Consider the following 113,641-nt stretch of genomic DNA (forward strand, 5'->3'; position numbering starts at 1 on the left):
ATCGGCAACGCCTAGAAAATGATCTAAGTTTTGATTAGCTTGCTGTGGCAGTTGCATCACCGTGATTATCCTGCACCTGTTGGACGCTTGGAAACGCACTCCGGTTAGAACCTGGCGTTTTCCCATAAAAACAACCATCCGCATTGGTCGCGCTGCAGACAATGATGTGATTCTCAACGATATTCTCGTTAGCCGCTATCACGCGGAACTCTCTTGCTACCGGGATCCAGAGAATCTCGATCGTTGGTTTCTCAAAAGTTTGGGGGCGATCGGTACGTTTGTCGATGGTCGCCTTGTTGATGAGAGCAAACTTGCCAGTGGCAGCCTCATCCAGCTAGGACCCACAGGCCCAATTCTGGAATTCCATGAGCAAACCTTTCGCCGCAGTGCCCCCACCCTTGGTGAGTGTACCCATGCCGGTAATATGCCCGGGAATCTGTTTTGCATTCACTGCGGTCAACCCCTCAATGTGCAGCACACCGTACGCAACTATCACATCCTGCGCCTTTTAGGCCAAGGCGGGATTGGCAGGACCTACTTGGCCTGTGAAGCTCACCCCCCTGGGGAATGGACTGGCAAGGTTCCAGAGGTGCGGGTTCTCAAGGAACTGCGGTCTGAGATGGCGGATAATGAGAAGGCACAGGAACTTTTTGAGCGGGAAGCTCGTATCCTGCAACTCCTTGACCATGCAGGGATTCCCCGCTTCTATGATTTTTTTGTGGAAGATGGGAAAAGCTATTTGGTCATGGAACTCATTCATGGCATTGACCTAGAGCGCTGGGTACTGCGCAATGGCCCGGTGCTGATTCCTCAGGCGGTGCAGTGGATGATTCAAACCTGTGGTGTCTTAGACTACTTGCACAATCAGGATCCACCAGTGATTCACCGTGACTTGAAACCTAGTAACCTGTTGGTGCGATCGCGGGATAACCAAATTGTTTTGATTGACTTTGGGGCGGTCAAAGAACTGGGGCATTCCCCCAGCCGCGTTGCTGTGGAGGGCTACAGCGCCCCGGAACAGATGATGGGCAAACCCACCATTCAGTCCGATCTGTTTGCAGTGGGCGCAACCTTAGCTTTTCTACTTTTGGGAGATAATCCAATTCGCTTCTATCATCACTGTCAGGGCTACCATCGGCTTGATGTATCGGATCGCCCAGAAATTCCCGATCCTTTGAAGGAGGTGATCCACCGCGCCACCGCACCTTTGATATCTGAGCGCTATCCTTCTGCTATTGCTTTGGCCAAAGCGCTTAGGCGGACCCTGGCAGAACTCTCCCAAGAATGGTCCAAAGTTTGATGCTCCAGTTTGAACGAGTTGTAGGTTTCTATGATTTACCTGCCTGTTACTGCCCTACTTTTTGTGCTGCTGATCCTGTCGCTGCCGTTTCTGTGGCTGGCGATCGCCTTCGATGCCGTACAGGTGGCCGTTGCCAAGTTGGGCTTTTCACCGACTGCCGCCTCGGTCTTACTGCTGATGGTGATTCTCGGCAGTACAATTAACATTCCCCTCTACGAGCGGGTCTCTACGGTGGCGATTGTTCCCGATTTTGAAGAACTCTGGTTAAGTCGGTTTTGGGGAATTCCCCTGCGCAAAATTCAGCAAAAAACTATTGTGGCGCTGAATGTGGGCGGTGGCCTAATCCCCACACTGCTGGCACTCTATCAATTTACCCGTGTGAGTCCCTTAGCGATTCTTTTGGTGACCTTGATCGTGGCTGTGGTGAGCTACTATTCTGCCCAAGTGGTACCTGGTATTGGGATTCAAATGAATGCCTTGGTTGCCCCCCTAACAGCAGCAATGACGGCCATTTTGATTTCTGGGGGCATAGCGGCGGCACCTATTGCCTTTGCCGGGGGCGTGCTGGGAACGCTCATTGGTGCCGATTTACTACACCTGCGGGAAATTGAGCGCATGTCGGCGGGGGTGCTCAGTATTGGTGGTGCGGGTGTCTTTGATGGCATTGCCTTATGTGGGTTATTTGCACTGCTATTGACTTAGGCATACCCGCAGTAAGAATAACCATGATAAAGTGCTGGATGAAGTGCTAAAACCTCTGAGAAAAAATCTATGGGTCTGCTGGCTGGCTATCAATTTGTCAAAGATTTAGAATCCGCTGGGGCATTGGCACTCTTTGTTCCCCCAGAGGGCGGTTTTGAGGGTCGCTATCAACGGCGACTGCGTTCCAAGGGCTATACCACTTTGCCCATGAGCGCACCGGGCTTGGGGGATTTAGCAGCCTACCTGACCCAAGAGCACGGAATTCGTCCGGCTCACACGGGCAAAGAAGACATTCGCGTTTATTTTCAGCCGCCCTTAGTGACGTACCATTTGCAAAACCTACCCCCCAATGCTAAGGGACTGGTGCTCTGGCTGATTGATGGTAAGCGGCTCTCAAGGCAAGAATTTGCCTACTTGGCACAGTTGACCCAAACCCTACCGAAGTTCAAAGTGGTGGTGGAAGTGGGGGGCGATCGCGTTGTGCGCTGGGAACCCCTTGCGGATTGGGTTGCTGCTGCCTAGGGTCTAACACTTCTGCGTCAATCCACAAACTGCCTACTTGGCCCTTGACAGTCTTCCTTCAACCCTGAAGGATATAGGCCAGAGGGGCTTAGTCTCCCTGTATCAGAAATAACCATTGGGAAAGGGACGATGACTTCAAATTCCGACATCTCAGGGAAAAAACTTGCCGCTGGCATCTGTGGTATCCTCTTGGGTACCCTTGGCATTCACAAATTTGTCCTTGGTTACAATACCGAGGGCTTGATCATGTTGCTGGTGAGCTTGTTGACCTGCGGCTTGGCCGCCCCTGTCATGGGTATTATTGGCTTAATTGAGGGAATTATGTACCTCAGCAAAAGTGACCAGGAGTTTTACAATACCTACATCGCTGCCAAAAAGGGCTGGTTCTAAGGTCTAGGATTTATTCCATCCGGGGAGATGGCGGCAATTGCTGGCCTGCTAGAATAACAGGCGCACACTCAAGTTTAAAGCTTTAAGTTCAGGAAGTTAACCACAGGATTTCTTTGGCCTATCCATTGCAGCCCAGCGGTGACCTACGAACCCCTGCATCACAAATACCGCCCCCAACGCTTTGCAGATCTGGTGGGTCAGGGGGCGATCGCCACCACCCTCACCCAGGCTTTGCTCAAGGAGCGCATTGCGCCCGCCTATCTCTTTTGCGGTCCCCGTGGCACAGGCAAAACCTCTAGTGCCCGTATTTTGGCAAAGTCCCTCAACTGCCTGAAGAGTCGGAAACCAACTCCTGACCCCTGTGGCCAGTGCGAAGTCTGTCGGCAGGTCGCTAATGGCACCAGTTTGGATGTCATTGAAATTGATGCAGCCAGCCACACTGGGGTGGACAATATCCGCGAACTGATTGAGAAGGCACAATTTGCCCCAGTGCAGTGTCGCTACAAGGTTTATGTGATTGACGAATGTCACATGCTGAGTGTGTCGGCCTTCAATGCCCTCCTCAAAACCCTAGAGGAGCCGCCGCCCCATGTGGTCTTCATCCTAGCGACAACGGATCCACAGCGAGTGCTGCCCACCATTATTTCCCGCTGCCAGCGCTTTGATTTTCGGCGGATTCCCCTAGGGGAGATGGTTGCCCACCTTCAGGACATTGCTGATAAAGAGCAAATTGAGATTGCGCCTGAAGCCTTGACCCTTGTGGCCCAATTAGCCCAAGGGGGACTGCGGGATGCTGAAAGCTTGCTGGATCAGTTGAGCTTATATCCTGAACGGATCACGGTAGAACACGTATGGCAACTGGTCGGAGCGGTGCCAGAACAAGATCTGCGGCAATTGTTGGGGGCGATCGCCCGTCGGGATGCAGTGGCAGTTCTCGAGCAGACCCGCCAATTACTGGAGCGGGGTCGCGATCCGCTGACAATTCTGCAAAATCTGGCCAGCCTCTATCGTGATTTGCTCTTGGCAAAAACTGTCCCTCAACGGCAGGACTTGGTAGCCCTCACCGCAGAAACTTGGCAGGCCTTGATTGCCCTTGCTGAGGCATGGTCAGTTGAGGAGATTCTACACGCCCAACAACACCTGCGCACCTGTGAAAGCCAAATCAAACAGAGCAATCAACCCCGCCTCTGGCTGGAAATTAGCATTTTAGGACTGATGACGGAGAGGGTTCCCCAACCGCCCCCAGCTGCGGTAATGCCTGCTGCCAGTCCACAGCCAACCACTGGGGCACCCCCTAGGATTAAACCCGAAGTTGCTGTTGCCGCCAAGCCCGCAGAACCCCTCCCTCAGAACTCGGAATTGTCAGTTAAACACCTGCAAATTAAAGAAACCGCTGCTGCGGCACCTGAACCAGCGGCATCTCCTGAACCCGTAGCCAATCCCGAACAGGTGTGGCAACAGGCACTACAGGTCTTGCAGCAGATGCAAATGAGTACCTATGCGCTGCTTGCACAACATGGTCACCTACGGCACTTGGACGATCGCGAGGTACAGATTGGTATTGTCAACCAAACCCTGTTAAATCTGACGAAAAATAACCAAGCCAAAATTGAAGCTGCCTTTTCCCAAGTTTTAGGCCGCCGCACCAAAGTCGTCCTTGAGGTTGCGCCGCTGCCCCACAAAACCACACCTGCACCAAAAGCTAAGGAGCCGCCGCAATCCTCTGTCGTCATCCCCCTGCAGCCAAGAGAAGCTCCACCCCCCCCTGAAGAACCAACCCCTATTCCACCCCCACCACCTCTCACCACTGCTGCCGATCCTGTGCGTGAATCTGCCGAAAAACTGGCACGATTCTTTAACGGTGTGGTTATTCGCCTACCCGATGAGGGCGAAAGTCCAGACACCCCAATTGCTGAAGCCTCTGAAGAGGAGGAGCTGGAGTTTTAAGGCCTCTGAGGGTCTAGTTTTCGGCCCCGCATATTATATTCCCAGAAGATTCCCAGAAGTCGTGCTCAACCCCTCGAAGCATACCGGCTCTTCGAACGCTTGTTACCAGGCCAGAAAGCATCCAAGGAAGGAGCGTAGCCATGCCTCGGATTCACGCTAATGCCCGAACCACACCTCGGATTCGCCGTGAGGCCCAACAAGCGCCAGCTTCGGTAAGTCACCGCGAGCTTGCCAGACGCTACGGTATCCACCGCCATACGGTCGCGAAATGACGAAAGCGCGGGAGTGTCGCAGACAAGCGCACCCGCCCTCATCGCTTGAACACTATGCTTACTGCAGCGCAAGAGCTCGTGATCGTTGAGGTGCGTAAGTTCCTTTGGCTGCCCCTTGATGACCTGCTGGTTCTTGCCTGAACCTTCCTCAACTCCAACCTTAGCTGCTCGGCGCTAGATCCCCTAGATCCCTGTCTGCGCTGCCACAGGGTCTCGAACCTGCGCGCACTGCAAAAGAAGCCGGCAAGCGCAGAAGGGGGGACAAAACGACCACGCGGCAGTTCAAAGACGACGAGCCAGGGTTCATTCACATCGACTCAAGTACCTGCCGCAATGTCTGAAGAGGAGAGGCGCCCTGACCTCTGCGTCGCAATTGACTGGGCAACGCGTTGGCTCTATCTGGCAATCCACGAGGATAAGAACGCTGAATCTGCCACGCACTTTTTTGCGCACGTGCTTGCCAACACCCCCTTTGTGGTACATACTCTTCTTACAGATACCGGCAAGGAGTTCACCGATCGCTTCTGCACCACGGGCGATCGCCAACCCACCGGACGCCATCTGTTCGATCAGCTCTGTGCGAACAAGAGAATTGAGTATCGGCTCATCCAACCTCGCCACCCGCCAACCAATGGCATCGTCGAGCGCCTCAACGGTCGCATTGCCGAGATTCTGGGCGCTGAGCGTTTGTCTCCGCCGCTGATCTGCAAGAGACGCTCACAGGCTACCTTTGGACGCACAATCACCGAATTCCCCAACGCGCTTGGGACCACATGACACCCATCGAGAAACTCTGAACATGGCCAATGGAGCGACCAGAGTTGTTGTTTCAAAGGTAGGTCATGTCCCGGGTCTTGACCTGCGCTGCAGCGAGCGCGGATGGATGCAGGCTGCAACGGTTCTATTGATGAGGCAATTCGCAATTATTGTGCTGCGTAATGTCTCATTATTTATTGGAATAGCTATAATGAGCACAACTGACTGACCGCGAGCATTTGCTCGCGGAACAACTTATTGAGGGAACTCTTTACAGGAAATGAGACCAATGACCCCCAAAAAACTAATCCAAGCGGAGGCTCACCTTGCCTTCGGGCGCAACTGGCTGGAAGATCACAGAGGTTGAAGTGCGTGAGACGGAAGCGGGGCTTTTGTAGCTTCTGGGTGGAGAGGGGCTTGATGGCAAGCGCTTTCTCAATATCGGAGGTGGTTCAGATCTGCACAATCTCGCGGCCCTTCGACTTGGGGCGCGGGAGGTGGTGGCGGTGAACAGCAACGCCGATTCGGTGGCAACCACCCATGCTGTGCTTTCTCATTTCGTGTCCGGCGGCGCTTACCGCATCAAGCAAGAAAGTATCTTCAAGCTCGCACCCACCAAATGGGGAACTTTCGATGTGGTTTATTCCTGGGGGACTGCACCACACCGGCGAGCTCGACTGCGCTTTGGCTTGTGCCGCGCGGATGGTGACACCCGAGGGTCTCCTTGTGTTGGCACTTTATCGGCGCATCTGGATGGAGCTGTTCTGGCGTTGGGAAAACAGTTGGGAAAACAATTGTACTGGTACGCGCAGGCTTCTCCTGCGGCTCAGGCTCGGATGCGATGGGTGTATGTGACCCTTTTGCGCCTTGGCCTTCGGTTAACTGGCCGGCGGTTTGCAGACTATGTGACCCCCTATCGTGGTAATCGCGCAATGAATTACTACCACGACGTCCATGATTGACTGGGTGGCTGGCCCTATGAGTCCATCAGGCCCGATGAAGTGTCTGCCCGAATGATCGGGCTAACTTTACACCAGTTCCGATTTTCGCACGCTAGGGAAGGTTTTCGGATATTGTCGGTTCGGGATGCAATGACTACGTCTATAGACTCTATAAACAATTGGTGCAGAGCTGAGCTATGTGCGGTTTAACTGGTTTCTGGCAGTTTGGCGGTTGCCCTGGTGATGATGCTCGCGCCACTGTGCAACGCATGGCCGACACTCTCATCCACCGCGGGCCGGATGATGCGGGAGTATGGGTAGATGCAGAAGTGGGCATTGCACTGGGTCACCGTCGGCTCGCTATCCTCGATCTATCTCCTGCTGGCCACCAGCCCATGGTGTCGGCCTCTGGACGGTACGTGATCGTCTTCAACGGCGAGATCTACAACTATCTCGAGTTGCGCGAAAAGCTTACCAAAGTCAACCCTACCGGGATGGTTCCCCCATGGCGCGGCCATTCCGATACGGAGACATTGCTCGCGGCATTTGAAGCTTGGGGTATTGAAAAGACCCTCGAGCGCGTCGTGGGGATGTTCGCCATCGCCCTCTGGGATCGGAAAAGGCGTATGCTCACACTGGCGCGCGATCGCATGGGTGAAAAACCGCTCTACTATGGCTGGGTGCACGGCACACTAGTATTTGGCTCCGAGCTCAAGGCATTGCGGGCATATCCAGGGTTTGACAATGCTATCGAGCGCCAGGCGCTAGCGCTTTTCATGCGGTACGACTACATACCCGCACCGTGGAGCATCTACGAAAACATTTGGAAGCTGCCCCCGGGTTGCTTTGTGCAGTTTGGGGAGCAGTCCCTCAGCCCCGGCGCCTCTCCTGCCGGGAAAGGGGAGATCAAAGCCTATTGGTCGGTGCGCGAGGTGGCAGAGGCGGGGTTGAGAGAGCCGCTTGCGTGTACGGAAGCGGAGGCCGCCCGGGAACTCGAACGCCTGCTCAGGCAAGCCATCGCTGGGCAAATGGTGGCCGATGTGCCCCTGGGGGCGTTTTTGTCGGGCGGGGTGGATTCTTCCACCGTGGTGGCGCTGATGCAGGCGCAATCTGCGCGGCCGGTGCAGACCTTCACCATCGGTTTTCACGAGGGCGACTACAATGAGGCCGAGCACGCCAAGGCCGTGGCGCGGCATCTGGGCACGGCGCATACCGATCTCTATGTGACACCGGACGACGCGATGGCGGTCATTCCCCGGCTGCCCGCGCTCTACGACGAGCCCTTCGCCGATTCGTCCCAGATTCCTACCTTTCTGGTAGCTGGGCTCGCGCGCCGGCAGGTGACGGTGAGCCTCTCGGGCGATGGCGGCGACGAACTCTTTGGGGGGTACACCCGCTATTTCTGGACGCGCGCGCTGTGGAAGCGGCTGGGTGTGGTACCCATGCCGCTGCGCCGGGCGTTGGCGGCAGCTTTGACCGGGCCCTCACCCGCCGCGTGGAATCGCGTGTTTCGGTTGCTGGGCCCGCTGCTGCCGCGCCGGCTTAGGGTAAAGCTCGCCGGCGACAAGATGCACAAGCTCGCCGAGTTGCTGGCGCTCGATTCCCTGGAGGCGGTGTATTGCTATCTGGTCTCCCACTGGCAGCATCCGGCGGAGGAGTTGGTCATCGGTTGCACGGAGCCCGAGACGATTCTTTCCCGCCGCGATGCGTGGCCGGCGAGCCTGGCCCAGGGCCAGCGGCCCTTCGAGGAAGTGATGATGTTCCTCGATCAGCTCAGCTATCTGCCGGATGACATTCTGGTCAAGGTGGATCGCGCGGCGATGGGGGTGAGCCTGGAAACCCGCGTGCCGCTCCTGGATCACCGCGTGGTGGAATTTACTTGGCGGCTGCCCTATCACTTCAAGATTAGGGAGGGGCAGTCCAAGTGGCTGCTGCGCCAGGTGCTCTACCAATACGTGCCCAAGGAATTGATCGAGCGACCTAAGATGGGGTTCGGCGTGCCGCTGGATCAATGGCTGCGCGGCCCGCTGCGGGAGTGGGCGGAGGATCTGCTGTCGGAAGCGCGCCTCAAGCGCAAAGCTTTTCTCAATCCAGAGCTAGTGCGGCAAAAGTGGCAGGAGCATCTTTTGGGTCGGCGGAACTGGGCATACCATTTGTGGAATGTGTTGATGTGGGAGGCGTGGCTGGCTGCCTAGAATGCCAAGATTTCTCTTCTTGGTAATTGAAGGATCACTTTCATAGGGACGGCTGGATTCTGACTGCAATCACAAAAAGGCTCGCGATCGCCCCCCAGAATCAGCAGCTGCAGGTCATTCCTATTGGGAGGATGGCAAAGCAGGTCTGGGCAGATAACGAGTAACTTGTGACCATAGAAGCTGTAGCTGCTCCCCTAGGCGATCGGGACCGATACCAAAAAAGATTTGCAATAGGAAGACAACCAGGGCAATTTTAATCGCCGTACCGAGAGTGACCTTGAGCACAGTGATGAGCCAGCGGAGCACAAACCAGCTGATGACGATCGCCCCCACGGTGATCAGAAGTTCAGTTCCTGTCATCGCCGCACCAGAATGCTTTGGCCATGGGTATCGGTGCCACAGGTCTCTAGGAGTTGATGCTCTGCCGCCAAGGCATGCACCAAGGCCGTTGTTTCTGGCGTGGATTCCCAGGGATCGGGGTTGCTGTAGCAATAGTAGGTCTCCACACCATCAATTCCCCGTGTCACCGCAGCAGGAATCAGTTGTTCCGCAGGCAGCCGATAGCGTGCCGGGTGCGCCAAAATCGCCAAGCCACCCGCCTCATGGAGAACCGCAATCACCCGTTCCGCCTGGGCCCATTCTCCTTCGGGGGCGCTGCCCATGGCATAGCGATGCAGGATTGGGGCATGGGGGTCAAAGCCATAGCCCAGGATGTGCACTTCCGTGTCAAGCAGTTGGGCGGTAATTTCAATACCGGTGTAAACTTTGGGACGATCCGTCCCTGGATAGGCTTCGACGTATGTCCGAGCCTGAAAATAGCCCTCTAAAGCATGGTGATCGGTAATGGCAAAGCCCTTGAGACCGTGGATCATTGCCTGTTGCGCCACTTGCTGCGGTGTCAGTTGTCCATCGGAGCAGATGGTGTGGAGATGAAAGTTATAGCGATAGGGACAACTGGTTGCCGTCAACGTCCGAAAGAGACCACGGAGAGTCTCAGCCTGCGTCACCATGAGTGCAGCAAGGGTCATAGGCATTACCAAATCTTACGCTGTTACCCTTTTAATATAAACTTTCTTTAAGAAACTAGGGATAAAAATTCCTAATAGGGCAATTTATGGGGTTGGATGACGTATGCTATGATACAAGTTGGCTCGGAATCATGCGATCGCAACGCCTAAACCTTGTCAGGTCCGGAAGGAAGCAGCAATACGGGATGCTTGCGATAGGCGTGATCTCCGGGTCACCCTCTGGAGAACTGCCAACGATTGATGCCCGCCACTGCCCTTAGCCTCCCCCTGGACGAGATTCGCTACGATGAACGGGGCTTAGTGCCAGCTATTGTCCAAGACTATTTGGACGGAACCGTCTTGATGCTGGCATGGATGAATCGGGAATCGCTACAGAAAACCCTTGAGACGGGTCGCACGTGGTTTTGGAGTCGATCGCGCCAAGAATTGTGGCCAAAGGGGGAAACCTCTGGCCATGTGCAGTGGGTAAAAAGTATCCGCTATGACTGCGATAGTGATGCTCTATTGCTCACTGTAGAACAGGTGGGGCACATTGCCTGCCACACAGGCGAGCGTAGTTGTTTTCACCGCCATGGAGCCAAGGGAGAATACATTGAGCCCCCTCCCGCCGATACCCTCTCACAGGTATATAGCATTGTTTGCCAGCGGCGGGATTTCCCGCAGTTGCAGTCCTACACGTCTAGCCTATTCACTGCCGGGGATAACAAAATTCTCAAGAAGCTGGGGGAAGAAACCGCAGAAGTGGTCATGGCCTGCAAAGACGATGATCCAGAGGCGATCGCCAGCGAGGTAGCAGACTTGTTTTACCACACCCTTGTTGCCTTGGCCTATCATCGGGTGTCTTTGCGGCAGGTCTATGAGCAGCTGCAGTTGCGGCGGCGCTAGGTGATCGCCTTTTGCCTTGTCAGCCCTGGCTGCCCGTGGCTAAAGTGCTAAGTAATGCTCACTGACTTAGGAATAACAATGGCAAAGCACGTGGTCGTCATTGGCGGCGGCATTGGTGGTCTGACGACAGCAGCCTTGTTGGCACGACGGGGCTACCGCGTCCAACTATTTGAACAGGCCGCCCAATTAGGGGGCTGTGCTTCAACCTTTCAGCGACGCGGCTTTACCTTTGATGTGGGTGCCACCCAAGTGGCGGGTCTAGAGCCGGGGGGGATCCATGCCCAGATTTTGGCTGAATTAGAGATGCCTCTGCCAGCAGCAACCCCCTGTGACCCCGCCTGTGCGGTGTATCTGCCGCAGGAAACAACGCCCATTAATGTTTGGCGCGATCGCGATCGCTGGCGACTAGAACGTCAACGCCACTTTCTGGGCAGTGAGCGATTTTGGCAAGGCCTTGAACAACTATTTGCCATTAGTTGGCGATTTCAGCAGCGGCAGCCAATTTTGCCCCCCCGCAATGGCTTTGATCTGTGGAAACTGGTGCAAGCCCTGCGTCCCGACACCCTCCTCACGGTGCCCTTTAGTCTGATGACGGTAACCGATTGGCTGAATCTCTGTGGTCTGGGGAGCGATCGCCGGCTGCGGCAATTTCTAGATCTCCAGCTCAAGCTCTACTCCCAAGTGGATGCCAGTGAAACGGCATTGCTCTATGGTGCCACCGCTCTCTGCCTTGCCCAGGAGCCCCACGGTCTTTACCATCTCCACGGCAGTATGCAGGTGCTCAGTGATTTGCTAGCCAATGCCCTGCGGCGAGATCGCGGCCAAATCTACACCCGTCATCGGGTGCATTACATTGAAGTCGAGGGAGGGCGTGCCGTCGCCGTACAGGTGGAAAACCTAAAACAAAAACCTTGGAGCGCGTTGCCGCCGATCACATTGTGGCCAATGTCCCTGCCCAAAACCTGCCCCAGCTCCTTGGCGATGCCCTTCCCCCTGGCTATGCCCGCCGCTTAAAAAGGCTGCCGCCGGCCGCCGGTGCCTTCGTCCTCTACCTGGGAGTGAAGGAGTCCGCCATTCCGGAAGCGTGTCCACCGCACCTGCAATTTCTCTACGATCCTCAGGGGCCAATTGGCGAAAACAACTCCCTCTTTGTTTCTGTGAGTCAGCCCCAGGATGGCCGTGCTCCCGACGGCTATCGCACCCTGATTGCTTCTAGTTTTACCGAACCGAATTTCTGGCGGCAGCCCCACTTAGATTACGCCGCCACCAAGGCACAATATACCCAAACGGCTCTGGAACGCCTCGGGGAATTCTTTGATCTGCGGCCCGAGCACATTGTCCACTGCGAAGCCGCCACTCCCCGCACCTTCTGGCGCTACACGGCACGGATAGATGGCATTGTCGGTGGCATTAGTCAACGCCTGAGCACCTTTGGCCCCTTTGGCTTGGCAAGCCGCACCCCAATTCCCCACCTGTGGTTAGTGGGAGATTCTGTACATCCAGGGGAAGGCACTGCCGGCGTCAGCTACGGTGCCCGTGCCCTCGTCCAACAGGTGGTTGCCAGTGATACCAATTTTGGTAAAAATCACTATAATAGAGGAACACTGAGGCCAATCAATTGATGAGGAAACGGACACGCTGTGTTTGCCACCCTTGCTGCCCCCCACCCCCCCTCCCCCTTGATCTGGTTGCCGCTATCCAAGACCGGAAGCGGGAACTGAATGCAGTCATTCTGGCGCACTACTACCAAGACCCGGCCATTCAAGATGTGGCCGATTATATTGGTGATTCCTTGGGGCTGTCACGGCAGGCGGCCAGTACCAATGCCGATGTCATTGTCTTTGCGGGGGTGCATTTCATGGCCGAAACCGCCAAGATCCTCAACCCCGATAAGTTGGTGCTGCTGCCCGATTTGGCGGCGGGCTGTTCTTTAGCAGACAGTTGCCCTGCAGACGCCTTTGCTGCTTTTAAGGCGCAGTATCCTGACCATTTGGTGATTTCCTACATCAACTGCTCTGCCGAAATTAAGGCCCTCAGTGACATCATCTGCACCAGTTCCAACGCAGTGAAAATTGTCCAGCAGTTGCCGGCGGATCAACCCTTGATTTTTGCCCCCGATCGCAACCTTGGCCGCTACGTGATGGCGCAAACGGGTCGGCAAATGGTGCTTTGGGAGGGCAGTTGTATTGTCCATGAAACCTTCTCAGAGCGACGTATCCTCGAACTCAAGGCTGCCTACCCCACCGCTCAGGTCATTGCCCACCCCGAATGCGAAGAGGCGGTGCTCCGCCATGCCAATTTCATTGGTTCAACAACCGCCCTGCTTAACTACACCCAAACAGAAGCTTGCGACACGTTTATTGTTGTCACCGAGCCGGGGATTCTCCACCAGATGCAGCGGCGCAACCCTCAGAAAACCTTTATTCCTGCGCCGCCTCAGGATCAGACCTGCAATTGTAACGAGTGCCCCTTTATGCGTCTGAACACCCTAGAAAAGCTCTATTTGTGTATGCGCGATCGCCAGCCCCAAATTCAGCTGCCCGAGGACGTGCGCCTTGCTGCCCTCAAGCCCATCCAACGCATGCTGGAAATGTCCTAAGGTTAGATCTCGGCAACTGCTCGCTCAATCAGGCGCCGCGCCAAGGTTTGCACCCCAGTGTGGTAGTAGTAGTTGGTGCTCATGTCTAAAAAAGCACCCAAGTAGTCGAGGTTATCTTTCGAGAGTTCAATAAAGCTTTGCAGACGATTGATCACCTTTTGCGGCGTTAACTCGTGGCTGCTCACAAATTGGCTCATCCACCCCTGCACAGCATTAAAGCTCTGAATAATAAAGCCCAATTGACCGCTGGGATTGCCCCCCGGCACCACAGCACTAATGGCTTTGAAGGTGGGGTTTTCCTGCAAGTCGTTGGGTTGCAAGCTTTGCAGTGTGCCCAAGCATTTGAGGAGAAAGTCAGGCCCTAGGGGAATCAGACCATCAAAGCAGATGAGGGCGGCCATCCGCATGAGGGATTCACCACTGTAGTCGGCAAGGGCCCGCAGGAAGTCACCGAGGCTATCACCGGGAATGCCATTGATTTGACAAAAGGCGAGAATTTCTACAATCAGCTTAAGGCTGAGGTCAAGGGACTGCGCCCGCTCTGGCTTGGGGGTGATTTTGTCTAGGAAACCGAAGAATGAAATTTTCTCACCCACTTTGTTGGCAAGGGCAGCCGCCCCTAGGAGGGCATCGGTATTGTCCACGGTTTGATAGAGCCACAGTGCCCGCTGATAGCCTTGGGATTTGTCATTAAAGAGCTGCACGGCGCGATCGCCAATTTGGCGGATCAGGGCAGGATCCGTTTCCCCCGTCACATGGCGGATCGTGTTATCAAAACCAACGATATTTTGCCACTGCCCCGGGATGATGAAATCCAAGGACTTGAGAGCCATAACAGTAAGACCCCCGGTGGGGAGTTGATCAACGATTTTGTAGATAGGTTCGCTCACGGTTGTCTCCTTAGGGGGCAAGTTGGGCTAAACCAGCCAGATCAAATTTTTCAATCCATTCCTTGCGATCGCTGGCGGTAAAACTGGGATCGCGGGAGAGCACCTTCACCTGATAGCGGTTAGCCACCAGAATTGCCGTTTGCGTTGTCCCCACCTCTACGGCTGGATAGCCGGCAATCTGCATCGTGGTGTTTTGGAACTTGGCTGCCGCCTCAGGGGTGCTAATGGTATCGGCGATGGCTAGCATCGCCAACTCTTTGCCATCTTTTTTCAGCTTAGCCTCGGCAAAGCCCTTTTTCTCTTGGACAAAGATGCGCTCAAAGCCATTCCCTTCCGGCGGAAAGAAGCGATTAAATTCACTGCCTTGGGTGGCTTGGCGACTTACTGCCGCTGGGGCATTGCGCTGGGTGCTCTGCTGTTGCACCTGCTCGTAGGGCGAGGGGGAGGTGGAGGCACAACCCGTGATCAAAAGCGTAAAGGCTAAAACAAGTGCACTCAGCCAGCGAACCATGGCAATACTCAAGACAATAAGCCAATCATAGCCTAGGCGGGGCAGCCCCAGGCTGAGTTCAAAATTCTGTTAATGTCTTGCCACTCGCGATCGCTCAAGGGTTCTGGGGTCAGGCTCACCTGCCACTGCGCCTCAAAGGCGTCCAAGAGAGCCCTTTGCACCACCGGCAAAGGGGGAAGGGACTGCCGATGGGGAACACTGCCAAAGACCTGCTGCCATAGATTGGGGTCAGGGGTAAGGACAATCGAACCGTGCTGAAGGACGCGATCGCCCCGCCAGGCTTGGGCACTGCCAATGACCTTCTCGCCAGTCGGTAAAACTAAATCGGCCACAGTTGCCCGTGCAAAGCAATTGATGGGAGCGTTGGCGCGATAGCGTTCCTGTCCCAACTGCAGTGGCCACCCTAGGCGCTCAAATCCCACCTTCAGAAATTGACACAAATCGGCATAGACCTGCTGCCGCCGTTGCCCTAACCCCCACACCACCAAACTGTAGGTGAGGTCCCCTTGATGTAAAACAGCTCGCCCACCGGTGGGTCGCCGCACCAGCTCTACAGGTTGCCCTTGCCAGTGCTGGTGTTGCCACTGCTGCGGAATTTGCCGTTGACGGTAGCCAAGGGAAATGGCTGGCGGTGACCAGGTGTAAAACCGCAGACAGGGGCGATCGCTCCCCTGCCAGAGCCAGCAATCCACCGCCATTTGTACCTTCCCCGGCGCTGCAAAAGGGGGAATATAACGCCACATCAACTCGCAGGTGCTTCCTCCGGATGGTAGGCTGCCGCATCCCGCCGACACCCCATATAGGCAAGGATATACAACTCCTTGAGGTCTTGGATCAGCGGATAGCGGGGATTGGCTCCCGTGCACTGATCGTCAAAGGCCAGTTCGGCCATGCTCTCCACCCGCTCATAGAAAGCTTGATCCTCACTGTTGAGAGCCTCCTTAATCGTGGCGGGAATCTCTAACTGGGCCTTCAAATTCTCAATTGCCGCAATGAGGCGCTCCACTTTTTCCTCTGGAGTCGTGCCGCCCAATTCAAGGAAGTCGGCAATTTGGGCATAGCGCTCCTTGGCTTGGGGATACTTGTACTGCGGGAAGATAGCTTGTTTCAGGGGAGCATCGGTGGCATTGTAGCGAATCACATGGGAAATCATGAGTGCATTCGCCAGGCCGTGGGGCACATGGAAGGTGGAGCCCAGTTTGTGGGCCATCGAGTGGCAAACCCCCAAGAAGGCATTAGCAAAGGCCATGCCGGCGATCGTAGCAGCGTAGTGGACTTTTTCCCGCGCCTCTGGATCGGCAGCGCCCCAGCGATAGGCACGGGGTAGGTAGGTAAAGAGCAGTTTGATGGCCTCTAGAGCCAGTCCCTCCGTAAACTCCGTCGAGAGCACCGACACATAGGCCTCCAAGGCATGGGTCAGCGCATCAATGCCACCATAGGCCGTCAGTTTCTTGGGCATGTGCAGCACCAAGTCGGGATCCACAATTGCCATCGTTGGGGTAAGGGCATAGTCCGCCAAGGGGTATTTAATCCCCACGCGATCGTCGGTAACCACGGCAAAGGGCGTCACTTCTGAACCCGTTCCCGAGGTGGTGGGAATTGCCACTAGGATTGCCTTTTGGCCCAAGGGAGGCAATTGATACACCCGCTTGCGAATATCCATGAAGCGCATGGCCAGGCCGTCAAACTCCACCGTTGGGTGTTCGTACAACAGCCACATCACCTTGGCCGCATCCATAGGTGAGCCACCCCCCACGGCAATAATTACATCGGGTTGATATTGCCGCAGCAACTCTAGGCCGCGCTTGACGGTACTGAGGGTTGGATCGGGCTCCACCTCATGGAAGATGTCGTACTTGATGTCCAGTTCTGCGAGGGTGTGCACAATCGGTTCAGTGATGCCCAAGTCAAAGAGGGGTTGATCAGTCACCAGGAAGGCGCGTTTTTTCCCTGCCAGCTCACGCAGGGCAATGGGCAAACAGCCGGGTTTGAAGTAGATTTTGGGTGGCACCCGGAACCAAAGCATATTTTCCCGGCGATCGCTCACCGTTTTAATATTCAGCAAGTGACGGGGACCAACATTTTCCGATGTGACGTTGCCGCCCCAGGTGCCACAACCAAGGGTCAGCGACGGATCTAACTTGAAGTTGTAGAGATCTCCAATTGCCCCCTGGGAAGAAGGGGTGTTAATTAGAACCCGCGCCGTTTGCAGGCGATATTTGAAATAGGCAATATCATCTTGATTGCGGGGATCGGTATAGAGCACAGAGGTATGCCCCTTGCCCCCAAAATTCACCAACTGGGCCGCAATCTCCACCCCTTTATGGAACTGGGGTGCCCGATATAAGGCCAATACCGGACAGAGTTTCTCATAGGAAAACGGCTCCTGCGGCCCCACTTCACTCACTTCGCCGATGAGTACCCGCGTCTGTGGCGGCACTTGGATATTGGCCATTGCTGCAATGGTGGCTGCCGATTGACCAACAATGGCGGCATTGAGGCGACCATCCTTCAGGAGTAGTTGGGCCACCTGCTGCCGTTCCTCAGGGGAGAGAATGTAGGCACCTCGCCGTTGAAACTCAGCTTTGACCGCGTCATAAATCTCATCAACAACAATCACTGCCTGCTCCGAGGCACAGATCATGCCATTGTCAAAGGCCTTACTGAGGAGAATCGAACTCACCGCCGTGGGAATATCGGCTGTGGCATCAATGAGCACGGGGGTATTCCCCGCCCCGACCCCGATCGCCGGATGGCCAGAGGAATAGGCTGCCTTGACCATGCCCGACCCCCCCGTGGCCAAAATCAGCTTGATCTGCGGGTGCTGCATCAGGGCTTGAGAGAGTTCAATCGTCGGCTCATCAATCCAGCCAATAATATCGGGGGGCGCGCCGGCGGCGACCGCTGCATCCAAGACGACCTTGGCTGCTGCAACCGTACAGCCCTTTGCGCGGGGGTGGGGCGAAAAGATAATGCCATTGCGAGTTTTCAGGGCAATCAGTGCCTTAAAGATGGTCGTTGAAGTGGGGTTCGTGACCGGCACCACACCAGCAATGATCCCCACCGGTTCGGCAATTTTTTGGATACCGAAAATGGGATCATCCTCAATGACGCCGCAGGTTTTTTCATTTTTGTACTTGTTGTAGATGTATTCCGAAGCAAAGTGATTTTTAATGACTTTATCTTCGACAACCCCCATGCCAGTTTCGGCTACGGCTTGTTTGGCCAGGGGAATCCGTGCTTGGTTGGCCGCCATGGCTGCTTGGTGGAAAATGTGATCCACTTGCTCTTGGGTAAATTGGGCGTACTGACTCTGCGCCCGTTGGACGCGCTCAATCAGCCCTTCCAGATCGGCAAGGCTTTGAACGGGTGGGTAACTGTTCAAGGTTGGGGCATTCATGGCCAACTCCTTAGAAAAGCAATTTCTCAAATTGGCAAGTTATTGAACGTTGAGGTCATATTCTCGAAAGAGGGCGATCGCCCGCTGCACCTCCTCTGGACTAGCGGCTGGGGTATCAAAGAGTTCATAGGGCAACCCTAACTGCCGCCATTTGTATTCCCCCATCTTGTGAAACGGCAACACCTCCACCTTCTCAACATTGCTGAGACTAGCCACAAATTGCGCCAACCCCCGCATATTTTCGGGATCATCCGTCAGCCCCGGTACCAAAACAAAGCGGATCCAGGTCGGTTTATGAATCTCATCAAGGTACTTGGCCAACTCTAAGGTGGGGGTAATCGTGACACTGGTGACCCGCCGATAGGTCTCCGGCAGAAAGGATTTGATGTCCAGCAAGACTAAATCAGTGACCGCCACAACTGGCTTCGCCGCCTCGAGAACGACGTAACCTGAGGTATCTAGGGCAGTGTGCAATCCCAACTCGTGGCAACGCTCAAAAATTTCGCGGACAAACTCCGGTTGCATCAAGGGTTCCCCGCCACTGGCCGTCACGCCCCCTTGGCGCAAATAGGACTGATAGTGCTGAATGTCGGCAATCAGTTCATCCACGGTGACGAGCTTCCCCTGATGGGGTTCACGGCAGTCAGGATTGTGGCAGTACAGACAGCGCAGCGGACAACCTTGGGTGAAAATGACATAGCGGATACCGGGACCATCAACCGTGCCACAGGTTTCAACTGAATGAATATAGCCTGTCACCTTTTGTTTTTGGGTTGTTTTTCAGGGAGTGTCGAAACCATCGTTAGAACCTCGGTGACAACAGATAACTTTTGCTAGCTTTTAGGGAGTTGGCGAGGACCGGCCAAAAGATTCGTTAAAATTTTGATCGCTCTTAAGAAAGTATCCCAGTTAACAAAAACTCAGTGTTGAATGGCTCGCAAAGTCTGGCCTACGGCCTAGGAGCGCGCCTGCTCTACAGGCTTTTGAGTGTCTTCCATCCTTGGGCAAAAAGTGGTAAAGGGCTGAACTTTGGTAAAACGGTAATTTCAGCATAAAGGCAGAAGAATAATTTGGGCGCCGTCTTAATTAACTTTTAGGATTGGTGGTTGTTTTGCAACTTTTTCTAACTTTCCTAACTTAATGAAGAATTTTTAAGTTGATAATACTAGCGGGCGATCGCTCCCTCAAAGGTTGGAAGATATGACGATTGCGGCTTGGGATAATTGAATTCAATCTTGCCTTTATTCTACAAAATTCCCTTGACCTAGGCCAATTGTGCAATCGGTTACCAATTAGCCCTAGGATTGGGCACATTTGCGAGCTTCAAGCACGGCTGCCTGCAAGGCTGCTTGCAGTTGCTGGGTGAAGTCTTGAGCCTGTTGCTTGCGGTTGCCTTCTTGCCCAGGGGTTGTCCACAGAGGTGATCCAATCCACAGCGCCACCCGAGCACGGAACTGTGGCTGCGGATGATAGGCAATACCGACGGGAAAAATCGGTAGCGGGCGATCGAGCTGCAAAACAAGGCGGGCAAGACCAGGTCTCAGAGGGCGAATCACTTGATCCCGGACAATTCCACCCTCAGGAAAGATCACCAAGGGCTGACCGGCCTTGAGAATGTCTAGAGCATGGCGCAAACTACTGGGTTGAGGACGATCCAGATTGATCGCAAAGGCACCCAGGCGGCGAATAAACCAACCCTGCACACCGCCAAACTCAATGGCATTTGTCATAAAGCGCAGGGGATAGGGGCACACCAAGGGCAAAATGACGGGATCCCAACGACTACAGTGCTTGGGAGCAAGGACAAATCGACCATCCCTGGGTAAATGCTCGCGACCCACAATTGTGATTTGCGAAAAGTAGAGGGGCAAAAATAGGCGATGAATGGGCCACAATCCCCAATAAAGCCACGGCAAGATGTGAGATGTGGTGGGTGCCATTTTCTGATGGCGCATCCGTTCTCCTCCGTAGCCGCCGCTACTACAATAGTAAGCCTGTAGCCCCTTGCCGCTGTCGAGGAACCAGCCAATGTCGCAGCCGACCCATCGCTTTGATGCCCGTGTCTGGGGGCAGTTTCTGCGGATTGCCCAACCCTATTTTTTCCCCCGCGATCGCTGGGGCAGCAGTGTGATCTTTATCCTGCTGCTTTTTTTGGTCATTGCCCTCATGTTTGGCTTCCTCTTTGGCCTCACGGCAGCTATCACCTTTGGCCTGAATGCCCTTGCCCCTGAACTGATGGGACCAATTGCCGGGGGCCTCATGGAGATGATTCAATCCCTGTGGGCACAGCCCCTTAGCCGCAGTCTCCTGCTAGGGACAGTGATTGTCCCCCTGGGCGTCTTTGCACTGCTGCGGCAACCCCTCCTGCTTCGGTGGCAAGCATGGGCTCTCTTGGGGTTACTGCTGATGCTTTCCCTGTCCGTGAGTGGCCTCAACGTGATTATTAGCTTTGTGGGTCGCTTCTTCCAGACGGCACTGGCGGAGAAAAATGCCGAAACCTACTGGCGATTCCTTTTCGTGTATGCTGGTGTTTTTGTAGTGGGGACGCCGATTGTCGTCATTTATCGCTATGTGCGGGAATATCTAGGGTTGCGCTGGCGGGATTGGCTCACCCGTCATTTTTTGGATCGCTATTTCCAGAATCGGGCTTACTACACCATTGAAAACCAAGGGGAGATTGATAACCCTGATCAACGGATCAGTGAGGATGTCCGCTCATTTACCCAAACCTCGCTCCAGTTTTTGCTGATCATTCTTGGCGAAATTATTGACCTCATTGCCTTTAGTGGCATTCTCTGGACTATCTCACAAACCCTAACACTGACATTGATTGGCTATGCCATTGTCGGCACTATCGTCACTGTTTTAATTGGGCAACGCCTGATTTGGCTGAATTTTAACCAACTGCGGCGGGAAGCGGACTTTCGTTATGGCCTTGTCCATGTGCGCGATAATGCCGAGTCTATTGCCTTTTATCGCGGTGAAGGCCAAGAGTCAGTGCAAGTGCGTCAACGCTTTCTTGAAGTGCTGCGGAACTTTAACCTCTTGATTGGCTGGCAGCGAAATCTTGATTTTTTCACGACAGCCTATAACTACTTTGTGATTATTGTGCCGGCGGCGGTGGTTGCTCCCCGCTACTTTGCCGGTGAGATTGATTTTGGTTCCATTAGCCAAGCTAGTTTTGCCTTTTCCCAGGTACTGGGGGCACTCTCAATCATTGTGAACCAGTTTACGAACCTCACGGGCTTTATTGCGGGCATTGAGCGTTTGGCAGAGTTTGATGAGGTGCTGACGAGTCCCTCCGTACCGCCTCAATCGCAAATTGAATTGGTGGAGAAGCCCTACATTGCCCTAGAACACGTGAGTGTGGATACACCGAATTTGGCACGGCGACTGGTGGAAGATGTCACATTTGCCCTTGAAGCGGGCGAAAGTGTCGTGATCATGGGACCCAGCGGTGTAGGTAAAAGTTCGCTGCTGCGGGCGATCGCCGGACTCTGGCAAAGTGGCAATGGTCGCATTATGCGTCCACCGGTGGATGAAGTGCTCTTTTTGCCCCAACGCCCCTACATGGTGCTGGGTACGCTGCGCACCCAACTCCTCTATCCCAGTGGCGATCGCCAGACCCCTGATGACGTCCTTTTGCAGGCCCTTGATGAAGTAAACTTGGCCCATTTGCCCGATCGCGTGGGCGGACTCGACGTGGAATTGGCGTGGGATGATGTGCTGTCCCTTGGGGAGCAGCAACGACTGGCGATCGCCCGCTTGCTGCTGAATCAGCGCCCCTACGCCATTTTGGATGAAGCCACCAGTGCCCTTGACTTAGCCAATGAAAAACGGGTCTATGAGCATATTCAGCGCCTCAGCCGCAACTACATTAGTGTTGGCCACCGCGAGAGCCTGATGCAGTACCACACCTATGTTTTAGAACTAAAGGGCGATCGTGAGTGGAAATTTTACCCTGTACGCAACATCCCCTAGCGCTGGCGACCGCCACAATAGCCGCCACAATAAAAGTGGCGCCCTATGGAAGAGAAGTGATCGAGACAAAGAAATAGATTTCCCTGGAAGGCAGGTAGTATCACAATCTTTTTCTCAAAGGTAGAGCAATAAGGGAAGACATTCTTTTGCTTTTAATAGTCGTGAAACGGGTGGTGGCAACCTAGCCTAGAGCAAGCTGTAACATGAAGTTTTGTGCAATTAGTTTTTACCTAGTAAAGATTTTAGAATGAATATATGAATATATGTTTTTCCCTTGGGTCGCTGTTTTACTACTGCTTTTTCTATAGAAAATTTGAAATTTGGAATATTTAGAAAATCCTATAAAAGAGTTATTATAGTTATTAAGTTATTAAATATAAATATTGGGAAGATATGCTTTGTGATTGTTGGAGATGGTCTCGAGAAATCATTAAAGAAATTCTTGGTGCTTATTACAAGCGGAAGCATCTCAAAATCATCACCAATTGAGGGAAAGAAGAGAGTAAGCCATGACTGGATTTGCATTTTTAGACTTTCTTAATAGAACCAGTTTGAATCAAACAACTACTGACCAGCTTTTATCTAAAATAACCTCATTCAACGGGGAGTATTCGCTCGGCACACTGTTTTGATATTGACAAACTCCAGGAGTCCTGCCCGTCCCAGTTCGCGGCCATAACCAGATGCCTTGATCCCCCCAAAGGGTAAACGCGGATCAGACTTGACCATGGCGTTAATAAAGACAGCCCCCGCTTCCAGATCCCGCCCTAGGATCTCTGCTTCATCGCTCTCCTGTGTCCAAGCACTGGCGCCTAAACCAAAGGGTGTGGCATTGGCCAGTTCAATGGCCGCAGTCAGGGACGATACCCGAAAGAGCATTGCCACAGGCCCAAATAGCTCTTGGGTAAATACGGGGTTATCGGGAGTGACCTCTGTCAAAATTGTCGGCGCAAAGAAATATCCCTGCTGGGTCGGTAGATCCAGAGAGCGGCGGTAAAATGCCTTGGCACCATGACTCAGGGCAAGTTCAACTTGAGCGTGGAGTTCATCGCGGATGGCGGCGGTGGCTAGGGGGCCGAGTTGGGTGGTGGGTTCCAAGGGATCGCCAATCACCCATGCCTCGAAGGCGGCTTTCATGCCCTCGGCAAAGGTGTCATAGACAGCCTCATGGACAATAAAGCGTTTGGCGGCAATGCAGGATTGGCCATTGTTAATCATGCGCGCTTGGACAGCGGTGGCGATCGCTTGGGAGATATTCGCGCTGGGCATAACAATAAAAGGATCACTCCCCCCCAGTTCTAGAACCGTTTTCTTGAGGTGCTGACCCGCTGCTTGGGCTAGACTTTTGCCCGCTGCTTCGCTGCCCGTGAGGGTAGCCGCCTTAATCCGTGGATCCGCCACCAGATCAGCAACCGCACTGCCAGGGATCAGCAGGGTTTGAAAGACCCCCTCAGGAAAGCCCGCTTCAGTCAATAGATGAGCGATCGCCAGTGCGCACTGTGGCACATTAGAAGCGTGCTTGAGGAGAGCCACATTCCCCGCCATTAAAGCCGGTGCCGCAAAACGAAATACCTGCCAAAAGGGAAAATTCCATGGCATCACCGCCAAAATAATGCCAAGGGGCTGGTAATGAATTGCGCTGTAGCTGGCCTCGGTGGGAATCACTTCAGGCTGCAGGAAAGTTGCCCCCTGCTCGGCATAGTAACGGCAAACCCAGGCACATTTGTCAATTTCAGCCCGCGCCTCTGTAATCGGTTTGCCCATCTCAAGGGTCATAAGGCGAGCAAGCGCCTCCCGCTGCTGTTGCAGGAGATTTGCTGTGTTTGCTAGCCACTGGGCACGCTGTTCAAAGGAGGTCAGGCGATAGGTCTCAAAGGTCGTCGCGGCTTGGGCAATGGCTCTCTCTACTTCCTCAGCCCCGAAGGCAGAAAAGGTTTTTAAGACCTCAGCGGTTGTGGGATTAACGGACACGATTGCCATAATTAAATTTCCCTATCTGGCTAGCGCCAGCGATCGCTAGCGCCTAGGACATGGGTTCAGTATGCTAATTCTAGCGTTTGTGATAGTTCCCATCTTCATTGATCAATCTTGATCAATGGGGCGATCGCAAACCATTGTTGTCTATTCTCATCGCAGTTTTGGGGCCCGCTTTTATGGCAACCATCGTTGATATTGCAGTGAATACTCCCGGCTTTTCCACACTAGTCACTGCTGTAAAAGTGGCCAATCTGGTGGAAGCCCTACAGTCGCCGGGACCTTTTACAGTGTTTGCCCCCAATGATGACGCCTTTGCCAAGTTGCCCGATGGCACCATTACCTCCCTTGTGCAAAATCCTGCCCAGTTAGGGCGGATTCTCAAGTACCATGTGGTTGCTGGTGCCTACAAAGCAGCAGACCTGAAAAAGATGGGCATCGTCACTTCCCTCGAGGGTTCCACCATTCCTATTCATGGTGAGAATCCCCTTGAGGTGAAAAACGCCACGGTTCTTGCTGCCGACATAGAAGCGGAGAACGGTATTATCCATGTCATTGACACCGTCATCCTGATGGGATTGGATCCAGCCCACTCCTTTCAGGACACCAACATTCCCTACAAAGTCTGAGGTGTTAGCAGATTTCCCGCACCAACAGCCCTTGGCGGATTTTCTCCTCCACAAACTGGCGGTAAAGCTCTAGCTCTTCATAGGTAACTTTGCCGTCGGCACGAATTTGTTGCTTGATCTGCCCCATTTCGTCAGCAGTCAGTACCCCGTCAGCGATCGCTCGCTCTAGTAGTTTCTTTAGTTTGGCTAGTTCCGCCTTATCCGCCTTTGAGAGAGGGATTCCATTTGGCTGATACCGTTCCATCGGACTCTCGTCTCCACAACCTCTCTATCCTATTGTCACCCTGAAATGTTGGTGTCGAGGGGCTAACAACTTAAATCTTGATAAACTTTAGTCATGGTTCACAGAGAATCTCCTATTCATTCTCAACCGGTTGGAAGTAAACAATGCAAGTATCAGAAATGAAGTACGGCGAACGCGCCATTCAAGAAGGTCAACTGATGACATTTCCCAACCCCCGTCCCGGTCGGCAATACACTATTGAGATTACCCTGCCGGAGTTTACCTGTAAGTGTCCATTTTCAGGCTATCCTGACTTTGCGACCCTCTATGTCAGCTATATTCCCCATGAAAAGGTGGTGGAACTGAAGGCCATTAAGCTGTACATCAACAGTTATCGCGATCGCTACATTTCCCACGAAGAAGCCGTAAATCAAGTCCTCGATGATCTCGTGGCCGCCTGTGACCCCCTCTACATGAAAATCAAAGGCGACTTTGCCCCCCGTGGAAATGTACATACCGTCATTACGGTCGAACACCATCGCCAGGCGGTCAGTTCGTGCTAAGATGATACATTGCAAGACTGCGGACGTAATTCAGTGGTAGAATGTCAGCTTCCCAAGCTGAACGTCGTGGGTTCGAGTCCCATCGTCCGCTCTCAAAACATCACTATGGGGAAGAGGAGTTTTGTCAGTAACCCAAGGGTAGCCGCCAAAAGCGCAGCGAAGAGCCCCTATACTCTTCCATCCGTTCTAATCTGCCGCTGAGAAATATCCTCTAATGGGGCTGCTACCGTCTAATCCCCTGGCCCTGCTTGCCCCCACCGATATATTGCTCCAGCTTGCCTCTACCGAATCAATTTTGTCCTCCAGTCTTTGAAACGGCATGTTACTGGTGGCAAATATCCAGCTTTTTGTCTATAGCCTGCAGGCTGGCCTGCCTCCCTTCAGGGGCATTCAACACTTAGCCCAACTCAGAACAGATGACAGGTTCACTCACCGCCAGCCTCCTTTATTAATCCACTCATACGCTTTACCCCTTGTGACTGCTAGGATGGGAGTTGTGCTTAAATTTTTAATTTTTCAATAAGGATTTCTGACGCCAATGGATGTGATTCCCGCCATTGATTTACTTGACGGCAAATGTGTGCGTCTAGTGCAGGGGAACTATGACAAGGTCAATGTCTTTCATGACGATCCTCTAAAAGTCGCCCTTTATTGGCAACGCTTGGGCGCCCCCCGCTTGCATTTGGTTGACCTAGATGCTGCCAAAACAGGAGAGCCGCGCAACTACGACCTGATTGGCAAAATTGTCGCATCCCTGGAAATTCCAGTACAGGTTGGTGGCGGCTTGCGATCGCGCCAAGCAGTTGCTGATCTCCTTCTCCAAGGCGTCAATCGTGCTATTTTGGGGACCGTGGCTCTTGAGAATCCAGAGCTAGTTGCCAGTTTGGCTGCAGAATACCCCGGACGGATTTGGGTAGGGCTAGATGCTCGCAATGGCTATGTGGCAACGCGGGGTTGGTTGGAAACTTCAAAAATTTTGGCAACCGATCTTGCCCAAAACATGGCAGCAATGGGGGTGGCGGGGTTTGTTTACACCGATATTCAGAGGGATGGCACCCTCCAAGGACCGAATATTCCAGCACTGCAGCAGTTGTTGGCAGTAACTAATCGCCCCGTGATTGCCTCTGGCGGTGTGAGTTCCCTCAGGGATATTCTCAGTCTTTTTGCTCTGACACCCCATGGTTTAGTGGGAGCGATCGTTGGCAAGGCGCTCTATACCAAAGCGGTGGATTTACGAGAAGCCGTTCGTGCGGTTGGTCAAGGTCGCTGGCAAGACATTCCACCAGATCTAGGAAGCAGCACTTGGGCATAACTGGTCTAAGATAGATTCGTTGTTAGGCCTCAACAAATGAAATGCTAAAGCATCCTGCGTTCCGCTCCCTTAGTAAAATTTGGCAACTACTGGATGGGCGCGATCGCTGGCAATTGTTCGGTATTGGCTTGCTGATGCTGCTTTCGAGTCTTTGGGAAGCGGTGGGGGTAGGGTTAGTGCTGCCCTTTATAGCGGTTGTGGAAAAACCTGAGCGATTGAATAGCCTTCTCTTTTGGCGTCAAACTCCCCTCACAAATACAGAACAAGCTCAGTGGCTCCTGATACTGAGTGCAGTTTTTGGCCTTCTGTATCTATGCAAGAATTTGTTTCTTGCCTTGAGCAGTTATCTGCAGTTGCGGTTCTTGAACAGTAAAAACCGCAAGTTTGCAACCTTACTACTGCAGAGCTATATCCATAAGCCCTACACCTTTCATCTGCAAAATAATACCGCCACATTGATCCAGAATGTAAGTGAAATAAATAGTGTTTTCAACTTTTACCTACTACCCTTATTAAATGTTTTTGCGGAATCCTTGGTTGTTTTCGCTATATTTTCAGTTATTATTTTGGTCAATCCCTTCATCTCAATTCTGGTTATCGCTTTAATTTCAATACTTTCTTTCATTTTCTTTCAAGTGTTTCGGCGCCAACTTCAGACTGTGGGTCAGCGCCGTGTTGGTTATGCCCAAAAAGTGATCCAAAGCATTAATGAAGCTTTGGGTGGGATCAAGGAACTCAAGTTACTTGGTCGAGAGGCTCACTTCCTCAAGACCTATGCTAAAAACATGACTGAGGAGCGCCAGGCTAACCTATTCATTCTATTTGCTCAGCAGGTGCCCCGTCTCTACTTCGAAAGCGTGGCGGTGCTCACTATTGTTCTGATTATTATCCTAACGCTACTGCAGCGAGGTAGTGTGGCCCAGGTGTTACCCTTGATCTCCCTGTTTGCCGCTGCTGCATTTCGCCTGTTGCCTTCGGCGACGCGCTTGATAGGTAACCTCAATTCCATAACCTACTATTCTGCTAGTGTGGACCTGGTTTATGACGATGTTTTGGAAGTGCGAACACTTCAGCGCTCTGAGCCTCTGGGCTGCCCAAGAAAGCCTATTTTTCAAGATTGCTTAGAACTCATTGATGTGCACTATACCTACCCGAATGCCGCTCAACCTGCGATTCAAGGGGTGTCCCTCAGGATTCAGCGGGGGGAAATGGTAGGGTTTGTGGGGGCATCGGGCGCAGGAAAGACGACTATTGTTGACTTGATTTTGGGGTTGCTCACCCCTTCCCAGGGCGATATTCGCGTCGATGGCATCAGCATTTATGGCAACCTTGGCCAATGGCAAGGGCAAATTGGCTATATTCCCCAAGCAATTTATCTATCGGATGATACCCTGCGTCACAACATTGCCTTTGGCCTGCCGGATGAAGCGATTGATGAGGAGGCGTTATGGGCAGCGGTCAAGGCCGCGCAGCTCGCTGCCTTTGTTGATTCACTGCCGCAGGGTCTGGATACAGTGGTCGGGGAACGGGGAATTCGTCTTTCTGGCGGACAGCGGCAACGGATTGGCATTGCCCGGGCCCTCTATCACAACCCTTCCGTCTTGGTGATGGATGAAGCCACGGCTGCCCTTGATAACCAAACGGAAGCCGGGCTCATGGATGCAATTCAAGCTCTCAGTAACGAAAAGACCATCATTATGATTGCCCACCGCCTGAGTACTGTTATGGGGTGCGATCGCCTGTACCTAATGGCCAATGGCCAAGTGGTCGCTGTAGGGAGCTACCAAGAACTTCTGCAAACGAGTCCAGACTTTCGAGCCATTGCTCAAGGGTATGCAGGAGTACCCTAGTGGCTTGCTTGTACTTCTTTGAGGGTGCGTGCCATTAAAACACGATGGGTACCCCGCTCCGCTTCTCCAGGTGCTGGCTGTCGTTGCTGGTAGGTGCCATCGGGTTGCAGTTCCCACGCTTGGCGATTGTCTGCCAACATAATTTCAAGTAGTTCTTTGAGTTCCAGTTGAATGGTTGGATCTTCAATGGGGGTAATGGCTTCAACGCGGCGGTCTAGGTTGCGCGATCGCCAGTCGGCACTGCCAATGTAATACTCTGGCTGCCCATTGTTGCCAAAGTAGAAAATCCGGGAGTGCTCTAAAAAGCGGCCAATGATACTAATCACCCGAATGCGATCGCTCACGCCCGGTACTCCGGGGCGCAGACAGCACATACCGCGAATAATCAAATCAATTTCCACCCCTGCTTGGGAGGCCTCATAGAGGGTGCGAATCACCTGCGTATCTGTAATTGCATTCATCTTGGCAATGATCCGCCCCGGCTGACCATTGCGTGCGTGTTCAATTTCGCGGTAAATCAACTGCAGGGTGCGATCGCGCATCGTGACCGGGGCAACAAGAAGCTTGCGATAATCCCGCTGGCGGGCATAGCCCGTGAGCACATTAAAGAGTTCCGAGAGATCTGCTCCCAATTCCGCGCGGCAGGAAAATAGCCCCAAGTCCTCATACAGACCAGCAGTTTTGGGATTGTAATTGCCAGTGCCAATGTGGACATAGCGGCGAATTTGTCCCGCCTCTTGGCGCACAACCAGAACTGTTTTGGTGTGAGTCTTCAGACCCGGTACACCATAGACCACATGGACACCCACTTTCTCCAGCTTCCGTGCCCAGAGGATATTATTTTCCTCATCAAAGCGCGCCTTCAGTTCCACCAAAACCGCCACCTGTTTGCCATTCTCTGCCGCTTTAATCAGGGCACTGACAATCGGCGAGTCACCGGAGGTGCGATAGAGGGTCATCTTAATGGCCAGCACTTGGGGATCATGGGCCGCCAAAGTGATAAAGCGCTGTACCGTTGCCGCAAAGGAATGGTAGGGGTGATGAACGATAATATCCCCTTCGCGAATGAGACTAAAGAGTTCGTTGGCAACAGCTTCCCAATAGTCGGTGCCAAGAGTGGTAATTTCACTGCTTGTGTCAAACATGGATTCCCGTTCCTCTACCCGCTGCCAACTGGGGGGAACTTGGGGTTGCCACTCGGGATCCTTTAACTGGGGCAAGGGCAATCCCATAAAGGCAAACAAATCATTCAAGCACAACAGACCATCGAGTTCATAGACATCGATCTCCTCGAGATCCATCTCTTCCATTAGGGTTTGCCTCAGAAGCGGTGGAATGCCCCGCTGCACCTCCAGACGCACCACAGAGCCAAAGCGCCGTTTACGAATTTCCTGTTCAATGGCAATCAGTAAATCATCGGCCTTGTCCGTTTCTAGTTCGAGGTCGGCACTGCGGGTAATGCGAAAGGCAAAGTAGGCCTGAATCTCCATCCCCGGAAAGAGAGCACTGAGGTTGTGGGCAATAATTTCTTCGAGGGGAACGCCCAGCCAATGAATACCTTGGGGCGAGTGCAAGTGCTGGGGAAGGGCAACAAAGCGTGGAAACTGATTGGGTACCTTCACCCGTGCCAGTCGTTCTTGGCCAGATTCTGGATCACGAATTAGGACAGCAAGGTTAAGGCTGAGGCTAGAAATATAGGGGAAAGGGTGCGCTGGATCAACGGCTAAGGGGGTGAGCACGGGGAACACTTGGGCTTGGAAGTAGTCGTTAAGGTAGGCCTGCTGCTCGGGCGTCAACTCATTAAAGCGAGTGAGGAAAATAGATTCCTTGGCCAAGAGGGCACGCAGTTCTTGGTCGAAATAGCGGTGTTGCTCCGTAACAATCGGTAAGAGATATTGCCGCACTGCCTGCAATTGCTCCGCTGGAGGCATGCCATCGGCTCCGCCTTGGAGAATGCCACTTTCCACTTGCTGCTTCAAACCGGCCACGCGCACCATGAAAAATTCATCCAAGTTGGCACTGAAAATGGCCATAAATTTGAGCCGCTCTAGTAGCGGTGTGCGAGGGTCATAGGCTTCGTGGAGTACCCGCTTATTAAATTCCAGCCAGCTTAAAGAGCGATTGAAGTAGTATTGCGGATCCTGCAGATCAATGGCTTCGGGTGCTTTACGGCGAGGGGACTTCGCAGAGGGCATAGCCGTTTGTTCTTGTTCATTGGTCACACTAGCTTCCACTGTACTCGATTCCCCTTTTGCAGCGTTGCCACCGATTCCAGAGCGTACAATAAGAAGGTTAAGGTTTGCTAATCGGGAGACTTTCTACCAATATGGCCGACGTGGGGGCAACGGGAGCCGAAATTCGGGCAACACGGATTGAGAAAGCAAAAACATTGCAAGCAAAGGGAATGAGCCCCTATGCCTATCGCTGGGAGCGCACCCATACTGCAGCAGTGCTGCAAGAAAAATATGCCCATTTGGCTGCTGGCGAAGCGGTGGGCGATCGCGTGAGGGTGGCTGGTCGCATTATGGCGCGGCGCGTCTTTGGCAAGCTGGCCTTTTTTACGCTTCAGGATGACAGCGGCACGATTCAGCTTTACCTCGATAAGCAAACCATTAGCCAAGGCATGGGGGAAGGCGCCTTTGCTGATTTAAAACACCTGACCGATGTCGGCGATATCCTTGGCGCTGTCGGTACCCTCAAGCGCACCGAGAAGGGCGAACTCTCGGTTGTGGTGGAATCCTACACCATGCTGACAAAATCATTGTTGCCCCTACCGGACAAATGGCACGGTCTCACGGATGTGGAAAAGCGCTATCGTCAGCGCTATGTAGATCTCATCGTCAACCCCCAAGTTCGTGACACATTCCGCAAGCGAGCACTCATCACTGCCGCCATTCGTCGCTACCTCAATGAGCAGGGCTTTATTGAAATTGAAACACCTGTTCTCCAGGCGGAAGCTGGGGGTGCCGAGGCACGTCCTTTTATTACCTACCACAACACCTTGGAGATGCAGCTTTATTTGCGGATTGCCACCGAACTCCACCTGAAGCGCCTGATTGTTGGTGGGTTTGAGAAGGTGTATGAACTGGGGCGCATCTTTCGCAATGAGGGTATCTCAACCAAGCACAACCCTGAATTTACATCCATTGAGGTCTATCAGGCCTACGCCGACTATAACGATATGATGACGCTGACGGAGGCGATGATTACCACAGCGGCGATGGAGGTGTTGGGCACACTCAAAATCACCTATCAAGGGGAAACAATTGATCTGACGCCGCCATGGCGACGGGTGACAATGCACGATGTGGTGTTGGCAGCCACTGAGATTGACTTTCGCCAATTAAAAGATCTGACAGCGGCTAAAACAGCTGCTCAAAAGGTAGGTGTAAAAGACTTAGACACCTGTGACACGATTGGCCGAGTGCTCAATGAAGTTTTTGAGCAAATCGTTGAACCTACATTGATTCAGCCCACCTTTGTTCTCGACTACCCTGTGGAGATTTCTCCCTTGGCCAAGCCCCACCGCAGTCAGCCGGGACTGGTGGAGCGATTTGAATTATTTATCGTTGGCCGCGAGCATGCCAATAGTTTTTCGGAGTTAACAGATCCCTTGGATCAACGGCAACGCTTGGAGGAACAAGCACGGCGCAAGGCGGCTGGGGATTTGGAAGCCCATAGTGTTGATGAAGATTTTCTCACCGCCTTAGAACATGGAATGCCGCCCACAGGAGGTTTAGGAATTGGCATTGACCGCTTGGTAATGCTGCTCACGGATTCGCCAAGTATTCGGGATGTGATTGCTTTCCCGCTGTTACGTCCTGAATCGGTGGGTAGTCAGGTTTGATGGGTTTGCTAAAATCTTAAGCGTATTTACTGACTGTCTTACCCTGAGTGTCCACTGAATGGAGGCATAGCCAACAATGTCAGTGCAAACTATTGAAAAGCCCGCAACCGTTCGCAAGTTGGCTCCCCGTTATCGGGTGCTCCTTCACAATGACAACGTCAACTCTATGGAGTATGTGGTGGAGGTATTGCTGAAGACGGTGCCAAGCCTCACCCAACCCCAGGCCGTGGATATTATGATGGAGGCACACCTGACGGGGGTTGCCCTAGTGATTACCTGTGCCCTTGAGCACGCTGAATTTTACTGTGAAGGCCTGAAAATGGCAGGGCTAACGAGTACCATTGAACCGACTGAGTAAACCACTGTTTTCCCAGTTTTGGCGGCAAATGATCCGCCGCCCCTTTTGGATTCGGGTTTTTAGTTTTGCCCTGACGCTGCTGCTGCTGTGGTTGCCCCTTGGCCTAGGGCTCTATTTTGCTTGGGGAGAAGGGGGAGCAGCTAGCTTTGTCAATATGGGGCTGTTGTACCTCATTTTTATTCTCTTGCTGCGAGTCTGGGGGCAGCGGGTACACCACCAGCGATCGCCCCTCGTGTTTTATGGCCTGAAGGGCGGTTGGAACTTTGGGCGGGATGCTTTGCTGGGGTGGCTAGCGGGTGTGTTTTTGGTTGGCCTGCTATTTGCCATTGAGGGGCTTTTGGGTTGGGTGAGCTGGCAGGGGCTGCCGGATCGCTTTGGTCTGGTGCTGCTGGATGGCGTCCTAACCGGTGTTGCTGTGGGCTTTGCTGAGGAATTGTTGTTTCGGGGCTGGCTGTTGCAGGAACTAGAGCTAGAGTACCAACCGTGGTTTGCTCTCTTGCTCAATGGCCTGATTTTTGCGGCGTTGCACTATCTGCATCCCTTAGAGGTGATTTTAGCCACATGGCCGCAGTTTTTTGGCTTAGCACTGTTGGGTTGGATTCTCAGTTTGAGTAAATGGGTCTTTGGTGGCCGTTTAGGCTTTCCCATGGGACTTCACGGTGGCTTAGTCTGGGCTTATTTTGGTGTCAATGTGGGAAAATTGGTGACCTACACCGGTGTGGCACCAGAGTGGCTAACGGGCATTAACGGTAACCCGATCGCCGGCCTGCTGGGGGTGGGTATTTTAATTCTGGTGGCTTTGGGGCTTAGCTATCGCGTCGCAACCGCACCATAAAAAAGCCATCCATGTCATCCCGTTGTGGCCACACGGTGATCCAACCTGCCGGTGCTGCTTTTAGGGGAAAGTTGGGGGGCGGTGGTTCAATGTGCCACTGGGGATGGTGAGCCAGAAACTGCTGAATCTGGGCCTCATTTTCTGCCGATTCCAAGCTACAGGTGGCATAAACGAGTAAGCCGTGGGGTTTGACCCACTGGGAGACGGTGGCCAAGAGTTGGGCTTGCAGGGGCAAGAGTTCAGCTAAGCGCGTCTTTAGGGGTCGCCAGCGGACATCGGCATGGCGGTGCAGCGTGCCTGTTCCCGAGCAGGGTACGTCTAAAAGGACACGATCGCCCATTGCTGCAAAATCCCCTGCCGTCGCACTATCTAGGGTGTGAATTTCAATGCTTTTGAGGCCGAGGCGATCGCGATTTTGCTGCAGTTTCCGCAAACGAGCGGGGGAGCGATCGCAGGCAATGACACGGCCTTGATCTCCCATTAACTCAGCAATGTGGGTGGTTTTTCCTCCGGGGGCGGCACAGGCATCAATGACCACCTCCCCGGGCTGGGGATCTAACAGATGGCTTACCCATTGTGCTGCCCGATCCTGAACCGACCAGTAACCTGCGGCATAGCCGGGGAGTTCCTGCATCGATTGCCCACAGTGGGATAGAACCAGTCCTTGGGGCAGGGGGGGAATTGGTTGCAACCCATAGCCTGCTGTTTCAAAATCAGCGATTAGCTGATCAGCTGTTACTCGCAGTGGATTGAGGCGTAGATCGAGGCGGGGCGGCTGATTGAACCACTGACAGAGGGCAGTACACTCCTGAAGATGCAAACGTTCTAACCAAGAGGCAATCAGTGCATCGGGAAAGCTATAGCGACACCCGAGTTGAGACACCAGGGGGAGGTGGGCAATGAAAGCTTCAAGGGGATCGCTGGTGCAGCGGCTGTAATGGCGCAAGACCCCATTCACCAGTTTGGCAAAGCCTCCTAAGCCAATCTGCTTGACCAATTCAACGCTGCTGTGGACGGCGGCATGGGTGGGGATGCGATCCAGGTACCGCAGTTGATAGAGTCCTAAACGCAAGACTAACTGGACAGGCAGGGGAGGAAGTTGGCGACAAAACCCCTGAATCAGGGTATCTAAGGTGCGCTGTTGGCGAATAGTTCCATAGACCAGTTCAGTCACTAGGGTGCGATCGCTCCCATCGAGGGCATACCGCTGCAAGACCTGATGCAGTGCCACATCGGCATAGGCGCCCTTGGCTACCCGGTCTAGGGCATCAAGGGCAAGACGCCGTGCACTTAGTTCCACGCCGATTGCTCAATCATTTCCCGCTGTTCACTGGTGGCGATCGGCCACTCAGGGTTGTCACCACCAATCACGAGGGTTTTTAAGGGCACATAGTCCTCACTAAATTGATGGAGGGCATTGATTAAGACATCCAAGGCCAAGGCGTCACTGGTACCCAAATCAAACCAGCAGCGAGCCCAGCGATCGTTGTACTCAAACTCGCCCATATTGTGCATCACCGCCATCAGCGAACTTTCGGCTTGGGCGCGATCGTACTCTAGGTGACTGAGGTCTAAACCTGTTTCCTGGACTTGAAGATTCTCAGCATTGAATCCCCCCAGTTTCCCAAGGAAAAACCAGGAGTTAAAGACTTCCTCCAGATACTGCTGCTCCACGGACGAAGGTGGTGCCGCAAATTCCACCCAAATCCATACATCAAAGGGATTCACTTCACGGAAGATGACATTCATGCCCTAGCTCCCATTAAACCCTTCTGAAAGGCAGGCCGTTGTTGCAAGCGGGCTACATAATCCGCTACAGCAGGATAGGGACTCAAGTCCACCTGAAAGAGCATCTGGAGATAGGCCAGCATCGACCCGAGGGCAACATCGGCCACCGAAAAGTCCTTGCCGAGAATGTAGGATTGCCCCATGAGAGCCGTCTCAATGCCCTTGAGCAGTTGTGGAAGCTGGCGATCGCGCGTTTCGGGCGGAAACATTGCCTGGGTCAGGGTAGAGTTGGCAAACAGCACCCACTGATAAACTTGGGCAGCGGCGGCCGCATCCTTGGGTAATTCACCGTGAACCTGGGCAAGATAGAGCAAAATCGCCCCTGATTCCCAAAGCACCACATCCCCATCCACAATCACGGGCACTTTACCCATGGGGTTGAGTTTGAGAAATTCAGGCTGATGTTGTTCCCCAGCTTGGAGATCTATCAGCACAAACTCATAGGGAATGCCCAGTTCTTCTAAATACCAGCGGACAATACTGGCGCGGGATTTGGCGCCGCCATAGAGCTTTAGCATAGGTCAGTTGCAGCGATCAATGTGTCAATCAAATTTCAGTCACTTTTATTTATTATGATCCTTGATTGATCCTTGATCGACCTCAAAATCATTTCCTGCCTAACTCTCCTCAGCGCCAAAGCAGATGTAGGGGCCATTCAGCTACCACTTCCGCCAAGTGCTCATTGGACGGTTGACCATAGGGCAGCACCCCCAACACCGGCACTTGGGTAAAATGGCTGAGAAAGTCTGGGGGGGTCCACTGTTCAATCTCGGCATCACTACAGGGGGTAACACAGTTGAGAATTAGACCACGAATGGCCAACTGGTACTGCCGGGCAAGGGCAATATTGGCCACAATTTGGGCGATCGCCCCCAAGCGTACTGTTGCCACTAAGACAATGGGCAACTGCCAAGCGGCTGCCAAATCCGCCACTGTCCACTCCCAAGTAATGGGCGAGCCTAGGCCCCCAATCCCTTCAACTAAAAGATAATCAAACCGCTCCTGAAGCTGCTGGTAAGTCTGCCAGATGGGGGCTAAATCAATCCTGCGATTTTCCAATTGGGCTGCAATGGGAGGCGCAAGGGGGGCTCCAAAACTCAGAGGGCACACCTCCCTGGGCGTTTGTTCCAGAGGTAGGGTTTGACAGTAGTAGTCCCCATCGCCAATCTCAACCGCTGTTCCACTTTGCATGGGCTTGAGAATGCCCCAGCGTTCTTGAGGACGGTAGCGATGGGCGTAAGACCACAGGGCTCGTGTGATCATTGTTTTGCCCACCCCAGTATCGACACCGGTAATGAGTAAAGACTGGCAATGCTGTGAAATGTTCAACCCTCCCTACCGTTGTCGCGATAGTTCTCAATGGATTATACCCATTTCATCTTCTTTTTCACTTTGATTAAATTCACTTCATTAAATGTGACGGCAAAACCTGATCCTGTTGCAGCTCATGGTGAATGGCTGCAAAACTGCTGGGATGGGCAGGGAGCGATCGCGCCAAAGACCTCAATTGTGGGTACTCCGAAACCGCTGAGGGCCAATATGTTTTCAGTATAGACGCCCTAGGGGTTAGAGGGCATCGGGATATCAATCAGGGCTTTTAATCATCAGAACTCGTAGGGGGGGCGATCGCAGGCGGCGCAGTTTCAAGTACTCTAGGAAATAGTCCTTACTGAATGTCTGCCGCGCAACCATGGCTGAGACCCTCATGTTTAATGCCCTTCGTGCTGCCATTGATGAAGAAATGGAGCGAGATCCCACGGTTTTTGTGCTGGGGGAAGATGTGGGACATTATGGCGGCTCCTACAAAGTCACCAAAGACCTCTACAAAAAGTATGGTGAACTGCGCCTATTGGATACCCCCATTGCCGAAAATAGCTTTACTGGCATGGCCATTGGGGCAGCCATGACCGGCTTGCGTCCCATTGTCGAGGGCATGAACATGGGCTTTTTGCTGTTGGCCTTCAATCAGATTGCCAACAATGCTGGCATGCTGCGCTACACCTCTGGCGGCAACTTCAAAATTCCAATTGTGATCCGTGGTCCCGGTGGGGTTGGGCGACAACTGGGGGCAGAGCACTCCCAACGGCTCGAGGCCTACTTTCAAGCAGTGCCGGGATTAAAAATTGTTGCCTGCTCGACTCCCTACAACGCCAAAGGCTTGCTCAAGTCAGCGATTCGCGATCCCAATCCGGTGCTGTTCTTTGAGCATGTGCTCCTATACAACCTCAAGGAGGATCTCCCAGAGGAAGAATATCTCCTACCGCTTGATAAAGCCGAAGTTGTTCGCACTGGTCAAGATGTAACGATCTTGACCTACTCGCGGATGCGTCACCATGTTCTGCAAGCGGTGAAAACCCTTGAAAAAGAGGGCTACGACCCCGAAGTGATTGACCTGATTTCCCTAAAGCCCTTCGACTTTGGGACAATTGGTGCCTCGATTCGCAAAACCCATCGCGTGGTGATTGTCGAAGAGTGCATGAAGACAGGGGGGATTGGTGCCGAACTTTCAGCTTCGATCATGGAACGCTACTTTGATGAACTGGATGCACCGGTCATCCGCCTTTCTTCCAAAGATGTTCCTACCCCCTACAATGGCACCCTAGAGAATCTGACGATTGTGCAACCGCCTCAAATTGTAGCGGCAGTGCAAAAGCTGGTGCAGGGACAGGTTTAGCCATGGGAAAGTATCGCGGCTGGCTGATTGGCATTTTGGTGTTGCTGATGGCTGCCACGTGGGTCATTGTGCGCACGCCGGCTCGGCTGGGCTTAGATCTGCGGGGGGGTGCCCAACTGACGTTGCAGGTGCAAACAACAGACAAGGTGCCGCAAATTACGCCCCAAGTGCTGGCGGCAGTTCAAGGGGTGGTGCAACGGCGGATTGATGGCTTGGGTGTTGCCGAAGCAGTGGTACAAACCGCCGGGGACGACAAGCTTTTGGTGCAATTGCCCGGGGTGACGGATCCACAGCAGGCGGAGCGAATTCTCAAGGGGACAGCGCAACTGCTCTTTGCTGTGCAGAAGTCGGGCACAGAGACACAACTGCAAATTGAGCGGCAACTTCAGTCGCAACTGCTCTTGGAACAGGCTCAACTCTTGGCGGAGCAGGCTCAGAAGGCCAATGATCCCGAAGCCCTGAAGGAGATTGAGGCGAAGCTAGAAAAAACCGTGACTCCCTTGAAAAAAGCCAGCAAGCGATCGCCGGCCTCTTTAGACCCTCCGATTTAACGGGGGCAATGCTCAGGGAGGCCTTTGCCACTCCAGTGGCGCCTGGATCCCCAAACTGGAGTGTGATTGTCCGCTTTGACAACCAAGGGGCTGAACTGTTTGCCCAACTGACGAAGGAGATTGCTGGCACGGGCCGCAGCCTTGGGATTTTTCTTGACAATCGCCTGATTAGTGCGCCAACTGTGGCGGTGGAATATGCAGAAACGGGGATTGTTGGCGGGAGTGCGGAGATTTCTGGGGGTTTTACTGCCCAAACTGCGAATGATTTAGCGATTCAGTTGCAGGGGGGTGCACTGCCGGTGCCCCTAGAGGTCGTGGAAAACCGCACGGTGGGTGCTTCCCTGGGGCAAGACAGTATTCGCGATAGTCTCTATGCCGGCTTGGCGGGCTTGGGGTTGGTGCTAGTCTTTATGGTCGCCTACTACCGCCTGCCGGGACTCATTGCCGATATTGCCCTGCTTCTATATGCCATCTTTACCTATGCAGCTTTTCTGCTGTTTGGGGTGACGCTGACACTGCCGGGGATTGCGGGTTTTATTCTCAGTATTGGTATGGCGGTGGATGCCAATGTGCTCATTTTTGAGCGTACCCGCGAGGAGCTGCGGGCAGGAAAAACCCTCTACCGTGCCGTTGAATCGGGGTTCGATCGCGCCTTTGCCAGTATTCTGGATAGCAATGTCACCACCTTGATTGCCTGTGCTGCCCTCTTTGCCTTGGGAACAGGGTTTGTCCGCGGTTTTGCCGTTACCCTTGCCATTGGCATTGGCATTAGTATGTTTACGGCTCTCACCTGTAGTCGCACGTTTCTGTTCTATGCCATTAGCATTCCCAGTCTGCGTAGGCCCAATTGGTTCTGTCCAAAACTGGAGAGCGTTCGATGAGCTTTAGTGTCAATCGCCAGCGATCGCTCTGGTGGGGTCTATCTTTGGTGGTCATTCTCAGTGGGCTTGTGGCCATGGCCATCTCTTGGGTGTCCCTGGGCACTCCCCTGCGGTTAGGCTTAGATTTTATTGGCGGGACGCGGTTGCAATTTGAACTGGCCTGCAGCGCCACCAACAACTGTTCTCAGCCCATTGATATTGATGTGGTGCGTCAAGTGCTCAACCAGCAGGGATTGGGCAACAGCAGCTTGCAAATTGTGGGTGAGTATGGGGTGAGTATTCGCACAGTGCCTCTCTCTGTGGATCAGCGCAGCCGCCTCAGTGACGCCCTCACGCAAAAAATCGGTGACTTTGACCCCCAGAAAACCCAAATTGAGACCGTTGGTCCGACCCTTGGCAATGAAATCCTGCGATCGGGACTGCTGGCACTGTTGGTATCGTTTATTGGCATTACGATTTATCTGACGCTGCGCTTCCAGTTTGACTATGCCTGTTTTGCCCTTGTCGCCCTTGTCCACGATGTATTGGTGACCACCGGCATTTTTGCCATTTTAGGACTTGTGGCAGGGGTGGAAATTGATAGCCTCTTCATTGTGGCGCTGCTCACGATCATTGGTTTTTCTGTGAACGATACAGTGGTCATCTACGACCGCGTGCGGGAAACACTGAACCTCAACCCAGAGCTTGGAATTCAAGAGGTGGTGGATCAGGCCGTAGTGCAAACCCTTGGCCGCTCCATCAATACCACCCTGACAACGCTACTGCCTCTGATCACGATTCTTCTCTTTGGGGGCGATACACTGCGCTACTTTGCCTTGGCCTTGCTGATTGGTTTCACAACGGGGGCCTATTCAAGTATTTTCATTGCCAGTACTCTCCTTGCCTGGTGGCGCGATCGCCAGCCGCCGCGTCCCGCTACGAATACCCTGGAGACAACGTCGACGCCCTAACTGGTTGTGCTCATTCCCCTCACCCAAGAGAAAGTCCGTCAATTGGTGCCGCTGGTGGCCACCGGTTCCCAGTATCGCTATGTTTGGGGCAAGCTTCAGGACTTTCTACGACGCTTAACCTTCTCCGTGGTGGCGGTGGCCGTTATTGCCTTGGGTTTGAATTTTTTAGGGGATAGCGCTCAACTGATTTTGGGTCTGGTGGCGGGTCTCTATTGGCTCTGGGCACCGGCAGTGCTAGCCTCATTTCGCAATCGTCGCCATCGGCGGTTTCCCTATGGCGGCTTTTGGCGCGGGCGTGTCTTGGATGTTTATGTCACGGAAGAATTGGTGGGCAAAGAAGAGACAGTTAACGACAAGGGACAACTCGTCATTATTGAGAACCGTGAACGCTGCTTGAATCTGGAGATTGGCGATAAAACGGGCTTTGAAACCAGAGTGCAAGCCAAATTGCTGCGTCAACATCGAGGGATTCGCCCTGGCGATGCAGCGGAAATGCTGGTTCTCTCCCGTCGTCCTGATCTTGCAGAGATTGAATTGATTTCTGAAGTTTTCCTACCCCGCCATCGCCTCTGGATTGGCACCTACCCAATTTTGCAGCGGGATGCCTTTATTGATTTATCAGAAACCCTGCGGCGCAAAGCGCGCTCTCAAGCGCCTCGGCGATCGCCCCGCTCCCGACGTTCCAGCCTGTGATACCTTAAAGGAAAGAAATAAAAGTTAACAATTTCCGATATTCCCTTGACTGCTCTTACTTCCCCCTCGACACTTTCCTCTCTGCGCCTTGGCTCACGGCTAGCTTGGTTGCTCTTTGGCTTTGCCGCCTGCTTGGTCTCCATTCCCGTTTTTATTGAGGCGCCTCTCGTGCGGACATTGCCTTGGCTGAGTTTGGCTTTGACGCCGCTGCTGGTGGGTCTCAGTTTTTATCTCCAACGCCAGCCCCACTCCCGCTATTGGGGTGAGATGCTTTATGGATTTAGCTGGTGTTGGGGGGCAGGTTCGCTCTACTGGGGATGGTTGCGCTGGGAACCCCTGTGGCATTTGCCCATTGAGGCTTTACCCATTCCGCTGATGCTCTGGCACCTGCGGCAACGGCAGCAACTGGTGGGCGTGTTCTTTTTTTGCGGCTCTTTTCTGGGCACTGCCATCACTGATGCCTACTTTTACTTGATTGATGTGATTCCCCATTGGCGAGCCATTATGTATCTCGAAGGGGATGTCATTTCAGTTCAGGAGATGCTTGCACAGGCGATCGCTCAGGCCCAGACCTTTAGTGGCCAGGTGTGGGGGGTTCTCTTGAGCCTGAGTTTGCTCCTCATTGGTCTGCTGCCCCTCTTTGAATCCCAGATTCGTCGTGGCTCCGTCTTGCCCGTATGGGGATTTATGGGCGCTGTCTTGAGTACACTCGTTGTTGACGGTCTCTTTGGCCTTACCATTGGCCTAATGTCGATGAGTTAAAAGAGTTAACCTCTGGCAGCATGCGGGACTTCCCGCCGATAAAGCTAAAATCAGCACAGAGGGATTCAACGGCAACCATGGGGGTTTTTGCTCACCTTTGCTTAACGGGATCGGCTTTTCTCTTTGCCCTTGAGGGCTATTATCGGCTGAAGCTCAGAGGAATAAAGGTGGCCAGTCCTAGCACCATTGGTGAGTTACAAAAGTTCCAACAACAGGTGGCTCAGGAGATGGGTAGCGGCAGTTGGCGCGAGTATGTGCAGGTGGTTGGTCAAGTAACGGCGTCTCAGCCCTTGCTCTCGGAAGTGAAGCGCATTCCCTGTGTCTATTACAAAACGATTATCAGCCGCGAGTATGAAAAACAGGGGAGCGATCGCTCCTCGGAAATCATTGGCCGCCATGAGCAGTCAACCCTATTTTTCTGCGCGATCATCAAGGGGAGATTGAGGTGAACCCTGTCGGTGCTGAGATTGAAGCTGTGCAGGTCTTAGATGAACTGCGGCCAGTGGATAAACCCCATTCCCTTGCCTTCTCTTTAGGGGTTCTGTCATTGAATTGGCGCTTTGGTAGTAATACAACGCTTGGCTATCGCTATCAGGAGTGGGTGCTGCCCTTGGGGCAACCCATCTCGGTGGTGGGCATGGCCTCGGATCAGGGGGGAGTTCTCCGCCTCCAAAAGCCGCAAAACAGGGGACAAAAATTCATCATTTCCCTGAGCTTTGAGGATCCGCTGATTCAGCAGTACAAACAGCAAAAACGAAAAATGACCTATGCTTCCCTGAGTGCCGCTCTCTGTGGTGTCTGTGGTTTAGTTTTGGCCTTGTTTTAGGGTTTTAGGCTTAATCGGGTTCTTGCTTTGGGTTTTTAGGTTGTATCCAGATGATCCGCCGCTGATTGGCGCCAATTAAATTGGCCTCCTCCTGGGCAATGCGCCGCCGTGCTTGGGGCTGGCGATCGCGCTCCTGTTCCCGTTGTAATTCCCTAACTCGCGCCTCCAGTTGGGCCACTTCCGCTTCGAGGGCATGGAGTTTTTGCAGTTGACTCAGTTGATAGGGCACCAGCTTGGCGATCGCCCCAAGGGCAAAGGCGAGTAGCACTAGATTCACTGCAATTTTGGCACCCGCTTCCCAGGCAATCGCAGGAATTTTTCGAAGAGAGTGAGCCATGGCTAAACCGTGAACGGCAAGTTGTCTATCAGTATAAAAGAAAAAGGCAGCTCCTTTGCTTGAGCAACGCCATGGGGAACTGCCTAATAAATTTTTAAATTTTTAGAGAAATAGAGCCCTGCAGCCAGTTGGCAACAACCGTTCTGACTACTTGTACAACTCAGTGGAAAGCCGAAATGCCAGTACCGCAGGCAACAGGGCAATCACAAGGGCAACGTAAACTTGGGTATCGGTCAGCGCCATGAACAACTCCTTTATGGAATAACAGTCGCGATCAAGTGCTGTATTTATTACTCCATAGGTACTCCCCTTTGGCAACGCCTCCTCATAGTTCGTAACATTTTGCAGCTAGGTCTCTGGGGTGACCCTAGAACGCCAGTGGGGCAGCCGTCGCAGGATAGTCAGCATTGACACCCCTGTGGCCAGAAGTGTCAGCAAACTCAGCCCCACCAAGAGCACATAGAAGGGACGCCCCACCTCCCCCCAATAGCTTCCCTGATGTAGGCTCAGGAAAATTGCCGCCTGTTCCTTGGAGAGGCCAAACCAGTTGCGGCCAAGGCGATAGGCAATTCCTGTCGTGGCACTCACGAGCAAGGGCAATGCTGCAATGCCAGCTAGGAGGTGATGTAGCCGCCGCGCTGACCACTGGCCAGGGAGCGATCGCCCCCACAGGAGACCCAAACCCGTAGCAATGATTCCCAGCAAGCCCAAGCCAAGGACCAACACATAGAGCGGCACGCCCCATTCCCCCAGATAGCGGCCCTCATGGAGGGTCATCATTGCCCGCCCAAAGTCTTTAGATAGCCCAAACCAACTGCGCCCAAGACGATGGGCTATTCCCGTTGTGGCTGAGATCAATAGGGGTAGGGCAAAGATCACCACAAGGAATTGATGCCCCTGACTGCTGATCTTGGCAAGACGCGGTTTCAGAGCACTCATGGTTCCACCTCCATTTGCCAGGGAATCGCCAAGGTAAAGGCCGTGCCGCGATCGCCTGCGTAGGGACTGGTCACCCGCAGGTTTAGACCATAGGGACGCAGCAAATCCTGAGCGATCGCCAAGCCCAGACCACTCCCCTCAATCTCGCTGTCCGCTTGAATCCCCCGATATCCCCGTTCAAAAAGACGCGGCTGCACCTCCTTAGGAATGCCACAGCCGGTATCCCAAACGGTTAACTCTAAGGCGGTGGGCGAGAGCGTCAAGCGCAGACCAATCGTGCCCCCTTGCGGGGTGTACTTAAAAGCATTGTCCAGTAGATTACCGACAACCTCCTGCAGCACCCGTTCCTCGAGCCAGATGGGCGGCAGTTGAGGCGGTATCTCCACCACAAAGGTTTTACCCTCCATTTCAGCGCGAGCTTGGGCGGCACTGATCAGCGGCAAGAGAGTTTCAGCTAGATCGAGGGGTTTACCCGCAAGGGGTAGGGGCTGTCTGCCCGTAAAGACGGGAATATCGTTGCGCTGTTGGCGATAGTCCTCCAACAGTGCCATGAGCCGCTCTGTTTCCTTGGCAATGCCTTCGGCGAGGGGACGCCCCTTGTGATCAGGTTCCAAGCGTTTGAGCAGGAGCTTGACAAACGTGCGAATGGCGGCCACGGGATTGCGCAGTTGATGGAGCAGATCGTCAAAGCGCTGTTGCTGTTGATCCAGTGGGTGGGCGCGGCAGTGGCTGAGCCATTGTTGCCGTTGATCCAAGAGGCAGGCGATGGCCAGGGTTTGTGCCACCTGTTGCAATTGTGCCTGCTCTGCTGCCAGCCAAGGACGGTGTTGCCGCTGTGCCACCAGTACCCCCAAGACCCAATTTTGGTACATCAGGGGCAGGATCAGTTGATTGGCTAAGGACGAGACAACCTGTTGAGGGTAATGGCTTAGAGCAGTCTCTGGGGCTGCGGTTGGCGGTGGTAGTGTCGGGGGAATGGGTACGCTCAGGAGGGGTGCCGCCTCTGGATAAACCGCAACAGGGGACCATGAGGGAGAGTCGTTGAGGGTTTCACTAAGGTAGACCGCCAGTGAAGAGGCCCCCAAGCTGTTGACAACGAGTTCTAATTGGGTGCGACAGAGGGCAGCAAATTCTTCACTGGCTGGCCAGAGCATCTAGGCAGTAACCCCGGAGTGACTCGACACTTGCGGGAGGAGGACTTGAAAGTCACCACTCCCTTTTGTATATTCTTCCAGCAATTGCTTTTCAATGGGAAGCAGGTTGGGATCTGGGTCAGCCTCCTGTTCCTTGAAGGTTTCTTCAATGAGTCCCATCTGCTCCTCTGCTTCAGCAAGGGCACTGAGCAGTTCTTCATGGATGGGAACATTGCCGTTTTGACTCACCAGCAACTGGTAGCGATCGCGCAGGTCATGGAGTTCCCGCTGCATGGCCTCTTTTTCAGCCATGAGCTGCTCTGTCATTTGCTTGTAGTATTTGAACGCCATCAGAAAAGGGACGAGCTTTTCCCGCAGGGTCATGTGGTCAATATCGAGTTTGGTATAGCGTTCTGCCAGTTGGCTATAGGCTTGGCACAGACGTAGGTAACGTTGGCTGAGAGTATCCATAGATTATCTAGAGAAAGGGTTATTGAGGCGCTACCCCCTATCATAGACGGGCAGCCTATTGGTCGCCATTGTCGCGGTTTCAGCAATTAAAACAATGTAAAATAGACTACGAAATTTTTAGGCGGATTGTGAGCCTCCACTGACAAGAGCCAGTGCCCAGATAGCCATAGGGCGCAGGTACATACTGGCACGGAAGGTACCCTTGGCCGTAATCGCCTCCGGCGTCCGAAATTGCAGGCCATTCTCGTAGATTTGCCGTACCACCACTTCGGCTAAACGCCATGCTTCGTGGGTCATTCCCCGCTGCCACAAAAAGGCGGCCAAGCCAAAGTTAATCCCCGTCCATACTTCAAGGGGATGGGTAGCGTGGGGGTTTTCAGGTTGCCCGTTGGGCAATAGACCATTGGCAGCCCCCAACTGGCCGTTGTGAAATTTGAGAAAACAGGTGTCGTAAATTTTCCGCAGGGCGCGATCGCAACAGTCGGGGGGCACAATATCCACCAAGCCCAAGAGTTGGGCATAAAACTGGCCACACAGTTGATCCGCCATGATCACATCGGAGCCACTGCCCGTATCGAGACGATAGTACTCGCCATTCCACAGCAGTTGATGGTAGCGGGGGCGAGCTTGGCTAAGCCACTGGCGGTAGGTTTCCACCTGCGGTTGTTGGAGAATCGTGCCGAGGGCGATCGCCGCCTCTAGGGCTGCCAACCACAAGCCACCACAGTAGGCACTGACTCCCTGTAGTTTCCAGTCATCGTAGGTTTGATCCGGGGCACCCCCATTTTCTGGCAGCCCATCGCCATCCTGGTCAAATTGTTTCAAATAGTCTAAGGCTGCCACCACCGCCGACCAGCACTCACGGGCGAAATCGAGATCTGTCCCCCCAGTGAACAAAAAGTCTCGATAGACCAACAGCACAAAATCCGAGGCCAAATCTTTCCACAGATTACAGTCTTGGTAGGCCGTGTAGTTGGTCTTTTCCCAAGGGTGCTCATTGGGAGCACCGAGATCGTGGGGAACGGCATTGGCCAGTTTACGAGGCGCTTTGTAGGCGGTTTCGGGATCACCGCGATAGAAGTAGCCAATGATTCTCAGGGTTGGATCCGCTGTCGGAATGGCCCGCGCAAAGGCACGCATCACGGATTTTTCCAGCTCTGGCCACAGTTGCAGGAGGGCAAAGGAGCCATAAAGACGCACATCCAGACTTTCATACCAGCGGTAGTCAAGACATTCTAAAACGGCAAACTGACCCACAGGATCGCGATCGCTGGCCGCACTCCAGAGGCTCCCCCCACTACTGAGAACGTATAGCTCATTACACAGTGCCATCTTGAACCAGTCCGGCCAGTCGGGGTGGCTGAGGATCGGTGCTTGCCAAGTGCGAATCTGCTCTTGCCACGTGGCATAGGCGGCGAGGGCTTGGGCGGCAAGGGTGACGGCATTAGTCCCTCGGCGATCCCAAAAATCCGTGTAACGACGGTAATAGATCACCCCCTTGCCAAACTCGGTCACGGGAAAGTCCCACGCTAGGACCACAGGAATTTGTTTTCTTGCTCCCGGTGCCAAGGAAAAGCGCAGGGCAAAAGCGGCGGCCACCTGTTCTCCCACTGCCGCTGGGGTGGGGTCATGAACAAACGGTAGGGAACCATCCACGGAAAATGATTGCCATAGTTGTGCCCCATCTCCCTCTGGCTGCCAGCGACTACAGCCAAAAAACTCGCCAAGGCCTGTGGGAATTAATGCTGCCCATTCGCCATCCCCCTCTTGGGGTGGGTTGGGGTGGGGCATACGCCGCAGTCGCCAACCTTGAAAAGACGCCGTTTGAATCAGTTCATTAAAATTGCCGTCACTTTGACCCCAGCGGGGCGTGTAGGTATAGACAGGGCTACCATCATCGCGGATGGCAATGGCGGAAGAAGGGGCAGTATTGCGAAACCAACCGACGGTATTTTGCCACGAGAACATTAGGCTCAGGGTGAGGGACTGATCTGTGGGATTGCTGAATGTCCACAGAAACACCGCCACAGGGTAACTGGTTTCTTGGTAGTTGTGGGGCAGAATCGGTGAAAACTGTTCGCAGGTGATCTGGGCGCTAAAGACTCCCTCATAGACAAACCAACTGCGGGGATAGCGGGCAGCGTAGAAGCCTTTACCAGTGGGGTACCATTGCCAAGTACTGAGGCGGCCATCGCTCGGGGGAGTTCCTAGGGCGTAGGCTTGTGTCCGCTCTCCTTGCTCAAAAAGACTAAATTGACAGGCGGGCAGGGTGCCAAAGATGTGCTCTCCGCCATCAAGGTGCCAGAGGTTGAAGTCCCCGGCGGAGGAACGGCCAATACAGCCAGCGCCAAAGCCACCGAGGGGCATTCCATGCCAAGGGCCATCGTCTAAATTGCTGGCATAGCGAACGCGATAAGGATTCTCCCAGCCTTGGCCGATCGCCCGAGTCCAAGCACAGTTGGCAAATTCAATCACACCACTTTCCGAAGACTTGCCTAATCCAGAATACCGCTTTAGCGCTGCGCCATTTCTTGGCACTTTGCGCAGAGGCCAAAAAACTCCAGGGTGTGGTAAAAAACCTTGAAGTGATAGGACTCCTGTAGCGCCGTTTCGAGTTGCTGTACAGGACACTGCTCAATTCCAATGGATGTGCCGCAGTGTAAACAAGTGAGGTAGTGCTGATCCTGCTGCACCAAGCTATAGACCAGTTCACCACTGGGCAAGGGGCGTGCTTGCACCTCACCATTGATGCGCAGACTATCTAGGGTGCGATAAACCGTTGCCAGACCTAGGGGTGTATGTCGTTGCCGCAGTTCTAAAAAAAGCTCCTGCGCCGAGAGGGATCGGCCGCTGGCTCTAAGGGCATCGAGAATAATGGCTTGGCTACGGGTGCGTCGCGGCGGCATAGCAATAGAACAACATTACCTTGATTTTACCCTGCCCTTGCGGCTGCAATGAGATGAGCAATCAGACCTTGCGGCCAATCAGTTGGATCACCCAGCCTCGCCCGCGATGGCCTTGGCCCTCATGGATGTGCCGCTGGATTTCAAGGGCGTGGAGCCACTCTAGACCCGTCAGTTCTCTCTTCATTTGCTCTAGGTCGTGCAGTAGTTCCAGTGTGGGCGGGCCCCCTGTGCCCATCCCCAGTTGTTTCTTGCTGTAGGTCTCACTGAGATAGAGGCCTTGGGGCTTGAGGGCTTTGACAATGCGCTGGTTGACTAGGGTACGCAGCTCTGGTGGCAGATGGCAAAAAATAGCAATAATTCCATCCCAGGCGTTTTCACCCAGGTCAAAATCCCGCAGATCGCAGTGATAGGTGGTAATTGAGACTCCCCTTTCTTGAGCAAGGCGCTGTGCTTTTGCCAGTCCCACTTGGGAGGCATCCACAGCCGTGACGGCATATCCCTGTTGAGCAAGATAAACCGCATTACGTCCTTCCCCTTCGGCGAGGGAGAGAATTTGCCCTTGGGCCCCAAAGTCATGGGCATGGGCTTTGAGGAAGTCGTTTGGCTCCGTGCCGTAGAAATAGGTGTCTCCTTGAAAGCGAGTGTCCCACATAGATATCGGCTCTTTTAGACAGCAATCACTAGAGTTTCAAAGCGTTTTTCAGGGACTGGTCAGCCATCTTTTTCAAGCACAGCAATATACCCTCCAATTGCCTGATATGAGTCAGCGATTTTCCTTTTGTCTTGCCTTGAGTGATACAGCCGCCCAAGCTTGGGCATTCAGCGACCCCGTACCATCTTTGCCGGTATAGATGATGAGTTGTCTCGCTGAGCACCGCTAGTTTTCTACAGTTGAGTTGCCTGAGAGTCTTTGCTGGCGATCGCCCCCAAAACACGAGCAATTAAGTAAAGGGAGCCACAGACCACGCAGCGATCGCCCCCCCTGTCGAGGGCTTCAGCCACATCGTTAAAAAGACGGCATTCCCCTAACCGAGGGCAACAGGTGTAGGCAAGTTCCTTCAAGTCCTCTAAGTTAGCACTAGCGTGATCCGGGACAGGCACCAACCACAGGCGATCGCCGGCTCGCAGGAGATGTTTGAGAATCCCCCCATGATCCTTATTGGCTAGCATCCCCACTACCCAAGTCACCTCTGTCCAGCCCAATTGATCTACATATTGCCGTAGATAAGCGGCTGCAGGAGCATTGTGGGCACCATCAATGAGCAGTTTTCGCCCTTGCCAGTGTAACCATTGCAGTCGTCCCGGCCAGCGGGTTTGTGCCATTCCCTGTTGAATCGCTGTTAGGGAAATTTGCCAGCCTTGAGCTTGCAGACATTGCAGTGTGGCGATCGCGATCGCGGAATTGGTTAACTGCATTTCTCCCGCCAAAGGCAAGGGATACTCAATGCCACCCCAAGTTGCCCATCCAGCCCGCTCAACACACCACTGCGCCGGTTCTGGCCAGACGGTCGGGCAAGCCAAAGCTGTTAAACGCTCGGCAATCACCGTCTTTGCCTCTGGAGGAACAGGACCAACAACAGCGGGTACACCCTGCTTAAGAATTCCAGCCTTTTCGCCCGCAATCGCCCCCAAAGTATTGCCCAACCGCTGCCAATGATCCCAACCAATGGAAGTAATCACACTCACCAAAGGGGGCTGACACACATTCGTGGCATCCAAGCGCCCCCCTAAGCCCACCTCCATCACCGCCACCTCCACCCCCTGCTGGGCAAAATAGAGCCATGCCGCCGCCGTGACCACTTCAAACTGACTGGGGGGATAGGCCACCTGGGGCAAGACGGCTTCAATTTGTTGAATGAGGGTCAAAAACACCTGCGGGGCAATGGGTTCACCATCGACACAAATGCGCTCACACCAGCTCAACAGATGGGGCGAGGTATAACGACCCGTGCGATAGCCCGCTGCCCGCAAAACACTATCCAAATAGGCACACACCGAGCCTTTGCCATTTGTCCCCGCAACGTGGATCAAGGGCACCTGTAACTGGGGAGACCCCAAGGCACTCAGGAGCGCCTGGATGGGTTCAAGGCCAAGGCGCACCCCAAAGCGGGCGTAGGGACTCAGCGCTGCCGTCAGTGGATCACCCACGGCCAGCTCGATGGAAAAGGATTAGCGGGGCTCGCGACGACCATGGCGCCATGTAGCAATAATCCGGGAGCCATCTGGCAGGGTGAGCACCCCCTCTCCGTCAAATAAGCCATTGCGAAACTGTCCAGCATAGCTTGTGCCATTCCCAAAGGAGAGCATTCCAGTTCCATGATACTTGCCCGCTAGAAACTGTCCCTCGTAGCGAGTGCCGTCGGGAAAGGTGAGTACCCCCTCCCCATGGTATTGACCATTGAGAAACGTTCCCTCGTAGCGCTGGCCATTGGCCAGTTGTAGAATGCCCTTGCCATTGAAGATACCATCGGCAAAGCCACCCTCATAGCGTCCGCCATCGGCATAGGTGAGCACCCCCTGACCGTGGTAGCGGCCATTGCGAAATTCTCCCTCGTAGCGGTTGCCATTGGCCATCGTGAGGATGCCTTGGCCATTAAAGCGACCGTTTAGCAATTCCCCTTTGTAGGTGCTGCCATCGGGGAGGGTCAGGGTGACATCCCCCGTGACCCGCTGCCCTTCATAGACGGCAATTTGAGCAGTTACAGGAGCCAACTGTAGGGTTGCACACCCTAAACCCATCAGGAAAGAACTGAGCACCCAGCGGCGGACAACAGCGGCATTGGCGTGGTGCGAATGGGTCATCACTGGACACTCCACAAGGGTGGACAATTGCAACATATCTAACTGGTACAAGTTGCTCCCTATGCAGAATTGAGGCAGAGACCCAAGTTTTTGTATCTTGGGATACATATACCTAGGGGTAAATTCAGGGATGATTGGTTTATTTGTCTCAAACTTTGCAACTCAACCCTAGGATTTTTCTAGGGATTTTAGCTGGGGGTTTATAGGTTCCAACGGTTTTCTTTGTCGATTGGACATCTGCACCTATGAAACTGCGTTCTATCTTGCGCCGCGGGTTACGTCTTCAGCATCCCCTGACTCCGATTCTCTATCTGCCCCCTCGCCGCACGCGATTGACCTTTGCGGTGATGATTGGTGTGCTGAGTGCAACAGCCGCACTGGGGCAGGATACTGCCGCCTCAACGGCGGTTCCGGCAAAGGTGCAGGTGGTGCTCAACACGCTCTGGGTGATTTTTGCAGGCGTGCTGGTATTTTTCATGAATGCTGGCTTTTGCATGTTGGAAACGGGCTTTTGCCGGGCCAAGAATGCGGTGAACCTGCTCTCAAAGAACCTGATTGTCTTTGCCCTTTCGAGTATCGCCTATTGGGCGATTGGCTTTGCCCTAATGTTTGGGGATGGCAATGGGGTGGTGGGCAGCAGTGGTTTCTTTTTGCTGGGGGCCGATAACAGTCCGGCCACTGCCGAAGCCTACCGGGGGGTCTATAGTTCCCTCAGTTGGGCAGCGGTACCCCTGTTTGCTAAGTTCTTCTTTCAAGTGGTCTTTGCGGGAACGGCCGCCACAATTGTTTCTGGGGCAGTGGCGGAGCGGATTAAGTTCTATGCCTTCTTTATCTTCAGCTTGCTGCTGGTGGGGATTTCCTATCCAATTACGGGTCACTGGATCTGGGGTGGCGGTTGGCTGCAACAGCTAGGTATGTGGGATTTTGCCGGTTCTACGGTCGTGCACTCTGTAGGCGGATGGGCAGCATTGATGGGGGCAGCTCTCCTAGGGCCGCGTTTGGGGCGCTTTCTGCCGGATGGGTCGGTGGCGGCCATCCCCGGGCATAATTTTGCGATCGCCACCTTGGGTTGTTTGATCCTCTGGCTTGGTTGGTTTGGTTTTAATCCAGGGTCAACGATGACCGCAGATCCGGAGGCGATCGCCCACATTGTTGTGACCACAAATATGGCCGCAGCCTTTGGGGGTGTCACCGCAACGGTGGTTTCCACGCTCTACTTTGGGAAGCCCGACCTTTCGATGATCATTAATGGGATTCTGGCAGGATTAGTGGCCATCACAGCCCCCTGTGCCTTTGTCACCATTGAGAGCGCGGCGTTAATCGGCAGTATTGCCGGGATCATTATTATTTTTTCGGTGGTGACCCTCGATCGCCTAAAAATTGACGATCCAGTGGGAGCCATTTCCGTACACTTGGTCAATGGCATCTGGGGGACCATAGCAGTGGGGCTCTTTGCCGATGGACCGGGGCGCTTTTACGAAGCTGGGGCGGGGCCTCTCAAGGGATTGCTCTGGAGTGGTGACTTTACCCAGTTGGGGTACCAATTGGTGGGGGTACTGGCGGTGGGCGGGTTTACCGTTGCCTTTAGTACAGCAGTGTGGCTACTCCTGAACCTTACCATTGGCATTCGCGTTTCTCCAGAGGAGGAAATCGAGGGGTTGGACATTGGCGAGCATGGCATGGAGGCCTATGCGGGCTTCCTTTTGCGCGAAGAAGTGAAAGGATTTGTGGATTTGCTCAAACGGATGTCTGGCAGTGGTCGCTCCTAGGGTAGGCTTAACGCTCCTATTAATCCTGGGGGCATTGTTGGTTCTCAGTCCCTTGCTAGTGGTGCTTTGTACCTCCGGCTGGCCACCCGGAACCCTACCCACCCAATTATTGCCGCCCCAAGGCTGGACCTGGCAGAGCTATCAGGCGGCATGGCGGCAGGGACACTTTATCTTAGCTTTTGCCAACTCAACGTTTGTGGCCTTAGCGGTGACGGCGCTCCAGTTGGTAACTTCAGCCCTAGCAGGTTACGCCCTTGCCCGACTTTCGTTTCCGGGGCAACAGACGATTCTGCTGCTGATGCTAGCAATCCTAGTGATCCCATTTCAGCTTTTGGTGATCCCAATTTTTCTCATCCTGAAGGCGGCTCATCTGATCAATACCTATGGCGCGTTGATCTTACCAACGGCGGCCAATGGCTTTGGTGTCTTTTTGATGCGGCAGTTTTTTCTCACATTGCCCGTTGCCCTTGAGGAGGCAGCCCGCTTGGATGGGGCAAATCGCTGGCAGGTTCTCTGGCATATTCTCTTGCCCCTGAGCCGACCAGCCTTGGTAACGCTCTTTATCTTTACCTTTATTGGCGAGTGGAATGATCTGTTTAAGCCCTTGGTTTTTACCACCAAGCCAGAACTGATCACCGTGCAGCTTTCCTTGGCCAATTTTCAGGAGCAGTTCACCAATGATTGGCCGTTGATGATGGCAGCGGCGGTGATTGCCACTGTACCGGTGATGATTTTGTTTATTTTGGGTCAGCGGCAACTGATTCGCGGTATTGCCACCACGGGGCTAAAGAACTAAGGTACCGTTCGGAAAACCGTACTGCAACAGGAGTTGCGATCGCCAACCGTCTCTCGCTACATTAGCACTCGAAGGGTGAGAGTGCTAAACAATTACCAGTGATGCTCTTACTCCCCAGAGACTGCGCGATGAGCCGTGCAGTGAGTGCTATCAATCCATACTCTTACAATTGGGAGAACAGTACGCTATGGCAGCCGTATCTCTAAGCGTTTCAACTGTGAAACCTTTGGGCGATCGCATTTTTGTCAAAGTCGCCGAAAGCGAAGAACGGACCGCAGGGGGGATTCTCCTGCCCGACAATGCCCGTGAAAAACCCCAAGTGGGCGAAGTGACCGCCGTCGGTCCCGGCAAACTCACTGAAGACGGCAAGCGTCAGCCCATGGATGTGAAAGTGGGTGACAAGGTGCTGTACTCCAAGTATGCCGGTACCGAAGTGAAACTAGGGGGCGAAGACTACGTTCTCCTCTCAGAAAAAGACATCTTGGCCATTGTGGGCTAGGTCACTGACTTCCTTGCATCTCGGTGCGATTTTTTCATCACTGTTGAACGATTGAGGTAGGAAACACATATGGCGAAGCGCATTATCTACAACGAAAATGCTCGTCGGGCCCTTGAAAAAGGGATGGACATCTTGGCTGAATCCGTGGCCGTGACCCTTGGTCCGAAAGGGCGGAACGTGGTTTTGGAGAAAAAATTTGGTGCGCCGCAAATTGTCAATGATGGTGTCACCATTGCTAAAGAAATTGAACTTGAAGATCACATTGAAAACACCGGTGTGGCGCTGATCCGCCAAGCCGCCTCGAAAACCAATGATGCTGCCGGTGACGGCACCACGACGGCGACGGTTCTCGCCCATGCCATGGTGAAAGAGGGGCTGCGCAACGTTGCTGCTGGCGCTAACCCCATTGCCCTAAAACGCGGGATTGACAAAGCCACCCACTTCCTGGTGGAAAAAATTGCCGAACACGCCCGTCCAGTGGAAGACTCCAAAGCCATTGCCCAAGTGGCGGCCATCTCGGCGGGAAATGATGAAGAAGTGGGTCAGATGATTGCCGACGCCATGGACAAAGTGGGCAAAGAAGGCGTGATCTCCCTCGAAGAAGGCAAATCCATGACCACCGAACTGGAGGTCACTGAGGGGATGCGCTTTGACAAGGGCTACATCTCCCCCTACTTTGCCACCGACACCGAGCGCATGGAAGCCGTGTTCGATGAACCCTTCGTGCTGATCACCGACAAGAAAATTACCTTGGTGCAAGATCTGGTGCCGATCCTCGAACAGGTGGCTCGCGCCGGTAAGCCCTTGGTCATCATTGCCGAAGACATCGAGAAAGAAGCCTTGGCCACCCTCGTGGTCAACCGTCTGCGCGGTGTCTTGAATGTCGCTGCGGTGAAAGCTCCCGGCTTTGGCGATCGCCGTAAAGCGATGCTCGAAGATATTGCCGTCCTCACAGCGGGTCAAGTGATCACCGAAGATGCGGGTCTGAAGCTGGAAAATGCCAAGCTGGATATGCTCGGTAAAGCTCGCCGCATCACAATCACCAAAGATCACACCACGATTGTTGCCGAAGGCAATGAAAAAGCCGTCAAGGCTCGCTGCGAGCAAATCCGTCGCCAAATCGAAGAAACCGACTCCAGCTACGACAAAGAAAAACTGCAGGAGCGGTTGGCCAAACTAGCTGGTGGGGTGGCGGTGATTAAAGTCGGTGCTGCCACCGAAACTGAAATGAAAGATCGCAAACTCCGTCTGGAAGATGCGATTAACGCCACCAAAGCCGCTGTTGAGGAGGGGATTGTTCCCGGTGGCGGTACCACCTTGGTTCACTTGGCTCCTGAGTTGAGCAACTGGGCCGCTGAGCACCTAACGGGTGAAGAACTGATTGGTGCCAACATTGTTGAGCGTGCCCTCAGCGCTCCCCTGCGTCGCATTGCGGAAAACGCGGGTCAAAATGGTGCCATCATTGTTGAACGGGTCAAAGAAAAACCCTTCGATGTGGGTTATGATGCCGCTAAAGATGAATATGTCAACATGTTTGATGCCGGTATCGTTGACCCTGCCAAAGTTACCCGCTCGGCTCTGCAAAATGCGGCCTCTATTGCTGGCATGGTGCTAACCACCGAGTGCATCATCGTTGACAAGCCCGAACCCAAGGAAAATAATCCTGCGGGCAGCGGTGCTGGCATGGGCGGTGACTTCGACTACTAAGCCCATCCCTACCCTGGGCACAGAGTCAATCCCTGAACCTGCCTAGGCGAGGGTTACCCACACGGGAAGCGGGGCAACCAAACCCCGCTTTTTTCATGGCTGAGTGGCTGCGAAAGGGTTTGGCAGCGTTGCTATAATAGCCCTCAATGTAATGTTTTTTAACATTAGTTCTTTTTGCAGTATGGGCGATCCAATGCCTGGAGGTGAAATTCGCATTCGGGGTGCACGGCAGCATAATCTGAAAAACATTGACCTCGATCTGCCCCGCGATCGCCTGATTGTAATGACCGGTGTCTCCGGTTCAGGGAAGTCCTCCCTTGCCTTTGACACGATTTTTGCTGAAGGACAACGCCGCTATGTGGAGTCCCTGAGTGCCTATGCACGGCAATTCCTCGGCCAGTTAGATAAGCCTGATGTGGATGCCATTGAGGGGCTGAGTCCAGCAATTTCTATTGATCAAAAGTCCACCTCCCACAATCCCCGCTCAACGGTGGGGACGGTCACGGAAATCTATGACTACCTGCGGCTGCTCTATGGCCGTGCCGGTGAACCCCATTGCCCCCATTGCGATCGCTCGATCCGCCCCCAAACCATTGATGAAATGGTGGATCAGGTGATGCAGTTGCCGCCCCAGAGCCGCTTTCAAGTCTTGGCCCCCATTGTCAAGGGGAAGAAGGGCAGCCACAGGAAGCTGCTGTCGAGTCTGGCCAGTGAAGGTTTTGTGCGGGTTCGGATTGATGGGGAGGTGCGCGACCTCAGTGATGCCATTGAACTGGACAAAAACCATGTCCACACGATTGAAATTGTTGTTGATCGCCTGGTGCTGAAGCCGGGGATTGAGGAACGTTTAGGGGATTCCTTGCGAACGGCGTTGCACCATGGCAACGGTACGGCAATGGTCAGTGTGGTGTCTCGGGAGACGGGGGCTGAGGGTCAAACGCTCCTGTTTTCAGAAAATTTTGCCTGCCCTGAGCATGGGGCGGTGATGGATGAGCTCTCTCCGCGACTTTTTTCCTTTAACTCCCCCTATGGGGCCTGTCCAGAGTGCCATGGCCTGGGCTATTTGCGCAAATTTAGCCCGGAGTTAATTGTCCCCAATCCCGAACTACCGGTTTATCTGGCGATCGCCCCCTGGGCCGAGAAGGAACACGACTACTACCTTGCTCTCCTCTGTGGTGTTGCTGAGGCCCTTGGTTTTGACATCCATACACCGTGGTATCGCCTCACGGAGTTGCAACGGGAGATCCTCCTTTACGGCACCGACACACCGATTCTCATCCCTTCTGATTTGCGCTATCGCAAACGGGACTACTACCGTCAATTTCAAGGGGTGATTCCCATCCTAGAGCGGCAGTACCGCGAGACGACCTCCGAGGCCTACCGGCAAAAACTGGAAGAGTACCAAGTCAATCAAACCTGCCCCGCCTGTCAGGGACAACGCCTGAAACCAGCCGCTTTGGCCGTGCGCTTGGGGCAATATCGCCTTACGGATCTCACCCGTGTTTCGATTCGCGAGTGCTGGGCACGGCTTCAATCCCTGCAACTCACGCCTCGCCAACAACAAATTGCGGAACTAGCCCTGCGGGAAGTAATGGCGCGGTTGCAGTTTCTCATTGATGTGGGGCTCGATTACCTAACCTTGGATCGCAGTGCAGCCACCCTCTCTGGGGGTGAAGCTCAACGAATTCGCTTGGCTACCCAAATTGGCTCTGGCCTGACGGGGGTGCTCTATGTCCTCGATGAGCCGAGTATTGGCCTGCACCAGCGCGATAACGATCGCCTGCTGCAAACGCTCTTTCGCCTGCGGGACTTGGGGAATACGCTGATTGTTGTCGAACACGATGAGGATACGATCCGGGCTGCCGATTACATTGTCGATATTGGCCCAGGGGCGGGAAGCCACGGCGGCCAAATTGTCGCTCAAGGCAGCCTCGAGGCAATTCTCAACCATCCTGACTCCCTGACGGGGGCTTATCTGTCGGGGCGCAAGCGCATCGAAACTCCCAGCGATCGCCGGCCAGGGAATGGCAAATCCCTGATTCTAAAAAAGGTGTCCCGCAACAACCTCAAGGATATCACCGTAGAAATTCCCCTTGGCAAGCTGGTGTGTCTGACGGGAGTATCGGGATCGGGCAAGTCCACCCTCATGCACGAAGTTCTCTATCCTGCCCTGCAGCACCATCTTGGTCACCATGTGCCGCTCCCCAAGGAACTGGGGCACATCGAAGGCTTGAGTGCCATTGATAAAGTCATTGTCATTGACCAGTCCCCCATTGGTCGAACCCCCCGCTCCAACCCTGCCACCTACATTGGTGTTTTTGATGTCATCCGTGAGGTCTTTAGCCAAACCGTTGAGGCCAAGGCACGGGGCTACAAGCCGGGGCAGTTTTCCTTCAATATCAAGGGCGGCCGCTGTGAGGCCTGCGGTGGCCAAGGGGTGAATGTTATTGAGATGAACTTTCTGCCCGATGTTTATGTCCAGTGTGAGGTGTGCAAGGGGGCCCGCTACAACCGCGATACACTGCAAGTGAAGTACAAGGGCTGCTCGATCGCCGATGTTTTGGATATGACTGCTGAGACAGCGCTGACCTTTTTTGAAAATATCCCCAAGGCGGTGAGCAAGCTGCAAACCCTTGTGGATGTGGGCTTGGGCTATCTGAAATTGGGACAAACCGCACCCACCCTCTCTGGGGGGGAAGCCCAACGCCTTAAATTGGCAGCTGAACTGTCCCGCCGTGCCACGGGCAAAACCCTCTACCTGATTGATGAGCCGACCACGGGGCTATCCTTTTACGATGTGCATAAACTCCTCGAGGTGCTGCAACGGCTGGTGGACAAGGGCAACTCAATTCTGGTGATTGAGCACAATTTAGATGTGATTCGCTGTGCCGATTGGATTATTGATCTAGGACCCGAGGGGGGCGATCGCGGGGGAGAGGTGGTTGCCGTGGGCACTCCTGAAGCAGTGGCCCTGATGCCCCAATCCTACACCGGTCAGTATCTTGCCCGAGTCTTCAATCGCGCCGCTGCCAATTCGCAATAGTAGAATACAGGTTGCTCTGCCTTGCGGTGTGCCTATGCCGACAATGACCCTTTCCATTTCCTGTCCCGATCAGCGGGGGCTAGTGGCCAAGTTGGCCCAGTTTGTCTATCGCTATAACGGGAACATTGTCCATGCCGACCACCACACCGATGCCGTTGCGGGCATTTTTCTCTCCCGCCTCGAATGGGAATTAGAGGGCTTTGAAATCCCCCGCGATCAAATTGCCACCACTTTCATCAACTATGCGCAGCGGGAAAAGGTCTTTGCCAGTTGGCAGGGGGTGCGCTGGCAGTTGCGGGCGTCGGATATTCCCTATCGCTTGGCCATTTGGGTGAGCCGCCAAGATCATTGCCTTTGGGATCTGCTGCTGCGGCAGCGGGCGGGGGATCTCTTTGCGGAAATTCCCCTGATCATCAGTAACCATGAGCATTTGCGTCCCATCGCCGAGCAGTTTGGCATTGATTTTTACTATATCCCTGTGACGCCAGAGACCAAGCCGCTGGCGGAAGCCAAGGAACTGCAACTCCTCAAGGACTACAGGATTGATCTGGTGGTGCTGGCTAAGTATATGCAGGTGCTCAGTCCTGAATTTATTGGGGCCTTTCCCCACGTGATCAATATTCACCATTCATTCTTGCCGGCCTTTGCGGGAGCTAACCCCTACCACCGTGCCTATGAGCGGGGGGTAAAAATCATTGGTGCCACGGCCCACTATGCCACGGTGGATTTAGACGAAGGGCCAATCATTGAGCAGGCGGTTGTGCCTGTGAGCCATCGGGATACAGTGGCGGATCTAATTCGCAAGGGCAAGGATTTAGAACGGGTGGTGTTGGCGCGGGCGGTACGGCTGCATTTACAAAATCGGATTCTGGTGTATGGCAATCGCACGGCAGTCTTTGCTTGAGGGTTGCCACCGTTGCGGGCCTGTTGCCTTTGGGGATTCCCGTAGGGGGTCACCAACCCCCTTGATGAGCAGGTATAATCAAATAATGTTCTGCCCCTGCGGTTTGACTGACTATGCCCTTCGAGATCAATCACGGCCTGGGTCGCTTTAACTCCAAACGGGATCTCCATGCTGCCCTCGGTATTCCATTGTCAGCAGCACCCGGGGAAATTCGCAAGCGGTATCTCAAAATTGCCAAGACACTCCACCCCGATAGCCGTGATGATGAATCGGGTAAAAAAATGGCCAGTGATTTGCTCTCGAAGTTTGTGAATCCTGCCTATGAAGTGCTTTCCCAAGAAAAAGAGCGAGAAGAATATCAAGTCATTTTGCGCTTGCTGGAAAAGCAACTGCTAACGGCCAATATTGTGCCAACGCCCACCTTTGATTTGGCACAGGAAGTCTTTAACGCTGCCAATGTTGAAGAGGCCTATCAAAGGGCCCTCAATACCCTTGCCCAAGATCAATACAAAGACTTAAACAACACCCTTAAAATTAGCGAACAAATTAGCGAACTGAATTTAATCTACCTGTGGCGATCGGCGGGTGGCAAGGTAACCGCATCCACGCCCAGTGTTTCTGCGCCGGCGGCTCCACCTAAATCAGATGCAACCCAAGGGCAGGCTACACCAGCGGCCACCACAGAGACGTCACCACCTACAGAAGCCCCCAAAACAGAGCAATTTACAGAGCAATATTTCCGACGGGCAGAGGAACTCTTCAATAAAGGCATTTATCTGGAGGCCGTCAAAGAACTGAAGGATGCCCTGAAAATTGACCCCCGCAGTGCTCGCTGCAATGCCCTACTAGGCAAGGTGTATCTGCAGCAAGGCTCCCTCAGTATGGCCAAAATTCACTTTAATCAAGCCCTGAAGCTCAATCCTCAAGAGGTAATGGCAATACAGGGACTCGAAGCAATTAGCAAAAGAGAGCGCCAAGCCCAGAAACAGCAAAAAAGTACTGAGCCACCCAAACCGGAGCAAAAGAAATTCTCCTTCTTTGGTCTTTTTGGGAAAAAATAATTCACTATGGTGTATCAACCTGCCTGTGGTGCCCGCGATATTTTGCCCCTGGATGTGGCACGGCAACGGTGGCTAGAGCAACGCCTAGAGCGCGTCTTCCAAAGCTGGGGCTACCAAGAAATTATCACACCCACAATTGAGACCTTAGCAACCCTCACAGCAGGGGGCACTGTCCATCCAGAGACGGTTATTCAAGTGCAGGGGAGCGGTGGTGAGCCTTTAGGATTGCGACCAGAATTAACGGCTTCTATTGCTCGGGCGGCGGTGACCCGTATGGCAGGTATGCAACTGCCCCAAAGGCTCTATTACAAAACTAATGTCTTTCGACGCACCACAGGGGCAGAGTTGGGCAACCAACAGGAATTTTTCCAAGCCGGAGTGGAGCTACTGGGGGCAACAGGTTTAGCGGCCGATGCAGAAATTCTCTGGCTGGTGCAGGAGTGCCTTGGGGTGCTAGCGGTTGGGGAGGCTTATCTTTTGGTGGGGGATGCCCACTTGACGCAACAGTTGCTCAGTACCTTTCCAGTGGAACTACAAAAGACCGTGCGCCAATGCTTGGCCCATTTAGACCGCGTGAGTTTGCAGGCTCTACCTGCCCCTTGGCGCGATCGCGCCCTTGCCCTTTTTGATCTACGGGGTACCCCAAAGGAGGTGGGGGAACGTTTAGCGCAGTGGTCTGATGTTCCAGGGGTTGTTGATCGCTTTGCGGAACTTCAACAGTTGTTGGCGTTGGTGGCCGAGTCCTTGGCTATTACCCTTGATCTGAGCCTTGTGCAGTCCTTTGATTACTACACAGGGATTATCTTTGAGGTCTTGATTCCTACGGAAACGGAACTGCGGTTGGTGGCTCAAGGGGGGCGCTATGATCAACTGCTCAGTATTTACCATCCCGACGGTGCGACGGTGCCGGGGATTGGTTTTGTCTTTAATGTTGAGGCACTCCTGCAGGCGGTCGCCATTCCCCCAGCCGCCCTATTGGCCCCCCGCAGTCAATGGCTTGTGGTTCCCCGCACAGCCAGCGCCCTCGCTGCCGCCCTCCACCATGCCCAAACACTGCGCTTGGAGGGCTCGACCCGGGTGGAGTTGGCACTTCTGGATTTGACGCCGGAGCAAATCCGCGCCTATGCCCGCGATCGCCAGATTCCCTATATTGCTTGGATTGAGAGTGATGCGCCACCGCAGATCGAAGCCCTCAGTGATGGGGCAACCTATTTGCAGATTCAGAGTGTCTAGGTCATGCTAACGATCGCCCTCCCCAAAGGTGCCCTCCTCAAGGACAGTATTGCCTACTTCCAACGGCTAGGCTTAAATTTTGAAGCACTCCTAGAGCCGGGAAATCGGCAACTTCAGGTTCTCTCTCAGGATGGCTGTGCCCGCGCCCTTTTGGTCCGTGCCCAGGATGTCCCCGTCTATGTGCAGTATGGTCAAGCGCAGTTGGGCATTGTTGGGTATGACGTGCTGCGGGAAAAAAATCCCCATGTGGCCAAACTAGCGGATTTGGGCTTTGGTCAGTGTCGTCTATCGGTGGCCGTTAAAGCCTCTAGTCCCTACCGCAGTGCCCGCGATTTGCCCCCCCATTGCCGCGTTGCCTCAAAGTTTGTCCGCTGTGCCGATGCTTTTTTCCAGCAGTTGGATTTGCCCGTGGATATTGTGCCCCTCTATGGTTCAGTGGAACTGGGGCCAATTACGGGCATGGCGGAGGCAATTGTGGATTTGGTGTCAACGGGACGTACCCTCAAGGAAAATGGCCTTGTGGAGCTAGAGCAAATCTTTAGCAGCACTGCCTACTTGATTGCCCATCCCCGCAGCTATCGCCTCAACCTCAATGGTCTTGGGCACTACGTTCCACAGTTAACAGGGGCGATCGCTTGATTACCGTTGCCTGTGCACCACCATGGCCGGCAGGGGTTCATTGATTGGCCCTCGGCAGTTACCGTTGGCGCGATCGACGTCTTGAAGCTTGTGGTGTGCCCGCTGCCATGCTTCAACAAAACGGCTGACCCGAATGGGGTCAATGGGTTGTTCAATCTGACCATTGCGCTTCAGGGAACTGGCAACAATGACGCCGTTGACGTAGGGCACCAATTGCTCCACATTGTCCCAAGAGGCACCACTGCCAATCAAAAGGGGTTGTCCCTTGGCGGCACTGGCGGCGATGGATAGATCCTCCTCAGTGGGTGGCTGTCCTGTTGCCCAACCGGAGAGAATCACCCCATCGGCGAGTCCGCGGTCAAAGGTGTCCCGTACTGCCGTGGCCAGATTTGGGCTGTGGAGGGGCTGGGCGTGCTTCACCATCACATCGGCAAAAATTTTGATGTCTTGCCCCAGTTCACGGCGGTAGCGCAGCAGTTGATGGGCTTGGCCTTCGATAATGCCTTGATCGGTGGCCATGACCCCAGTGAGCACATTGACGCGGATAAATTGTGCCCCCGTACAGGCGGCGATCGCCAGCCCACTAAAGGCATCATTGCGCAGCACATTAAGGCCAATGGGCACAGCTACCAGATTCTTTAACCGCTGCACCACTAAGGTCATGGCACTGACGACAGCAGCATCCACCCGATCTTTGCTGAAGGGAGCATCAAAGAAATTCTCAACAATAATGGCATTGACTCCCCCTGAGGCAAGGGCTGTGGCTTCCTGTTCTGCGCGGTCAATAACAGCCTTGAGACTCCCCCCCCAACGGGCGGAGGTGGGTAAGGGAAGGAGGTGGACAACGCCAATGACTGGGGTTGCAGTATGAAAGAGAGTCCGGAGATCCACAACGATTTTGGCAATAGGTGAACAGTGCAGGTATAACAGGAGGAGTGAGCGGCACTCTCCACAGGCACAATGGTAGAATGCGCTGACTTAAGTATATCCCCGTCTGACCCCCCCCTCGTGGCGATCGCCCTCGGAAGTAACCTGGGTAAGCCATTGCTGCAACTGCGCTCAGCCGTCCAAGTGCTTGCCCAAACGCCAGGGATCAGGGTCTTAGCCTGCTCGCCGTGGTATCGCACTGCCCCCCTAGGCCCCCCTCAACCGGATTACTGGAATGGCTGCCTCGTTGCTCGGGTGCAACTCTCCCCTTGGGCACTACTGAAAAGGCTGCAGGCAATCGAAGCGCAGTTTGGTCGCCAACGGCAAGAGCATTGGGGGGCCCGCACCCTTGATCTAGATCTGCTGCTCTATGGCGATTGCATCATTCGCACCCCAGATTTGACCGTGCCCCATCCACGGCTGGCGGAGCGGCCCTTTGTCCTTTTGCCCCTTGCGGCGATCGCCCCCCACTGGCGCCATCCCCTCCTGGGTGAAACCATCCAAACCCTACGGGAGCGGGTGGGGGATGCAGGCATTATTGCCGTTCTTTCTGACGATGCTGACGAAACCACCTTTGCAACTGCTGCCGACAGGCCGTTGCCTGAACCCCCCCAATGACCTGAATCCGGTGGAACACCGCTGGGCTATGGGGCAGTTGCAGCACCGAATCAATTGCCCCTGATTTTGGATCCGTCGTCCCATAGATGAGGGTGTGAATGCGGGCCTGGACAATGGCACCGGCACACATCGGGCAGGGCTCTAGGGTGACGTAGAGGCGGCAGCCCGTTAAATACCACGTACCTAGATGCTGACCGGCGCGGCGTAGGGCAATGATTTCCGCATGGGCAGTGGGGTCGTGATCTCGCTGGCGACGATTTTCCCCCGTAGCAATGAGTTCATTCTCAGCACTGACAATCACCGCACCCACGGGCACTTCATCGGCGGCTCCTGCCTGTTCTGCAAGGGCGATCGCCTGTTGCATCCAAAAGTCGTGCTGGTCTGTTTCTGGTAAAAGGAAAATGCCTGGCATGGCGATCCCGTTGTCGCAGCAGCTATGGTACTATTTTCTCAGTTCTGTTGCGATCGCCGAATTCTTTTAGGAAAACACCATGATGGATGCTTTGGTTTTGATTGCGAAATTGCCGGAAGCCTACGCCATTTTTGATCCCCTTGTGGATGTGCTGCCAGTGATTCCGGTGCTCTTTTTAGCCTTGGCCTTTGTTTGGCAAGCCGCTGTTGGTTTCCGTTAAAGATAGCTCCGATCAAACTAACCCTGTTGACTGGCCCCGTTGGTTCCAGCGGGGTTCTTCTTGAGTTTGTTTCATGCACTTCCTTCCCCTATGGCAGGTCACAGTAAGTGGGCAAACATCAAACGGCAAAAGGCGCGGGTGGATGCCCAAAAGGGCAAGATCTTTGCGCGGCTATCGCGAGCAATCATTATTGCGGCTCGGCATGGGGGAGGGGATCCAGCGGGCAACTTTCAACTGCGCAGTGCCATTGAGAAGGCCAAAGCAGCAGGGATTCCCAGCGAAAATATTGAGCGGGCGATCGCCAAAGGGACTGGTACCCTCGACAGTGATGCTCCCCTAGAAGAAATTCGCTACGAAGGCTATGGGCCGGGGGGTGTGGCATTTTTGATTGAAGCCCTCACGGATAATCGCAATCGCACGGCGGCAGATCTGCGGGCCGCCTTCAATAAACAGGGGGGCAACCTCGGCGAAACCGGCTGTGTGGGCTGGATGTTTGAACAGTGCGGCATTGTAACCGTTACTGCACCTAAAGATGAAGAAGCTTTCCTTGAAGCCCTGCTGGCGGCTGAGGTTGAAACCTACGAAATCCTAGAGGAGGTGGCCGAGGTGCGTTGTCCCGTCCCTGCCCTTGAAACCGTCAGCGAAACCCTCAAAGCCCACGGCTATACCGTTCTCGACACCGAAAGCCGCTGGATTCCAATGAATACCGTAGAAATCACCGATGAAGACACGGCACGGCGCCTCCTTAAGCTGATGGATGCCCTCGAAAATCTCGATGATATTCAAAGTGTGGCCACCAACCTGACGATGAGCGATGCCCTCGTGGAGGCAATGTACGTCTAGCCATCCGTGGTTTTACGGAATCTGAGGGAGAATTTCCTCTTTCTCAAGGGTGGCAAAGTTAAGTGGAAACACGGTAGGCACTCAAAGGCAGCCGTGGGAGGATAGAAGTACGGCTGCAGGCCTGCACTGAGGCACGCTGTGTGTAATCAGATTGAGGCTCTCTTGAGAGCGATGCTCTTTTTCTCTCAATCAGCCTTGATGGCTAGTGTGTTTCCCCTGTCGGCTCGTGTGTGTTCCCTAGGTTCCCTGTGGAAAAAGGTGGTAGCCAGTTTTTAATGTGTTTCCTGAAGGGCCGGTAGGGGAGCGCTTGCAAAGTACCGGCGGCGGAAGTTTTCCTCAGCGATCGCTCCCCTAAAGGCCTCTAGTGCTGCTGTTGTAGCCGGAGAAGGTTTTATCTGGGGCGGCCATTGGCATCGGAACTTGTCCCCAGTGTTCTCCACTTTAACCCCTAGGGTTGCCAGCGCCCTGAGAGCATAGCGCAATGTCATTGCCTCAATGTTAAGCTCTTGGCAAAGGGCCTCTCGCCGCAGCCACGTTCCCTGTTGACCAGCCTTTTGGCAACGTGTTAGGAATTCCTGCCAAACCGTGAGGGCATCCTGTTCCTTAGGGAGCGAGTAGGCCAAAATTAGGGGTTGCTGCTCCTGCTTAGCCCGTTGAATCCATTGTCGCCAGTTTTCCCGTGAGGTTGGGCAGGTGTCCACGCACAAGCCAGTCTCAGTCACCCCACCGGGGCAATTGCGGCCATCAATGAGGGCCTGAAAAGGGGCAGTTTCAATGATACTGGTGCGACTGGGGCGCAGATCTTGAATGACAGCTGATAGGGAGCTTTGCCACTGCTGTAGTTCAATCACTAGATCACAGGCTCCCTTGGGACAATCCCCGATTTGATGATCCCACCACTTGGCGGGAAAGGTTTGCTTTGCTTGGGGATCGAGAAGCATCATGGAAACATACCGCCTTGTGGGGTCATTTTTGACTTTGTTCTCCTGCACTTCGGTGAGTTCTACATGGCGCACAAGTAAGCGGGGGAAGGGATGGTGGGTTGAATCAAAGGGAGCGAGTATTTCTATTTCTTTGAAGAGGGCATCGTTCAATTGCTTTAGAGTGACTTCCAAATCAATCCTCAACGGTTGCGGTGTCGCAGTTGCCGTCCCCTCCTGCTGGCCTAAGAATTGGTTGAGGGCTGCTTCCAAAAGGGAAATGTGCTCCATCTTGAGTCTAAAGCCTGCTGCATAGGGATGCCCGCCGAATCCCTCCAATAAATGCCGTTGACAACGCAGTGCCTCATAAAGATCCACCATGCCATCGGAACGGGCTGAACCGGCGGCCATTCCCGTAGCGGCATTGGTCTGTAGCAAAATGGCGGGACGGCCATAGGTTTTTACCATCTCGCTTGCCACTAGGCCCAATAGGCTCAAGGGCCAATTCTCATCAGTCAGTAGGATCACCCGTGTGACCGAGAGATCCAGCTGAGCTACTTTGGCATGGGCAACCTGAGCGATCTGTTTTTGACGCTGTTTCCGCTCGCTATTCATCTTGTCAATCTTGCGAGCCAACTGCCTAGCTTCTTCTTTGTCTGGCGTGGTCAAGAGTTGCACCAGTGGCCCCACATCCCCATGGATACGACTCACGGCATTAAGGCGGGGGGCCAGCGCAAAACTAATATCCCGTTGCCGAGCCGTATTCTGGGACACTTGCCCCAAAAGGGCGGCAATGCCCGGTCGCAGGGCCTGACTCTGGCCTAGTTTTTCCAGACCTCGCTGGGCAAGATAGCGGCACTCTCCTCGCAATTCAACTAAATCAGCAATCAGACCAATGGCCACCAGATCAAGGAGATTCTCGAGGGGATACCCCTGGGTTTTCTCTGGCCATCTGGCATAGACGGCTTCCAAAAATTTGTAGGCGACGCCAACTCCCGATAAGTGATGTAGGGGATGATTCGGGGACAACTGCCGCGGATTGATCAGCGCCACAGCCCCCAAGGGAGTGGGTTCAAGGGCATGGTGATCGGTCACAATCACGTCTATCCCCAGCGTTTGGGCAAAGGCAATTTCAGCAGCATTGGTGCAGCCAGTATCACAGGTGATGATCAGGGAGACCCCCTTTTCGTTCAGCTTTTCAAGGCCATGGCGCGAGAGGCCATGGGAGTCGCACTGGCGATTGGGAATATAAAAATCCACCAATTGCGTTCCCAAAAGGGGTTTTAGTCCTTCCCAGAGGACGGCGGTGGCCGTTACCCCGTCGGTGTCAAAGTCTCCCCAAATGGCCACCTTTTCCTGTTGATCGAGTGCCTGTTGCAAACGCCCGAGGGCAGCAGGCATGTCTGGAAACTCTAGGGGGGAGGCTGACTCGTAGTGGCGCCAATCTAAGAAGGGGGGCACTTGCTGAAGAGCATCGCGGTAGCCCCGCTGCCAAAGTAACTGAGCCGTAATGGCGCCTGCATCGGGATGGAGCCACTTAACTGCCTCGATGAAGTTGGGGGGGCGGGGTCAGCAGAATAGACTTGCCAGGGACGCTGCATGGCGGTGAATTGCTCAGGGAAGGCTGCGAAGATTCTTTGATCATAGCGATCGCCCGCCCAGACTGGCGAAATGAGCTCCTAGGCGGGAAACCTGGTACTCTCCCTGAGTTGCAGCAGGGGGTACCCCCTATAGTGGCAATATAAGAATTAGGACGGAGAGAGAGGGATTCGAACCCTCGGTGAGTTGCCCCACACAGCATTTCCAGTGCTGCGCCTTCGACCACTCGGCCATCTCTCCAAGTTTAGGCAGTTCTACTATCCTATCAGAAGTCCTGTGTCTCTGCTGCATCCAATTGCCCAAGCGAGTTTTGCCATCATCGATCGCGAGATCGGGCCTCATTCTTTTGACCCCCCTAGCTATGCGATTTTGCGGCGGATTATCCACAGCACGGCCGATTTTGAGTTTAAGAACCTCCTGGAGATTTCGCCGGGGGCGATCGCCCACCTCACTCAAGCCCTGCGCTCAGGTGTGCCGATTATTACGGATGTGGCCATGGTCAGTGTTGGCATTCAAACGATGGTCAGCCGCACCTTCCAAAACCCAATCATTACCGCCCTTGACGCTGGCAGCCCCACCGCCCCTGGTCAAACCCGCAGCGCAGCAGGGATGCTCCGCGCTTGGCAACAGTGGCCCCACGGTCTGTTTGTGATTGGGAATGCACCAACGGCCCTCCTGGCCCTGTGCGATCGCCTGCAACAAACCCATGTGCCTCCGGCAGGGGTTATTGGCGTCCCCGTTGGCTTTGTCAATGTCCTGGAGTCAAAAGCTGCCCTTGCCCAACTACCCGTGCCCCAAATTCGCATTGCCGGTCGCAAGGGGGGATCGCCTGTGGCAGCGGCGATTGTCAATGCCCTACTGGAGTTGGCCGATAGCGAGGGGCCAGCGTGACTCCGATTCATGTGGTGGGCATTGGCCTAGAGGGTCTCCAAGGGTTGGCAGCCACTGTGCAGCAGATTCTTCATTCCGCCACCCTCTTGGTGGGGAGCGATCGCCATCTGCAATTGATTCCCGAAGGGGACACCCCCCGCCTCTCCCTAGGGAACTTTAATGCCAGTCTCAAGGCGATTCAAAACCACTTGGACACCACACCCAACCCCCAAGTGGTCATTCTCACCAGTGGTGATCCGCTGTTCTATGGATTGGGACGCTGGCTCCTTGAAGTCTTTACCCCGGATCAGTTAACGTTTCATCCCCACCTCAGTGCGGTGCAATTGGCCTTTAGTCGTCTCAAGCTCCCTTGGCAGGATGCAGTAATCTACAGTGCCCATGGGCGGGATCTAGCGGGATTGGTGCCCCTGTTGCAGCGGGGGGTAGAGAAAATTGCCATCTATACCGATGGCGAGGCCAATATTGCTGCCATTAGCCGTCTATACCAAGCATTGCAGGTGCCTGTGGCCTATCGGGCGTGGGTTTGTCAGGCCCTTGGTAGCGCCGAGGAAGCCATTCTGCCCTGGGACTTGGCCCAACCGGTGACGGGGCTGCCGCCAGTACATCCCTTGAATTTGGTGGTGCTCCTGCGTCAACCCCAGCGCCTACCCCCTAGGGAACAGCCCATTCTTGGCCTAGGGGATGATCAGTTTTTCACCTTTGAGGATCGCCCTAGCCTGATGACGAAGCGGGAAGTGCGGGTACTGGTTTTGGCGGAACTGGCCCTCACCGGCACTGTAGAAATTGTTTGGGATATTGGTGCCGGCACTGGCAGTGTGGCCGTGGAAATCGCCCGCCTTGCCCCCCAAGCCACCGTCTATGCGATTGAGAAAACAGCTATTGGCTTTCAACTGATTGAGCGCAACCGCAAGGCTTTTGGTTTGACCAACCTCATCCCGCTCCAAGGGACAGCCCCCCAGTGTCTCAGGGATTTACCGCCGCCGAATCGGGTGTTTATTGGCGGCAGTGGTGCTCAGTTACTGGCCAATCTCGACTATTGTTGGTGCCACTTGAAAGCTGGCGGCCGGCTAGTGCTGGCGATCGCTACCCTCGAACACCAAGGCCAAGTTCTCCGCTGGTGTCAGACCCATCAAATCAACCCGCAAGTGCTACAGGTGCAACTCAGCCGTTCCGTTCCCCTGGGTCAAGGCCACCGCCTCCACCCCCTGAATCCGGTTACCCTAATTACCCTGCCTCAGGGATAGAAGTAGCCATCGGGGTAGATAGTGGTGCGATCGCACACCGCCACCGACAAATCGACACCCGTTGCCCGAAAAAATTACATCCCTGTACCTGTGCTTCCGTTAAATCCGCCTGCTCTAAATTGGCCTGTTGCAGGTTTGCCCCTTGGAGATTTGCTTGGCGCAAATTGGCATAGCGCAAATCCGCCCCCCGAAGATTGGCCCCCCGCAGGTTTGCCCGCTCCAAATTGGCCGTGCGTAGATTGGCCCGCACAAGGCTCGCCCCCTCGAAATCCGCTGCAGCGAGGTTGGCTTGGTACAACTCAGCATCTCCCAACTCACTATGGCGCAAATTAGCAGCAGTTGCCTGAATTCGATTTAACTGGCAATAGGGCAAGTAGGCATTCGCCAGTGTACTCTCGCTAAAATCAGCATCACTGAGGTTGGTGTCAAAGAGACTCAAACCCGTTAGATCGCTGCCGCGAAAATTCCGTTCGCCTGCTGCATAGGCTTGGAGTAGCTCCTCCGCGTTGAATTTCGCCATAATGGTAAAAGAGTATTTCACAGTCTTAGGTATTTCTACTTAGGCTTTTTTGACTGTAGGGGAATTTATTGACGAAGTTACATTACTTAATGGTTTCTTAACTTGGTGAGGCACCACCATGGGGTTTCAACAACTTTCTTTGGCACAGCATTACCACGAACGCACCAAGTACGCCCCTGAGACCTTAGCCCAACAAGCTGCCCCCCTGGATTGGAGCCGTCAACCGAGTCCCTTCAAAACCTATCCCCTGGGCTCCGTCTTTTCCCTGAAGTCGTTCCTAGAGCCAGCGAAGGGGTCGGCTCACCCCTGCTGGCAGCGACTCTCCCGCTTGTTGTACTGCACCTATGGCATTACTGGGGTGGTTCCCTATCCCGATCAGCCCTTTTATATGCGGGCAGCACCCTCTGCGGGAGGGCTATATCCAGCGGAGATCTATGTTCTCACTCGCAACGATACTGCTATTCCCGCTGGCATTTATAACTATCAAGTAAAAGATCATGCCCTTGTGCAGGTGTGGCAAAGCTATTGTTGGTCAGCCCTACAGGCGGCTTGTCTTTGGCATCCAGCCCTAGAAAGGACGCACATTGCTCTGGTGGTCACAGCCGTCTTTTACCGTTCCGCTTGGCGTTATGGCGATCGCGCCTATCGCCGCATTTGTCTTGACATTGGGCACCTCTTGGGGAATGTGGAACTGGCCGCCAATATCCATGATTTTCGTGCCCACTTTATTGGTGGTTTTGTGGATGCCCAGATGAATGAACTGCTTTACCTTGATCCAGAGCAGGAGGGGGTCTTGGCGGTGGTTGCCCTGGCCAATTTGCTGGCAGTGGACGAAAACTTATCCCCGTTTCCCTCTGTGTTACCCTCTGCTACCTGCTATGACTATGGGGCGATCGCCAGTGGCGAGTTGCTCAGAGCCTGCCATCGTGCCAGTGCCCTCACAAGTAGTGAGATAATCTACGGCATGCAGACACCCAGCCCCAGGGCCAAGGCGCCTCCCGAACCCCCTGCAAGTAAGTACAACTTTCCCTTTGGGCTGCGGGTCAGTCTCAGCAAAACCATCATTCACTGGGAGACCAATCTAGCCGCTCTGCAGCAAACCATTCTCCAGCGGCGTTCCACCCGTCAGTACAGTGGCCAAGGGATTGAGGTGGATCAATTGGCTGCCCTGCTCACCTTTGCCTACCATCCGCAAGACTACCGCGATCAAGGCCTAGACGAATGCCCCAGTTTCTTTGACCCAACCCTGGTGGAAACCTTTATTGCCGTGACGCGGGTCAGGGCGCTTGAGGAGGGCTGCTACTACTACGCTATAGCTGAGCATGAACTCCGCCAGATTCGCTTCAAGAACTTTCAGGAACCGTTGCACTTTCTCTGTCTCAATCAAGACCTCGGTCGCGATGCCGCAGTGGTGATTTTCCATACCGCCAATCTGGAGCGGGCGATCGCTCGCTATGGCGAACGCGCCTATCGCTACCTGCACATGGATGCCGGCCACCTCGGCCAGCGACTTAACTTAGCCGCTACCGCCTTGGGGCTAGGGGTGAGTGGCATCGGCGGCTTCTTTGATGATCAGGTCAACGATCTCCTCGGCATTCCCCCCGAAGAAGCCGTTCTCTACATCACCACTGTTGGCAAAGCCGCATGACCCTCACCACCCGTGGCCACTACAGTATCAAGGCTCTGTTGGACTTGAGTTTGTTGCCCAACTATGGGCCTGCCTCGGTGCGTACCATTGCTGAGCGGCAAAAGATTCCTGCCCCCTATCTAGAAAAACTCTTGATTGAATTGCGGCGTGCCGGCTTGGTGCGATCGCTGCGCGGCGTCTATGGGGGCTATCAACTCGCCCGTCCCCCAGCGACCATTTCCCTGCGGGATATCCTTACTGCTGTTGGTGAATCGCCAGCTCCCCTGTTTTTACACCCCCCTCAACCGGAAGATGGCACCGCCGATTGGGTAACCTTGAGTCTCTGGCAACGACTCCACCAAAAACTTCAGGAGGCCTTGGCCAGTATTTCCCTTGAGGATTTATACTTTGATGCCCGCAGTTGGCAAGCGGCCCAAGGGGATGGGGCAACATTTGTAATCTAGGGGTAATCTAGTGGTAACCTAGAGAATTTAGGCTCAGGGCATCCCGTTAAGATGGCAGACGCAGGATGCCAACGCCAAGCTACCCCAAAGCATCACTGATCGTTCGCGAACGTGGTTTGCCAAAACAGGCAGTCATTCTCAGTCCCGATCGCCAGTGGACCAGTGGCCCCCAGCTGGACTGTTGTATTCATCCCACAGATACCTATGTCTCGCGGTTGCATGCTGAGATCAACGCCTTTCTCTTTAGGGGACAGCCCCTCTCCTTCATTAGTGATTCCCACAGCCGCAATGGCACGTTCCTGAATGGCCTGCCGCTTCAGCACAGGACTCTGCTTCACCATGAAGAGGTCATTGGTGTGGGCACTACCTATCCAGACATTTACCTATCCAGACATTTAAGGAAATCTCCCTCGATGAGTGCCCCGAATTGACTAAAGGTTCAACAGACCGTCTGCCTGGGGTCGGCGAGGGTTTGACAGCCACAGGGGATCAATTTTATGATGGAAAATTGTTGAGTTTGCACGGAACAGGTTTTCCAAGAGGCGCGCATCCCCTCACCTGCACGGCAAGGAGTTTTTTAATTTCTATGGCATACGCAATCATTGAGACCGGTGGCAAGCAACTGCGCGTTGAACCCGGGCGCTTTTACGATGTGGAGCGGCTCGCCATTGAGCCGGAGGGCACCATTGATCTTGAACAGGTGTTGCTGGTGCAAACCGATAGCCAAGTCCACGTGGGTCAACCCTACGTCAGTGGTGCGGTTGTCTCTGGTACGGTGATGGAGCATCGGCGCGGGCCGAAGGTGATTGTCTATAAAATGCGGCCGAAAAAGAAAACCCGCAGGAAAAAAGGCCACCGTCAAGAACTCACTCGCATCATGATCAATGAGATTCGTCTCAATGGTGAATCCCTAGGAGGTTAACATGGCACACAAGAAAGGAACAGGTAGTACCCGCAACGGTCGCGATTCAAATGCCCAGCGTTTGGGTGTCAAGCGCTTTGGCGGGGAAGTGGTCAAGGCCGGTCACATTCTGGTGCGGCAGCGGGGAACAAAATTCCACCCGGGCGCGAATGTGGGTCGTGGGGGTGATGATACCCTTTTTGCAATGATTGCCGGTGTCGTTACCTTTGAGCGCTATGGCAAAAATCGCAAGCGTGTGAGTGTCTATCCCCTAGCAGAGGCCTAAAACTGCCCTTCAACGTCAATACAATATCAATAAAGGTGCAAAAATGATGCCATTGGGTCAATCCTCGGGGTTGGCCTTTTTTTGTCTCAGACAATCCCCTCCCTAGGGGCGTAGTGGCCCGAGTATTGTAAATTTCTATGAATAGCTTGCTTTAAGGTCGAGAAATTGTTAAATTAGATACAGAAATAAATCGTTCATCCCTCACAGGGCATCAGTAAACGCTTTTCAGACCGAGTTGAATTGTCAGCGTTGTACCTTTGCGAGGGACGGAAGTAGGGAAATCGATCCCGAAGGAACGCGCCTCAATCAGTCCACCTTGTAATAAAAATGGGGCGAAAACTATGACGACTCTGACCTATCGCGGCGTTCAATACAACTACGTTCCTCCAGCGATCAACACCCAAGCAACGGATGTCGTGGCCAAGTATCGCGGTAGCACCTATCGGGTGGCTGCGGTGACAAATCCGCCGGAAGAATCCTTAAAAATCATGACCTATCGCGGCGCCAAGTATCAAAAAGGCAAACCGCCCGCCGGTGTTCCCGCTGCTCGCTTGGCTGATAATGTGGCCTCGGTGCCCATGACAGCAACAGTTAACGAAATGGCTCGCTCCTTGGCGATGGCCCATCATGTGATGATTAAAAGCCGTGAACAAACCCTCCTTGCCCGAATGGCGACAGCGATCGGCATGCCCCTGAGTGCTGCCCACTACTGGCAGCACATTCAGGGCAAAGTGAATCCCGCTTTGGCGGCCACCTACGATCGCTCCCCTGTGGCGCTGAGCTAAGGCAGAAAGGACGGAAGGAGAAGGGATGGCAGTGCTGAGTTGAGTCTGTAGGCAAACAGCAAGGGAGCCAGGTCATCCTGGGCTCCCTTTTGGTGGGGTAGTTGGGCCATTAGCCCCGCCGATCCCAAGGCCCCCAGATTGCAAAGGTCATCCCCGGATGGTAAAGATTCACAAACAGGGTTTGGCCATCGGGGGAGAAGCAAACCCCCGCTAGTTCCTGATCATTGAGGGCATTGCGAGCAAGGGTGTACACTTCGCCGGTGGGCGTGATGCCAACCAGACGGTTCACTGAATCGTTGCCATCTTCGCAGCAAATGAGATCTCCCCAAGGTGCCATCGTCAAGTTATCGGGGTAATCCAGAACTGCCTTGCCGGGGGACTCCACAAATAGCTCAAGGGTGCCCCCCGCCGTTGGGGTGCTGCCGGGGCGATATCGCCAGATTTGACCTAAGCGCTTGTTACCGCCGCTGGTGGCAGTAAAGTAGAATTCGCCATTGTGGTAGCAGAGGCCTTCACCGCGCACAAATTGGGCTGCCCCTTTCTGATAACCTTCATAGCGCACTGTATCTTGGGGGGGGTCAGGTTCCGCAATATTCACCCATTCCACCTCGAAGGGCTGGCGTAGGGGAAAACCCTGACCCGTCTTAGCTTTCGGGTAGCGTTTGATTTTCAACGCCTGGAGTTGACCGCCGGCGGCAAGGTTGGTGGGCTTTTTGGGAATAAAGCGATAGAAGAGACCATCCCCGCGATCCTCTGTTTGATAGATGATATGTGTTTTTGGATCGATGGCGATCGCCTCATGTTGAAAGCGCCCCATTGCCTTCAGGGGAACTGGCGTCACTGGTCCCTGGGCACTGATGGGCACTTCAAAGTTATAGCCATGGGGTTTTTGCACGGGGCCTCCGTTGGCGGGATGTTCAGGGGTGGAAATCGTTTCTTCGCAGCTAATCCAACTGCGCCAGAGGGTTTTGCCACCGCCGCAATTGCGGGAGGTGCCGGCCAAGGAAACGTAATGCTTGAGGAGCTGGCGATCTTTGCTGACCACAAGGGTGGTTGTGCCGCCGCGGGCAAGGGGGTCGTACATCTTGTCCTTGGGAACTACTACCCCTTGAAAGACCGGGGACAGTCCAGGAGTGATCTCATGGTTACGTACCAGGATGGTTGTGCCATCAGGGCCAGCAAAGGCGGCCATGCCATCATGGCAGGTGGGCACAGGGGTGCCATCACTGAGGCGATCGCCCAGCTTTGAGAACACTCGATACTGAAACCCGGCTGGCAAATCCAACAGGCCCCTGGGATCCTTGACCAGAGGGCCAAAGCCACGACCTGTCACTGATTGGCCGCGGGCGGCCCGTTGATACAAAAGCTGCAGCCCTTGGGGCAGCAGCGCTGCCCCCATACCGGCGGCTGCCAGGGTGAGGAAGCGACGACGTTGCAAACCCATAAAAAAACACCGAAACGGCACAACTAATGGCTAAAAGCCAACCCGTATTGTTTTACTGCAAGTTAGGAAGTTATTCAAGAGCGTTTTGTTGCCGACAGGCGATGGATTGCTAAAATAAATTCATAACGAGTTTGGATAAGCCAATGCGAGTTTTGGATTTGCCTCTCAAGGCCATTCGTCGTCCCCTGATTCGGCAAACGGATCCAGCCAAAGTTGAAGCGCTGATGGCCTCCATTGCTGAAATTGGCCAGCAGGAACCCATTGATGTCCTTGAGGTGGAAGGGCAGTACTATGGCTTTTCGGGGTGTCATCGCTATGAAGCCTGCCAACGTCTGGGACTGCCCACGATCCGGGCACGGGTTCGCCGGGCGCCCCGTTCCGTCCTGAATCTGCACCTTGCCTAGGCGTCTTGTCAGATTGGCCCCAGTGTGGGATTCTAGCCAATTAGCCCCTCTAGGACAGCGATCGTGACCGGTGTACGCCTTGAACAACTGACTAAGGTCTATCGCGACCCCCAGCGCGGGAATGATGTCATGGTTCTGCGAGGGATTGATCTAAGTGTGGGTGGGGGCGAGTTTTTGGTGCTAGTGGGTCCTTCGGGGTGTGGCAAGAGTACTTTGCTGCGGCTCATTGCGGGTTTAGACGAACCAACCACGGGCAGGATTTGGGTGGGCGATCGCCTGGTCAATGGTTTACCCCCCAAAGCACGAGACATTGCCATGGTCTTTCAAAGCTATGCCCTCTATCCCCATCTCACCGTTTATGACAACTTGGCCTTTGGTTTGCGCCGCAACTCACAGATAAAGGGGGTGTTACCCGCTCCCATTGAAGCCACCTTAACGCGCTGGACGCGATCGCTCCCCAAGGGGATGCAACTTTCTTTTCCCCGCGAACGGGCCATTCACCAGCGGGTGAAGCAGATTGCACAGCTGTTGCAAATTGAGCACTTGCTCTATCGCTATCCCAAACAACTCTCCGGCGGTCAGAAACAGCGGGTTGCCCTCGGACGAGCCATGGCCCGCAATCCCCAGGTTTTTTTGATGGATGAACCCCTGTCTAACCTAGATGCCAAGCTGCGCACCGAGACCCGCGCCCAAATTGTCCAACTTCAGCGGCAATTGGGCACCACGACCATTTATGTGACCCATGATCAAACGGAAGCGATGACCATGGGCGATCGCATTGTGGTCCTGCACCAAGGCCAAATTCAACAAATTGCCACGCCCCTCGACCTGTATCAACGTCCTGCCAATCGCTTTGTGGCGGAGTTTATTGGCTCACCGCCGATGAATTTTTTAGCCGTGACCCTCAGCCAAGGGAAGATTCAGCACGCCAATTGGCAGTTGTCCCTGAGCCAGCCCTTGCCCTGGGCCTCAAAAGCATGGCTGGGGATTCGTCCAGAGCATTTCCTGTTGGCCACTGCTGAAGAGAAGGATACACTGGCAGCTCAGGTGGATCTGGTGGAGGCCCTTGGCCATGAAACGGGCTTGACGGTTCACCTCACGGTAACCGGAGAGACGTTGCGGTTGCGCTTGCCGGGGCAACAGCCCATTCGGCGGGGCGATCGCCTGTATTTGCGCCCTGATCCGCAGCATCTCCACTTTTTTGACGATCACACTGGGCAGCGACTAGAAGGATGAGCCAGCGTCTGCAAGAGCGCCTTGCGATGGTCGGCATTACCCGCAAGAGTCAACTGCACCGCAAAGGATTTACCCGACAGCAAGCCAATGCCATTTGGTTCGGCAACCTGCACCGACTGCGCCTTGAAACCCTCGAACACCTGGCCCACGTTCTGGGGCTGACGCCGTTGGAGTTGTTTCAGTGGCTCTATGGCGAATCCCCTGCTGAGGCGGCGCTCCAACACCAAGCCCTACAAATCCTTGAACCGTTTCTGCGCTTCTGGCCCACTGCCGCCGCTGCTGCCCGACAAAACCCCACCGCCCCTGCCCAGCGAATTTTGCCCCTAGTGCAGCCGGTGTTTCAACTCTTAGAGCAGTGGGGGGTTAGGTTGATTGGTGAAGTTGGGGCCTGTGTTCCCTTTGATCCGCACCAGCACCAGAGCGATCGCGCCCCCTTAGCGGCAGGAACACCTGTGTGCATTACCCATGCGGGGTATTGGTGGGGCGATCGCCTGCTCTTTCGGGCAGTGGTGACGCCAGTAGATATTCCTGAACAATCTGCCCCGCCAGCACATGCTCCTGAATGACCCGCTCAATCACTGCGGGCGTTGCCGAGTGATACCACACACCATCGGGATAGACCACTAAAATCGGCCCCTGTTGGCACACCCGCAGGCAATTGGCCCTGGTGCGAAAAATACAGCCCTCTGGGCGCGGTTGATCCAAGCCTAATTCCTTGAGGCGCTTTTTCAAATATTCCCATGCTTCTAAACCCACTGCCTTGTCACAACACAGGGGTTTGGTTTGGTCGGCACAGAGGAATAGATGCTGCTTAATGTGGCCAATCCCCAAGGCTGCTACTTGCTGTTCTAAGGAAGGAGATGTCATAGTTGGTCTTTCCTACTCTGCAATAAGGGTTTCCGGTGTTGGCAGCACCATTGAGGACGTCGGAGAAGACTGGCGGCGGTTCCATTCAATCTCCGGCATTTCCTCAAATGCTCGCCGCAAGGAGGCCTCCCAAAACTGCCGCACCTTTACCAAAAAAGGATCACCCAAAACAAATTCGGCGCGGTGACAGATTTCAAAGCTATCGGTGCGGTACATGATCAGGTCAAGGGGGGGGCCGACGGAGATATTGGATTTCATCGTTGAATCAAGGGAGAGCAGGGCATATTTTGCCGCCGCATCTACCGGCGTATCGAAGCGCAACGTGCGGTCTAAAATCGGCTTGCCATATTTTGTTTCACCAATCTGGAGAAAGGGAGTTTCCGGCGTCGCTTGCAGAAAATTGCCTTGACTGTAGATTAGGTAGAGGTAGGGTTCCTCGCCACGAATTTGCCCCCCCACCAGAAATGTGCATTGGTAGTCAATGTTATCCTTAGCTAACCAGGGCCGATGACTATCGGTGACCTCCCGCAGCTTACTACCGATATAGCGGGCCACCTCGTACATATTGGGCAACGTGTTGAGACTGCGCTCCAACTGCCCCTTGAGATCGCGGCGAATCAGGGTGAGAACTTCCTGAGTAATGGAAAGGTTACCAGCGGTACAAATCACAATCACCCGCTCCCCCGGCACCGAAAAATCAAAGAGCTTCTGATAGGTGGAAATATAGTCTACTCCCGCATTGGTGCGAGAGTCTGCCGCCATCACCAGACCCGATGTGGTGAGAATTCCCAAGCAATATGTCATCTTGCCGATGCTCCGCCAATAACCAAGCACTATAGAGCATATAGAGGATTTGTGGCGATCGCTAGGGACACTGAGCCTTGGAAATGAATTGGGTTATTCGCTAGGGTAGGGTTTGGTGTCACAGCGAGGTTGGCAGCGATGTCAACTATTTTAGAAACCCTTGCCCTCATCCTCCTGCTGGGATTCTTTGCTGGTCAGTTGGCGCGGCGACTGGGGGCACCTGCCTTGATCGGCATGATTCTTGTGGGGATTGTCCTCGGGCCTGGGGCTTTGAATCTGTTGCAAGCCGACGTCCTAGGGGCAGCCCCCACCTTTCGTGCCGTTGCGGTGATGGTGATTTTGATGAAGGCGGGACTGGGCTTGGATCGCCAGAAATTGGCCCAACAGGGCACTGTGGCTCTACGCCTTGGGGTGTTACCCGCCTTGTGTGAAATGGCAGTTGTGGCAGGGGTGGCCATGCTTTTACTGGGATTTAATTTGCGACAGGGGCTATTGTTGGGGGCGATCGTGGCACCGGAGTCCCCCGCGGTCATTGTGCCGGGGATGCTACGGCTAAAAAGTTTGGGCTGGGGCGTGGACAAGGGGATTAGCGATGCCATTCTCTCAGGCAGTGCCATTTCCGATGTAGTGGTGCTACTGCTTTTCAGTTTACTCATGGGGGTTGACCATGGCGGGGGATTCCTAGGCGGCTTGCCGCCCGCCTTGGCAGTGGGTGTGCAGGCGCTCCTTGAAATTGGGGGTGGCTTGATTGTGGGCTATGGCTTGGCCTGGGCGCTGGTCTTTTTGTTGGTCAAGCAAAACTGGAGTCAAAATCGGGTGCAAACAACCCTCGGGGCAGCAGCAGTGGCCTTGGGGGCAGTGGGCTTGGCCGATCGCCTGCCCCTGTTTTCCGGCTACCTTGCGGTCATGAGTGCGGGCTTCTTTTTGATTGAGATGGATGCGCCCCTAGGGCGGCAATTACGGGGGGGATTTGACGTGCTGTGGCAGGGGGCAGAGATTTTTCTCTTTGTGCTGTTGGGTGCCAGTGTCCAGTTAGGGGTGTTGCAACGTTCCCTCGGTGTGGGTTTAGTCATTTTGGCGGTGGGTACCTTGATGGGGCGGGGCATTGGTTGGTATCTTTCCACCCTTGGCAGTAATTGGACCCTCTCAGAACGCCTCTTTTTGCTGGCGGGGAATTCAGCCAAGGCAACTGTACAAGCGGCCATTGGTGCTCTGCCTTTGTCTGCTGGGGTGCCTGGGGGGGAAACGATGCTAGCGATCGCGGTTCTGGCGATCGTGATTACGGCTCCCGTTGGGGCATGGGCAATTCCCACCTTTGCGCCAAAACTCCTGCAAAAGGGCGAGGTGGATGCCACCAAAGTCCTGCTGCAACCCCGGGTTGTTCTTTTAGCACCGGTGGATACCTCCAGTGTCACCCCCTATGTTCTGCAAAAGACGGCGGAATTAGCGCGCCGTGCTGATGCGCAAGTCATTGTGCTCCATGTGCAGGACGTACCTGACCCCAAAGCGGTGGCCACCCTCGAAGCCCAAATTAAGCAGTACCTTGCAGATATTCGCTATCGTTTCATTATGACGGCTGGCCCCATTACCGAAGCCATTTTGAGTACCGCCGCCCTGTACAACGTGACTGAAATCATTCTTGGCAAACATGGTCAAAACCATAGTCAAAAGGGTTTCAAGCGTGTCTTCATGGGGTCTGTGTGTCAGACTATTCTTGAGAGTTCAACTCGACCGGTATTGATTGTGGAGGAGCCCCGCTTGTGACGTCGATTCATCCTCGGTTGCGCCCCGCCTTGGCCGTCAGTCTTGGAGCCATCCCCGGTGCCTTGAGTCGCTTCTTACTGGCGGTCTATTTGGAACCCTATCTTGTGGGTAATGTGCCCTTTGCCACGTTGATTGTAAATGTCACTGGCTGCTTTTTGCTGGGGGTGATTGCCCCCCTCGCCTTTGCCCGCACGTTTGTCGTGCACCCCGATTTGCGCTTGCTATTGACAACGGGATTGATTGGTTCCTATACAACCTTTTCATCCTACGAGTTGGATAACGACAAGCTCTTGGGTATCCGGGATATGGCAGCCGAGGGGTTTTACTGGCTCGGCAGTACGGGGCTGGGATTGCTGGCTTTGGAGTTGGGCAGCCGCTTAGTGCTGTGGGGATTAGCCTCTTGGGAGAAGTGGGATGATCTCACCTGAAGGACTGGTGGCGATCGCCCTCGGAGCTGTGCCCGGAGCGTTGACACGGTACTACGTCGGTCTATGGAGCGATCGCCGCTTTGGCACCCTGGTCTTTGGCACCCTGAGTGTGAACCTGATGGGGGCCTTTCTCATGGGCTTTTTGAGCCATGCTGTAACCCGCTGGGGGGCGCCGCTGTGGCTCAGCTATGGCCTCACCGTTGGTTTTTTGGGGTCTTTGACCACCTTTTCCACGTTTATCCTAGAGGTATCCAACCTGCGTCGCCAAGGCTATCCTCGGCTTGCGTGGCTCTATTGGCTCAGCACGCCTATCCTAGGGTTTCTTTGTGTGGAAGGCGGAATTGCTCTCTCCCGTTGGGTTTAGGTCAAGGGCTAGCCGCCCATACAGGCTAGTAGTTTCGCCTCCTCCTCCTTAGAAACGAGACGGCCTTGGTCTTCGTAGTCAGGAATTTGATCAAAGTAGAGGTAGCGATAGAGATCCGCTGCAAAGGGATTAATTTTCCGCGTCACAATGTCTAGGTACTCTTCGCGGGTAGGAATGCGCCCCAGCAGGGCACAGACTGCCGCCAGCTCTGCGGATCCCAGATAGACCCGCGCCCCTTTGCCCATGCGGTTATTGAAGTTCCGTGTGGAGGTGGAAAAAACCGTCGTGTTATCAGCAACGCGGGCTTGGTTACCCATACACAGAGAGCAGCCCGGCATCTCCAGGCGTGCTCCAGCAGCGGCAAAAATACTATAGTAGCCCTCCTCGCGCAACTGCTGCTCGTCCATGCGGGTAGGTGGCGCAATCCAGAGGCGAACCTGCACCGCTCCTTCCCCTTCCAGCACCTTGGCAGCGGCACGGTAGTGGCCAATATTGGTCATACAGGAGCCAATAAAGACCTCCTGCACCGGATCACCCGCACATTCCGAGAGAGTTTTGATATTGTCAGGATCGTTGGGGGCAGCCACAAGGGGTTCCTTGATCTGATCGAGATCCACCTCTATCACATCGGCATACTCAGCATCGGCATCGGCAGCGAGAAGACGGGGATTGGCCAGCCAGGCCTCCATTTTTTTCACCCGCCGCAGGATCGTCCGCGCATCGCCATAGCCCCGAGCCACCATGTTTTTCAAAAGGGTGATATTGGAGCGCAGGTAGGTGGCCACTGTCTCTTTGCTCAGTTGAATTGTGCAGCCGGCCGCCGATCGCTCCGCCGTGGCATCCGTCAGTTCAAAGGCCTGCTCCAGTTGCAAGTCGGGCAGTCCCTCCATTTCAATAATGCGTCCTGAAAAGACGTTTTTCTTGTTTTCCTGAGCAACGGTCAGCTTGCCCTGCTGAATGGCCACATAGGGAATGGCGTTGACAATGTCCCGCAGCGTCACCCCCGGTTGTAAGGAACCTTTGAAGCGCACTAGCACCGACTCCGGCATATCCAAAGGCATCACCCCCAAGGCCGCCGCAAAGGCCACTAGGCCAGAGCCGGCAGGGAAGGAAATGCCCAAGGGAAACCGCGTGTGGGAATCGCCCCCCGTGCCCACGGTATCGGGCAGCAGCATGCGATTGAGCCACGAGTGAATAATGCCATCCCCTGGTCGCAGCGAGATGCCGCCCCGCGAGGTGATAAAGTCCGGCAGTTCTTTGTGGGTTTTAATGTCAACGGGCTTTGGATAGGCCGCCGTATGACAGAAACTTTGCAACACCAAGTCCGCACCAAAGCCAAGGCAGGCCAATTCCTTGAGCTCATCGCGGGTCATGGGGCCCGTTGTATCCTGCGAGCCAACCGTTGTCATCACCGGTTCGCAGTAGGTGCCGGGGCGGACCCCAGGGAGGCCGCAGGCTTTACCGACAATCTTTTGCGCCAGGGTATAGCCTTTGTTGCTTTCAATGGGAGGCTTGGGACGGGTAAAGAGGGGACTGGGGTCGAGGCCAAGGGCTGCCCGTGCTTTGTCGGTGAGGGTACGCCCAATGAGCAGTGGAATGCGCCCACCCGCTCGCACTTCATCCAAGAGGGTATCGGGCTTGAGGGTAAACCGGCTGATCACTTCCCCCGCTTCATTAGTAATTTCACCGCGGTAGGGGTAAATCGTGATCACATCCCCCAGGTTCATTGGGGTGACATCGCACTCGATGGGCAGCGCGCCCGAGTCCTCCATTGTGTTGAAGAAAATGGGGGCAATTTTGCCGCCAAGGCAGACACCCCCGGTGCGCTTATTGGGGACGTAGGGAATGTCCCGGCCAATGTGCCAAATCAGCGAGTTGGTGGCGGACTTGCGGGAGGAACCGGTGCCGACAACGTCCCCCACATAGGCGAGGGGATAGCCCTTTTGCTTCAGTTCGGCAATGATTTGCAGTGCCCCCGGCAAGCGGCTTTCCAGCATTACCGTGGCGTGCAGGGGAATATCAGGGCGAGTGGTGGCATGGGGAGCAGGGGAGAGATCATCGGTGTTGGTTTCACCCGCCACTTTGAAAACAGTGACGGTAATCGCCTCTGGAAGTGGCTCACGGCAGGTAAACCAGTCGCCATTGGCCCAGGATTCCATCACTTGGCGGGCGTAGGGATTCCCTTGGTGCATGAGGTCTTGGACATCGTGAAAGGCGTCATAGACCAGGAGGGTATGGCTCAGGGCAGTGGCCGCCGCACTGGCCAGTTCCGGGTCCTCGTGGCGCAGCAGGTCAATGAGGGATTGAACATTGTAGCCCCCCAGCATGGTCCCTAGGAGTTCCACCGCTGCAATCGGGGTGATGAGGGGGCTGCTGAGTTCCCCCTTGGCGATCGCCGTCAAAAAGCCCGCCTTAATATAGGCCGCTTCATCCACACCCGGGGGCACGCGATCCCGAATCAGGTGCAGCAGGTATTCCTCTTCCCCAGCGGGTGGGTGTTGTAGGAGATCACAGACGGCAGAGGTTTGTGCGGCGGTCAGGGGCAGGGGGGGAATTCCCAAAACAGCGCGCTCTTGGGTGTGCTGACGGTATTGACTCAGTACGGTGGTGTCCACGTTCTGTTGACCTTAATTCAAAAACTTCAAAGACTTCAAAAACTTCGACGGCGCAAAGAAAACGCCATTGAAGTGCGACTTCAGTTATGGCCTAGGATCACAGAAACCTATCCTGGGGCGATCGTATTGTTAATATCATTGTTTCATCACTGATATGACAGGGCTGATATTATTCATAATTGACAAACCCCAAGGGCTGGGAATCTTTAATTATCTAATTTTAATTAACCCCCATACAACCGAAACCCAATGACTATAGCAGTGTAACTAGCCACAAACTGCAAAAGACTTATTGGTTTCAGGAAAAAACGCGCATTGAGAAAAATAAAGAATACGGCTAACGCTAAGACCCCATATCCAAGGTACCGAATCTGATCACGACCTGAGGTAATCATGAGAATACCGACCAAGGACAAGAGAACGGTTGTACCTGCTCCAAGGGTGCCATGAAAGATAATATTCTGGGCAAGGAAATAAAGGCCGCCTAGAATACAGGCTAGACCTAGGAAACGACGCATATTCCTTTGAAGCGACTGAGATTCTGCATATTAATCGTACATTATCGTACATTATACTGGCTTTGTTTTTAAGGACGTTTTTAGGGACAGGCCATCAACGCCAATCCCGCTCCAGCTCCTCGGCAACACGGCGGTAATCGGCTTGGGCCTCCTTGGCCTGTTTGCCCTTCCATTGGGTAATGGGCACCCCCTCTAGGGCAGCTCGTTCGTGGGCTTTGTAGGCGCGGATAAAGGCATGACAAGCCGCTACCCCCAACTGCAAGAGGGTATTTTGGGCCTCAAGGGCCTCATTGACACAGCGGGGATCAACGCGGGTGAGCAGGACGCGGTGGGGAACCTTAGACGGTTCCACCACTTGCTTGACGGTTTCAATAAGAGCGGCAAGATCAATGGGGGCAGGGGGGGTGGGCAGCACCAGATAGTCGGCAATGGGCACGACTGCCCCTAGGGCACTGGAGGCTAGGGCGGGGGGGTATCCACCACAATTAAGTCATAGCCGGAGAGCTGGCGCACCTTGCTGAGGAGTTTGGGGTTGACCTCTTGAGCGAGATCAAAGCCTATGGGGCGGCCGCTGCGCTGAAACCACCAGGTGGCTGAGGCTTGGGGATCTGCATCCACCAATAGTACCTTGTACTGTTCGGCATAGGTGGCTGCCAGATTAATCGCCGTTGTGGTTTTGCCCACGCCGCCTTTGCCGTTGAGAATGGCCAGCAGCCGCGGTGACGCCAAGGCCTTGCCCTCCTAAAATTGCTGCAGAAAGCGCAGATCACTGGTGTAGAAGCGGCGAATGTCATCAATTTGATGCAGCACCATGGCAAACCGCTCTACGCCAAACCCGGCGGCAAAGCCTGTATAGATTTCTGGATCGTAGCCAACATTCTTGAGGACGGCGGGATCTACCATGCCACAACCCATCACCTCGAGCCAGCGTCCCTGCCACTGCACATCCACTTCCGCCGAAGGTTCGGTAAAGGGAAAATAGCTGGCACGAAAGCGAATGGGAACATCACCAAAGAGTTCAGCCAGAAACGTGGTGACGGTGCCCTTGAGGTCGGTAAAGGTCAGGCCCTCATCCACTGCCAAAATCTCAATCTGATGGAACACCGCCGCGTGGGTGGCATCTTCGGTGTCGCGGCGGTAACAGCGCCCAGGGGCAACAATGCGAATGGGGGGATCATTGAGTTCCATGTAGCGGATCTGGACCGAGGAGGTGTGGGTGCGCAGGAGATTGCCATCGGGCAGGTAAAAGGTGTCCTGCATGTCGCGCGCCGGGTGATCCGCCGGTGTATTTAGCGCCTCAAAGTTGTAGTAGTCGGTTTCCATTTCTGGGCCATTGGCAACGGTATAGCCAAGGCCGACAAAAATATCGAGGATGCGGTCAATGGTGCTATGGAGAGGATGAATGTGCCCTTGGGGACGATAGACCCCCGGCATGGTCACATCCAGGGTTTCAGCCGCCAGTTGAGCTGCAATTTTTTCGGCTTGGAGGGTTTCTCGGCGTGCCTCTAGGGCTTGGAGGAGTTTTTCCTTGAGGGTGTTGGCGAGGGTGCCGATGGCGGGGCGATCGCCGGCGGGCAATTTCCCCATGAGGGCCAGAATTTGTGAGAGTTCGCCTTTTTTGCCCAGATAGGCCACGCGCAGGTGCTCTAGGGCATCGAGGGTGCTGGCTTCGGCGATCGCCCCCAAGGCTTTGGCTTCTAAATCTTTGAGTTGTTGGCTGAGGCGATCGCGATCAGGAGGGGGGGTAGTCATGGCAAAATGCGGTTGCGGGATAGGCAACAATCAACGCGGTGTCTCAATCTATTCCCACAGGCTGGGAACAAGCCTTGATTATAACGCTCTGCCCGCAGTTGCGATCGCGATGGTTCTAGAATGCCGATTCCCAAACAAATGCGCCAGCTTCAAAACGCCGTTAGTTCTGTGAGTGTTAGTTCTGTCAGTCACTGGTTGGCCACTGCCCCCCAGGCCTTTCTCCGCTCACCCCAATTTTCCAGCCGCCGCGAGCAACGGCTGGCGATCGCTGCCTGTGGATTGTGGTTTTGGGCACAATTCCTCTATTTGCACTATTTATCCTCAAACCCTTGGCCGTGGCTAGAAAGTCTCGTGGAGTCTGCCGCTGTGGTCATCATTGGGGGGTTCCCAGTGCTGTGGTGGGCAAGCGGCACCCCGGATGTTGACCCTGGTGGGGATAAGGTGGCTCAACGGTGGCAGGGACGGTTGCTCCTGAGTCTGGGACTGTACATTGCCATTGGCTTGGCCCTGCCCCAGGCAAGCCGCTTTCCTTGGCACCGGACTCTCACGAACTTGATCTTCGCCAATCAGGGGGGGCTGAATGTGCTGATCTTTCTTGGCGGCGTCGGGGCAATGGTGCGTGTCCCTTTCCTCCTGCGGCAAAAGACCACACCGCCGCCGCTGTTGTGGGCTTGGATCAGTGGCGCCGCATTCTATTTGTTCTTTAGCCACACTGGGCTCATTTCCCCCGCCTTCCCCAAGGCGTACACTGAAGGATTCATCATTACGCCTATCTATCTGCTCCTATGCCTTTGGGGCGATTGGCAGCGGCGGCAGCCCCCACGGGCAACCTCCACCGGCTTGGGATGGCAGGAGATTCCCTTGATTGCCCTTTCGCTGTTTAGCCTCTACTGGTTTTCGAGGCCCTCCTTTCGGTTTGGCCCTTTTGTGGCGGTGCAGCTCTTTATTCTTGTGATTATTTTGGGCAGGGGGCGATCGCACTTTGGCTATAGCTTTGAACCCCGCTGGCGGGATGCCCGTTTACTGGCGGCACTGGTGTTGATGGCCTTGGTAACCCTGGTGCCCTTGGGCACGCTATTGGGCTTTTTGCCCTTGGATCAATTCAACTTTACCCCCTCGCCCCTGGCAGTGTTTGTCTATGTAACCCTTTTTGCAATGCGGGTGGGTATTTTTGAAGAGGTGATCTTCCGCAGTGGCTTGATGATTTTGGTGCGGGACCTGCTGCGGCACTATGGGGGCGATCGCCTGCCGCCGGTTGTTACCGCTTGGGGGGCGATTCTCATTTGTGCGCTCCTTTTTGGCGTTCTCCATATCGGGAACAAGCCCAATGCCGATATAGAACTGCCCCTCATTGCTTACCGCGGGGTTTATATGCTTATGGCAACCCTTGCCTCTATCTTTTACTGCTTGGCGTTTGCCTGTACACAGCGCCTCTGGGCAGGGGTTGTCCTCCATGGCTTAGTGGATGCGATCGCCGTCGTCTTTTTTGGTGCTGCCCTTGTTGCCCCCTTCTAGGGCACCACAATCACGGGCACCCCTAGTTGCACTTTCTCAAAAAGCTCTTCAATGTCGCGGTTGTACATGCGCACGCAACCGTGGGAAACCGCATGCCCAATGGAATCAGGATTGGGGGTACCATGCAACCCAACCCAATTGGTACCATCACTCCAAAAGCCAATCCAACGCCGTCCCAAGGGGTTTTGGGGATGTCCGCCGGCAATCACTCCCCCAGTAAAGGGATTTTTCCAAGCGGGATTGCGAATCATCTGGCGAACTTGAAATTGACCTACAGGGGTTTCCCACCCTGGGCGACCCACGGCCACTGGATAGCGGCGCAGGGGAGTGTCTCCTTGGTAGAGGGTCAATTGGCGCCGCGAGAGGTTGATTTCTAGGCGCAGGGGCGGAGTGGCGAGGGCAGAGGGCAAACAACCCCAAAACCTCAAACTCAGCAGTGCAACAACCAGTAGCGATCGCTGGCCAGCTTTGAGGAACCGTTGTTTTTTCATTGCTTCATCTACTCCGACCACCGTGATCTGGGCATGGGTGAATAGGTGAATAATAGATAGCTACGTGACGCCGGCAATTTTTTAGAACTTTTTTAGGACTTTCGATGACTGATCAGAGGACTGATCAAATCCTGCGCTATTTGCCCCTTGCCACCGGGGTTTTGGGGGGCACACTGCTGCTCATCAATCGCCTCTTAACCCCCATGCTCACCCCTTCCCAGGCCCGCGCCGATGTTGTGGGGGTCATCCTTGCAGCGGTCTTGATCTTAACAACGCTGATTTGGCAGCGGGTACAGCCCCGGCCTCCCCAGGCGGTGATCCTAGAGGGAGAGGAGGGATTTGAACTGGCGGCGGATCTCTCGCCAGAGTTGCAAACGGAACTGGCCTGGCTTTCCTACACCCTGTTGATGAATACGCCCACAAAGTCCATGGTCCTTTGGCGGGGCGATCGCCCCCTGCTGCGCCGCGGCATTCTTGGGCCCAAACCCATGACCCGCACCGGCGCCATTGTGCAGCGGGCCCTACAGACGCAACGCCCCATCTACTTAGTGGATTTGGCCCTTTACCCCGGCCGCATTGAGTTTGACTATTTACCCCCGAATACCCAAGGGGTGATCTGCCAGCCGGTGGATGCCCAAACCGTGATGATTTTGGGCAGCAATGCCCCCCGCAGCTATACCCAACAGGATGAGCGGTGGGTGGCAGCCCTGGGGGCAAAACTCGCTCAGGTGCTAGCACAACAGTACAATAAAGCCTAGAACGCTTGAAAGCGACTTTTGACACCGAAGACCGTTGATAAGGATTTCGATATTGACTATGACTGTTGCACCTTCTGTTACCACCGCTGTGCCCAGTGACTCCCGCCAACGGGTAGCCGCTTTTCTTAAGGATCTACAGGATCAGATTTGTCAGGCCCTAGAGGCCGCCGATGGTGCTGCCCAGTTTCAGGAAGACTGTTGGCAACGTCCTGAAGGGGGCGGCGGGCGATCGCGGGTGATGAAACAGGGTCAGCTTCTGGAGCAGGGGGGCGTGAATTTTTCGGAGGTGTGGGGAGAGCAGTTGCCGCCTTCGATCTTGGCGCAGCGTCCGGAGGCGGCAGGGTATGGCTTCTATGCCACCGGTACCTCGATGGTGCTCCATCCCCGCAATCCCTATGTGCCAACGGTGCATTTGAACTACCGCTATTTTGAAGCCGGGCCGGTGTGGTGGTTTGGCGGTGGCGCCGATTTAACCCCCTACTATCCCTTTGCTGAGGATGCCAAACATTTCCATCAGGTGCATCGGGCCGCCTGCGATCGCCACCACCGGGAATACTATCCCGTCTTTAAGCGCTGGTGTGATGAATACTTTTATCTGAAGCATCGCGGCGAAACCCGCGGCGTCGGCGGCATTTTCTTTGACTACCAAGATGGCAGCGATCGCGAGCTATACCGTGGCCCGCATCCCGATGGCGAAGCCGCCCGCTATAGCCAAGCTGTGGGAGCCATTGGCAGTCGTTCTTGGGAAGATCTCTTTGCCTTTGTGCAAAGCTGTGGCCAGGCCTTCCTCGAGGCCTACCTGCCCATTGTGGAGCGGCGGCGCCACCTGGAGTATGGCGATCGCGAGCGGCAATTCCAGCTCTATCGCCGCGGCCGCTATGTGGAATTCAACCTCGTCTATGACCGCGGCACCATCTTTGGCCTGCAAACCAATGGCCGCACCGAGTCCATTTTGATGTCGCTGCCTCCCTTGGTGCGCTGGGAATATGGCTATACCCCAGAACCCAACAGCCGCGAAGCGGAACTCTATACCACATTCCTCAAGCCCCAGGACTGGGTCAATTGGCCCCTCTAAAGCAACCCTAACCCACCCTCAATCCGCTCAATGCCGATGAATGCCCCTGTGTTTCGCCGTGTTCTTGCTCTCCTTGGCGATCTGCGCCTAGCCATTGTTCTGTTGCTGGTGATTGCGATCGCCAGCATCGCCGGCACCGTGATTGAGCAGGGGCAGTCCCTCAGCTTCTATCAAGCCAACTATCCCGAAGACCCCGCCCTCTTTGGCTTTCTAAGTTGGCGGGTACTGCTGGCACTGGGGTTGGATCAGGTGTATCACACCCCGTGGTATCTGACGCTGTTGGTGCTCTTTGGCGCCAGTTTGATGGCCTGTACCGTCACTCGTCAGGTCCCTACCCTAGCCACTGCCCAACGCTGGCAGTACTACCAAGAACCGCGTCAATTCACAAAGCTGGCCCTGAGCACCAGCATTCCCCAAGGCTCCCTCAAGGCACTGGCCACTGCCCTGAGCGCAAAGGGCTACCGCGTTTGGCAAACCGACACCCAACTCTATGCCCGCAAGGGGTTGGTTGGTCGCATTGGTCCGATTGTGGTGCACGCCAGCCTGATCCTGATTCTCCTGGGGGGCATTTTGGGGGCCCTCACTGGCTTCATGGCCCAGGAGCTGGTGCCCAGTGGCGAAACCTTTCAGCTCCAGCACCTTGTACAGGCGGGACCCTTCGCCCGCATTCCCCAGGACTGGTCAGTGAAGGTGAATCGCTTTTGGATTGATTACACCGATGCCGGCGACATTGATCAGTTCTACTCGGATCTCTCTGTTGTGGATGCTGCTGGCCAGGAGGTGAAGCGGGGCACGATCCACGTCAATCGGCCCCTGAGGTATCGGGGCGTAACCTTCTATCAGGCGGATTGGAGCATTGCCGCCCTGCGCTTTCGCCTCAACAACAGTCCAGTGCTGCAATTGCCGATGGTGCCACTGGACACAGCCGGCAAGGGTCGCCTCTGGGGGACATGGCTACCCACCAAGGCAGACCTCTCGGAGGGGGTTTCCCTCATTGCCCGCGATCTCCAGGGGACTGTGCTCATCTATAGCCCCAAGGGCGAGTTTCTCAGCAGCCTGCGCAGCGGCATGAGTACACAAATCAATGGCGTCACCCTCAGCTTGGTGGAGTTGGTGGGCAGTACGGGGCTACAAATTAAAGCCGATCCAGGAATTCCCCTGTTTTATGCCGGCTTTGCCCTGTTGATGGCGGGGGTCGTGATGAGCTATGTCTCCCACTCCCAAGTTTGGGGCCTCCAGGGGCAGACGGTGCTATACGTGGGGGGACGCACCAACCGCGCCCAGTTGGCCTTTGAGCAGGAATTGCTGGGGATCCTTGAGGCCCTCAGCGGCCAAGGCCAACCCGCCATCAACGCCACCCTCTAAAAGTTGCCCCCCTATTCGGTGGTTTGGATGGGCACATACTTCACCGGTTCGTTCGTGCCGTTGCTGGGGGCGGCCCAACAGTCGCCAGGGGGCGCGGCACTGGTTCCCTCTTTCACCGAGGACGTCGTAACGCCGTAGTTTTCCCCCTTTGCCCACACGCAACCCGAGACCCCCGTACCGGCAGGATCAATGGCCTGCGCATGCACAGCAACATACCAAGGATTGCCGCCCCCATGGAGAATGCGCCCCGTCTTTTCCTCTTGCACTTGGTCGTAGGTCAGGGTTAGGGGATGATAGCCATCCACGCGATAGCCGCCACCTTGGGTATTGTAGATCCCCAAATAGGCCAGCTTGGTGGCAAAGATTTTATGGCGGACGCGGTAAGCTTCTTGGGCGCGGTTCACCGCCCCCACTGCCGCTTTTGCCCCGGCCAATTGCGCCTTCAGTCGCTGGTTCAGCAAGGAGGGCAAGGCAATCAGGGCAATCACCCCCAAAATAACGATCACCGCCAGCACCTCCGGCAGCGTCAACCCCGCGTTGGCGGTGCGCCGCTGTGGCCGGCGGTCTTGCAGAAAGAATAGCAGATTAATGTAAAAATTCGCCTTCTGGATCATGGTTTACCCCCAGTCTTGACCGGTCCTCATCGTCATTCACTGCTGCTAGGCGCCGTGATTATCCTGTGCTTTCCTATTCTTTATATTGACCGCAGCTATTGCCCTCTTCAATGCGCATGCCGCCGAGGATGGTAGGAACCCGTACACATTGCAGGTAAGCGCTTTCATAGGCATAGATGCTAAAGCTAATCCGCCGCGGCGTGACGGGTGTAATCACCCGCCCTTGGTAGTCAAAGGCCAGCTCACAGCTGGAGGATTCCGGTGCTGACCAGCATGGCAAGATTTCATTCCTTTCATTCCTAGCGCTGGAGTTAAAATCGGTGGCCCACATGACCATCACCAGTTGCTCATCATCGTCCACCAGGGGCTGCCATTGCCAATTGGCCCGATCGCTCCCCACAGGATTAATTGACCACTGCGGGCCCAAGTCGGTATTGCGAAAAGCAGCTATCCAAGGCACTTTTTGCTTTTTGGCGCTGGCTTGGGCCAAGCGCAGCACGTTGCGGGCATTATTCACCGCTGCCCGTACCCGTTGCCGTTGCAGCAGTGGAAAGAGGCTCATCGTGGCAATCCCAAGCACGATGGCGATCAAAACAATCACCACCAACATCTCTGTCATGGTGTATCCGCGCTGGCGGCGTTCCATGGCTTGTTTCCTCCCGGCTAGTACTTAGGCACTTTTCCTTCCACAGAGCGGCTCAAAACCGTTGTGGTGATCACTGGGCGATTTTGCACATCTTGGGGGCGAATGCCGGGGAGTCCCTCAGGATTGCCCCGCAAATAGACAAAGGTGGCGGCATTGAAGCTGGCGCCACTATCCTGCACACAGGCAAAGAAGCCCGCCGGTGCTGTCGCCGAACTGAGGGGCGTGCGCACGAAGGCAGGAGTGCCTGGCAGCGCCTCTGGACAGGCCGGGGAGGGCATGGTGGTATCGGTGTCAATAAAATCGGTGACCACCACCAAATCGGTAACACGCAGGTAGCCCTCAATATTAGCCTCAGGACGACCACCCGCTCGCGTGTCCTGGAGATTTTCAGTGGTTGTAGTGCCTACTTTGAAAGGCCAGCGGGCAAAGTTGGTTTCGCCGATGGGTTCCACGTAACCCCGATTAATCCCCAGGTAGTCATAATTGACATCACTGGCCACGTTGGCCACCTTATACTTGCGCAGTTGATAGCGCACTAGCCGCGCCTTGCCCTGCCATGGTGAGTCTGGCGCCCAGAAGGAGGTGGGGGCCGTGTCAATGTAATAGACCACTAGGGTGTAGGTGCGGCGGCCATTTTGGAGATCGCGGCAGTGTTGTTTCGTCCTGGGTTCATCGCTAGACCATACTCTCTCGCAATCCCGCGGCATCCTAAAGGTGGCGTAGCCCAGTTGGTTTTGATCGTAGGGAAAAGGCTCCAGAATCCACATGGCCAGGACAGGGGTCATGGTTGCCGGAAACGCTGGCAGGTAATTGGTGAGGGGCTGGCCAGAGCGGGTGGTGTCGCCGCACTGCTGGTCATTGCCGGCTAGGCAGTTGCCGTTATAGACAAAAACCGCCTGCGACAAGTCATTGGTAATCACATCCATGGCGGCCTTGAGGTCTTGGCGCAGTTGATTCAAGGAGGCTTCGCGGCGCTCGGTGTTGAGCATGTCAATCAAAACAGTGCCTAAGGCAGCCATGAGAATGCCGGCAATGACTAGGGAAACAAGGATCTCCACTAGGGTAAAGCCCTGAAACCGCCGCCCTCGCCAGGTTGGCCATTTCATTGTGAGTCCTCCTTTGTGCTTTGTTTTTGCACGATGATTGCTCATGGGGTGCTGGGTTTGAGATAAGAGAGGGTTTCGGCGGCATCAGCGCGCACGATCTCTGTGGTCAAAACCACCAGGGGGCGCCTCTCACTTTCTGGACCGCCGCTGGTCATCATTGCGGTTGCCTGGCTAATGGGTTGGCCACTGCTGACGGCATCTGGAGGAACAGGCAGGGCCTCGGCGCTGTAGACCCGCACCTGCACTGGATAGCCCAAGACCAAGCCATTGCCATCGGTAACCACCTGGCCGCGATAGATCTGGACGGCAAAGCGGGTGTTGTTCAGTTGCCGTTCACAGGTCATGGTGGCGCTGGAGGGTAAGGTGCAGCTCGCAATCGGGTTTGGGCCTGTCGGTGGCGGTTGTGTGGAGAGGGCGGCCGCATTCCCTAAGGTTGCAGCTACGGCGCTTTCAGGAGGCAGCAGACTAGTGGAGGTGCCGCGCACAGTCACCCCCTGCTCCATCATCACCCGCAGCCGGTCAATTTCGCCGCGGGCAATTTCTGTGGCTTGATTGATGCGATTGTTGCGCAGTCGCGTTGCCGCCACGAGCAGCAGGGGGGCTGCCAACATCGCCAGGGTGAGGTTGACCACCAAGATGGCAATCACACACTCCAACAGCGTGAGGCCACGGTCGGGTCGAGTCATGGGCAAATCACCTCCACAGTTTAAGCAGAACACTCGGCATTGGTAACGTTCGGATCAATGCGGCCACCGCCCATGCTGCCAGGTCGCTGCGCACAGCGCAGGCGCTGGATATAGGGATCATCGGCGCGCAACTCGGTGTAATACTCTGTGCGCTGCCGTCCGGGGGTAATGAAGCGCCGCGCCACCGGCCCCGCCGGCGCCAGTTGCAGAGCCACATCATAGCCCCACTTGCGGGTTGGAGGGCTATAGTACCGAATCAGCTCGTCGGTCGTTGCCTGACACTTAAAGGCAGTGTCAACGTTCCGGCATGCAGTAGTGTTGGGAACTTCCCACTGGTCCTGGTCAAAGGGGCCGGTGGCTTGGGTAGAGAAGTTGAGTTGAATCAATGACCCTTGGATCCAGAGATTTTTGCCGCTCCAATTCTCGAGGAAGCGCGGGAAGTTGTGCATGCCGCCGTAGGCCTGATTGGGTCGCGAGGGCACAATGCCGCTAACAATCACAGCATTGACGCGGGTGTTGTCTTTCGCCTCAATCAGGTCACGGCTATCGCTAAAGGTTCTGTACCGATTACGGGGGATGAAAGAAGAAGAATTACACAACACATCTGTTGTAAGATCACTTCTAGAACAAATATCGCCCCTTTTGTCCACTGTTTGTTCATATCCTGTTGGAACGGGCGGTTGGGGCCGGTTGGCATTCAGGAAAGAGGTCGTGTTGCTGTTGGAGCAACGAGGATCAACGCTTGCAGCGCCTTTAAAGTAGTGCTCGGCAAAGCCATCGCAGAAGTTGTCAGAGAGAATCGTGACGGCATCGGCCACAATTTCTGCCGGTCGCCATGTATCCCGGTCGGGACGCGCAAAGCGAGGATCCAGCGTGCTGCGGGTGTAGAAATTGCTCCAGTTATCTGTCAGCTTTTCGGTAAACTCCTCAATGAGGTTGTTGGCTGTACCATCGGTGCTGTGGAGGTTAAAGTCTCCCTGAATATAAACCGGGTTATCACTGATAAAGGACAAGCCGGCGATATTTTTTCCGCAGGAATGCCTTGGCGGTCAAGGCGGTTGCCGTTCAGTAGGCGGAAGCCATTGGGCCGCCGCAGCGGATCGGCAAAGAAATCCACTGGCTTTTTCGAAATCCCGTTAGGGGCCAAGGGTGGGGCCAAGGGTGGATCGTGGGGACTGCCGCTCACAGGGACAGCATTCATCCAGTTTTTGCCAGCAATAGCAGGGCGGGCAATGCCATCTTCGCGCACGGCATCCTCGCGGAAGGCATAGACAATTCCCCCCATCGGCAACCACGTATCGCCGCCAATAGTCTTTTTCCGCAGCAAATCGAGGTCAATGTCCATGACCCGCACCGCCATTTCTTCGCGGCCATTGAAGAGGGCGTTATCGAGGAAGGCGACTTTGTATATTTCGTAATTGGTTCCATTTTTATAGATGATTTGATTGCGTCCCTTGGGCTCATTCCCCCAACCAACAAGCTGCGCGGGGATCATGAAATCCTTAGGTTCGTTGCGTGGTTCAACAACGCTAGCAATCTGCTTAATAACGTTATCAATAACGTTATCAATAGCAATCTGCTGACAGTCATTGTCATTACTGACCCCACAGAAGATTCTCAGGGCAGGATATGCAGGATATGATGAACTGGGGGGGTGTGTAAACTGCTCCTCACTTTGTCCCATATATCGTTTATATCGTTTATAGCCGGATTGCTGCCGGCTAGTGTTTTCACTTGAGTTATGCTGTACGCCAGCATCCCCACCATGCAGCCGGCGGTGTGGATGGTGCTTTGATCAGCCAAGCTCAACTGATTCAGCTGATTACCGTTCTGTTGCAACTTGTCCAGAGCTCTCCTCAAGTTAGAGAAATTGGAGAAGTTCCCTTTGTTGTTAAGGACTGTGGCAAGGTTAGGGCGAGTTTGGCCTGGGTCCTGTTGTGGTGGAAAAGCTCCGTCACGATCGCCGTACGTGTCCGCCAAATTCCACAACGCTTTTCTCAGCAACGAGTCTTTGTCCCCCAGCTGGTTATAAAAATCAGGCTTTAGCTCAAACTCCCAGCCGTTGGTGCCTTGCCCCGTAAAGAAATCAAAAAAGGGTGGTTTTCCATCAATGAAAGTATCAAACGTGATGCTATTGAGCGCAGTTTGCCTCGTGCCGTGGTGGTAGGTCGCAGTTTGCCTCGTGCCGTGGTGGTAGGTCGTGGCCAAGCAAGCAATGGGCTTGTAGCCCCCCTGGTTTTGCCCTGGGTAAGGGTCAGTAAAGGGATCGGGAATGCTGGGGTTCACCGTATTGCCATCGGCTTTGTAGTGGTAAATCACCGTTGCCTGCACCGCCGCTAGTTCATCGCTCAGGGTGCGATGCTGAAGGAATTCATTGCAGCGTTGATTATTTGGAGGATTAGGAGGACAGGAGAGGGAGGAGGAATTGGAATTACTTCCAGCGTTCGTAAGTTCTAAACGTTCCCCTACCACAATCCGCAGGCCCTCTTGGCGTGCCCGCCGCTCCCAATAGCCATCCAGTCCTAAGTCTTCCCGCTTGTTTTGGCTGGCCGCTGGAGCCACGTTGTGGGTCAGCAGCGCTTGTGCCGCCGGGTCGCTAATCTCCTCACCTACCTTCTTGCCCGCGGGAATGGCCAGCAAGGGATTCGAGGGCGGCATGGTGCTACTATAAACCGGCTTAGGACCATAGCGGTCATCGGCGCGGTAGGTGTCATCCACATAGGGCTTGGACTGGGTTTTGTTGGCAAAGCGCCCCTGCACCACATAAAATTGCTTGTCCCAACCTTTCGTGGCGTCGTTATCGCGGTTGGTCAGATTCGTGGGGTCATTGCCGCGGGCTTTGCTTTTATCCTCGGTGAGAATGGCCACCGGGTTCAGGGCAACGTCCGCCGGATTCAGATTCACACCGCTCTTGACCGAATCCCGAGTGTCGTTGAACGTAACATTCTCTCCTGGTGGGTCTGCATTGCCAGTGGTGTAGGGGGAACTGGGCGGTTCGCGGTAGGAGTGAATTTCCACAGTGCCGGCGTTGGTGTTGTTATCCCGCAAACTGCCGGCCATAAACTGCCCCTGAAACTCAATTTGCTGGGTTTGGGGGTTGACCACCTCCGTTGCCGTAATTTCAGAAGCGACGCGGGTATAAACACAGGACTTGGGCGAACTGATCAAATGGGCTTGGAAACCCTCACCGCCGCCGGTCATAAAGATGCTGCCTTCAGTGTGCATGGCCCCATTCCAGCGGAATGTCGGCCCCGGGAAAATCTCCAAGTCATTGCGGAACCAGGCGCCCCACTTGTTGCCCCGCTCCATTTGCCGCTCTTGCACAAACTCAATGGTGGAGAGGGCCTGACCGCCGTTGCGGTTTTCATAGACAAAGGCATTAATCTGGAAATTCTTCCGCAGAATGGCACTGCTCACCTCATCCCAGCCCACCTCTGCGCTGCTGCCCCCGCTCAAGTTGGGGCACTGATTCCCTGCCGCTGTAATGCCCATGGGCCGACTGCGGGTAATCAGGTTTTTGGCCTTTTGGGCGTCATCCCAGTTGAGCTGCGTATCATTGGGGCGCTTCATCAAAATGGAGTAGGCCACAATGGAGTCTGGTGTGGGTTGAAACGCCCAGGCATTATCTAGGGTGCCATCTCCATCCAAGTCAATGCGCTGCTCATCCGCCAAGGTGTAAGGATCGGGATTGCGGGGGGTTCCGGTCCTGTTGCCAATAATTTGCTCAATCGTCGCTTCCCCTGGTACGCCATTGGGCCGCAAAGGGTCTTGGGTAAAGAAGTACTCTAGTTTTGTCCGTGCCCGGTCAATGGCGGGTGCGGTGGCATTCATCACTTGAATTTCTTGCCGTTGGCCGCTCACCTCGGCGGTGCGATTGAGGGTGCGAATCATCAGGGCCGCCACCGTTAGCGTGACCACCACTAACACAATGACCGCCGTTGGCAGCACAAAGCCGGCACGCCCCCAGCGCAACTCTGAGCCCCGCTGCCGCTGGAACCTGAGGGGGGTGAGTCGCTGCCGCACCCAGCGCTGTAACTGGAATATGAGATGACGGATAAACCGCATGAGTTTGCGATATTGTCGCTTCGACAGTCCAAGGGAGCGATCGTGTTTTTTCATACCCGCACCTATGACCTACCAGAAAACTGTAACCTACCAGAAAGGTGAAAGGTGGCGATCGGTTAGCCACACAGCTAGGGTACCCCCACCCCGTAGGCTCCATAAACCTAGTATGGTTTTTCTTTAATAAAAACTTTCACTTTGCAGCAACATTTCTGAAAGTTTCGCAACAACTGGACATTATTGCTGCTAATTAAGCAATAGCAATACTTCTTAAACTTTCAACTGGTATGCCACCACCGTCACTGTGCCAAGAACCCCTTCCCCAGTGACCCGCAGTAGCACTCAAGCAAAGCGCTCCAGCCATGCCGCCACTTCCCCCAGTTCCCTAAAGTCAAGCAGCGCCTCCGCCAAAGCCTCAATCTGTGAAATAGAAAGCTGCCGAATCCGCTCCTCCAAGTCCCTAGGCACACTCCCAAATCGCCGCCTCAGCAGGCGCAAGATAACTAGCACTTCTCCCTGTTGCAATCCCTGTTGCAAGCCCTGTTGCAAGCCCTGCTGCAAGCCCTGTTGCAATCCCTGTTGCAAGCCTTGGTGTAATCCCTGTTGCAAGCCTTGGTGTAATCCCTGTTGCAATCCCTGTTGCAATCCCTGTTGCAATCCCTGTTGCAAGCCTTCCTGAAGTCCTTCTTCTCGTCCCTCTTGTCTTCCTTCTTGTAATCCTTCCTCCCGCGCCTCAGCATACACCTCCCGATAAAACCGTGTCCGCTTCAGTTCCTCAGTAGTAAACCCCAACATCCGCAACACCTCCTCCCGACTCAGCTCCGTGAACTTGTACAGCACAATCGTCGTGATTAACTCTATTATGGCCTCTGACCTTGGGACCTCTTCCCCCTGAGCGCGCTCAGCCAGTAACCTGGCCACTCTCGGCATCTCTGCCTCAGGCAGCACCGTCAACTGCATCAACCCCAGACTCAAAGGCAAACTCTCCGGCGCCCCCAATTCATTGAGATAGACTCGCCGCAGGCGGGAACTATGAACCAACAGGTCATAGGGGTCAAAAGACTCTTGCTCCGTTTGCCGATTGGGATAGATCACCACCGCTTGCCAGTCCGCAAAGGTGGAGCGATACAGGCGCAGATAGAGAAAAATCTCCGCAAAGAAGCGTTCATAGAAGGTGTTATCCCGCTGAAACTGCACCTCACAGAAATAGACCGTGCCCGCAGGGTCAGGGGGCACAAAGACGCCATCTATGCGAAAGGCGGTTTGCTTCAGCTCGACTGAGTCAAAACGATACCCCTGAGGGGTGTCTTTGCCCAACAGGTCAAAGAGGGTTTGGGGCAGTTGGGCAAACAGTTGATAGAACAGGGAATCGCGGCGCATGGGTGAGTTAACAAGAGTGGGCTAGCCATGCTGCCACTTCCTCCAGTTCCCTAAAGTCAAGCAGCGCCTCCGCCAAAGCCTCAATCTGTGAAATAGAAAGCTGCCGAATCCGCTCCTCCAAGTCCCTAGGCACACTCCCAAATCGCCGCCTCAGCTGGCGCAAGATAACTAGCACTTCTCCCTCCTGCAATCCTTGCTGCAAGCCTTGGTGTAATCCTTCCTCCCGCGCCTCAGCATACACCTCCCGATAAAACCGTGTCCGCTTCAGTTCCTCAGTAGTAAACCCCAACATCCGCAACACCTCCTCCCGACTCAGCTCCGTGAACTTGTACAGCACAATCGTTGTGATTAACTCTATTATGGCCTCTGACCTTGGGGCCTCTTCCCCCTGAGCGCGCTCAGCCAGTAACCTGGCCACTCTCGGCATCTCTGCCTCAGGCAGCACCGTCAACTGCATCAACCCCAGACTCAAAGGCAACTTTAGGTTGCTGTCGTCACTGTTTGCCAAGATACTCCCGCCTTCATGGCACTCAGGACGCCGATCGCCTCGGCATAGGACTGGCAAGGAATTGTCTCTATCCCCAAATCGGCACCGGTAACATTGAGGGTTGTGGTATTGTTAGCTACTGTTAGGATGGGGATGCCTTGATGAGCCAAGGCCAGAATTCCCCGTCCACCAAGTGCCGTAGCGGGTACAATCACTGCATCCACGTCCTGTCGCCACAGGGCATGCGGGTCACTTAAGCTGTAGCGGGGAGCACGACTCAACCCCACGAGCACGGAAGGCAAAAAGGTATAGCCAATTTCTTCGGCAAGGGCGCGGGGATGTACACTCTCCTCTAGGGGTAAGGGTTCCAGGGCTGGGGCATGGGCTGCTGGAATCTGAAAGTGCTGGACAATCAAATGACTAATGACTGCTTCTGCCCCTGCTAGGGGATCGACACCTTGGCCACTACGATAGTGGTGCAATGCTTCTGTGCCCGGATCATCAGGAAAGCGAGTCACGATCGCGATCGCCTCTGCCTTAGCGACTTGAATCAGTGTTTCTGCCGACCGCAATAAACTGGCAGGGTTCGCCACAGTGCCCCATGTTGCTCCGGAGGCAGCGGTTTGTAGCTGTACCCCCAACGGTTCATCTGTAATAACCGGTTCAGTAAGGGTTAGACCCAAGGTAGCAGAACAGGCCGCCGCCGCTTGACGATGGCGAAGTTGCAGCTCGGGTTCTATGGCTGCATCCAGTAATAGACCAATGCGATTTGCACGGGGTGGTAGCAATCCCCAGTGGCCAGCGGCAAATTCATCAAGGGCATAGCCTTCGACATACCAAACATTGGGCAGTGGCCAATAGAGCATCGCCCCATTCAGAACGTTGGGGTGAGTAATCAGCCGATCGCACACTTGGGCCAAGGCACGAACAACTGGAATCGCATCCCCCGCATAACCGCCAATGGCAGCCCCAATGCCCGTTGGAATGATCAGAACCGCCGTCAGCACCTTAGCGACTCGCCTGGGCTGGGAGGGGAGCTGGCTGAACGGCCACGGTTACAGTTTGGCCACGACGGCGCACTTCCAGTTCCATGGTGCGACCAATGCCGGTGCTTTCCACCATTTGCTGCACTTGATCCGCTTTGGTGATGTTTTGGCCATTGATACGATGGATCACATCTCCAGGTTGCAAACCGGCACGGGCAGCGGGAGAGTTGGGGAGGACTTCAAAAATCAAAACCCCCGAACTTTCCTGCACGCGGACAGGACTATTGGGATTGGCGTTGAGGCGTTGCTGCACCTCAGGGGTAAGATTGGTCATGCGAATACCCAAGAAGGGGTGATCCACGCGACCATTGGCAATCAGTTGGTTGGCAATCCGCTGAGCCGTGTTGATGGGAATGGCAAACCCCAACCCCTGGGCACCACCAATGATCGCTGTATTCATGCCAATCACCTCTCCCCGCTGGTTCAACAGGGGGCCGCCAGAGTTACCGGGGTTAATGGCTGCATCGGTTTGAATAAAGCCCACTCGCTTATCGGGTACACCAATATCACCGCTAGAACGTCCGGTTGCACTGATAATGCCCGCAGTCACCGTATTATCAAGACCCAATGGATTACCGATGGCGATCGCCCACTCCCCAGGGCGCAAATTATCAGAATTACCAAGACGCACCACCGGTAAATTGTTAGCACTCACCTTGACCACAGCCACATCCGTCAGACGGTCTTGACCGAGAACCTGCCCCTCAAACGTGCGGCCATCCTTGAGGGTTACTTTCACTCGGTTAGCACCATCCACCACATGGGCGTTTGTCAGGATCAAGCCATCGCTACTAATGATAAAACCAGACCCTAGACCCCGTTCTTCACGGCTGCGGGGGGGCATCATTGGCCCAAAAAATTCCTGAAAGAAAGGATCATTAAAGATAGCTGGCACACGGGTCTGCACCGTACGGGAAGCATCAATCCGCACCACAGCAGGCCCCACCTGTTCAACCGCACGGGCAATAAAGTTAATGTCATTTCCCGCTGGTAGCGGTGCCGGTAACTGTGCCAAGCTGGGAGTGACCAAGGGCGTTGATGCTGGCATCAAGTGGGTGACAAACATGGCAGCGGCTGCCCCCAATGCCATTAACGAGAGATAGGTAACCGACTTACCAAGACGCACTGTCATAGGTGATTGCCCTTTTGCTGACACTAGCTCTTGAATAAAGACGGCAATTGAGGGAAGTAGGTTCCAGCTTCTCGCCTACCACTTCAGGAGGTTAAATTTCTCCATGTCAACAGTGTCGCGGTTGCGATAGATGGCCAAAATAATTGCTAAACCCACGGCGGCTTCGGCGGCTGCCACGGTAATCACAAATATCGCAAAGACTTGCCCCTTAATTTGCTGGCCATCTAGATAGTTGGCGAAACCAATCAAGTTGAGGTTAACAGCATTCAGAAGCAACTCAATGGACATGAGCACGCGCACGGCATTGCGACTGGTAACCAACCCATAGATGCCAATACAAAACAGCAGTGCTGCCAAGATTAAAACATTGGTTAACTGCATCGTCATTTCCCTATTTTTCAGACAAAGCTACAGGTTCGCGGGGACGTTCCGGTAACTCCAAGGGGGGTACCACCTCTTCCCCTAGGAGGGGTTCAGGTTCCAAGACCAGTTCGCGGCGGGCAAGAACCACTGCCCCAATCAAAGCCATCAGCAGTAAGATCGAGGCCAATTCAAAGGGCAAGAGGAAATCACTGAAAAAGTGCTGGCCGATGGTGGTGATGCTGTCAGTTGTGGGGGGCACGGAACTGAGTTGCCAAGGGGTTTGCAAAATCATTTTCGTCAGCAAAGCAAAGACCCCAAGGGAGACCACTGCAGCACCCCCCTGGCGTAGCCAACGCCCCGGCACTGGGGTATAGGCCTCGCGCTTATTGACCAGCATGATGGCAAACAGAATGAGAACGTTGACCGCACCGACGTAGATGAGAATTTGCGCCGCTGAAACAAAGTCAGCATTCATGAGGATATACAGCCCAGAGATGCTCAGGAACACTCCCCCCAGCAAAAAAGCAGAATAGACAACATTGTTCAGGAGCACAACGCCAAGGGCAGCAACAGTCACTGCAGCGGCAAGGGCAAAGAAAGTAATCGTTTGGGTCAGAGTGGCTAAGTCCACAACAACAACTCCTAGTTCTCAGATGATTCAGCAGGGTTGGCGATCGCCTCGGGATGCTCTCCCGCCCGTTGGGCACCCGCGGGCAAATCATGGCCAGACATCACGCCAGCGGGCAGGTAGGCAAACTCACGGATTGGCGTCACCATTGGATCTTGGGTTACTTTGTAGGGAATGCGTCCCATTGCAACACTGTCGTAGTTCAGCTCATGGCGATCGTAGGTGGCTAGTTCGTATTCTTCTGTGACCGAGAGGCAATTGGTGGGGCAGTATTCGACACAGTTGGCACAGAAGATACACACGCCGAAATCAATGCTGTAGTGCTTGAGTTCTTTTTTCTTGAGCTCTTTATTGAAGACCCAATCCACCACAGGCAGGTTAATGGGGCAAACGCGCACGCACACTTCACAGGCAATGCACTTGTCAAACTCAAAGTGAATCCGGCCCCGGAACCGTTCTGAGGGAATGAGCTTTTCGTAGGGATACTGCACTGTTACCGGTCGCCGCCGCATGTGATCGAAGGTAACGGAGAGGCCTTGACCAATGTACTTCGCAGACTGCAGTGCCTCTTTGGCATAGTTGGTAATCTGATTGAGGAATTTCATGGTGTCACCTCATAGAAATGGGGAGTTTCTTAACCGCCAAAGGCGACGGGAAAGGCGAGCTTTAAGCCAGCGGTCAGCAGCAGATTCACTAGACCCACTGGTAGTAGGAATTTCCAGCCCAGGTCTAGGAGTTGGTCAATACGCACACGGGGCACTGTCCAGCGCAGCAGAATCGCCAAAAAGACAAAGAAGTAGGCCTTAATCAGGGTCATTGTGATGCCCAGCACTGCAAAAGCAATCTGCAAAAAGGGATTGGTTTCACTCACCCCAAGGAGATTGGCAATAGTTTCTAGGGGAATGGGGAAGCTCCAACCGCCAAAGTAGAGAACACTGACTAAGAGTGCCGAAAGTACAAGGTTAACGTAGGCACCCAAGTAAAAGAGGGCAAACTTCATGCCAGCGTACTCTGTTTGGTAGCCAGCCACGAGTTCTTCCTCGGCTTCCGGCAAGTCAAAGGGGAGGCGCTCACACTCTGCCAGAGCGGCAATCCAAAAGATCAAAAAGCCGATGGGCTGCCGCCAGACATTCCAACTGAGGATGCCGTATTCCGACTGCTGCTCGACAATTTCCACCGTGCCTAAGCCATTGGACATCATAGCCACTGCCAACACTGCCAAGGCAAGGGGAATTTCGTAGCTAATGGATTGTGCCGCTGCCCGCAGTCCCCCCAGTAGGGAGTATTTGTTGTTGGAGGCATAGCCCGACATCAGTAGGCCAATGGGCGCAATACTTGACAGGGCAATCCAGAGGAAGACCCCCATTGCCAAGTTGGAGATCAGTAGGTTTTGGCCAAAGGGGACAATAATGTAGGACAAAAAGACGGGAATCACGACCACTGCTGGCCCAAGGGTAAACAGCCAGCGATCGGTATTTGCGGGGAGAACATCCTCCTTAAAAATCAGTTTTAGGCCGTCGGCCAGGGGCGCCAAAATCCCCAATGGGCCAATGTATTCAGGGCCAATCCGCTGTTGCACAGCAGCAGAAATTTTCCGCTCTAGCCAAACGGCCACCAGGACGCCCACCGTAGCCACAATTAGCATCATTAACATTGGCAAGGGTAGCCAAAGTAGCTTGGCTAGATCATGGGAAAGGCCAAGGGATTCCAACGCACGAATAAACTGCCCCTGTAAGTCAATACCAGATTCCATAGCGATTCGATCGCGCCCCACCTACAGACACGCTCTACAGTATAAAGGTTTTACTTCCGTTAAGAAGATAGATTTGGGTCAAATTTTATCACCACAGGTATTACAGATGTTTATAGTTTATCCTTTGTGTCCTTGGGTTCCACGGGCCAGTAGGATCTGAACAGAAGAGCCCATTTTTAAGGAGAACAGGGTGGCGATCGCGATCCAAAATGCGGTGATTTGTACCCCAGAGGGAGAACTCCGCCAGCAACAGGTGCGCCTTGAGGGCGATCGCATTGCAGAAGTGGCAGAGCGCGTCACTGTGCACCCCGGCGATACGGTTATTGATGCAACAGGCTTAACCCTCCTGCCGGGGGTAATTGACCCCCAAGTGCATTTTCGTGAACCTGGCTTAGAGCACAAAGAGGATCTGTTCACCGCCAGTTGTGCCTGTGCCAAGGGGGGGGTCACCAGCTTTTTGGAAATGCCCAATACCCGTCCCCTAACCATTGATCAGGCGAGCCTAGAGGATAAACTGGCCCGTGCTGCCGCCAAATGTGTCGTGAACTATGGTTTTTTCATTGGCGCCACTCAGGATAACCTTGCCGTCCTCAACACTGTCCACCCCGTCTGCGGCATCAAGATTTTCATGGGATCAATGCACGGGCCCCTCTTGGTGGATGAGGAGCCAATTTTAGACCGTATCTTTAGTGAGGGCAAACGCCTCATTGCTGTCCATGCCGAAGATCAGGGTCGCATCCGGGCCCGCCGCGCACAATTGGCTGGCATTACCGATGTGGCCATACATTCGCAAATTCAAGATGAGATTGCGGCCCTCAACGCCACCCAGTTAGCCGTGAAGCTCTCCCGGAAATACGAACGCCGCCTGCACATTCTGCATCTTTCCACAGGGATTGAAGTCGACTTTCTGCGCGAGCACAAACTTCCTTGGATAACGGTGGAAGTCACTCCCCAACACCTGCTACTGACCACAGAGGCCTACGCCAAAATTGGTTCCCTTGCGCAGATGAACCCACCCCTGCGCACAGCAGTAGATAATGAAAAACTCTGGCAAGGGCTCCTCGATGGCGTCATTGACTTTATTGCCACCGATCATGCCCCCCACACCCTAGAGGAAAAGGCGCAGCCCTATCCCCACAGCCCCTCTGGTATGCCGGGGGTAGAAACCTCCTTGCCCCTCATGCTGACCCAAGCGATGGCAGGCCGCTGTACTGTGCCGCAAGTGGTGCGCTGGATGTCCACTGCTGTTGCTGCGGCCTATGAAATTCCCAACAAAGGGAAAATTGCCCCCGGTTACGATGCGGATCTGGTGCTCGTGGATTTGCAGACCTATCGCCCAGTGCGCCGTGAGGAACTTCTCACCAAGTGTCGCTGGAGTCCTTTTGAGGGTTGGTCATTGACAGGATGGCCAGTGTACACCTTTGTAAATGGTGAGGTTGTGTTTAGCCAAGGGCAAGTGAATACTGCTGTGCGCGGACGTCCTCTCAGGTTTGGCTTGGGCTAAGGAAATTGGCCAAAGGCCGACCAAGACAATCGATTAAACTGATTAAACCGATTAAACAAATTTAAAAATTTAAATAAATCAAGACACCAGCTCTGCAAACCCTTCTTGATCATTCGGGCATCCTCTGATTTGGTGGAACCAAGCATTGCTAGCCTCCTATGAACTCATGCTAATCTAGGCCAAAGAGAGAACATCACTTTACTGATTTTATTTAGACAACACAATGCGTATTCTGGTTACCGGCGGCGCTGGGTTTATTGGTTCCCATCTCGTTGATCGGCTGATGGAAGCGGGTCATGAGGTCATTTGCCTAGACAACTACTTCACTGGTACGAAGCGCAACATTTTGCGCTGGCTAGGTCATCCGAACTTTGAACTGATCCGCCATGATGTCACCGATCCAATTCGCCTTGAGGTGGATCAAATCTATCACTTGGCCTGCCCCGCCTCACCGGTTCATTACCAGTACAATCCGGTCAAAACAATCAAAACCAATGTCATGGGCACACTCCACATGCTGGGGTTGGCCAAACGCGTGAAGGCACGATTTCTCCTGGCCTCAACTTCAGAAGTCTATGGTGACCCGCAAGTGCATCCCCAATCTGAGTCCTACTGGGGGCATGTCAACCCCATTGGTGTGCGCTCCTGCTATGACGAAGGCAAGCGAGTGGCAGAAACTCTTACCTTTGACTACCACCGTCAAAACAATGTGGATGTTCGAGTGGCCCGGATTTTTAATACCTATGGCCCGAAAATGCAGATCAACGATGGCCGCGTCGTCAGCAACTTTATTGTCCAAGCCTTGCAGGGCATTCCCCTCACGGTTTATGGGGACGGCTCCCAAACCCGTAGCTTTTGCTATGTCAGTGATTTGGTGGAAGGGTTGATTCGGCTGATGAATAGCGATCACCTTGGCCCTGTGAACCTCGGCAACCCTGATGAATACACGGTGCTAGAGCTCGCCCAAAAAATCCAGGCCCTGATTAATCCAGGGGTGGAAATCCAGTTTAAGCCCCTGCCCAGTGATGATCCCCAGCGCCGTCGTCCCGACATTACCCTCGCTCGCACAGTGTTGGGCTGGCAACCCACCGTTCCCCTCCTCGCGGGGCTGCAGCGGACAATTCCTGACTTTGCTGAGCGGCTGGGCGTACCCTATACGCCTATGATGGTGGAAGTTTAGGGAGGCCACAGGGAATGCGGGTCTGTGTAATTGGCACCGGCTATGTGGGTTTGGTGACGGGAGTGTGCCTGGCACATATTGGCCATGAGGTCATTTGCATTGACAACAATATTGACAAAGTCAAGCTGCTGCAACAGGGGGAATCCCCGATTTATGAACCGGGTCTGACGGAGTTACTCCGTGGTTGCATTGCCAGTGGTCGCATTCGCTTCAGTAGTGATCTTGGCACTGGGGTGGAATTTGGTGAGGTGCTCTTTATTGCTGTCGGTACACCTGCGCTGCCCAATGGTGAAACCGATACCCGCTATGTGGAAGCCGTTGCCCGGGGGATTGGTGCCCATTTGCATTTGGGATACAAAGTGATTGTCAATAAATCCACAGTGCCCATTGGCTCAGGGGACTGGGTACGGATGATTATTCTGGATGGCGTGGTTGAGCGAGAACCCGATTTGGCCGATGCCATTAAAGCCGGGGGAACCCATCCGCCGCTAGATTTTGATGTGGTCAGCAATCCTGAATTTCTGCGGGAAGGTTCAGCGGTCTATGACACGTTGAATCCCGATCGCATTGTCTTGGGCAGCAGTAGCCGCAGAGCGATTCAAATCATGCAGGAACTCTATGGGCCGATTATTGAGCGCAAGTATGCGGTTGATCCCACCTTGCCTGCCGTACCAGTTTTGGTGACGGATCTGAGTTCGGCGGAAATGATCAAGTACGCTGCCAATGCCTTTTTGGCGACTAAAATCAGCTTTATTAACGAAATTGCCAATATTTGCGATCGCGTGGGGGCAGATGTGGTTCAAGTGGCCAAGGGAATTGGTTTAGATTCCCGTATTGGCGAGAAATTTCTGCAAGCGGGCTTAGGTTGGGGGGGCTCCTGTTTTCCCAAGGATGTTTCGGCTCTCATCCACACGGCGGAAGACTACGGCTACGATGCCCAGTTGCTTAAAGCAGCGGTTCAAGTGAACCAGCGGCAGCGCTTTATTGTCATTGAAAAACTGCAACAGGTGCTGAAGATCCTCAAGGGTAAAACCATTGGCCTTTTGGGGTTAACCTTTAAGCCCAACACCGACGATTTGCGGGATGCCCCTGCCCTTAATCTGATTGAGGAACTGCATCGCTTAGGTGCTAAGGTCAAAGCCTATGACCCCCTTGTGTCCCAGTCGGGTCTGCGATCGGGTCTCTCCCATGTGATTGTGGAAACGGATCTACTGCACCTTGCTGATGGCTGTGATGCTCTGGTGTTGGTGACCGACTGGCCACAATTCCAAGAGGTGGATTATGGCGCCTTGGCCAAGGTGATGCACCAACCGGTGATCATTGATGGCCGCAATTTCTTAGATCGCAAGGGGCTAGAGTCACTGGGCTTTCGCTATGTGGGGATTGGTCACTAGGCATGGAACCCCTCAGCCTGATTTATGAGCAGGCCTACTGGCAACAGGGCTATTGTCGCGTCGTCGGTGTGGATGAAGTGGGGCGGGGTTGCTTAGCAGGGCCAGTGGTGGCGGCAGCCGTCATTTTGCCTGTGGACTGTGTCCCCCTTCCAGAGGTACGGGATTCCAAGCGGTTGACTGCTCGCCAGCGATCGCGCCTCTTTGGGCAGATTTATAACCAAGCGATCGCCATTGGCATTGGCAGTGCCAGTGTGGCGGAAATTGATCAGGTGAATATTCTGCAAGCCACCTATCGAGCGATGGTGCGGGCCCTAGGGCGGGTGGCTCCTTGGGACCATGCCCTAATTGACGGCAAACTAACAAAAACAGCGCCCTTTGAAAGGGTAACGGCCATTATCGGGGGCGATCGCCGCAGCTATAGTATTGCCTGTGCCTCAATTATTGCCAAGGTACGGCGCGATCGCTTCATGGCCCGCTTGGCTCGTCGTTATCCCCAGTATGGCTGGGAACGCAATGTGGGCTACGGCACCCCCGAACACCGCCAAGCCCTTGACCAGTATGGCCTTACTCCTTGGCATCGGCGATCGTTCCTGAAATCCTTGCTTCCTGTCGACTCGCACTTGTGCAATGCCATCACAGGAGAGTAGGCTGAAAAATGGCAAACTATGACGTTGTTTTGAGGATTCCATGCGGGTTTCCCTTCGCTGGCTACGGGAATTGGTGGCGGTTGATCTCGATGTTGCGATTTTGGCCGATCGCCTGACGATGGCAGGGTTTGAAGTCGAAGAAATTGAAGATCGGCGCGCATGGGCTGAAGGGGTTGTGGTGGGGCGTATTTTGGCCTGTGAACCCCATCCCGATGCCCAAAAATTACGGGTCTGCCAAGTTGATGTGGGTCAAGGGGAACCCCGCACCATTGTCTGTGGGGCACCCAATGCCGCAGCAGGCCTGTATGTACCCGTGGCCCTACCGGGGGCATATCTGGCAAAAATTGATCTGAAAATTCGACCAGCAAAACTGCGGGGGGTCAAGTCCGAAGGTATGATCTGCTCCCTTGCGGAATTGGGGCTAACCAAGGAGTCTGAGGGCATTCACACCTTCACTGATGCAGTAACCGTAGGCCAAGATGTACGTCCGCTGTTGGGTTTGGATGATGTAATTTTGCATCTCAGCTCCACCGCCAACCGTGCCGATGCCCTGAGTATGGTGGGGATTGCCCGTGAAGTGGCGGCATTAACCGGCGCGCCCCTGATGCTGCCAACCCCAAAGACGATCGCCCCTCAAAAGTCCGGTAAAGCACCGGTACAACTGGCGATCGCTGACCCCCAGGCCTGTCCTGCCTACTGTGGCACGCTAATTACTAATGTTCAAATTGGCCCTTCACCCCCTTGGCTCCAGCAACGTTTAGAGGCTGCGGGTTTGCGAGCCATCAACAATGTGGTGGACATTACTAACTACATCCTGCTGAAGTGGGGGCAGCCTCTCCATGCCTTTGATTGGGATCGGTTGCAAAGGGTTGCTGCCCAAACTCCGGTCAGGGTCGGTGTGCGTTTTGCTAAGGCGGGCGAAACCCTGAAAACCTTGGATGGCGAGGAGCGCCGCCTCAGTTTGGAGAATCTGCTGATTACCGCCGGCGACGTGCCCGTTGCCCTAGCAGGGGTGATGGGCGGCGAAGAGACCGAAGTGCACCTGGGAACCCAGAACGTCTTTCTTGAGGCGGCCCTCTTTGCCAGTCCGGTGATCCGGCGATCGGCTCGTGATCAGGGATTGCGCACGGAAGCTTCAGCGCGCTATGAACGGGGGGTCAACCCAGCAGAACTAGAGGCAGCCACCGCTGAAGCGATCGCCCTGCTAAGGGAAATTGCCCAAGGAACAGTGACCTACACAACCCTGGCGGATCGGCGGCCGCCCCTCGAACGTACCCTCACCCTGCGGCTGGAACAGGTGCATCGGCTCTTGGGGGCCGTGGTTGCTGAGGCAGAGGATAGCGATGAACCCGCCTATTTGGACGCAGAGACCGTTGAAGCGCTCCTCCGCCGCCTTGGTTTTCACCTCAGCCGTCAAGAAACCCTTGAGGACGAGCTAGGCGTGTGGTCGGTAACGGTACCCCCCTACCGCTTCCGTGACATTGAGCGGGAGGTGGATCTCATTGAGGAGATTGCGCGACTCTACGGCTACGATCGCTTTGAGGAAACCTTGCCAGCCCAGGCGGAGGTGGGGGCATTGCCCCTAGAACTCACCCTCCTGCGGGAGGTACGGGCAGCCTTTCGCGGGGCGGGCCTGACGGAATTAATGCACTATTCCTGGGTCAAGGGGGGGCAGCCGAATCAAGTCACGGTTGTGAATCCTCTAGTTGCTGAGTTTTCTGCACTGCGGACGGATCTAATTACGGGTCTAGTGCAGGCCTTCCGCTACAACCAAGAACAGGGGAATCCACCCCTCAATGGTTTTGAAATTGGCCGTGTTTTTGGTCAAGATGAGGAGGGTCTTTGGGAAAACGATCGCCTTGGGGGGATCATCGGTGGTGATCCATGGCAGGGTAAATGGGTGCGCCGCTCGCAACAGCCTCAGCCCCTCACATGGTATGAAGCCAAGGGGATGCTTGAGAGCGTTTTTCAGCGGTTTGGTTTGCCTGTGGAATATCAGAGCGATCGCCACGATGAACGTCTACATCCGGGGCGCACAGCCGTTCTCTCTTTGCAGGGAGAACGTCTCGGTATCTTTGGCCA

109 protein-coding genes, 2 tRNA genes, 1 other RNA gene, 4 pseudogenes and 1 riboswitch (1 of these 117 cut by a window edge) are annotated in these 113,641 nt (G+C 54.4%); of the genes and pseudogenes, 64 read left to right on the forward strand and 52 right to left on the reverse strand.

Annotated features, from left to right (window positions below; translation table 11 throughout):
- Window positions 1-61 precede the first annotated feature (61 nt).
- The 8 genes and pseudogenes from NK55_RS00845 to asnB all read left to right on the forward strand — a co-directional run bounded on the left by NK55_RS00845 (window position 62) and on the right by asnB (window position 9,025).
- Window positions 62-1,300, forward strand: a complete 1,239-nt coding sequence (locus tag NK55_RS00845; RefSeq protein WP_024123972.1) for a protein kinase domain-containing protein — start codon at window positions 62-64, stop codon at window positions 1,298-1,300.
- A 30-nt stretch (window positions 1,301-1,330) separates the two neighbouring features.
- Window positions 1,331-2,002, forward strand: coding sequence for a DUF1614 domain-containing protein (locus NK55_RS00850; RefSeq protein WP_024123973.1), 672 nt, complete (start codon window positions 1,331-1,333; stop codon window positions 2,000-2,002).
- Window positions 2,003-2,071: 69 nt separating this feature from the next.
- Window positions 2,072-2,524 (forward strand): photosynthetic/respiratory NAD(P)H-quinone oxidoreductase subunit N, encoded by a 453-nt coding sequence (gene ndhN, locus NK55_RS00855; RefSeq protein ID WP_024123974.1) that lies wholly within the window; start codon window positions 2,072-2,074, stop codon window positions 2,522-2,524.
- A 129-nt stretch (window positions 2,525-2,653) separates the two neighbouring features.
- Window positions 2,654-2,914, forward strand: coding sequence for a TM2 domain-containing protein (locus tag NK55_RS00860; RefSeq protein ID WP_024123975.1), 261 nt, complete (start codon window positions 2,654-2,656; stop codon window positions 2,912-2,914).
- Between the two features lie 138 nt (window positions 2,915-3,052).
- Window positions 3,053-4,861: a DNA polymerase III subunit gamma/tau gene (locus NK55_RS00865; protein ID WP_024123976.1), complete on the forward strand. Its 1,809-nt coding sequence runs from the start codon at window positions 3,053-3,055 to the stop codon at window positions 4,859-4,861.
- 140 nt (window positions 4,862-5,001) lie between these two features.
- Window positions 5,002-6,118: pseudogene (locus tag NK55_RS12825) on the forward strand (DDE-type integrase/transposase/recombinase).
- A gap of 268 nt (window positions 6,119-6,386) precedes the next feature.
- A complete protein-coding gene (locus NK55_RS12990) occupies window positions 6,387-6,851 on the forward strand; it encodes a hypothetical protein (protein WP_157869611.1) in 465 nt (154 codons plus the stop codon).
- 176 nt (window positions 6,852-7,027) lie between these two features.
- Entirely contained in the window at window positions 7,028-9,025 is a 1,998-nt protein-coding gene (gene asnB, locus NK55_RS00880) for an asparagine synthase (glutamine-hydrolyzing) (protein WP_024123977.1), read from the forward strand.
- A 120-nt stretch (window positions 9,026-9,145) separates the two neighbouring features.
- On the opposite strand, the gene NK55_RS00885 is transcribed toward asnB, so the two are convergent.
- Complete coding sequence (locus NK55_RS00885; RefSeq protein ID WP_024123978.1) at window positions 9,146-9,385, reverse strand: hypothetical protein; 240 nt, start codon at window positions 9,383-9,385, stop codon at window positions 9,146-9,148.
- On the reverse strand, window positions 9,382-10,053 hold the full coding sequence (locus NK55_RS00890; RefSeq protein WP_024123979.1) for a PHP domain-containing protein: 672 nt from the start codon (window positions 10,051-10,053) through the stop codon (window positions 9,382-9,384). Before NK55_RS00890 ends, NK55_RS00885 begins: the two co-directional genes overlap by 4 nt.
- Before the next feature lie 120 nt (window positions 10,054-10,173).
- Between NK55_RS00890 and ffs the strand changes: the two genes are divergently transcribed.
- The 4 genes and pseudogenes from ffs to nadA all read left to right on the forward strand — a co-directional run bounded on the left by ffs (window position 10,174) and on the right by nadA (window position 13,537).
- Window positions 10,174-10,270: signal recognition particle sRNA small type (ffs, locus tag NK55_RS12610), an RNA gene on the forward strand.
- 23 nt (window positions 10,271-10,293) lie between these two features.
- Window positions 10,294-10,938 carry a bifunctional phosphoribosyl-AMP cyclohydrolase/phosphoribosyl-ATP diphosphatase HisIE gene (gene hisIE, locus NK55_RS00895; protein ID WP_024123980.1) on the forward strand — a complete coding sequence of 215 codons (645 nt, stop codon included), beginning with the start codon at window positions 10,294-10,296 and terminating at the stop codon, window positions 10,936-10,938.
- A 78-nt stretch (window positions 10,939-11,016) separates the two neighbouring features.
- Window positions 11,017-12,560 (forward strand): annotated as a pseudogene (crtD, locus tag NK55_RS00900) (C-3',4' desaturase CrtD).
- Entirely contained in the window at window positions 12,560-13,537 is a 978-nt protein-coding gene (gene nadA, locus NK55_RS00905) for a quinolinate synthase NadA (protein ID WP_024123981.1), read from the forward strand. The pseudogene crtD and the gene nadA overlap by 1 nt, the downstream one beginning before the upstream one ends.
- A 2-nt stretch (window positions 13,538-13,539) precedes the next feature.
- Here nadA and NK55_RS00910 read toward each other — a convergent pair whose 3' ends face one another.
- From NK55_RS00910 to NK55_RS00935, 6 genes are all read right to left on the reverse strand, one after another.
- The gene (locus tag NK55_RS00910; protein ID WP_024123982.1) at window positions 13,540-14,427 is read right to left on the reverse strand and encodes a hypothetical protein; all 888 of its coding nucleotides are present in this window, start codon (window positions 14,425-14,427) and stop codon (window positions 13,540-13,542) included.
- Window positions 14,428-14,437: 10 nt separating this feature from the next.
- Window positions 14,438-14,938 (reverse strand): hypothetical protein, encoded by a 501-nt coding sequence (locus NK55_RS00915; RefSeq protein WP_200865506.1) that lies wholly within the window; start codon window positions 14,936-14,938, stop codon window positions 14,438-14,440.
- A 32-nt stretch (window positions 14,939-14,970) separates the two neighbouring features.
- Window positions 14,971-15,681 carry a lipoate--protein ligase family protein gene (locus tag NK55_RS00920; RefSeq protein ID WP_024123984.1) on the reverse strand — a complete coding sequence of 237 codons (711 nt, stop codon included), beginning with the start codon at window positions 15,679-15,681 and terminating at the stop codon, window positions 14,971-14,973.
- On the reverse strand, window positions 15,681-18,338 hold the full coding sequence (gene adhE / locus NK55_RS00925) for a bifunctional acetaldehyde-CoA/alcohol dehydrogenase (RefSeq protein ID WP_024123985.1): 2,658 nt from the start codon (window positions 18,336-18,338) through the stop codon (window positions 15,681-15,683). The genes NK55_RS00920 and adhE overlap by 1 nt, the downstream gene beginning before the upstream one ends.
- Before the next feature lie 39 nt (window positions 18,339-18,377).
- Entirely contained in the window at window positions 18,378-19,097 is a 720-nt protein-coding gene (gene pflA, locus NK55_RS00930) for a pyruvate formate-lyase-activating protein (RefSeq protein ID WP_041428876.1), read from the reverse strand.
- Between the two features lie 539 nt (window positions 19,098-19,636).
- Window positions 19,637-20,293 (reverse strand): 1-acyl-sn-glycerol-3-phosphate acyltransferase, encoded by a 657-nt coding sequence (locus NK55_RS00935; protein WP_024123986.1) that lies wholly within the window; start codon window positions 20,291-20,293, stop codon window positions 19,637-19,639.
- A 73-nt stretch (window positions 20,294-20,366) separates the two neighbouring features.
- Here NK55_RS00935 and NK55_RS00940 point away from each other — a divergent pair, with 73 nt between their 5' ends.
- Window positions 20,367-22,319 (forward strand): ABC transporter ATP-binding protein/permease, encoded by a 1,953-nt coding sequence (locus NK55_RS00940; RefSeq protein WP_024123987.1) that lies wholly within the window; start codon window positions 20,367-20,369, stop codon window positions 22,317-22,319.
- A gap of 597 nt (window positions 22,320-22,916) precedes the next feature.
- Here NK55_RS00940 and NK55_RS00945 read toward each other — a convergent pair.
- Window positions 22,917-24,299, reverse strand: coding sequence for an NAD-dependent succinate-semialdehyde dehydrogenase (locus NK55_RS00945; RefSeq protein WP_024123988.1), 1,383 nt, complete (start codon window positions 24,297-24,299; stop codon window positions 22,917-22,919).
- A gap of 173 nt (window positions 24,300-24,472) precedes the next feature.
- Here NK55_RS00945 and NK55_RS00950 point away from each other — a divergent pair, with 173 nt between their 5' ends.
- A complete protein-coding gene (locus NK55_RS00950; RefSeq protein WP_024123989.1) occupies window positions 24,473-24,922 on the forward strand; it encodes a fasciclin domain-containing protein in 450 nt (149 codons plus the stop codon).
- A 4-nt stretch (window positions 24,923-24,926) separates the two neighbouring features.
- On the opposite strand, the gene NK55_RS00955 is transcribed toward NK55_RS00950, so the two are convergent.
- Complete coding sequence (locus NK55_RS00955; RefSeq protein ID WP_024123990.1) at window positions 24,927-25,166, reverse strand: hypothetical protein; 240 nt, start codon at window positions 25,164-25,166, stop codon at window positions 24,927-24,929.
- 143 nt (window positions 25,167-25,309) lie between these two features.
- Between NK55_RS00955 and queF the strand changes: the two genes are divergently transcribed.
- The 4 genes from queF (at window position 25,310) to NK55_RS00980 (ending at window position 28,870) form a co-directional block, all read left to right on the forward strand.
- Complete coding sequence (gene queF, locus NK55_RS00960) at window positions 25,310-25,708, forward strand: preQ(1) synthase (protein ID WP_024123991.1); 399 nt, start codon at window positions 25,310-25,312, stop codon at window positions 25,706-25,708.
- Window positions 25,709-25,727: 19 nt separating this feature from the next.
- Window positions 25,728-25,799 (forward strand) — tRNA-Gly (locus NK55_RS00965).
- Between the two features lie 447 nt (window positions 25,800-26,246).
- The gene (hisA, locus tag NK55_RS00975) at window positions 26,247-27,020 is read left to right on the forward strand and encodes a 1-(5-phosphoribosyl)-5-[(5-phosphoribosylamino)methylideneamino]imidazole-4-carboxamide isomerase (RefSeq protein WP_024123992.1); all 774 of its coding nucleotides are present in this window, start codon (window positions 26,247-26,249) and stop codon (window positions 27,018-27,020) included.
- 41 nt (window positions 27,021-27,061) lie between these two features.
- A complete protein-coding gene (locus tag NK55_RS00980) occupies window positions 27,062-28,870 on the forward strand; it encodes an ABC transporter ATP-binding protein (RefSeq protein ID WP_024123993.1) in 1,809 nt (602 codons plus the stop codon).
- Here NK55_RS00980 and ppk1 read toward each other — a convergent pair.
- Window positions 28,867-31,065, reverse strand: coding sequence for a polyphosphate kinase 1 (gene ppk1, locus NK55_RS00985; RefSeq protein WP_041429370.1), 2,199 nt, complete (start codon window positions 31,063-31,065; stop codon window positions 28,867-28,869). The genes NK55_RS00980 and ppk1 overlap by 4 nt on opposite strands.
- A 131-nt stretch (window positions 31,066-31,196) precedes the next feature.
- On the opposite strand from ppk1, the gene lysS reads away from it, so the two are divergent.
- The 3 genes from lysS (at window position 31,197) to NK55_RS01000 (ending at window position 33,910) form a co-directional block, all read left to right on the forward strand.
- Window positions 31,197-32,717: a lysine--tRNA ligase gene (gene lysS, locus NK55_RS00990; RefSeq protein ID WP_024123995.1), complete on the forward strand. Its 1,521-nt coding sequence runs from the start codon at window positions 31,197-31,199 to the stop codon at window positions 32,715-32,717.
- A 76-nt stretch (window positions 32,718-32,793) separates the two neighbouring features.
- Window positions 32,794-33,075 (forward strand): ATP-dependent Clp protease adapter ClpS, encoded by a 282-nt coding sequence (gene clpS, locus NK55_RS00995; protein WP_024123996.1) that lies wholly within the window; start codon window positions 32,794-32,796, stop codon window positions 33,073-33,075.
- Window positions 33,059-33,910 (forward strand): CPBP family intramembrane glutamic endopeptidase, encoded by an 852-nt coding sequence (locus NK55_RS01000; RefSeq protein ID WP_225871765.1) that lies wholly within the window; start codon window positions 33,059-33,061, stop codon window positions 33,908-33,910. The genes clpS and NK55_RS01000 overlap by 17 nt, the downstream gene beginning before the upstream one ends.
- On the opposite strand, the gene NK55_RS01005 is transcribed toward NK55_RS01000, so the two are convergent.
- The 4 genes from NK55_RS01005 to bioD all read right to left on the reverse strand — a co-directional run bounded on the left by NK55_RS01005 (window position 33,882) and on the right by bioD (window position 36,961).
- The gene (locus NK55_RS01005; protein WP_024123998.1) at window positions 33,882-35,210 is read right to left on the reverse strand and encodes a 16S rRNA (cytosine(967)-C(5))-methyltransferase; all 1,329 of its coding nucleotides are present in this window, start codon (window positions 35,208-35,210) and stop codon (window positions 33,882-33,884) included. The two genes, NK55_RS01000 and NK55_RS01005, sit on opposite strands and share 29 nt — an antisense overlap.
- Window positions 35,201-35,659 carry a DUF3531 family protein gene (locus NK55_RS01010; RefSeq protein ID WP_011056063.1) on the reverse strand — a complete coding sequence of 153 codons (459 nt, stop codon included), beginning with the start codon at window positions 35,657-35,659 and terminating at the stop codon, window positions 35,201-35,203. The genes NK55_RS01005 and NK55_RS01010 overlap by 10 nt, the downstream gene beginning before the upstream one ends.
- Window positions 35,656-36,216 carry a glutathione S-transferase family protein gene (locus tag NK55_RS01015; protein WP_024123999.1) on the reverse strand — a complete coding sequence of 187 codons (561 nt, stop codon included), beginning with the start codon at window positions 36,214-36,216 and terminating at the stop codon, window positions 35,656-35,658. The genes NK55_RS01010 and NK55_RS01015 overlap by 4 nt, the downstream gene beginning before the upstream one ends.
- Before the next feature lie 109 nt (window positions 36,217-36,325).
- The gene (gene bioD / locus NK55_RS01020; RefSeq protein ID WP_051372869.1) at window positions 36,326-36,961 is read right to left on the reverse strand and encodes a dethiobiotin synthase; all 636 of its coding nucleotides are present in this window, start codon (window positions 36,959-36,961) and stop codon (window positions 36,326-36,328) included.
- A 96-nt stretch (window positions 36,962-37,057) separates the two neighbouring features.
- Here bioD and NK55_RS13000 point away from each other — a divergent pair, with 96 nt between their 5' ends.
- The 8 genes and pseudogenes from NK55_RS13000 to NK55_RS13360 all read left to right on the forward strand — a co-directional run bounded on the left by NK55_RS13000 (window position 37,058) and on the right by NK55_RS13360 (window position 43,035).
- Complete coding sequence (locus tag NK55_RS13000; RefSeq protein ID WP_157869614.1) at window positions 37,058-37,252, forward strand: hypothetical protein; 195 nt, start codon at window positions 37,058-37,060, stop codon at window positions 37,250-37,252.
- Between the two features lie 136 nt (window positions 37,253-37,388).
- Window positions 37,389-38,372 (forward strand): alpha-ketoacid dehydrogenase subunit beta, encoded by a 984-nt coding sequence (locus NK55_RS01025; RefSeq protein ID WP_024124001.1) that lies wholly within the window; start codon window positions 37,389-37,391, stop codon window positions 38,370-38,372.
- 2 nt (window positions 38,373-38,374) lie between these two features.
- Window positions 38,375-39,804: pseudogene (gene secD / locus NK55_RS14185) on the forward strand (protein translocase subunit SecD).
- Entirely contained in the window at window positions 39,801-40,754 is a 954-nt protein-coding gene (secF, locus tag NK55_RS01035) for a protein translocase subunit SecF (protein WP_024124002.1), read from the forward strand. Before secD ends, secF begins: the two are co-directional and overlap by 4 nt.
- Window positions 40,755-40,760: 6 nt before the next feature.
- Window positions 40,761-41,447, forward strand: a complete 687-nt coding sequence (locus tag NK55_RS01040) for a hypothetical protein (protein WP_024124003.1) — start codon at window positions 40,761-40,763, stop codon at window positions 41,445-41,447.
- Between the two features lie 45 nt (window positions 41,448-41,492).
- Window positions 41,493-42,209 carry a DUF3120 domain-containing protein gene (locus NK55_RS01045; RefSeq protein ID WP_225871766.1) on the forward strand — a complete coding sequence of 239 codons (717 nt, stop codon included), beginning with the start codon at window positions 41,493-41,495 and terminating at the stop codon, window positions 42,207-42,209.
- 77 nt (window positions 42,210-42,286) lie between these two features.
- Window positions 42,287-42,658 carry a hypothetical protein gene (locus NK55_RS13355; protein WP_051372745.1) on the forward strand — a complete coding sequence of 124 codons (372 nt, stop codon included), beginning with the start codon at window positions 42,287-42,289 and terminating at the stop codon, window positions 42,656-42,658.
- Window positions 42,655-43,035 (forward strand): E3 ubiquitin ligase family protein, encoded by a 381-nt coding sequence (locus NK55_RS13360; protein ID WP_051372746.1) that lies wholly within the window; start codon window positions 42,655-42,657, stop codon window positions 43,033-43,035. The genes NK55_RS13355 and NK55_RS13360 overlap by 4 nt, the downstream gene beginning before the upstream one ends.
- Window positions 43,036-43,045: 10 nt before the next feature.
- On the opposite strand, the gene NK55_RS01055 is transcribed toward NK55_RS13360, so the two are convergent.
- The 10 genes from NK55_RS01055 to NK55_RS01100 all read right to left on the reverse strand — a co-directional run bounded on the left by NK55_RS01055 (window position 43,046) and on the right by NK55_RS01100 (window position 51,659).
- Window positions 43,046-43,372: a hypothetical protein gene (locus NK55_RS01055; RefSeq protein ID WP_024124005.1), complete on the reverse strand. Its 327-nt coding sequence runs from the start codon at window positions 43,370-43,372 to the stop codon at window positions 43,046-43,048.
- Between the two features lie 147 nt (window positions 43,373-43,519).
- Window positions 43,520-43,615, reverse strand: coding sequence for a photosystem I reaction center subunit XII (psaM, locus tag NK55_RS01060; protein ID WP_011056052.1), 96 nt, complete (start codon window positions 43,613-43,615; stop codon window positions 43,520-43,522).
- Between the two features lie 105 nt (window positions 43,616-43,720).
- Window positions 43,721-44,311, reverse strand: a complete 591-nt coding sequence (locus NK55_RS01065; protein WP_024124006.1) for a hypothetical protein — start codon at window positions 44,309-44,311, stop codon at window positions 43,721-43,723.
- Window positions 44,308-45,465 (reverse strand): HAMP domain-containing sensor histidine kinase, encoded by a 1,158-nt coding sequence (locus NK55_RS01070; RefSeq protein WP_024124007.1) that lies wholly within the window; start codon window positions 45,463-45,465, stop codon window positions 44,308-44,310. Before NK55_RS01070 ends, NK55_RS01065 begins: the two co-directional genes overlap by 4 nt.
- A complete protein-coding gene (locus tag NK55_RS01075; protein ID WP_024124008.1) occupies window positions 45,466-45,915 on the reverse strand; it encodes a hypothetical protein in 450 nt (149 codons plus the stop codon). It lies immediately after the preceding gene.
- Between the two features lie 117 nt (window positions 45,916-46,032).
- Window positions 46,033-48,390, reverse strand: coding sequence for a GH116 family glycosyl hydrolase (locus tag NK55_RS01080; protein WP_024124009.1), 2,358 nt, complete (start codon window positions 48,388-48,390; stop codon window positions 46,033-46,035).
- 38 nt (window positions 48,391-48,428) lie between these two features.
- Entirely contained in the window at window positions 48,429-48,821 is a 393-nt protein-coding gene (locus NK55_RS01085) for a Fur family transcriptional regulator (protein ID WP_024124010.1), read from the reverse strand.
- Between the two features lie 61 nt (window positions 48,822-48,882).
- Entirely contained in the window at window positions 48,883-49,473 is a 591-nt protein-coding gene (locus tag NK55_RS01090; RefSeq protein WP_024124011.1) for a bifunctional 2-polyprenyl-6-hydroxyphenol methylase/3-demethylubiquinol 3-O-methyltransferase UbiG, read from the reverse strand.
- Window positions 49,474-49,706: 233 nt separating this feature from the next.
- Window positions 49,707-50,975 (reverse strand): bifunctional folylpolyglutamate synthase/dihydrofolate synthase, encoded by a 1,269-nt coding sequence (locus NK55_RS01095; protein ID WP_398508280.1) that lies wholly within the window; start codon window positions 50,973-50,975, stop codon window positions 49,707-49,709.
- Window positions 50,976-50,990: 15 nt separating this feature from the next.
- Window positions 50,991-51,659: an MORN repeat-containing protein gene (locus NK55_RS01100; protein WP_225871767.1), complete on the reverse strand. Its 669-nt coding sequence runs from the start codon at window positions 51,657-51,659 to the stop codon at window positions 50,991-50,993.
- A 209-nt stretch (window positions 51,660-51,868) separates the two neighbouring features.
- Here NK55_RS01100 and NK55_RS01105 point away from each other — a divergent pair, with 209 nt between their 5' ends.
- The 9 genes from NK55_RS01105 (at window position 51,869) to hisG (ending at window position 63,274) form a co-directional block, all read left to right on the forward strand.
- Window positions 51,869-53,392, forward strand: coding sequence for an ammonium transporter (locus NK55_RS01105; protein ID WP_024124014.1), 1,524 nt, complete (start codon window positions 51,869-51,871; stop codon window positions 53,390-53,392).
- Window positions 53,373-54,188, forward strand: coding sequence for a carbohydrate ABC transporter permease (locus NK55_RS01110; protein ID WP_051372872.1), 816 nt, complete (start codon window positions 53,373-53,375; stop codon window positions 54,186-54,188). The genes NK55_RS01105 and NK55_RS01110 overlap by 20 nt, the downstream gene beginning before the upstream one ends.
- Before the next feature lie 187 nt (window positions 54,189-54,375).
- The gene (groES, locus tag NK55_RS01115; protein WP_024124016.1) at window positions 54,376-54,687 is read left to right on the forward strand and encodes a co-chaperone GroES; all 312 of its coding nucleotides are present in this window, start codon (window positions 54,376-54,378) and stop codon (window positions 54,685-54,687) included.
- 69 nt (window positions 54,688-54,756) lie between these two features.
- On the forward strand, window positions 54,757-56,394 hold the full coding sequence (gene groL / locus NK55_RS01120) for a chaperonin GroEL (protein ID WP_024124017.1): 1,638 nt from the start codon (window positions 54,757-54,759) through the stop codon (window positions 56,392-56,394).
- 193 nt (window positions 56,395-56,587) lie between these two features.
- Window positions 56,588-59,437: an excinuclease ABC subunit UvrA gene (gene uvrA / locus NK55_RS01125; protein ID WP_024124018.1), complete on the forward strand. Its 2,850-nt coding sequence runs from the start codon at window positions 56,588-56,590 to the stop codon at window positions 59,435-59,437.
- 28 nt (window positions 59,438-59,465) lie between these two features.
- Window positions 59,466-60,341, forward strand: a complete 876-nt coding sequence (gene purU, locus NK55_RS01130) for a formyltetrahydrofolate deformylase (RefSeq protein ID WP_157869617.1) — start codon at window positions 59,466-59,468, stop codon at window positions 60,339-60,341.
- Between the two features lie 113 nt (window positions 60,342-60,454).
- A complete protein-coding gene (locus NK55_RS01135) occupies window positions 60,455-61,402 on the forward strand; it encodes a DnaJ domain-containing protein (RefSeq protein ID WP_024124020.1) in 948 nt (315 codons plus the stop codon).
- 6 nt (window positions 61,403-61,408) lie between these two features.
- A complete protein-coding gene (locus NK55_RS01140) occupies window positions 61,409-62,635 on the forward strand; it encodes an ATP phosphoribosyltransferase regulatory subunit (RefSeq protein ID WP_024124021.1) in 1,227 nt (408 codons plus the stop codon).
- Between the two features lie 3 nt (window positions 62,636-62,638).
- Window positions 62,639-63,274: an ATP phosphoribosyltransferase gene (gene hisG / locus NK55_RS01145; RefSeq protein ID WP_024124022.1), complete on the forward strand. Its 636-nt coding sequence runs from the start codon at window positions 62,639-62,641 to the stop codon at window positions 63,272-63,274.
- Here the strand turns inward: hisG and btpA are convergent, their stop codons facing one another.
- Entirely contained in the window at window positions 63,275-64,165 is an 891-nt protein-coding gene (gene btpA / locus NK55_RS01150) for a photosystem I biogenesis protein BtpA (RefSeq protein ID WP_024124023.1), read from the reverse strand. It abuts the gene before it with no gap.
- A 69-nt stretch (window positions 64,166-64,234) separates the two neighbouring features.
- On the opposite strand from btpA, the gene folK reads away from it, so the two are divergent.
- Window positions 64,235-64,819, forward strand: a complete 585-nt coding sequence (gene folK / locus NK55_RS01155) for a 2-amino-4-hydroxy-6-hydroxymethyldihydropteridine diphosphokinase (RefSeq protein WP_024124024.1) — start codon at window positions 64,235-64,237, stop codon at window positions 64,817-64,819.
- Here the strand turns inward: folK and tadA are convergent.
- On the reverse strand, window positions 64,737-65,231 hold the full coding sequence (tadA, locus tag NK55_RS01160) for a tRNA adenosine(34) deaminase TadA (RefSeq protein ID WP_024124025.1): 495 nt from the start codon (window positions 65,229-65,231) through the stop codon (window positions 64,737-64,739). The genes folK and tadA overlap by 83 nt on opposite strands.
- An 82-nt stretch (window positions 65,232-65,313) precedes the next feature.
- Here tadA and NK55_RS01165 point away from each other — a divergent pair, with 82 nt between their 5' ends.
- On the forward strand, window positions 65,314-65,451 hold the full coding sequence (locus tag NK55_RS01165; protein WP_041429384.1) for a photosystem II reaction center protein K: 138 nt from the start codon (window positions 65,314-65,316) through the stop codon (window positions 65,449-65,451).
- 90 nt (window positions 65,452-65,541) lie between these two features.
- Window positions 65,542-66,294 (forward strand): YebC/PmpR family DNA-binding transcriptional regulator, encoded by a 753-nt coding sequence (locus NK55_RS01170; protein ID WP_024124027.1) that lies wholly within the window; start codon window positions 65,542-65,544, stop codon window positions 66,292-66,294.
- Window positions 66,295-66,566: 272 nt separating this feature from the next.
- On the opposite strand, the gene recJ is transcribed toward NK55_RS01170, so the two are convergent.
- Window positions 66,567-68,675, reverse strand: a complete 2,109-nt coding sequence (gene recJ, locus NK55_RS01175; protein WP_051372749.1) for a single-stranded-DNA-specific exonuclease RecJ — start codon at window positions 68,673-68,675, stop codon at window positions 66,567-66,569.
- Between the two features lie 293 nt (window positions 68,676-68,968).
- Window positions 68,969-69,053, reverse strand: a tRNA-Ser gene (locus tag NK55_RS01180).
- A gap of 36 nt (window positions 69,054-69,089) precedes the next feature.
- On the opposite strand from NK55_RS01180, the gene NK55_RS01185 reads away from it, so the two are divergent.
- Complete coding sequence (locus NK55_RS01185; RefSeq protein ID WP_024124028.1) at window positions 69,090-69,704, forward strand: cobalt-precorrin-8X methylmutase; 615 nt, start codon at window positions 69,090-69,092, stop codon at window positions 69,702-69,704.
- On the forward strand, window positions 69,701-70,948 hold the full coding sequence (locus NK55_RS01190; protein WP_024124029.1) for a bifunctional cobalt-precorrin-7 (C(5))-methyltransferase/cobalt-precorrin-6B (C(15))-methyltransferase: 1,248 nt from the start codon (window positions 69,701-69,703) through the stop codon (window positions 70,946-70,948). Before NK55_RS01185 ends, NK55_RS01190 begins: the two co-directional genes overlap by 4 nt.
- On the opposite strand, the gene NK55_RS01195 is transcribed toward NK55_RS01190, so the two are convergent.
- On the reverse strand, window positions 70,929-71,489 hold the full coding sequence (locus NK55_RS01195; RefSeq protein WP_200865507.1) for a pentapeptide repeat-containing protein: 561 nt from the start codon (window positions 71,487-71,489) through the stop codon (window positions 70,929-70,931). The two genes, NK55_RS01190 and NK55_RS01195, sit on opposite strands and share 20 nt — an antisense overlap.
- A gap of 97 nt (window positions 71,490-71,586) precedes the next feature.
- Here NK55_RS01195 and NK55_RS01200 point away from each other — a divergent pair, with 97 nt between their 5' ends.
- The 6 genes from NK55_RS01200 (at window position 71,587) to NK55_RS12620 (ending at window position 75,531) form a co-directional block, all read left to right on the forward strand.
- Window positions 71,587-73,116: a SagB/ThcOx family dehydrogenase gene (locus NK55_RS01200; RefSeq protein ID WP_024124031.1), complete on the forward strand. Its 1,530-nt coding sequence runs from the start codon at window positions 71,587-71,589 to the stop codon at window positions 73,114-73,116.
- Window positions 73,113-73,559, forward strand: coding sequence for an Rrf2 family transcriptional regulator (locus NK55_RS01205; protein WP_024124032.1), 447 nt, complete (start codon window positions 73,113-73,115; stop codon window positions 73,557-73,559). The genes NK55_RS01200 and NK55_RS01205 overlap by 4 nt, the downstream gene beginning before the upstream one ends.
- A 65-nt stretch (window positions 73,560-73,624) precedes the next feature.
- Window positions 73,625-73,990 carry an FHA domain-containing protein gene (locus NK55_RS12615; protein WP_024124033.1) on the forward strand — a complete coding sequence of 122 codons (366 nt, stop codon included), beginning with the start codon at window positions 73,625-73,627 and terminating at the stop codon, window positions 73,988-73,990.
- A 155-nt stretch (window positions 73,991-74,145) separates the two neighbouring features.
- A complete protein-coding gene (gene rplU / locus NK55_RS01215) occupies window positions 74,146-74,481 on the forward strand; it encodes a 50S ribosomal protein L21 (protein ID WP_024124034.1) in 336 nt (111 codons plus the stop codon).
- A gap of 1 nt (window position 74,482) precedes the next feature.
- Entirely contained in the window at window positions 74,483-74,746 is a 264-nt protein-coding gene (gene rpmA / locus NK55_RS01220; RefSeq protein ID WP_024124035.1) for a 50S ribosomal protein L27, read from the forward strand.
- A gap of 189 nt (window positions 74,747-74,935) precedes the next feature.
- Window positions 74,936-75,048: riboswitch (Glutamine riboswitch) on the forward strand.
- A 39-nt stretch (window positions 75,049-75,087) separates the two neighbouring features.
- Window positions 75,088-75,531, forward strand: coding sequence for a DUF4278 domain-containing protein (locus NK55_RS12620; protein WP_024124036.1), 444 nt, complete (start codon window positions 75,088-75,090; stop codon window positions 75,529-75,531).
- 109 nt (window positions 75,532-75,640) lie between these two features.
- Here NK55_RS12620 and NK55_RS01230 read toward each other — a convergent pair whose 3' ends face one another.
- Complete coding sequence (locus tag NK55_RS01230; protein ID WP_024124037.1) at window positions 75,641-76,975, reverse strand: alkaline phosphatase PhoX; 1,335 nt, start codon at window positions 76,973-76,975, stop codon at window positions 75,641-75,643.
- 143 nt (window positions 76,976-77,118) lie between these two features.
- Between NK55_RS01230 and NK55_RS01235 the strand changes: the two genes are divergently transcribed.
- From NK55_RS01235 to NK55_RS12240, 3 genes are all read left to right on the forward strand, one after another.
- Window positions 77,119-77,379, forward strand: coding sequence for a ParB N-terminal domain-containing protein (locus NK55_RS01235; RefSeq protein ID WP_024124038.1), 261 nt, complete (start codon window positions 77,119-77,121; stop codon window positions 77,377-77,379).
- A gap of 63 nt (window positions 77,380-77,442) precedes the next feature.
- Window positions 77,443-78,615, forward strand: coding sequence for an ABC transporter ATP-binding protein (locus NK55_RS01240; RefSeq protein WP_024124039.1), 1,173 nt, complete (start codon window positions 77,443-77,445; stop codon window positions 78,613-78,615).
- Window positions 78,612-79,181, forward strand: a complete 570-nt coding sequence (locus tag NK55_RS12240) for a helix-turn-helix transcriptional regulator (RefSeq protein ID WP_024124040.1) — start codon at window positions 78,612-78,614, stop codon at window positions 79,179-79,181. The genes NK55_RS01240 and NK55_RS12240 overlap by 4 nt, the downstream gene beginning before the upstream one ends.
- Here NK55_RS12240 and NK55_RS01250 read toward each other — a convergent pair.
- Window positions 79,075-79,482 carry a ferredoxin gene (locus tag NK55_RS01250; RefSeq protein WP_024124041.1) on the reverse strand — a complete coding sequence of 136 codons (408 nt, stop codon included), beginning with the start codon at window positions 79,480-79,482 and terminating at the stop codon, window positions 79,075-79,077. The two genes, NK55_RS12240 and NK55_RS01250, sit on opposite strands and share 107 nt — an antisense overlap.
- 12 nt (window positions 79,483-79,494) lie before the next feature.
- Window positions 79,495-80,286 (reverse strand): proteasome-type protease, encoded by a 792-nt coding sequence (locus NK55_RS01255; RefSeq protein WP_024124042.1) that lies wholly within the window; start codon window positions 80,284-80,286, stop codon window positions 79,495-79,497.
- A 138-nt stretch (window positions 80,287-80,424) separates the two neighbouring features.
- Between NK55_RS01255 and NK55_RS01260 the strand changes: the two genes are divergently transcribed.
- From NK55_RS01260 to NK55_RS01270, 3 genes are read left to right on the forward strand one after another with little or no spacing between them, the layout of a single operon-like run.
- Window positions 80,425-82,050: a sodium:proton antiporter gene (locus tag NK55_RS01260; protein ID WP_024124043.1), complete on the forward strand. Its 1,626-nt coding sequence runs from the start codon at window positions 80,425-80,427 to the stop codon at window positions 82,048-82,050.
- Window positions 82,047-82,478 carry a fluoride efflux transporter CrcB gene (gene crcB / locus NK55_RS01265; RefSeq protein ID WP_024124044.1) on the forward strand — a complete coding sequence of 144 codons (432 nt, stop codon included), beginning with the start codon at window positions 82,047-82,049 and terminating at the stop codon, window positions 82,476-82,478. Before NK55_RS01260 ends, crcB begins: the two co-directional genes overlap by 4 nt.
- On the forward strand, window positions 82,465-82,842 hold the full coding sequence (locus tag NK55_RS01270; protein ID WP_024124045.1) for a CrcB family protein: 378 nt from the start codon (window positions 82,465-82,467) through the stop codon (window positions 82,840-82,842). The genes crcB and NK55_RS01270 overlap by 14 nt, the downstream gene beginning before the upstream one ends.
- Before the next feature lie 8 nt (window positions 82,843-82,850).
- On the opposite strand, the gene acnB is transcribed toward NK55_RS01270, so the two are convergent.
- The 3 genes and pseudogenes from acnB to pheS form a co-directional block, all read right to left on the reverse strand.
- Window positions 82,851-85,457 carry a bifunctional aconitate hydratase 2/2-methylisocitrate dehydratase gene (gene acnB, locus NK55_RS01275; protein WP_024124046.1) on the reverse strand — a complete coding sequence of 869 codons (2,607 nt, stop codon included), beginning with the start codon at window positions 85,455-85,457 and terminating at the stop codon, window positions 82,851-82,853.
- A gap of 612 nt (window positions 85,458-86,069) precedes the next feature.
- A pseudogene (locus NK55_RS14135) lies at window positions 86,070-86,704 on the reverse strand (ParA family protein).
- A gap of 12 nt (window positions 86,705-86,716) precedes the next feature.
- Window positions 86,717-87,727: a phenylalanine--tRNA ligase subunit alpha gene (pheS, locus tag NK55_RS01290; protein ID WP_041429395.1), complete on the reverse strand. Its 1,011-nt coding sequence runs from the start codon at window positions 87,725-87,727 to the stop codon at window positions 86,717-86,719.
- A 120-nt stretch (window positions 87,728-87,847) separates the two neighbouring features.
- Here pheS and NK55_RS01295 point away from each other — a divergent pair, with 120 nt between their 5' ends.
- Entirely contained in the window at window positions 87,848-89,242 is a 1,395-nt protein-coding gene (locus NK55_RS01295) for a CPBP family intramembrane glutamic endopeptidase (protein ID WP_024124049.1), read from the forward strand.
- On the opposite strand, the gene NK55_RS12625 is transcribed toward NK55_RS01295, so the two are convergent.
- The gene (locus tag NK55_RS12625; RefSeq protein ID WP_024124050.1) at window positions 89,239-89,733 is read right to left on the reverse strand and encodes a L,D-transpeptidase; all 495 of its coding nucleotides are present in this window, start codon (window positions 89,731-89,733) and stop codon (window positions 89,239-89,241) included. The genes NK55_RS01295 and NK55_RS12625 overlap by 4 nt on opposite strands.
- A gap of 104 nt (window positions 89,734-89,837) precedes the next feature.
- Between NK55_RS12625 and NK55_RS01305 the strand changes: the two genes are divergently transcribed.
- Genes NK55_RS01305 through NK55_RS01315 form a run of 3 tightly spaced genes read left to right on the forward strand, consistent with a single transcriptional unit; the run spans window position 89,838 to window position 92,931 of the window.
- Window positions 89,838-90,491, forward strand: coding sequence for a cofactor assembly of complex C subunit B (locus NK55_RS01305; protein WP_024124051.1), 654 nt, complete (start codon window positions 89,838-89,840; stop codon window positions 90,489-90,491).
- Between the two features lie 58 nt (window positions 90,492-90,549).
- The gene (gene hemF, locus NK55_RS01310) at window positions 90,550-91,566 is read left to right on the forward strand and encodes an oxygen-dependent coproporphyrinogen oxidase (protein ID WP_024124052.1); all 1,017 of its coding nucleotides are present in this window, start codon (window positions 90,550-90,552) and stop codon (window positions 91,564-91,566) included.
- Window positions 91,567-91,602: 36 nt separating this feature from the next.
- Window positions 91,603-92,931 carry a cytochrome c biogenesis protein gene (locus NK55_RS01315; protein WP_157869619.1) on the forward strand — a complete coding sequence of 443 codons (1,329 nt, stop codon included), beginning with the start codon at window positions 91,603-91,605 and terminating at the stop codon, window positions 92,929-92,931.
- A gap of 11 nt (window positions 92,932-92,942) precedes the next feature.
- On the opposite strand, the gene NK55_RS12245 is transcribed toward NK55_RS01315, so the two are convergent.
- The 15 genes from NK55_RS12245 to nuoH form a co-directional block, all read right to left on the reverse strand.
- Window positions 92,943-93,545 (reverse strand): type IV pilin protein, encoded by a 603-nt coding sequence (locus NK55_RS12245; protein ID WP_024124054.1) that lies wholly within the window; start codon window positions 93,543-93,545, stop codon window positions 92,943-92,945.
- A gap of 73 nt (window positions 93,546-93,618) precedes the next feature.
- Window positions 93,619-94,191 (reverse strand): Tfp pilus assembly protein FimT/FimU, encoded by a 573-nt coding sequence (locus tag NK55_RS01325; protein ID WP_024124055.1) that lies wholly within the window; start codon window positions 94,189-94,191, stop codon window positions 93,619-93,621.
- Window positions 94,192-94,208: 17 nt separating this feature from the next.
- Window positions 94,209-95,297: a PilW family protein gene (locus tag NK55_RS01330; RefSeq protein WP_024124056.1), complete on the reverse strand. Its 1,089-nt coding sequence runs from the start codon at window positions 95,295-95,297 to the stop codon at window positions 94,209-94,211.
- 41 nt (window positions 95,298-95,338) lie between these two features.
- Window positions 95,339-95,983, reverse strand: coding sequence for a hypothetical protein (locus NK55_RS01335; RefSeq protein WP_024124057.1), 645 nt, complete (start codon window positions 95,981-95,983; stop codon window positions 95,339-95,341).
- A 20-nt stretch (window positions 95,984-96,003) separates the two neighbouring features.
- A complete protein-coding gene (locus NK55_RS01340; protein WP_041428898.1) occupies window positions 96,004-96,996 on the reverse strand; it encodes a hypothetical protein in 993 nt (330 codons plus the stop codon).
- The gene (locus NK55_RS13365) at window positions 96,891-97,478 is read right to left on the reverse strand and encodes a hypothetical protein (protein WP_162147159.1); all 588 of its coding nucleotides are present in this window, start codon (window positions 97,476-97,478) and stop codon (window positions 96,891-96,893) included. The genes NK55_RS01340 and NK55_RS13365 overlap by 106 nt, the downstream gene beginning before the upstream one ends.
- A gap of 122 nt (window positions 97,479-97,600) precedes the next feature.
- Window positions 97,601-100,102, reverse strand: a complete 2,502-nt coding sequence (locus NK55_RS01350; protein ID WP_041428903.1) for a hypothetical protein — start codon at window positions 100,100-100,102, stop codon at window positions 97,601-97,603.
- A 285-nt stretch (window positions 100,103-100,387) separates the two neighbouring features.
- On the reverse strand, window positions 100,388-101,425 hold the full coding sequence (locus tag NK55_RS01355; protein ID WP_024124058.1) for an Rpn family recombination-promoting nuclease/putative transposase: 1,038 nt from the start codon (window positions 101,423-101,425) through the stop codon (window positions 100,388-100,390).
- Window positions 101,426-101,432: 7 nt separating this feature from the next.
- Window positions 101,433-101,933, reverse strand: a complete 501-nt coding sequence (locus NK55_RS01360; protein ID WP_225871769.1) for a DUF4351 domain-containing protein — start codon at window positions 101,931-101,933, stop codon at window positions 101,433-101,435.
- Entirely contained in the window at window positions 101,906-102,919 is a 1,014-nt protein-coding gene (locus NK55_RS01365) for a DUF3326 domain-containing protein (RefSeq protein WP_024124060.1), read from the reverse strand. Before NK55_RS01365 ends, NK55_RS01360 begins: the two co-directional genes overlap by 28 nt.
- Window position 102,920: 1 nt before the next feature.
- Window positions 102,921-104,090 (reverse strand): HhoA/HhoB/HtrA family serine endopeptidase, encoded by a 1,170-nt coding sequence (locus NK55_RS01370; protein WP_024124061.1) that lies wholly within the window; start codon window positions 104,088-104,090, stop codon window positions 102,921-102,923.
- Between the two features lie 75 nt (window positions 104,091-104,165).
- Window positions 104,166-104,471 carry an NADH-quinone oxidoreductase subunit NuoK gene (gene nuoK, locus NK55_RS01375; protein ID WP_024124062.1) on the reverse strand — a complete coding sequence of 102 codons (306 nt, stop codon included), beginning with the start codon at window positions 104,469-104,471 and terminating at the stop codon, window positions 104,166-104,168.
- A gap of 10 nt (window positions 104,472-104,481) precedes the next feature.
- Window positions 104,482-105,084 (reverse strand): NADH-quinone oxidoreductase subunit J, encoded by a 603-nt coding sequence (locus NK55_RS01380; protein WP_024124063.1) that lies wholly within the window; start codon window positions 105,082-105,084, stop codon window positions 104,482-104,484.
- 11 nt (window positions 105,085-105,095) lie between these two features.
- The gene (gene ndhI, locus NK55_RS01385) at window positions 105,096-105,686 is read right to left on the reverse strand and encodes an NAD(P)H-quinone oxidoreductase subunit I (RefSeq protein ID WP_024124064.1); all 591 of its coding nucleotides are present in this window, start codon (window positions 105,684-105,686) and stop codon (window positions 105,096-105,098) included.
- 29 nt (window positions 105,687-105,715) lie between these two features.
- A complete protein-coding gene (gene nuoH, locus NK55_RS01390; protein ID WP_024124065.1) occupies window positions 105,716-106,834 on the reverse strand; it encodes an NADH-quinone oxidoreductase subunit NuoH in 1,119 nt (372 codons plus the stop codon).
- Between the two features lie 190 nt (window positions 106,835-107,024).
- On the opposite strand from nuoH, the gene NK55_RS01395 reads away from it, so the two are divergent.
- From NK55_RS01395 to pheT, 5 genes are all read left to right on the forward strand, one after another.
- Window positions 107,025-108,338, forward strand: coding sequence for a dihydroorotase (locus tag NK55_RS01395; RefSeq protein ID WP_024124066.1), 1,314 nt, complete (start codon window positions 107,025-107,027; stop codon window positions 108,336-108,338).
- A 223-nt stretch (window positions 108,339-108,561) separates the two neighbouring features.
- Window positions 108,562-109,518 carry a UDP-glucuronic acid decarboxylase family protein gene (locus tag NK55_RS01400; RefSeq protein WP_024124067.1) on the forward strand — a complete coding sequence of 319 codons (957 nt, stop codon included), beginning with the start codon at window positions 108,562-108,564 and terminating at the stop codon, window positions 109,516-109,518.
- Between the two features lie 14 nt (window positions 109,519-109,532).
- Window positions 109,533-110,912 (forward strand): UDP-glucose/GDP-mannose dehydrogenase family protein, encoded by a 1,380-nt coding sequence (locus tag NK55_RS01405; RefSeq protein WP_024124068.1) that lies wholly within the window; start codon window positions 109,533-109,535, stop codon window positions 110,910-110,912.
- A gap of 2 nt (window positions 110,913-110,914) precedes the next feature.
- Window positions 110,915-111,559 carry a ribonuclease HII gene (locus NK55_RS01410; RefSeq protein WP_024124069.1) on the forward strand — a complete coding sequence of 215 codons (645 nt, stop codon included), beginning with the start codon at window positions 110,915-110,917 and terminating at the stop codon, window positions 111,557-111,559.
- Between the two features lie 40 nt (window positions 111,560-111,599).
- Window positions 111,600-113,641 carry the 5' portion of a phenylalanine--tRNA ligase subunit beta gene (gene pheT / locus NK55_RS01415; RefSeq protein ID WP_024124070.1) on the forward strand. The gene runs 421 nt beyond the window's last position, so only the first 2,042 of its 2,463 coding nucleotides appear in the window; the start codon lies at window positions 111,600-111,602; its stop codon lies beyond the right edge, outside the window.

This window comes from Thermosynechococcus sp. NK55a (genome assembly GCF_000505665.1).
In the GTDB taxonomy this organism is placed as follows: Bacteria; Cyanobacteriota; Cyanobacteriia; order Thermosynechococcales; family Thermosynechococcaceae; genus Thermosynechococcus.

What these genes read in the sequence shown, in the direction of transcription:
- uvrA (WP_024124018.1), top strand. Translation starts at nt 56,588, where the DNA reads ATGCCTGGAGGTGAAATTCGCATTCGGGGTGCACGGCAGCATAATCTG.
- tadA (WP_024124025.1), bottom strand. Translation starts at nt 65,231, where the DNA reads ATGCCAGGCATTTTCCTTTTACCAGAAACAGACCAGCACGACTTTTGG.
- NK55_RS13355 (WP_051372745.1), top strand. Translation starts at nt 42,287, where the DNA reads ATGGGGGTTTTTGCTCACCTTTGCTTAACGGGATCGGCTTTTCTCTTT.
- NK55_RS00885 (WP_024123978.1), bottom strand. Translation starts at nt 9,385, where the DNA reads ATGACAGGAACTGAACTTCTGATCACCGTGGGGGCGATCGTCATCAGC.
- lysS (WP_024123995.1), top strand. Translation starts at nt 31,197, where the DNA reads ATGGCCGACGTGGGGGCAACGGGAGCCGAAATTCGGGCAACACGGATT.
- NK55_RS12615 (WP_024124033.1), top strand. Translation starts at nt 73,625, where the DNA reads ATGCCAACGCCAAGCTACCCCAAAGCATCACTGATCGTTCGCGAACGT.
- hisIE (WP_024123980.1), top strand. Translation starts at nt 10,294, where the DNA reads ATGCCCGCCACTGCCCTTAGCCTCCCCCTGGACGAGATTCGCTACGAT.
- NK55_RS00980 (WP_024123993.1), top strand. Translation starts at nt 27,062, where the DNA reads ATGCTAAAGCATCCTGCGTTCCGCTCCCTTAGTAAAATTTGGCAACTA.
- NK55_RS00945 (WP_024123988.1), bottom strand. Translation starts at nt 24,299, where the DNA reads ATGGCAATCGTGTCCGTTAATCCCACAACCGCTGAGGTCTTAAAAACC.
- NK55_RS01200 (WP_024124031.1), top strand. Translation starts at nt 71,587, where the DNA reads ATGGGGTTTCAACAACTTTCTTTGGCACAGCATTACCACGAACGCACC.
- NK55_RS12245 (WP_024124054.1), bottom strand. Translation starts at nt 93,545, where the DNA reads ATGATCCAGAAGGCGAATTTTTACATTAATCTGCTATTCTTTCTGCAA.
- NK55_RS00920 (WP_024123984.1), bottom strand. Translation starts at nt 15,681, where the DNA reads ATGTGGCGTTATATTCCCCCTTTTGCAGCGCCGGGGAAGGTACAAATG.
- NK55_RS01165 (WP_041429384.1), top strand. Translation starts at nt 65,314, where the DNA reads ATGGATGCTTTGGTTTTGATTGCGAAATTGCCGGAAGCCTACGCCATT.
- NK55_RS01090 (WP_024124011.1), bottom strand. Translation starts at nt 49,473, where the DNA reads ATGTGGGACACTCGCTTTCAAGGAGACACCTATTTCTACGGCACGGAG.
- NK55_RS00955 (WP_024123990.1), bottom strand. Translation starts at nt 25,166, where the DNA reads ATGGAACGGTATCAGCCAAATGGAATCCCTCTCTCAAAGGCGGATAAG.
- NK55_RS01170 (WP_024124027.1), top strand. Translation starts at nt 65,542, where the DNA reads ATGGCAGGTCACAGTAAGTGGGCAAACATCAAACGGCAAAAGGCGCGG.
- NK55_RS01255 (WP_024124042.1), bottom strand. Translation starts at nt 80,286, where the DNA reads ATGACATATTGCTTGGGAATTCTCACCACATCGGGTCTGGTGATGGCG.
- groL (WP_024124017.1), top strand. Translation starts at nt 54,757, where the DNA reads ATGGCGAAGCGCATTATCTACAACGAAAATGCTCGTCGGGCCCTTGAA.
- NK55_RS01270 (WP_024124045.1), top strand. Translation starts at nt 82,465, where the DNA reads ATGATCTCACCTGAAGGACTGGTGGCGATCGCCCTCGGAGCTGTGCCC.
- adhE (WP_024123985.1), bottom strand. Translation starts at nt 18,338, where the DNA reads ATGAATGCCCCAACCTTGAACAGTTACCCACCCGTTCAAAGCCTTGCC.
- asnB (WP_024123977.1), top strand. Translation starts at nt 7,028, where the DNA reads ATGTGCGGTTTAACTGGTTTCTGGCAGTTTGGCGGTTGCCCTGGTGAT.
- nadA (WP_024123981.1), top strand. Translation starts at nt 12,560, where the DNA reads ATGAGGAAACGGACACGCTGTGTTTGCCACCCTTGCTGCCCCCCACCC.
- NK55_RS00940 (WP_024123987.1), top strand. Translation starts at nt 20,367, where the DNA reads ATGTCGCAGCCGACCCATCGCTTTGATGCCCGTGTCTGGGGGCAGTTT.
- NK55_RS01135 (WP_024124020.1), top strand. Translation starts at nt 60,455, where the DNA reads ATGCCCTTCGAGATCAATCACGGCCTGGGTCGCTTTAACTCCAAACGG.
- NK55_RS01010 (WP_011056063.1), bottom strand. Translation starts at nt 35,659, where the DNA reads ATGAATGTCATCTTCCGTGAAGTGAATCCCTTTGATGTATGGATTTGG.
- NK55_RS01075 (WP_024124008.1), bottom strand. Translation starts at nt 45,915, where the DNA reads ATGGATACTCTCAGCCAACGTTACCTACGTCTGTGCCAAGCCTATAGC.
- NK55_RS01100 (WP_225871767.1), bottom strand. Translation starts at nt 51,659, where the DNA reads ATGTTGCAATTGTCCACCCTTGTGGAGTGTCCAGTGATGACCCATTCG.
- NK55_RS01070 (WP_024124007.1), bottom strand. Translation starts at nt 45,465, where the DNA reads ATGCTCTGGCCAGCCAGTGAAGAATTTGCTGCCCTCTGTCGCACCCAA.
- bioD (WP_051372869.1), bottom strand. Translation starts at nt 36,961, where the DNA reads ATGATCACACGAGCCCTGTGGTCTTACGCCCATCGCTACCGTCCTCAA.
- NK55_RS01350 (WP_041428903.1), bottom strand. Translation starts at nt 100,102, where the DNA reads ATGAAAAAACACGATCGCTCCCTTGGACTGTCGAAGCGACAATATCGC.
- ppk1 (WP_041429370.1), bottom strand. Translation starts at nt 31,065, where the DNA reads ATGCCCTCTGCGAAGTCCCCTCGCCGTAAAGCACCCGAAGCCATTGAT.
- NK55_RS00890 (WP_024123979.1), bottom strand. Translation starts at nt 10,053, where the DNA reads ATGACCCTTGCTGCACTCATGGTGACGCAGGCTGAGACTCTCCGTGGT.
- NK55_RS00935 (WP_024123986.1), bottom strand. Translation starts at nt 20,293, where the DNA reads ATGCGCCATCAGAAAATGGCACCCACCACATCTCACATCTTGCCGTGG.
- nuoK (WP_024124062.1), bottom strand. Translation starts at nt 104,471, where the DNA reads ATGCAGTTAACCAATGTTTTAATCTTGGCAGCACTGCTGTTTTGTATT.
- NK55_RS12620 (WP_024124036.1), top strand. Translation starts at nt 75,088, where the DNA reads ATGACGACTCTGACCTATCGCGGCGTTCAATACAACTACGTTCCTCCA.
- NK55_RS01235 (WP_024124038.1), top strand. Translation starts at nt 77,119, where the DNA reads ATGCGAGTTTTGGATTTGCCTCTCAAGGCCATTCGTCGTCCCCTGATT.
- NK55_RS01410 (WP_024124069.1), top strand. Translation starts at nt 110,915, where the DNA reads ATGGAACCCCTCAGCCTGATTTATGAGCAGGCCTACTGGCAACAGGGC.
- nuoH (WP_024124065.1), bottom strand. Translation starts at nt 106,834, where the DNA reads ATGGAATCTGGTATTGACTTACAGGGGCAGTTTATTCGTGCGTTGGAA.
- NK55_RS01315 (WP_157869619.1), top strand. Translation starts at nt 91,603, where the DNA reads ATGAATGCCCCTGTGTTTCGCCGTGTTCTTGCTCTCCTTGGCGATCTG.
- hisA (WP_024123992.1), top strand. Translation starts at nt 26,247, where the DNA reads ATGGATGTGATTCCCGCCATTGATTTACTTGACGGCAAATGTGTGCGT.
- hisG (WP_024124022.1), top strand. Translation starts at nt 62,639, where the DNA reads ATGCTAACGATCGCCCTCCCCAAAGGTGCCCTCCTCAAGGACAGTATT.
- NK55_RS01400 (WP_024124067.1), top strand. Translation starts at nt 108,562, where the DNA reads ATGCGTATTCTGGTTACCGGCGGCGCTGGGTTTATTGGTTCCCATCTC.
- NK55_RS01305 (WP_024124051.1), top strand. Translation starts at nt 89,838, where the DNA reads ATGACTGATCAGAGGACTGATCAAATCCTGCGCTATTTGCCCCTTGCC.
- NK55_RS00850 (WP_024123973.1), top strand. Translation starts at nt 1,331, where the DNA reads ATGATTTACCTGCCTGTTACTGCCCTACTTTTTGTGCTGCTGATCCTG.
- groES (WP_024124016.1), top strand. Translation starts at nt 54,376, where the DNA reads ATGGCAGCCGTATCTCTAAGCGTTTCAACTGTGAAACCTTTGGGCGAT.
- clpS (WP_024123996.1), top strand. Translation starts at nt 32,794, where the DNA reads ATGTCAGTGCAAACTATTGAAAAGCCCGCAACCGTTCGCAAGTTGGCT.
- NK55_RS13000 (WP_157869614.1), top strand. Translation starts at nt 37,058, where the DNA reads ATGGATTATACCCATTTCATCTTCTTTTTCACTTTGATTAAATTCACT.
- NK55_RS12625 (WP_024124050.1), bottom strand. Translation starts at nt 89,733, where the DNA reads ATGAAAAAACAACGGTTCCTCAAAGCTGGCCAGCGATCGCTACTGGTT.
- NK55_RS01055 (WP_024124005.1), bottom strand. Translation starts at nt 43,372, where the DNA reads ATGGCTCACTCTCTTCGAAAAATTCCTGCGATTGCCTGGGAAGCGGGT.
- NK55_RS13365 (WP_162147159.1), bottom strand. Translation starts at nt 97,478, where the DNA reads ATGATCCCCGCGCAGCTTGTTGGTTGGGGGAATGAGCCCAAGGGACGC.
- NK55_RS01335 (WP_024124057.1), bottom strand. Translation starts at nt 95,983, where the DNA reads ATGACTCGACCCGACCGTGGCCTCACGCTGTTGGAGTGTGTGATTGCC.
- NK55_RS01205 (WP_024124032.1), top strand. Translation starts at nt 73,113, where the DNA reads ATGACCCTCACCACCCGTGGCCACTACAGTATCAAGGCTCTGTTGGAC.
- NK55_RS01250 (WP_024124041.1), bottom strand. Translation starts at nt 79,482, where the DNA reads ATGACATCTCCTTCCTTAGAACAGCAAGTAGCAGCCTTGGGGATTGGC.
- NK55_RS01140 (WP_024124021.1), top strand. Translation starts at nt 61,409, where the DNA reads ATGGTGTATCAACCTGCCTGTGGTGCCCGCGATATTTTGCCCCTGGAT.
- ndhI (WP_024124064.1), bottom strand. Translation starts at nt 105,686, where the DNA reads ATGAAATTCCTCAATCAGATTACCAACTATGCCAAAGAGGCACTGCAG.
- NK55_RS00860 (WP_024123975.1), top strand. Translation starts at nt 2,654, where the DNA reads ATGACTTCAAATTCCGACATCTCAGGGAAAAAACTTGCCGCTGGCATC.
- queF (WP_024123991.1), top strand. Translation starts at nt 25,310, where the DNA reads ATGCAAGTATCAGAAATGAAGTACGGCGAACGCGCCATTCAAGAAGGT.
- rpmA (WP_024124035.1), top strand. Translation starts at nt 74,483, where the DNA reads ATGGCACACAAGAAAGGAACAGGTAGTACCCGCAACGGTCGCGATTCA.
- pheS (WP_041429395.1), bottom strand. Translation starts at nt 87,727, where the DNA reads ATGACTACCCCCCCTCCTGATCGCGATCGCCTCAGCCAACAACTCAAA.
- psaM (WP_011056052.1), bottom strand. Translation starts at nt 43,615, where the DNA reads ATGGCGCTGACCGATACCCAAGTTTACGTTGCCCTTGTGATTGCCCTG.
- NK55_RS01325 (WP_024124055.1), bottom strand. Translation starts at nt 94,191, where the DNA reads ATGGAACGCCGCCAGCGCGGATACACCATGACAGAGATGTTGGTGGTG.
- NK55_RS01065 (WP_024124006.1), bottom strand. Translation starts at nt 44,311, where the DNA reads ATGAGTGCTCTGAAACCGCGTCTTGCCAAGATCAGCAGTCAGGGGCAT.
- NK55_RS01105 (WP_024124014.1), top strand. Translation starts at nt 51,869, where the DNA reads ATGAAACTGCGTTCTATCTTGCGCCGCGGGTTACGTCTTCAGCATCCC.
- NK55_RS01405 (WP_024124068.1), top strand. Translation starts at nt 109,533, where the DNA reads ATGCGGGTCTGTGTAATTGGCACCGGCTATGTGGGTTTGGTGACGGGA.
- NK55_RS01355 (WP_024124058.1), bottom strand. Translation starts at nt 101,425, where the DNA reads ATGCGCCGCGATTCCCTGTTCTATCAACTGTTTGCCCAACTGCCCCAA.
- NK55_RS00950 (WP_024123989.1), top strand. Translation starts at nt 24,473, where the DNA reads ATGGCAACCATCGTTGATATTGCAGTGAATACTCCCGGCTTTTCCACA.
- secF (WP_024124002.1), top strand. Translation starts at nt 39,801, where the DNA reads ATGAGCTTTAGTGTCAATCGCCAGCGATCGCTCTGGTGGGGTCTATCT.
- rplU (WP_024124034.1), top strand. Translation starts at nt 74,146, where the DNA reads ATGGCATACGCAATCATTGAGACCGGTGGCAAGCAACTGCGCGTTGAA.
- NK55_RS01085 (WP_024124010.1), bottom strand. Translation starts at nt 48,821, where the DNA reads ATGCCGCCGCGACGCACCCGTAGCCAAGCCATTATTCTCGATGCCCTT.
- NK55_RS01330 (WP_024124056.1), bottom strand. Translation starts at nt 95,297, where the DNA reads ATGAAATGGCCAACCTGGCGAGGGCGGCGGTTTCAGGGCTTTACCCTA.
- NK55_RS01025 (WP_024124001.1), top strand. Translation starts at nt 37,389, where the DNA reads ATGGCTGAGACCCTCATGTTTAATGCCCTTCGTGCTGCCATTGATGAA.
- NK55_RS12240 (WP_024124040.1), top strand. Translation starts at nt 78,612, where the DNA reads ATGAGCCAGCGTCTGCAAGAGCGCCTTGCGATGGTCGGCATTACCCGC.
- NK55_RS01015 (WP_024123999.1), bottom strand. Translation starts at nt 36,216, where the DNA reads ATGCTAAAGCTCTATGGCGGCGCCAAATCCCGCGCCAGTATTGTCCGC.
- NK55_RS00915 (WP_200865506.1), bottom strand. Translation starts at nt 14,938, where the DNA reads ATGGTTCGCTGGCTGAGTGCACTTGTTTTAGCCTTTACGCTTTTGATC.
- NK55_RS01295 (WP_024124049.1), top strand. Translation starts at nt 87,848, where the DNA reads ATGCCGATTCCCAAACAAATGCGCCAGCTTCAAAACGCCGTTAGTTCT.
- NK55_RS01230 (WP_024124037.1), bottom strand. Translation starts at nt 76,975, where the DNA reads ATGGGTTTGCAACGTCGTCGCTTCCTCACCCTGGCAGCCGCCGGTATG.
- folK (WP_024124024.1), top strand. Translation starts at nt 64,235, where the DNA reads ATGGTAGAATGCGCTGACTTAAGTATATCCCCGTCTGACCCCCCCCTC.
- hemF (WP_024124052.1), top strand. Translation starts at nt 90,550, where the DNA reads ATGACTGTTGCACCTTCTGTTACCACCGCTGTGCCCAGTGACTCCCGC.
- NK55_RS01260 (WP_024124043.1), top strand. Translation starts at nt 80,425, where the DNA reads ATGTCAACTATTTTAGAAACCCTTGCCCTCATCCTCCTGCTGGGATTC.
- NK55_RS01370 (WP_024124061.1), bottom strand. Translation starts at nt 104,090, where the DNA reads ATGACAGTGCGTCTTGGTAAGTCGGTTACCTATCTCTCGTTAATGGCA.
- ndhN (WP_024123974.1), top strand. Translation starts at nt 2,072, where the DNA reads ATGGGTCTGCTGGCTGGCTATCAATTTGTCAAAGATTTAGAATCCGCT.